Source organism: Flavobacterium circumlabens, assembly GCF_004345565.1.
Classification (GTDB): domain Bacteria; phylum Bacteroidota; class Bacteroidia; order Flavobacteriales; family Flavobacteriaceae; genus Flavobacterium; species Flavobacterium circumlabens.
In genome coordinates this window covers 499,590-614,932 of record NZ_SLWA01000001.1, presented here as the reverse complement: position 1 = coordinate 614,932, position 115,343 = coordinate 499,590, and the positions used below count along the sequence as shown (strand labels likewise).

The window sequence follows — 115,343 nt, the reverse complement described above, 5'->3', positions numbered from 1 at the left end:
CAAGAAGGCTTCTTTAAAGATGGTAAATTAGATGGAGTTTGGGTATCCTATGATGAAAAAGGAAATAAAGTTGCTGAGGGGGAATACACAAATGGATTGAAAACTGGAAAGTGGATTTTCTTTAATGAAAACAGCCTTTCTGAAGTTGCTTACGAAAACAGTAAAGTAAGTTCAGTTAAAAATTTACAAAAAAATGCTTTAGCAAATAGAAATTAAAATAATTTCAAATATAAAAAAGAACCGCTTTGATGAGCGGTTTTTTTTATGCCTTTTTTTTTCTGCAACAGACCTTGCTTTTCGGGTAATGTCTTTTATTTCGGGATGAAAAAAAATATACAGCCCGTAATGCTAACCATAAAAACAAATGGCCCGGATTATTTCAGGCCATGCTATAAAATTATTTTACTGCTGTGCTTTTGCTTTTTTTAATTTGAAAGAAACAAATAAGGTAATTGAAGCAAGTACCAACCAGAAGATATCGATAAAGAAAATTTGTGTGTGATCTGCTGCAAAAGTTTTCCAGAACCAATTCCCGGTACAAATACCATTGGCAATAGGAATTAAAAAGCCTAAAACACTTCCTGAAATCAGGCACCATTTATTGGTGAAGTTAATGTCTCTCTTTAACAGGAAGAATACAATTAATAACAGCCAGGTGATAAAATATACATTGTATATATTTGATTGGCTAAGCGGGTGAAAGACCTTATTTGCAATAAATGCTAATGCTGTAACCGGATACATGCTCAGGCAAACCGCCAGATAAATACGTACCACGGAATTATTAAAACGACGTTTTTTCTCCGGCATATTTTTCTTATCCCTCGCAACAAGCCAAATCATAACTCCGGATATAATTACATAGCAGGTAATAATACCAAGGACAAAACTGATTATCTTAAGGGCATATCCGCCATAATCGCCAAAGTGAATACGATATAAAACATTTTTTACCACATCCAGATATTTGTTGTCGGTTACGGGATCTTTTTTGGCTATGATTTTTCCGTCAGCGACTTTATAGATTATTTTACCGAATGCTGTAAATTTTTTGTCGTATGGCAGTTCTCCTTCAACGATAACGTGCATATTGGCATCCCCGTAATTCTGGATCTGGACACTGTAGATTTCAAAATCTTTCCAATTGCCTTTGGTTTTAGCTACGAGTTCATTTATACGAAAAGGATTGGCTAATTTTTTGTTTTCAAATTTAAATACAGGGTTATTGTATTCTAAATCATCATATAATTTGGTCTGATCTCCTTTATATAAAGCCATAACACTTGGTGCAACGATCAGAAGCTTGATCATAAAAAAGGCTCCGGTTACCGCATATACAAACTGGAAAGGCAAACCAATCATACCTAAAGCCGTATGCGAATCGGTCCATAAAGTTTTCAGCTTTTCTTTTGGTCTGAACGTATAAAAATTAGAAACAATTTTGTTCCAGTGCAGCAACACTCCGGTTACAATGGCAAATAAAAAAAATAAAGCCACAAAACCGGAAAGGTAATAGCCAACCGGATAAGGAACCTGTGCCAGAAAATGAAGTCTGTATAAGAATTCACCTAAGGAATACGATTCTTCGTAAGTTTGTGTTTTTAGATTTTTGGTATCTAAATAGAAGAACTGGCTTTCTTTTAGTTTGGCAGGAGCCAAAGTATCTTTGGTGCCTTCCATGTAAACATTTACACGCCTTTCGTTACTGGCTTTTGAAATCGAAATGGTTCTTCCGGCTAAATTGTATTTTTTATCTAAAGCAGTTAAGGTTGCGTCGTAGTTCAGCTCAATTTCTTTGGTCAGTGCAACAGACTCGCCGCGTTCCCAATTGATGATTTCATCCCTGAAAAAAGAAAAAGATCCGGCAAAGAAAATAATAAACAATACAACGCTTATTACGATTCCGCTTACGGTATGCGTATGAAAATAGATATTATAATTTCTGTTGTTCATGGATTATTTGGTAATAGGATTATAGGTTTGGCCGAGATAGATAATACCACAAAAAATCAGGGTAAGCAACAAATAGATTCCCCAGATTTTTAATCCGCTTTTTGCTAAAAAGGCTATGACCATTAAGGCAACCCAGAGAATAAATCCTGTAAAAGCCATTGTCATAATTATATTTACACGATTAAACCAGGAGGCCAGGGCCAGATGAAAACTCACAGAAACGAAATAGCCGCCCAGTATAGCAGCTGTTATTTTGGCAAAACGCTGTCCTTTTGATTGCGTCAGGTATTTAGGATTTGCAGGCATAATTAATAGTAATAAATTTCTATTAGACCGCTAAGGATAAAAAGTACAGCAACTGCTTTACTGTTGATGACTTTAAGCGGGGATAAGATAACAATTAAACTTCCAATTGTCATTAACTGAATGAAAAACAATAAAGTTCCCGTTCCCAGGGCTTTGGTAAAGAGTAATAATGAATACGCCAAAAGAAGTACGGCCAATCCTGAAATTTTGGTTGGTCCGGGGTTATTATTCATCCATTTTTCAAAACCATAATCATAAGAGAGTACGGCCTTTCTGGAAGTATAATACAACATATAAAAAGAGATAAAAACGAAAAGACTGGCTATTGTTATCATGATTTTATAAATTTATAAAACATCTTTCCGGTTGAAGGGAAAGATGTTTTTATGTTTATTTTGTTATTAGAATTTGTAAGTAAAGCTGGCAGCAATGCTTCTTGGATCTTTGGGATGAATAGTTGACCATCCATCATAGATTTCTTTATTTGCAATATTGTTAAGCTTTAATGTTACTCCAAATTTATCTGCACTGTAAAACAAAGAGGAGTTAAGAACGGTGTATTCAGGAATTGTAAAAGTTCCTGCTACATTTCTATTCATGATCATATTGTCACCCACATAATTTCCTCCAAAACCTACACCAAAACCTCTTAAGAAACCGTTTGTGATTTTGTAGCTGGCCCAAAGGTTTGCCAGGTTTCTAGGTCCTGCATTTTCAGATCTGCGGTTTACAAAATCCGCGTCTCCTTTTGTTAAAATGGCATCATTATAACTGTATCCAAAAACAATATTTAAACCGTTGATTGGGTTTGCAACAAATTCTGCTTCAAAACCTTTGTTCTTTTGAGCCCCATCCTGATATGTTGTCTGATTATTTGGTTGTTCCTTTGTTGGATCTGCGGGATCTACGTATGGTGTCTCTACTACATAAACCTGATCAATAACTTTAATGTCATAGTAGCTAAAAGTAGCGTAAAGTTTATCTTTAAAAAGATTCAATTTTGTTCCAAATTCAAACTGATCTGCATGTTCAGGATTAAACGTTAACGGTGTTACAATACTAGCCTGACGATTTTGACCCGGTGCAACATTAACAAATCCGTTCATGTAATTGGCGAAAACTGAAACTTTATCCAGAATTGGCTGGTACACTAATCCAAATTTTGGTGAAAAACCGGTTTGATTGTATCCGTCGTTTTTAGCATTCATAAAACGGTCAGCACGTAAACTTAACATAGCAGATAATGCCGGAGTAAAGTTGATTACATCAGAAACGTAAGCACTATACGTTTCCTGTTTCGTTTTATTATCGTTTCTAGGGCTGTTTCCAATAATTGCATCAGATCCGGCTTTTGTCAAATTTCCTGTATCACCATTACTTGGCCCGATACCCGGAATAGCATTGAAAGATGCTAGATCATCCCCGATATAAACATAACCATTTCCGAAATATCCTGTACTATGATCAGTCGCCGTTCTTTTAAAGTAATCAAAACCTACAACAATTCTATTTCTTATACTTCCAATTTTAAAATCACCGTTAAAATTTTGTTGAATATCAGTTGTTATATTTTGATTGTCCTGATCTGTAAAAAATCGGGCCAAAACAATTCCTTTCGTAATTGGGAAACTGCTTGTGCCTTCGTACAAATAAGTGTAGTTTCCTTTTGATCTTGCTGAACTGTTAGAAAATATAGTCTGTGAAGTCCATTGATCTGAAAGCTTATAATTCATCTGAGCCTGAATATTATAAGACGGTGTTTTCATCGTAAGCTCATTACTGGTGTACGAGCGTTTGTTGTCATATTTTAATTCATTAATATTATGAACTCTTAACGGAGCACCTCTGTCTAAAAACAACATTGTTGGGTTGGTAGATTCAGTACTCATAAACTCAGTATTAACCAGGAATGATAATCTGTCGTTTACTTCATAAGATAATGAAGGCGCTACAAAATAAGATTCTCTGAAACCAGCATCCTGAAAACTATTTTGTTTGTTGTAGGCTGAGTTTATTCTGAAATTTAAAGTTTTTTGCTCATTAAGAGGCGTATTCAAATCAGCAGTTACACGATTTAAACCATAGCTTCCTACCGTATAATTTACTTCTCCTCCAAAGGTTTTGTAAGGTCTTTTTGTAGTGGTATTGATTAAACCTCCGTAAGAGATTAAGCTGCTTCCGAACAAAGTTCCTGATGGGCCTCTGATAATTTCAATTCTGTCAATATTTGCAGGATCTAAACTTCCGTTTGTTAAACCTGGTAAACCATTTACCATTGTTGGCTGAACCGGGAAACCTCTTAAAGAATAATAGGCGGCTCCATCTCCGGCACGCCCTGTTGCGGCCCAAAGAGGTGTAATACCGGATGCATTTTTTAAAGCATCGTCAAAATTGGTAACGACCTGTTCTTTTAATAATTCTCCTGTAATCGTAGTGTATGATTGTGGATTTTCAAGATTTTTAAGCGGTAATCTTGATACTTGTGGATTTTCTTTACGGGCAAAATGATTTTTTTTACCGCCATTTACAACTACTTCTGTCAAGTCTTCTGAATTTGTAGAAATAGTAAAATTCTGAGTCAGGTTGTCTCCTTCATTAAGTACAATTGATTTTTCCTGTGTAATGTACCCAACTGAAGAAACTTTTAAAATATAAGTTCCGGGTCTGATGTTTTTTAAGGTGTAATTACCTTCCTCATCAGTAGTTGTTCCTGATTTTGTTCCTTTTAGAACAACAGAAATGTTTTCCGGTGACTCATTATTTTTTAAGGTAATCTGACCTTTTATAGTTGCTTTTTCCTGAGACCAGACTTTCGTGCCTGCTAACAAAATAAAACAGAAACTCAAAAGCAATATTGTAAATTTAGATTTCATTTTTATTTAGAATTGATTTTAATAGTGCAAATTTAGTTGTTGAATCCTAACCAAACAAGCTATTTTTATCTATTCTAAATAAAATATTTTTTAAAGGGTAAAATTTACGTTTGTTCAAAAAATTAACATCTTAAGCAAGATTTAAGCTAATATTAAGAAAAAAAAACCTGCTCAAATGATTGAACAGGTTTTGGTATGTTAAGAAAATTATTAAGAACTACAATTCTAAAGCACGTTTAGCATCACCATTCATTAATAATTCTAAAGGATTTTCTAACGCTTCTTTTACGGCAACTAAGAAACCAACAGACTCACGGCCATCGATAATTCTGTGGTCATAAGAAAGGGCAACGTACATCATTGGGTGAATTTCCACTTTACCATTTACAGCAATCGGACGCTCAATAATATTATGCATTCCTAAAATTCCTGATTGAGGAGGGTTGATAATTGGCGTACTTAACATACTTCCAAAAACACCGCCGTTTGTAATGGTAAAAGTTCCTCCGGTCATATCGTCAACAGTAATTTGACCGTCACGTGCTCTAAGCGCCAATCTTTTAATTTCAGCTTCAATTCCACGGAAAGTTAACAATTCAGCATTACGAACAACAGGAACCATTAATCCTTTTGGTCCGGAAACTGCGATCGAGATATCAGCAAAATCATATGCAATTTTATAATCACCATCCATCATTGAATTCACATCCGGATACAATTGTAATGCTCTTGTAACTGCTTTTGTAAAGAAAGACATAAAACCTAAACCAAGTCCGCCATGTTTTGCTTTGAATGCATCTTTGTACTCATTACGAATCTGGTTGATCGGCGTCATGTTAACTTCATTGAAAGTCGTTAACATGGCTGTTTCGTTTTTAGCGGCAACTAAACGCTCGGCTACCTTACGACGCAACATTGATAATTTTGTACGCTCACTTCCACGGCTTCCTCCGGTTGGAGTTCCCATAGAAGGTACTGCGTTTACAGCATCATCTTTTGTAATTCTTCCGTCTTTACCAGTTCCTGAAATTGTTGACGGCGCTATATTTTTTTCGTCTAATATTTTTCTTGCTGCCGGAGATGGAGTTCCCGAGGCATAACTTGTAGCTGCCGGAGCTTGAACCGGAGCTGGTTTTGGCGTCTCAGCTTTTACTTCTGCTTTAGGTGCTTCAGCTTTGGCTTCCGTTTTTGGAGCTTCTGCTGCCGGAGCATCACCTCCGGGTTTTACGCCATCAGTATCAATTAAACAAACTACAGCTCCTACAGCAACTGCATCACCTTCTTCTGCTTTAAGCGTAATAATTCCGCTCATTTCAGCCGGTAGTTCAAGAGTTGCTTTGTCTGAATCAACTTCGGCAATAGCCTGATCTTTTTCTACATAATCTCCGTCTTTTACTAACCAAGTTGCAATTTCAACTTCTTTTATTGATTCCCCTGGTGATGGGACTTTCATTTCTAAAATCATCTTTTGTAATTTTATATGTTAACTAATTGTTGTATGACATGTAAGGAAGCAATTTTAAAAACACTTCTCCTTTTGCTGTTAATTTGGTGTATTTTTCTATCGAGTTTTTAATGATGCTTTCGTATTCCTGGGCACCTTCTTTTAAATCGACATCTGTTGCAATATATTCTTTATTTTCTGAAATTGATTTTAAGATTGCAGCCTTCTTTTTTTCAAATTTCTTGGGTGTTTTGTAATTTCCCGGATTAGGATTAAAGGGCACTAATGCTACTGCTGCTTTTATAAACCCCATTTGACCTTCGGAATCAATTATATAAACTTTTCCGGGATCAAGTTCTGCATTAATAAAGTCTGTATTTTCCGAACGGGACCAAAAGACATGCTTGCCTGGTTCACATTCGTAAACCAAATATTTGCCGTAGTTGAATTTACCTAAATATTTTTCTCCATCGAAATATTTAAAATTTATTAAAGCTCCCGCTCCTGTAGATCTCACGAAGTAAACGATTGCTTTCCCTTCACTTGGTTTTTTTAATTCCTGTGAATAACCTGTAATCCATACTATTGCAAAAAACAGAATTAGTATTTTTTTCATAACCTATCTGAATAAATTTTTATCGAATACCATTCTGATCGCATCTGCATGACGACGTTTTGCTCTTGTATAACTTCCTGCTGCCGGGGCTGCGTAAGCTTTTAGTGAAGCTAATCTCCATTTTACAAGATCAAAGTTCATTAACATAAAGCTGTAGGCTCCCATGTTTTTAGGCTCTTCCTGTGCCCACACATAATCGTCGGCATTTGGATATTGTGCAATAATTTCTTTTAACTGTTCTGTTGGTAATGGGAACAATTGCTCAATACGAACAACCGCAACGTCATTTCTTCCGTTGTTTTCTCTTTCGGCAACAATGTCGTAGTAGAATTTACCGGTACAGAAAACTAATGTTTTTACCTCTTTCTTGTTTACTGTTGCATCGTCTATTGTTTCCTGGAAACTTCCATTTGCCAATTCTTCTACTGTAGAAACGCATCTTGGATCACGTAATAAACTTTTTGGAGAGAAAACTACCAAAGGTTTACGGAAATTCGTTTTCATTTGTCTTCTTAACAAGTGGAAAAAGTTGGCAGGCGTAGTACAATCTGCAACGTACATATTTTGTCTTGCACAAAGCTGTAAGTAACGCTCCATTCTGGCAGAAGAGTGTTCTGCTCCCTGACCTTCATAACCGTGAGGTAATAATAAAACAATACCGTTTTGATTGTTCCATTTATCTTCACCACAGGAAATGTACTGGTCAATCATAATTTGGGCTCCGTTAGAGAAATCTCCAAATTGTGCTTCCCAGATGGTCAGTGCTTTTGGATTAGTCAAGGCATATCCGTAATCAAAACCAAGAACTCCATATTCAGATAAAAGGGAATTGAATACTCCGAATTTTCCTTTTTTGTTTTCGATAGCGTCCAGTAAAATTACTTCTTCTTCAGAATCTTCTACTTTAACAACAGCATGACGGTGAGAGAAGGTACCGCGTTCTACGTCCTGACCAGAAATACGGATATCGAATCCTTCCGTCAAAAGAGAACCGTAGGCCAATGCTTCGGCAGTTCCCCAGTCAATAGTGTTATTATCGTATCCGGTTTTTCTATCCGTAACAATTTTAGTTATTTTGTTGATGAACTTCTTATCTGATGGCAGCGTTGAGATGGTGTTTATAATAGAATCCAGGCCATTTTTATCAAAAGTAGTGTCCACTTTCTGAAGCATTTGGGTATCAGTTACCTGAACAAATCCTTCCCATTCGTTTTTCATGAATGGTGTTATAATCGTCAAATCTTTTTTACGGGAAGCTTCTAAATTCTCCTCCATATTCGATTTGTATTCTTTTTCCAAGGCGTTTACATAAGTTGCATCAATCACACCATCAGACAATAATTTCTCTGCATAGATGTCTCTTGGATTCTTATGTTTTGCGATGATTTTATATAAAACCGGTTGTGTAAAACGAGGCTCATCACCTTCGTTGTGACCGTATTTTCTGTATCCTAATAAGTCAATAAATACATCACGGCCAAATTCCATTCTGTAATCTAATGCAAATGAAACTGCGTGAACAACGGCTTCAGCATCATCGGCATTTACGTGTAATACCGGTGAAAGTGTAACTTTGGCAACGTCTGTACAATAAGTAGAAGAACGTGCGTCTAAGTAATTGGTCGTAAATCCAACCTGATTGTTGATGACAATATGAATAGTTCCTCCGGTTTTGTATCCGTCAAGCTGTGCCATTTGAATAATTTCATACAAAATACCCTGACCTGCGATTGCAGCATCACCGTGAACGGCAATAGGTAATACTTTTGAGAAATCATCAGCGTAATATTTATCTTGTTTTGCGCGGGTAATACCTTCAATTACGGCTCCAACTGTTTCTAAGTGAGAGGGGTTTGGTGCTAAATTGATATTGATATTTTTTCCTGTTCTTGTTTTCTTGTCAGCAGTAAGTCCTAAGTGGTATTTTACGTCACCATCAAAGTATTCCTGATCGTAATCTTTACCGTCAAATTCACCAAAGATATCCTGAGTAGATTTACCAAAGATATTGGCTAAAACGTTCAGACGGCCCCGGTGTGCCATTCCCATTACAAATTGTTCAACCCCTTTTTCGGCAGCTTTTTCGATTAAAGCGTCAAGAGCCGGGATAATGGTTTCTCCACCTTCTAATGAAAATCTCTTCTGACCTACATATTTGGTATGTAAAAAGTTTTCGAAAGAAACGGCCTCGTTTAATTTTTCTAAGATGATTTTCTTTTCATCACCGGAAAAGTTAGGCTGGTTTACATTTACAGCTAATTTATCCTGAATCCATTTTACAACGCCTGGGTTTCGAATGTACATGTATTCAATACCAATATGCTGGCAGTAAATAGATTGCAGACGCGTTATAATGTCCTGTAAAGAACACGGTGCTACTCCGATCACTTTAGCAGCATCAAAAATAGTAGATAGATCAGCATTGGACAGACCAAAATTTTCAATATCCAGATTAGGAGATGAAATTCTACGATCACGAACCGGGTTTGTTTTGGTAAACAAATGTCCACGGGTACGGTATCCGTCAATTAACTTTAATACATTAAATTCTTTTTGTAACTTTTCAGAAACCTGACTGTAATCTGTGTTGTTCGAGGCAAATTCAACGATTTGTTGAACAGGATTTTCGTCATTATAAGTTGTCATTCCAAAGTCAAAACCCTGAAAAAAGCTTCTCCAGCTTGGCTCAACGCTATCCGGATTTACTAAATATTGATCGTATAATTGTGCGAAAAACTCTGTATGCGCTGCATTTAAAAATGAAAACCTATCCATAATATTAGTGAATATACTTTTTGTTAAATAGAATGGCAAAAGTACAACAATCGCATTTATTTAAATCCTTTTTTTACGTACTTTTACGTAAAAATTTGTTAAAACTAGAGATAACCATGAAGGAAAATCATTTTTCAATCGTTTTCAAATCATTTTTTGTGATTTTGATGTTCTTGTTTTCAAATCTGGCTGTTAGTCAGACACAACAAAACTATGTCATAGATAACAACCCTGATTTTTGGGACAGGGTTCAGTTTGGCGGTGGTCTTGGTTTAGGGATTGGTTCGGGTTATACAGATATTTCTGTCATGCCAAGCGCTATTTATAATATTAATGAAATCGTAGCCGTTGGTGTCGGTTTGCAATTTGGCTATTTATCTTCCAAAAACTACTATAGTTCTTTTGTTTACGGCGGAAGCATCGTTGGATTGGTGAATCCGATTCCGGAGATTCAGCTCTCTGCCGAATTAGAACAGGTGCGTGTAAACACAGATTATGAATCGAATAATTTCAGGCCTGCATTTTCTGATAATTACTGGAATACTGCCCTTTATTTGGGAGCAGGTTACCGAACCGGAAGTGTTACCGTTGGAGCGCGTTATGATGTTTTGTTTGATCCGGACAGAAGCCTTTACGGATCCGGGTTTATGCCTTTTGTGAGGGTTTATTTTTGATTTAGAGGTGCAGAGGTTCTGAGATGCAGAGGTTCTAAGGTTTTGAATTGTGAAAAATAGATTAAATGAATTATTATACTTATTGGTCTATTTCTGACTTGCCTACAAATTCTATAAAGTCGTTTGAGGTTTTTCTTTGGATTACCCTTTTATCTATTATTTTATGGGTTATTATCAAGCGATATAAAAAACAAAATGGAGATTATGAAAAATTAATATTATTGTGGACCACAGGAATAATTTTTCTATTCTCTTTTACTGTTTTTTCTTATTTGAAATTTTTCACAAAAGAGACTACGGAAGAAAGAATTCAAAATTATCTAAAATCATCCCATATTTTAACTGTTGAAGGCTTAATTTCAGATTTCGAAAGTATAAAACCAGCAAATAGAAGAGGAAGAGTTACAATTGAAAGTTTCGTTGTCGATTCTGTTGAATTTGAATACGATGACGCATTGCTTGGTCGTTTTAATCGTTTTAGTAAAACGAATAATCGTGTTTTTAAAAATGGTCTGTCGGTAAAAATTACTTATGGAAAAACAAAGCATGAAATTTTAAAAGTCGAAATTGCTAAATGACATTTCCGAAAAAAAACTTAGCACCTTAGAACCTCAGTAACTCAGAACCTTTCATCTACTCATACTGATAAATAGTTACATAAGCACCATCGTCAACTTTTATTAAATATCCGTCGACATCATAAAAATACTTATAGGATTGTGACATTGATAATGACCCGTTATCTATTATTTTTTGTTCAATAATATGTAAATAGGGATTTGGTACCGTTTGCCCCAGCAATGTAGAAAAAGTGGTTGCTATTTTGTAATAAGGTTCGTTGTTGTAAATGCCGGCTTTAGTCTTATCGTATTTTGTGATTACCACTCTGCCGTTCGGGATTTCTCCTGAGCCAGTAACTTCGTATCTGGTTTCTTTCACTTCATCATTTGTATATTCAAAAACAGAGGCATTCAATTGTCCTTGGCGATGTATAACGCGACCTTCGGTGTCGTAGGTGTATTTCGTTACATATCCATCTTTTGAAACTTGAGTTATTAATCCGTTTTCATAGGTATATGGAGTGTTGCTGTTTATAACGTTACCATCGCTATCGTATTCATAGGATGATTCAATTCCTGATTCTCCCATTGATCCGGGAGCTCTTACGACGCTTATTTGTGTCAGCTGGCCTGAGGCATTGTAGGAATAGGTTCTTATGTCACCTTTTGGTGTGTTTGTATTCAGGGCATCTTCTTCTGAAGAATATAAATTGTCAGTTGCTGAAAAATCAGAGGAAGGATCTGTTATGTATTTGCTTTTTTCATATTCAACCGACTTTATGACGCGTTTTACAACTTTGGTTTTTCCACTTACGGAAGCTTTGTTGATGTTTCTTATGGCAGCTTTAAGCAATGAAGATTGTGGCAATACAGGTTTGGCAGGCTGCGTAATCGTTGCATTTATAGTTGTCGTAAGGCCTTTGCTGTCTGTAATAGTAAAAGTGTAATTTTTCGCAGTCAGACCCGTTTGTGATGGAGTTATGGTGTAGGGAGGTGTGCCTCCGGTTGGTTTTATAGTAACAGATCCTGTGTTGCCATTATACACTGCTACGTTTACTTGTGTAAATGTTGCAGATAAAGGAATAATTTCAGCAGCTGGTGTTTCCGGAGATGTGTCTTGTGAACACGAAAATAGAACTGACAGAAATATAAAAAGTAATAGTTTTTTCATAAGTTTATAAATGTGTTACAAATATGGCTGATTTTTTTTAATCAATAGTTATTCCGAAACCAAACTTTCTGCCATTCTCTTTTTAAAATCAAAAAAGAAACCTGTTCGGCAAGAATCACCAAATCGGATCCGTCCAGTTTTTTTATTTCGCTTTCGGAGACGTCAATGATGTAAAGGAGATTCAGATATTCGGCAAATTTATACTGAATCATACGGTAGATTTTTTCGTGCAGCTGAATTTTTAGTTCTTCAGGAGAAATACTCAGGGGAAAATCTATTCCTTCATTGGCCAGATTAAAATCTTTGTTAATCTGCTCAATCAGTTTGAGATACAAAGCTTCGGACTGAGCTTCAACTAATAGCGAATCTGCGTTTTTTGGGGCTACAAACATTGATTTTTATTTTAGGTTGCTGATTTATGATTGTAGATTTCTATCTGAAAATTGCACGGAATATTAAACCGTTCTTCCCATCAGATTTTCTCCAAAGGTTTTCAGGATTTTCTTTTTTTCTTCAGAAATGGCCATTTTTTCCAGTGTTTCAAAAGCTTTCAGGGTATACATTTCTATCGCTTCCTGTGTTGCTTTTGAGGCTCCTGATTCGTTAAAAATAGCTTTTGCAGTTTCAATTTTAGCTGAATTGTCCTCCAGTTGTAAATGAAATAAATTTTCCAGTTGTAAGGCTTTGTCAGGATTAGAAAACTCTAATGATTTCAGATATAAATAAGTTTTTTTATTTTCTATAATATCACCGCCCACTTGTTTTCCAAAAGTTTCCGGATCCCCAAAGGCATCCAGGTAATCATCCTGAAGCTGAAAAGCTAGTCCCAGATTAAGTCCGAAATCATAAATTAAATCAGCTTCCTTTTCAGAAGTCTCCGCTACAATAGCGCCCATTTTCATGGCAGCAGCGACTAAAACGGCTGTTTTGTATTCGATCATTTTCAGGTATTCCGGAATGGTAACATTGGTTCTTTCTTCAAAATCAACATCCCATTGCTGGCCTTCGCAAACTTCCAGGGCCGTTTTGCTGAACAATTTTGCGAGGTCCCTGAAAACGGCAGGTTCGTATTGCTCAAAATATTGATACGCCAGGATTAGCATGGCGTCACCGGATAAAATTCCGGTATTGATGTTCCATTTTTCATGCACGGTTACTTTTCCTCTTCGCAAAGGGGCGTCGTCCATAATATCATCGTGAACTAAAGAAAAGTTATGAAAAACTTCTACTGCCATTGCCGCAGGAAGGGCTTTTTTATAATCGGTATTAAAAACTTCTGCCGACATTAATGTTAGTACCGGACGCATCCGTTTTCCGCCAAGACCTAAAATGTATTCCATAGGTTCATAAAGATTTTTTGGCTCTTTATTGATGCTCTGGCTTTTTAAATAACTAATAAAGAAATCCTGGTACTGACTAATATCGTGCATAAAGTGAAATTCTGATTTACGAAGCTCAAAGATACAATTCAATTATGAATATTGGTCGCTAAATTTTAAAAGGAATTGTGCGGTAAAAATTGATTTACGGACTGCTCATTTATAAGATGTTAAAAGTTTTTTTGAAAAAACTTGGAAACTTTCTTGGTGTTTAGAGTTTCCTGTTTATATTTGCATTTTTATTTGGAAACCCGCAACACTGAAAAAGTTTCCATGAAAAAGTTTGAGTGATTAATAAACTCAGTAAAATCAGATATTTATGAGAACAACATGGACCATTGATTCTAGCCAGTCAGATGTTTTAATTAAAATGAGACATTCGATAATTGCCTATTTAGGAGGAACTGAAAATAAATTTGACGGTTATGTGAATATTGAAGACAATGAAATTGAAGATGCTTCTGTTGAATTTTCTTTAGATATAAACAACAAATATGACAGCTTTCAGCAAATTGACACGCATTTGCAGCTGAATGACCTGTTTAATGTAAATGAGCATCCAATCATTAGTTTTAAATCAACTTCATTTCAGAAGGTCAATAACAACATCAATTTTTTTAAGGGAGACCTGACGATAAAAGATGTGACTAAGGTTGTAGAACTGGATGCTGAGTTTATTGGTATTAATTCTTATGATGGTAAAAAGAAGGTGGCTTTTGAAATCACCGGAAATATCAAAAGACAGGACTTTGGCTTAGATTATAATTCCTTTAACCATAATGGAGGTCTGGCATTAGGAAAAGATATGAAACTTATTGCGAATTTAGAATTCTGCATATAATTCTTACAATGACCAAATTAATATAAAATTATTACAAATATAATGGAAACTGTTTTTAGCCAATAAAGTTTCCGATTTATATTTGTAATGCAATTTGAAAATTAACATGAAAGAGAAAATTATATCAAAAGCAAGTGAATTATTTTTAAAGCTTGGTTTTAAGAGTGTTACAATGGATGATATCGCAGGAGAAATGTGTATTTCGAAAAAAACGATTTACAAGTACTTCTGTAATAAAGAAGTTTTGATTGAAGAAAGTACATCGGCAGTTCACAAGCAGGTACATGAAGTCATTGATTCTGTTGTAGCCAAAAATTACAATGCCATTCACGAGAATTTTGAAATTAGAGAAATGTTTCGCGATATGTTTAAAAATGCAACCGATACTTCGCCTCTTTATCAGTTAAAAAAACACTATCCTGACATTTATCAAAATATAATGACTCACGAAATAGACCAGTGCAATCATTATTTTACAGATAATATTTTAAAAGGTATTCGTGAGAATCTGTATAGACCGGAGCTGAATATAGACTTGTATGTGAAATTTTATTACACTTTAATTTTTCATATTAATGAAACTACGGTTTCGGAAAGAGAAGCACAAAAAATAGAATTAGAAGCACTCGAATACCATACAAGAGCTATGGCAACCGAAAAAGGAATACTGGAATTAGAAAAACAACTTAAAAAAATTACTATTTAATCATCAATCTATGAAAAGAATAATTCTTATATTTTTGTGTTCTATTGGCTTAAGTGTCAGTGCACAAGTTAAAACACTAACCTTAAAAGATGCTCTTACCTACGCGCTTCAGAACAAAGCCGATGCTAAGAAATCGAAATTAGAGGTTGAAAACAGCGAGTATAAAATTCAGGAAGTACGCTCAAGAGCATTACCTCAAATTTCTGCAAACGGAAACCTAACCTACAATCCGGTTATCCAGACAACAGTAATTGACGGAGCAGGTTTTGGTGCTCCGGGAACAACAATTCAGGCAGCATTTGGTCAAAAATGGACTTCAACTGCGGGTGTTTCTTTAACTCAGGCCATCTTTGATCAGTCTGTTTTTACAGGTTTAAAAGCAGCAAAATCAACACGTGAGTTTTATCAGATCAACAATCAATTAACAGAAGAACAGGTTATTGAAAGAGTGGCAAACAACTACTATTCTGTATTTGTACAAAAAGAAAGATTGACATTATTAGACAGCAATTACGTCAACACAACTAAAGTCCGTGATATCGTAAAAGGGCAGTTTGATAATGGTCTGGCTAAAAAAATTGACCTGGACCGTATTGTGGTTAAGATGTCAAATATTGACACGGAACGCCAGCAGATTAAAAACCAGATTACCTTACAGGAAAATGCGTTGAAGTTTTATATGGGTATGCCTATTGAAACTGAGATCGATATGCCAAAAGAAGAATTTGAAGTTATTCCAGCCGCTTTAACAGAACAGGCTAATGTGGAAAACAGAACAGAATACCTGCTTCTGAAAAAACAGGAAGAACTTTTAGTGTACAACAAGAAAGCCGTTGAAGCAGGATATTACCCTACACTTTCATTAACAGCAGGTTACAATTATATTGGTCAGGGACCTGAATTTCCCTGGTTTGCAAAACCAAAAGACGGGGTGTACTGGTCAGATTACTCTGCAATCGGATTAAACTTACATGTACCAATCTTCACAGGTTTCGGAACCCGTGCCAAAGTAAGACAGGCAGATGTTCAGATCAGATCACTTCAGGAAGATATGAAAGACACGAAACTTTCTCTTGATCTGGATTACAGAAATGCCATCGCTCAGATTGACGATAATCTTGTAACGATCGAGAATCAAAAAGAAAACATGCGACTGGCTAAAGAAATTTTAGACAATACCAAAAACAATTATCTTCAGGGATTAGCATCATTAACAGATTTATTAGATTCTGAAAATGCATCACTGGAAGCACAAAACAATTATACCAGAGCTGTCCTGAATTATAAAATCGCAGAGGTAGCATTAATCAAATCAAAAGGCGAACTAAAAACTCTTATTAAATAACTAGAAACAAAATGAAGAAAACTATTATAACTATCGTAATCATAATTGCAGCATTAGGTGTAATTGGATATGTCTTAAATAATAATAAGAAGGAAAATAAGGCGAAAACAGATATTGTTGCCGAGAAAAACGCAGCAGTCTCCGTAAAAGTAGCCGCCGTAAAAACAGAAGAAATTTCATTGAGTTTTGTGGCAAACGGAAACTTTGAACCGATTCAGGAATTAACTTTCTCTGCTGAAAAATCAGGAAAAGTAATCAGCGTTCTGGCCAAAGAAGGAGATTACGTAAGAGTAGGACAGACTTTATTGACCGTGAGAGGTGATGTAATTAATGTGAGCGCGCAACAGGCACAAGCCGTTTATCAAAATGCAAAAGCAGATTATGCACGATATGAAAATGCTTTCAAAACAGGCGGAGTTACAAAACAACAATTGGATCAGGCAAAATTAGCCTTAACAAATGCGCAGTCCAGCCTGACACAAGCCAATATTAATGTGGGTGATACTAAAGTAAAAGCACCAATAAACGGATTTATCAATAAAAAATATATTGAACCAGGATCTATTTTAGCAGGAATGCCGGCAACAGCATTGTTTGATATTGTAAATGTTTCTAAATTAAAATTGAAAGTTACCGTAAACGAAAGCCAGGTGGCCAGTTTAAAATTAGGAAACACCGTAAACATTACAGCAAGTGTATATCCTGATAAAACTTTTTCCGGAAAAATTACTTTTATTGCTGCAAAAGCAGACGAAAGCTTAAACTTTCCTGTTGAAATTGAAATCGCAAACAACTCAGATAATGATTTGAAAGCAGGTATGTACGGAACAGCAAACTTTGGCTCAAAACAACAAAAACAAAATCTGATGGTTGTACCGCGTAATGCTTTCGTAGGAAGTGTGAGCAGTAACGAAATCTTTGTAGTTGAAAAAGGGATCGCAAAATTAAGAAAAGTAACTGCCGGAAGAATTTTAGGAGATCAGGTAGAAATCATCAATGGATTATCTGATGGAGAAACTGTAATTGTTACAGGTCAGATTAACTTACAAGACGGTAATACAGTAGAAATTATTAAATAATTTAAAGCATTAAGCAATACGCCATAAGCATTAAGCTTATTGCCTAAAGCCTACAGCCTAAAGCAAAATATATGAAATTAGCCGAAATATCCATAAAACGTCCGTCGTTAGTAATCGTATTGTTTACGATTCTGATTCTTGGTGGATTGTTCAGTTACAGCCAGTTAGGTTATGAGCTGATCCCTAAATTTGAACAAAACGTTATTACAATTTCTACTGTTTATCCCGGAGCTTCTCCGAGTGAGGTAGAAAACACGGTAACCAAAAAAATTGAAGATGCGATTGCGTCCTTAGAGAACGTTAAAAAAATTGACTCGAAGTCGTACGAAAGTTTGTCTATTGTTTCGATTACACTGACCTCAAATGCGAAGGTCGATTTCTCCCTGAATGATGCACAGCGTAAAATAAATGCGATAATTTCCGATTTGCCTGATGATGTAAAAACGCCGGCGCTGACCAAATTCTCGCTGAGTGATTTACCAATTATGACGCTTGGTGCCAACGGAAAAATGGACGAAGCAGCTTTTTATGACTTAATTGACAAAAAAATTGCACCTATTTTATCCCGTGTGCAGGGTGTGGCTCAGGTAAATATTATTGGTGGATCGGAACGTGAAATTCAGGTGAATCTTGATGCTGTAAAAATGCAGGGTTACGGATTATCTGTTCCGCAGGTACAACAAACTATTCTGACTTCCAATCTGGATTTCCCAACCGGAAACATCCAGACCCGTGATCAGAAAATATTAATTCGTTTAGCGGGTAAATATAAAAATGTTACAGAATTAAGAAACTTAGTAGTTTCGTCTCAAAACGGAATTCAGGTTCGTTTAAGTGATATTGCAGATGTTCAGGACACTCAGAAAATTGCTGAGAAAATATCACGTGTAGATCAAAAAAGTGCTATCGTTTTACAAATTGTAAAACAATCTGATGCCAATGCGGTGGCCGTAAGTGAGCAGTTGCTGAAAACAATCGCAATTCTTGAAAAAGATTATGAAAAAAACCACTTAAAATTAGAAGTTGCAAAAGACAGTACCATCTTTACGCTTGAAGCGGCAGATTCTGTAGTTCACGATTTATTGATCGCGGTAGTGCTGGTGGCTCTTGTAATGTTGTTCTTCCTGCACAGTATTAGAAACTCTCTGATTGTAATGGTTTCTATTCCGGCATCCCTGATTGCTACTTTTATTGGTATTTATTTAATGGGGTATACCCTGAACTTAATGAGTTTATTGGGGTTATCTCTGGTCGTCGGTATTCTGGTCGATGATGCGATTGTGGTCCTCGAGAATATTTACCGACATATGGAGATGGGTAAAAGCAGGATTCGGGCATCCTATGACGGAACCGCTGAAATTGGAGGAACGGTAACTTCGATTACATTGGTAATTGTGGTAGTGTTCCTGCCTATTGCAATGAGTTCCGGTTTAGTTTCTAATATTATTACACAATTTTGTGTTACGGTAATTATTTCAACTTTATTATCACTTTTAGCTTCATTTACTATTATCCCATGGTTATCATCCCGTTATGGTAAACTGGAACACATTGAAGGAAAAAATTTATTCGGAAGAATTATTCTTGGTTTCGAAAGCTATCTAACACGTTTCACCAACTGGATTTCTGAATTGTTAACCTGGTGTCTGGACAATTATGGCAAAACAATTGTTTTGGTACTAATCTTGTTCTTTGGATCAATCTTCGGATTGGGAGGCTTTATTGGAGGAGAATTTTTCGCATCTTCTGATAGTGGTGAGTTCTTAGTTCAGATCGAAATGCCAAAAGATGCTTCGTTAGAACAAACCAACTTCATGACGCAAAAAGCCGAAGCCTATTTAAAATCTCAGGAATATGTGCACAGCCAGATTACAACGGTAGGACAAACCAGTGAAGGTTTTGGAGCATCGCAGGCTACAGCTTACAAAGCAGAGATTGACGTAAAAATGATTGAACAAAAAGATCGTACAGATGATGCCAATGTCTATGCTGCTAAAATAAAACGTAAGCTTGAAAAAGTATTGGTTGGAGCAAAAGTAAAAACAGTTCCCGTAGGTATCTTAGGTACTGCTGAAGATGCTACCTTAGGATTAATTGTAACAGGACCTTCTACAGAAAGTGCTATGGCATTTGCTAAATTAGCAGAAGCTGAACTGCGCACGATTCCCGGAACAACAGAGATTAAATTAACTGTTGAAGACGGAAATCCAGAGGTAAATGTTAAAGTAGACCGTGATAAAATGGCCGCTTTAGGATTAACACTTCAAACCGTTGGTTTAACCATGCAGACTGCATTTAGCGGAAATACAGATGGTAAATACAGAGCCGGAGAATACGAGTACGATATCAACATCCGATACAATGCCTTCGACAGAAAAAGTATTACGGATGTGAGTAGTTTGATTTTCATCAATGCTTCAGGACAACAAATTAAATTATCGCAGTTTGCTGATATTACAGAAGGTTCAGGACCTAGCCAGTTAGAGCGAAGAGATAAATCTGCTTCGGTAACGGTAAAAGGGCAAAATGTTGGGGTTCCATCCGGAACAATTGTAACACAATGGCAGGCAAAATTAGACAAACTGAAAAAACCGGCTGGTGTAAACTATATCTGGGGTGGTGACCAGGAGAACCAATCGGAAGGATTTGGTACTTTAGGAATTGCTTTATTAGCCGCTATTATTTTGGTATACCTGGTAATGGTGAGTTTGTATGACAGTTTCGTTCACCCGTTTGTGGTATTGTTTGCAATTCCATTATCGTTTATCGGTGCTTTATTAGCATTAGCCCTGACGAATAACTCCTTGAATATTTTTACCATTTTAGGGATCATCATGTTGATTGGTCTGGTGTGTAAGAATGCGATCATGCTTGTCGATTATACCAATCAGCGAAGAGCTGCCGGAGAATCAATCAGAACAGCGTTAATTCAGGCAAATCACGCTCGTTTGCGTCCGATTTTGATGACAACAATTGCGATGGTATTCGGTATGTTCCCAATTGCATTAGCATCCGGAGCCGGAGCGGAATGGAAAAATGGTTTGGCGTGGGTAATTATCGGAGGATTGATTTCTTCGTTATTCCTGACCCTGATTGTTGTTCCTGTAATCTACCAGATCATGGAAGGAATCATCCGCAGATTATCTAAAGGAGAAAAAATCGATTACGAAGCTGAAATGGTGGCTGATTATGAGCACAAAGAATTAAGCGAAGACGGTTTTAATCCGAAACATACACACTAAATAGTTTTAATTTTCAATATTGAAGTTCCAGATCCCAGGAGAGGAATTTCAAAAAATCCAAAATCCCAGATTCCTTAAATTGGAATTTGGGATTTTTTTTATTGTTAATTAAAAAAGATGTTTATTTGTATCACCTTATATTATAAAGTTTATGCTACAAAAAGATAAGTCTGCGGCGATTGGTTTTATTTTCATAACCATGTTAATTGATATTACCGGATGGGGGATTATTATACCCGTAATTCCAAAATTAATAGAAGAATTAATTCATGGCGATATCAGCGAAGCGGCAAAAATAGGTGGCTGGCTGACTTTTGCTTATGCCATAACCCAATTTGTGTTTGCACCTGTAATTGGTAACCTGAGTGATAAATACGGGAGAAGGCCCATTATCCTAATTTCACTTTTCGGATTTTCATTAGATTATCTTTTGCTGGCTTTTGCTCCTACAATCTTATGGTTGTTTATAGGAAGAATTATTGCAGGAGTAACCGGAGCGAGTATTACAACAGCATCGGCTTATATTGCTGATGTCAGCACACCCGAAAACAGGGCCAAAAACTTTGGTCTGATTGGGGCAGCTTTTGGATTAGGATTTATCATAGGGCCGGTTATTGGCGGTTTATTGGGACAATATGGCTCAAGAGTTCCTTTTTATGCAGCAGCAATTTTGTGCATGGTCAATTTTTTATATGGATTTTTCATTTTACCCGAATCCCTGAAAAAAGAAAACCGCAGGCCCTTTAATTGGAAAAGGGCAAATCCTGTTGGCGCTATTCTCGGACTGAAAAAGCACCCAACACTGATCGGATTAATTTCGGCGATATTCCTATTGTACGTTGGATCACATGCAGTTCAAAGCAATTGGAGCTTCTTTACCATTTATCAGTTTAACTGGGACGAACGAATGATCGGAATCTCCTTAGGAATAATTGGTTTATTGGTGGGAGTTGTACAGGGAGGTCTGGTTCGCTGGATCAATCCAAAATTAGGAAACGAAAAAAGTATTTATATCGGATTGGCCTTGTATACTATCGGAATGTTGCTGTTTGCCTTTGCAACAGAAAGCTGGATGATGTTTGTATTTTTAATTCCGTATTGTCTTGGCGGAATTGCCGGACCAGCATTACAATCTGTTGTAGCCAGTAAAGTATCGCCTAGCGAGCAGGGAGAAATTCAGGGAACCTTAACGAGTTTAATGAGTGCGTCTGCGATTATTGGGCCGCCAATGATGGCAAACACCTTTTACTTTTTTACCCATGATGATGCCCCTTTTAAATTTGCCGGATCACCTTTTATTTTAGGAGGTATTTTGATATTGCTGAGTACTGTAGTGGCTTATTTTTCATTAAAAAAACATGCAGTTTCCAATACAGAAAGTAAGGAATAAATTTTTTTATTGCAGATAGACATAATGATTGTAATAATCAATAATGGCTTTTCCTTCAAGCAAAACATCAGCACCGATAATACCGTGTACTGCTTTTGCCTTGTAGGACTTTAAAGCCTCATTGACATGGGAAAGATCAAAAATGACTAAATTGAAATCGGTATTTTTCCAGCTTCCGAGCTGTAAATGATTGTGCGAAGAAATCTGCGTTTCCATGCCCGTTGCGCCAGCACCGGAAGCTTTGGTTTTAGACTTTTTGGCGGATAATTCAAAATACCCAATACTTTCAAAACCAATACAGGTATTGGAAGCGCCGGTATCTAAAATGAAATTTCCTGAAACACCATTGATCTTTGCCTTAATTAATAAATGCTGGGTTTTGGTAATCTTAAATTTTACTTTTCGGTATTTTTCTTTTTTAAGGACTTTATGAAGATCTTCCATTTCTGATAAGGATTGAAAATCAAAAATAAACCAATTAGAGTCAAAATACTAATGATATATACGATATAATGAGAAGATTTTTCAGCCGGGGCAATACTCCCGTAATAGACAAAGGCACTCCAGTAATAAGGTGATTTCTTGGCATTGGGAATATTCGGGTCTTGTAGGAAATCACGTTTAGCCCTGGCATTTGCTTCAAAATAAGAGTGATCCTTTTTGAGGTTGGTATAAAAATCATCCATAAAAACAGAAGTCGTAAAATCGTTTACTTTCCATAATGAAAATAATAAATTTTGCGCGCCGGCAAACTGAAAACCTCTTGCAACACTCATGGCGCCCTCTGCTTTGTATAATTTTCCTATTCCGGTTTCACAAGCACTTAAAACCACCAAATCCGGATTGATATGAAGGTTGTACAATTCAGAGTACAGGATTTCCTGATCGTAGAATTTAATGCTTGCCGGAGTTTCCAAATCACCGGAAGAAGCGTGTGTACTCAGATGTAAAATCGAATAATGCAGTGCATTCTTTTTAAAATTAGAAAAAGTAGCCGCCTTGTTTTCGAAAAACTGACCGTCGAAATTCTTCTTTATAGACTGTAATTCATTCCTGGAAAAAGTCAGGGCAAAATCGGTATTTTCGAAAATAGGAAAAATTCCAAGAACCGTTTTTTTAGTTTTGGAAAATGGAACTGAATTCAAATAAAAAGAAACAGAATTGTTATACGCCACATTAAAATCATTTACCAGATAATGCATTTTAGCAAAATTAGTCGTAGTGGATTCTTTTGTGATTAAAGCTTCAAAAGGCAGAAAACTCAAAATGCCATCCGGAATAATGATGAGTTTTTTGTACTTTGCGGAGGAAGGAATTTTTAGGTTTTTATAAATGCGGCTCCCAAGACGATTGTAATTTTGTGGATTATCAGTAATCGCATTCGGATCATTAAAAAAACGGATAAATTCCATCAGGCTGGTAAAACCGGTGCCTTCAAGGGAAATATAATAAAGGTGAATTGTATTGTTTTCAACCGTAAAATTATAAATGCAATCCGAGCCCAGAAAATACTCTACTAGTACCGCATGATCCTGTTCTGATTTGTCATATAATTGCTGCAGATCAAAATCATGGACGGTTTCTTTGTTTTCACTCTTGCTTTTTTTAAGAAGCAGCATCAGCTCATTTTGTTTTTTTATGGCTTCATTGATTTTAGAAATATTGGCCCGTTCCAGCTTTTGCTGTTCTTTTATTATAACGGTATTCCAATTCTGAAGCTGTTGCAGCATAAGTTTTTCTTCTCTGGATCGATTGGCATTGTTATTTAAATGGCTTTTTAAAACCACCGATTTGGTTTGTTCCGAAAGCAGAAAGGCGCTTTCGATATAAGCTGTCTTTTTCTCTTTTTCATAAAGGGAATAATAAATCGAAAGACACTTTTCGGTTCGGTTTCGATTTCGGATTTGCGTCACGATTTTAGAATTTTCATACACCAGAAGCGACTGAAACAATTCTTCAATATGAAACGAAAGGGCAAAACTTTTCAACGCATTTTTGGGTTGGTTTTTCGTCAGGTATAACGCTGCCTGTAAATCTAAAGCGTCCAATAAAACCGTTTCCGCATAAAGTGAATTCTGATTGGGCAGTATACTTTTGGAATCCGTATAATCCGGAAGGAGTGTTTTAAAAACACTAATAATATTTTGGTTGGCCTCTTTTATGTTTGCCTGTCTGAAAGAAAGAAAAGCAGCTTCATAATACAATTGTGCTTTTTTGCGGGGTTCCTGAGCGGAAGTTTTACGGAACGCTGTTTTGGCTTTCTCAAAATAGTCCGAAGCGTTGGCCAGATCATTTTGTTCTATTTTTAGTTTGGCTAAATTTCGATACGAATTAGATAAAGTCTCTGCTTGCGAAGGATCCTTTTTTAATAGTAAAACGGCTTTGAGAAAAGCACTTTCGGCCTTCTCAAAAGCAGTTGTTTTCCCTAAAAAACTTTTGGTCGTCAGGAAATAATTAGCACCTAAATTGTTTAATAAAATACCTTTTTGAGTTGGAGTTAACTTTTCGGTTTGAATTGTATTTTCAAGTAAATCAATTGCTTTGTAAAGATTTCCCGTGTTTTGATACACATTCGATAAATTAAGAATTGCCGCTACTTTCTGAGGTTCATTTTTCTCCTGATCGGCAATGAAGTAATACTGTTTGATGGTATTTTCGGCATTGTCATAATCACCGAGAAGGGTATACAGATTGCCTAAAGGTTTCAGGCAGTATTCGATAATATCGTAGCCTTTAAAATGATGTTTTTGGTACAACAGCCAGGCTTTTTCGTAGCTTTTAATTGCTTTTTCCAACTGCCCAAATTGATTTTCATAATACGCTTTATTGCAATTTAAAACCACAATGGCCAGCAAGGCCTCTTTGGTTTTGGGCTTTGGGTTTTTCCAGAATTGTGTTTCTGTATTCGTTAAATTTTGCAGCGCTTTCGCCGAAGGGTTCGTAACAAAAACATCAATCGCGTGATATATTTGATCTTCCTGATGCTGTCCCAAAACATTAAGATTTACAAAAAGCAGGAGTAAACCATATAAGTGATGTAAGTTCATATAAAAGTTGCTTTGTTTGGCTCACCAAATAAACCATGAAAGTTAAATAACTTAAGATTATAATTCGTTTGAAATTTATAAAACGAAAAACTTAAATGTACTTACATAACTAGGGTGAAAAACATCAAAATTTCCAGATTCCGTAAAACTGAAAATAATTGAAATTCTGTTCGAAATTAATCACATATCGCGCCCCCAGACTCGGACCGATTCTCGCCGCACCAACCGTCAGATCGAATAACAATCCGGTTTTAAAATCTGCAAAGGAACTTTTGACCGCATTAGAAGCAGTTCTGGTGTTGATTATAAATTTTTCTGAATCACCTTCAAAAGATTCAATTTTTATAGTTTGATTTTGCTCTTGGGAAACATTGAAATTGGCCTGCAAACCGGCACCAACTCCGATGTAATTATTGATATTGTACCGAATCAGCACCGGTACCTCCCAATTCACACTTTTATTTTCCGTACTTGTAGTAGTACGTTGCCGTTGTTTTACGCCATTCGGATTTACAACCACTTCATCAATTACGTTAGTGGCACTATCGTATTTATTGACACTGTTCAGCCATTCCGCCTGCCAGTAAAAGCGATACGATTTAAATGGTGAAATCGTCGCGCCCACAAAATAACTGGTCGAATTTTCTAAATCCGGATATAAATTGTAACCTGCTTTTGCCCCGATGGAGATTCCCGGTAAAAATCGGGTAGTCGCATAATTGGTAATGATAGGTTCGTTTTTGTCGAAAATGATGGCAGTCCGGCTTCGGGTTTTTACTTTATGGAAATCCTCGGCAAACTTCATGGAATATTTTACGAACCCTTTTGTACTGTCTTTTTCGTGTACATTTTTTTGCTCGCTTCCCGGTAAATAGATATTTTTAAACGTAAAAAAGATCTGGTTCTTTTTAATGATCGTATCTAAACAACTTACGGTGGGTTCCTCGTCTTTCGGGCAAATCGGACATTTGGGATACATATCTTCGATCTGAAATGTTTTCTTGTCAAACATGTCCGGAACATCCGTTTCAAGTCGAATCATTCTTGCCGGTCCTTCACCATTGTTTTGGAAACGGGTTTTGAAATTTACCCTTTTAAAACGTACTAGCCTGTAATTCATAAAACTTCCGTTAGAACCCATTTTGTTGGGATCATGAGACGTTACAATTTCCATCTCGAGGTTTTTTATCTTATGGTTTTTATAACTTCGGCTGGGAACAAAAATTCCGCGCATGGTGACCGTTGCGCTGGTATCTTTGATCATTTCGGGCGTTGTTTTGAAAGTGTAAAAAAGGTTACGGGTTTCCCCGGGATTGGCATCATCAAATTCCAGGACAGAAACATTATGATAGGTTTTGTTGGCGTCTGCTAATGAAGCATCGAGATCTTCCTCGGTAGTGGTATTCCTGTATTTTTTGATTTTGAAAGTATTTTCGGCAGCAGCCAGGTATGATTTAGTATCGTCCAGATCGTCAACGGCAGCGACCGTATTTTCTTTTACTTCTCTTTCATTGGCATACGTCCTGAAATCAACTAATTCGAAATTATTGTTTTTGAATTGTTTCTCGTTATAGAACAAATACAGTTTACCGCTGGACACATAATTTTCCAGATTTTGGTAACTCACTACAACTACCATTTCCTGATCCGGAATGGGGTCGCAGTTTTTTAAGATCGCAAATCCGTTTTGGTCTGCTATCGATGCGATGTCTTTATAATTTGTATCGGTGATCTCATTTACAGCGACCTTTTTCGGCCGTGTAGCCGGAGGTTTTCCGTTGTCGTAATTGTTGGTTACGGCAAGTCGTGTGGTATAATTCCCTTTGGTTTTATAGACATGTTTCGGCTCCGCTTCTTTACTGTAATGGCCGTCTCCCAGTTCCCATAAATACGAATAACTTGGTTTTGGTGCCCCCGCAATCGGAATTAGTGGCGGCGTCTCGGGTTTATAGGTAACGGCATTTCCGTTTTGGATAAAAACAATATGGGCTCTTCGGGTTATGGTGTCTTTTACTTTGGTTTGCGAGAAAGAGATTATAGAAAATAGAAGAAAGAAAATAGATGATAGTGGTTTCATAACTAGATACTTTTTTAGCCCTGCTAATAGTGGAAATCCTTTTTTGCCGGCCCCTATAGCTATCGGGAGGCATAAAAGATTGTAACGGATAGCAGGATTAGCTTCTGAAAATCATCAGAATTATTTTGAAAACTGGATTAAATGTAAAAAAAAGTGATGAGCAAATCACCACTTTTTCTTAAAAAGTATTTTGTAAGTTACTGAATAGCATTAACTGCCGCTATCAGTTGAGCTTCTGTGCCGACTGTTGTTTCAGCAAGTGTGAAAGTATAAATGTCTCCGGCAGCCACTGTCACCCCTTTGATTGCGTAACGCCATTGACCATTATCTTCGGTTGCAAAAATCACGTGGCAAGCCAGTCCAATCGGGATTTGTCCGTAGTGTTCGCTAAATAATCCTGCTGCTGTATAAGTATCCAATTTAGCCAGTGCGTTTGTTCCTTCACCATCATAAGACAAATAAACCGCACTGTTGTTGTTGTCGAAACCTTCCGGAACGTCTACGAGAATAGTTGTTTTTGGTCTTGGATCGCTGTAAAAACGGTCCACGTTCGTCCATCCAAAATTTCCAAAAGTCACATAATAATTGTTTCCTTCCCCCTGTACACCGCCTTTTCCGTTACCGCCATCTGCACCGGCTTTCGCTTCTCTCCAGGCCAGTTCTCCGGCTTCATTGATAGCACCTGTCCATAAGGTCATCGCGTTGTCTACACCATCGGTTAAAGTTGCGGGAACTAACATATTCATATAACAGGAAGTTTGAAGTTCAACACCGCCCTGGGTAGCTTTGATGAAAAATTCACCACCGGAAATCAATAAGTTTTTCTTTCCGTCTGCAGTAATTCCCATGGTTGGTTTGTTGGTAATCAGCATATTTCCTTTGTCAAAAAGCTCGATATATTCGATATTTACGGCTCCGGTTACAGGAGTTCCGTTTTTGGTTAAACAGTCTCCGTTGATGTTTACTTTTACCCCTTTTGCAGAAGTGAAACTCACCACTCCGTTTCCTGCCGTTACAGTAAAGTTCTGCGTGTTTCTTTTAATTCCTTTTTCGGTGATTCCTTTGAAAGCTGCCGAAGTTGGAGGCAGGATTGAATCGTTGGTGTTGTCGCCATCGCTGTTGTCACAGCTTACCAATGTCGTTATAGCGAATAATAATAGTCCGATTGTTTTAAAATTTGTTTTCATGATATTCAGTTTTAATAGTTATTTAATAATATATGTCTACTGCGGGGAAATTGTTACCCCTGTTTTTTAATTTATTTCAGGTTTATAGAAGCAGATCAATTGCGGTGAAATTTTGTTACCCTTCTTTTTTATTTTTTTTTGCATTTTATTTCGAAAGGCACTTTTCTTCAAAAACATTTCCATCTTCATCCAATGCGACCAGGATTTCTTTCTTTCGTGAAAGTGATACGATCAAATAAATCCAGACGATCGACCAGAGACCCAATGTGATCACCGTAAGAAATAAATGAAAGGGATGATTGATTTCTTTTTTCTCTTTGGATAAAACCGCATAAGGCAATTTTTCATTATGTTCGATAATTACAAAACCGTTTCGTTTTTTTGCCAAAAGCATTTTGTGAAAACGATCCAGATTTTTTTCGTTTATAAGGGGATAACTTTCCATTTCTCTTAATTTTTTGAATTGTTTTAAAAGATTCCTGTTTCGTTATATCCATCTGATTTTAGAATTGTTACCCTTGTTTTTAAAATTATTTTCAGATTCTTTTTACATTAGCTTTTTAAAAAGCTGTTTTATGGCCAAAACTAAAATTCATTCCGACCAAAAATATATCGAAGGACTTGCTGCCAATAATTCGATTATAATTCAGGAGATTTATAAAAAGTTTGTTCCGAAAGTTGTTTACTATATCAGGAACAATTCCGGTAATCAGGATCAGGCGCAGGATGTTGTTCAGGAAGTAATGATACTGCTGTTCAATCAGGCCAAAGCCAATACGCTGGAACTGACCTGTCCGTTTGATGCTTATTTTTTCCTGTTGTGCAAAAGGAAGTGGCTGAATGAATTGAAAAAAACAGCCAATAAAGGGGTAACAATTAATGAAGATGCGGGATCTATAAGTGAATCTGCTCATGAATTGGTAGAGCAAACCGAAGAATTTAATGAAAAACAACAACTTTTTGATACCATGTTCCAGAAATTAGGAGACAAATGTCAGGAGTTATTAAAGCTGAGTTTTGAAATTAAATCGATGGAAGAAGTCGCTGAAAAGCTCAATGTAACCTATGGATATGTCCGTAAAAAGAAATCGTTATGCATTGGCCAGTTGACGCAGTGGATTCAGGAAACCAAAAACTTTAAATCTCTAAAAAATAATTAGTCATGAACGAAGAACGCTATATATTATTCGATCAATACCTGGAGGGCGAACTGACTATTGATGAAAAAGCGAATTTTGAAAAACAAATAGCCGATGATCCGCAATTTGCTGCGGAATTTGCCGCTTTCAGAACCGCACAACAGCAATTGGAAAATAAATTCGGAATAGCAGCAGAAAGAGAAGCGTTCAAAGAAAATCTGATGAAGATCTCGGACAAACATTTCCATAAAGACAAATCAAAAGTAATTGCCTTAAAACCGTGGAATTATGCGGTTGCAGCTTCTGTAGTGATTTTGATTGGATTGTTCTTTTTTAATTATAGCAAAAATCCGGTTTATGAAGATTTCAGTCAGCACGAACAGGCTTATTTTACCGAAAGAGGAAATGCAAACACCACTTTAAAACAGGCGGAAACTGCTTTTAACGCGCACAACTATAAAGCTGCAATTCCGCTTTTCGAGAAAATCCTTAAGGAATCAAAAACACCTGAAATTCAGCTTTTTTATGGCATTTCTTTACTGGAAGAAAACCAGTATACAAAAGCGAAAGCTGTTTTTGAAGCGCTAAGAGCAGGAACATCAGTATACAAAGATAAAGCCACCTGGAATCTTGCTTTATGCAAATTGAAACAAAAAGATTATGCCGGCTGCAAAAAAATCCTGCTTACCATTCCGCAGGATTATGAAGATAATGTAGAAGTACAGCTATTATTAAAAGATTTAGAATAAACGGGTCAATATATGGTTTTTCATTTCGAAAGCGAGGAATTTCTTTAAAGGGATTCCTCGCTTTTATTTTGAGATTTATTTGTCTTCCCCACGAGAAAAGGATCCACAAAAAACAAACCATCCATAAACCAGGAAAAATCCGTGCAAATCCGCGTTTTCACAAAGTGAATCCGTATCATCCGCGTACCATTTCCCGCCCTCACCATTCCAATTGGAAAGTTTTTAATATTGTCGTAATTTTGGCTTCTTAAAAATAAGTCCCATTGAGCGCAACAACCATTATTACCGATACACACACCCATTTATACTCAGAAGAATTTGATCAGGACCGCGATGAAATGATCCGTAGAGCCCTAAATGCAGGAGTAACCCGTTTTTTTATTCCCGCAATTGATGCTGCCGCAACGCAGTCTATGTATGATCTCGAAAAAAATTATCCTGAGAATGTATTTTTGATGATGGGTCTGCATCCCACTTACGTGAAAGAAAATTACCTGGACGAGTTGCAACATGTTGAAACCGAATTGGCCAAAAGGAAATTTTATGCCGTTGGTGAAATCGGAATTGATCTGTATTGGGACAAAACACATCTGGCAGAGCAGCAATTTGCTTTTAGGAAACAAATTCAGTTAGCGAAACAGTATAAACTGCCCATCGTAATCCATTGCCGTGAAGCTTTCAATGAGATTTTTGAAATTCTGGAAGAAGAAAAATCAGAAGACCTGTTTGGAATTTTCCATTGTTTTACCGGAACACACGAACAGGCTTTACAGGCCATATCCTATAATATGAAACTCGGAATCGGTGGTGTGGCGACTTTTAAAAACGGAAAAATAGATCAGTTCCTAAACCAGATCGATTTAAAACATATTGTTCTCGAAACCGATTCGCCCTATTTAGCTCCAATTCCGTATCGCGGAAAGCGAAATGAAAGCAGTTATATTGTAAATGTAGTAGCAAAACTAGCCGATATTTATGATGTTTCCGAAGAGGAAATAGCAGCGATTACCACCCAGAACTCACAAGACGTTTTTGGTATTTAACCCACAACTTACAATACTTTAATTTTTTTTTTGTTCTTTTGCCCCACTAAAATAGAAATGTAATGCAGAGATTTGATGCCATTCGACCGTTTTATGATTCAGAAATAAATGAAGCACTTCATGATGTTGTCAATCATCCGATGATGAAAGCCATGATGAATTTTACTTTTCCGGAATTAGAAGATGATGCTTGGAAAGATCAGCTTAAGAAAACACATTCGATTCGTGATTTTCAATGTAATTTTATTTATCATACCATTCAAAAAGTGCTGGAGAGAAGCTCTGAAGGACTTACCACTTCAGGTTTTGATAAACTGGAAAAAAATACTTCTTACTTATTTGTATCCAATCACCGTGATATTTTATTAGATACTACCCTGCTAAATGTTTGTTTATTCGAACATGGCCTGGTAATGACAGCATCTGCAATTGGAGATAATCTGGTTAAAAAAGCATTCTTAAGCACCTTAGCAAAACTGAATAGGAACTTTTTGGTTTTGAGAGGTTTAACACCAAGGGAAATGCTGCATAGTTCTAAATTATTAGCAGAATATATGGGGCAGCTATTGCTTCGTGAAAATCGTTCGGTTTGGATTGCCCAAAGAGAAGGCCGCACCAAAGACGGAAATGACGAAACAAATCCCGGCGTGCTGAAAATGATCGGAATGGGTTCTGATGAAGCCAATCTGATGGATTATTTCAGGAAAATAAAAATCGTTCCGGTTTCTATTTCATACGAGTACGACCCAACCGATGTGCTGAAAATGCCACAATTAATGGCAGAAGCAAACAACGAAGTTTATATCAAAGAAAAAAACGAAGATTTCATGACCATTTTAAGTGGTATTATGGGAACTAAAAAAAGAATACATATTTCTGTCGGTGATGTTCTAAACACGGAAATTGATCAGATTGTAGCAGAGAATGACAATGCCAACAAACAAATTCAGGCTTTGGCGCAGGTAATTGATGATTCTATTTTGAAAAATTACCAATTATGGCCGACTAATTTTATCGCCTACGATATCTTAAACGGAACCAATAAGTTTGCACATTTATACAAAGAAAATGAAAAGTCGCTTTTTGAGCGTCGTTTAGAAATGCGAATCGGAAGTGATAATCCCGTGACCAGACAAGGATTTTTATCCATGTATGCGAATCCGGTGGTCAATAAATTAAAATATCAGGATGTCATTTAAGGCTAAAATACTTTTAATTTATACCGGAGGAACTATCGGTATGAGCAAGGATTTTGAGACAGGAGCGCTCAAAGCCTTCAATTTTAGTAAATTATTGCAAAAAATTCCCGAGTTAAAACAACTGGATTGCGAAATCGAAACGGTTTCATTTGAAAACCCAATCGATTCTTCGAACATGAATCCGGAGATGTGGGCAAAAATGGCCACAATTATCGAGGAAAATTATATCGCTTTTGACGGTTTTGTAGTGTTGCACGGCTCAGATACCATGTCTTATTCTGCTTCAGCACTGAGCTTTATGCTCGAGAATTTAACTAAACCTGTAATCTTTACAGGATCGCAACTGCCAATAGGGGATTTGCGTACCGACGCTAAAGAAAACCTGATTACAGCCATTCAGATTGCTTCCTTGCAGGAGAATAATAAACCGGTAATCCATGAAGTTTGTTTGTATTTTGAATACAAATTATACCGCGGAAACCGCACTTCTAAGGTAAATGCAGAACATTTCAGGGCTTTTACGGCACCCAATTATCCTGAATTGGTAGAATCAGGCGTTCACCTTAAATTAAATTCCCATTTATTCCTTCCCGTAAAAACCGATGCGAAATTATTGGTGCACAAAAATCTGGACAATCATGTGGCCATTGTAAAAATGTTTCCGGGAATGAGCGAAATTGTTTTGGGATCGATCCTGTCAACACCCAACTTAAAAGGAATTGTTCTGGAAACCTACGGTTCCGGAAATGCCCCGACCGAAGAATGGTTTTTAAACCTGATTCAAAAAGCAATTCAATCCGGTCTGCACATCGTAAATGTGACGCAATGTTCCGGCGGAAGCGTCAATATGGGACAATACGAGACCAGTACAGCACTTAAAGAATTAGGGGTAATTTCAGGTAAAGACATCACAACCGAAGCGGCCATTACAAAACTGATGTATTTGTTAGGTCATCCAATAGAAGCGAAAAACTTCAAAACCGTTTTTGAAACTTCTTTACGCGGGGAGATTTCATTATAAAAAAACAATATTTTAAATTCCAAATTCCAAAACTGATCACTCAAAGTTTGTCATTTCGAGGAACGAGAAATCTTCGTTAGAATCGCTACACCGTTTTGCATCTTCGGAAATGGATATGGTTGCGGAGATTTACCTCATCTGTTTGTTATCAATCAGGTTTCAAAATGAAAGTTTGCGAATAATTGGAATTTGGAATTTATTTAGATAGCTAAAAGAATTGGAATTTATCAATCCTTATAAGGTACCGTACAAGTTTCTAAATCCTCTTCAACAGCCTTGTGATTTTTATAATACACATAAACAATCACCGAAAGAAGACAGATGATACCCTGAATTGCCACCGTAGTTCGTACACCAAGGGAGTGAGAAAGATACCCAATAATCAAGCTTCCCACAGGAATCATGCCCTGATACGCCATGAGGTAGTAACTAATACTTCTGGATCGCATATTGATAGCACTTTGCGTCTGAATATAAATATTGATCGATGAAGTTTGTCCCATCATTCCGAGACCGCTCAGCGTCATGCAAATAAGCGCAATGGTCAGACTGTTAGAAACCGCCAGTATAATAATGCTGAAGCCCAGCAATAAACTCGAAGCAATCATTATTTTATTCATGTTTTTGGATGATTTGAGGTTGGCAAGATAAATTGCGGAGAGCACAGAACCAATCCCTGCGGAACTTTCGAACCAGCTAAAAGTTTGGGCATTTCCACTAAAGATATCTTTGGCAAAAACAGGCATAAGCGTATTGAAAGAAATGACAAATAAACTACTGCACATTAACATCAGCAGCATTCGGGCCATTTCCGTTTCTTTTTTAACATAGTCAAGGCCTTCTATCAGATCGTCCAGCATTTTAAGCTTGTGCTCTGCCTTGATATGCGGTGTGATTTTCATCAATAGCAATGAAATCAGAACCGGAATATAACTAATGAAATTTCCAATAAAACAAATGTCTTCACCATACTGGTGCAGAATAATTCCGGCCAGGGCTGGACCGGCAATTCGGGCGAAGTTGTTCAGCGTTGAATTAAGAGCTACCGCATTGGGTAAATCCTCTTTGTTATTGACAATATCAATCATCATGGTTTGTCGGCAGGTCATGTCAAAAGCATTGATAATGCCCTGAATAAGGCTGAGCGCCAGTATAAAGTTGATGTTGTATATTTTCAGATAAATAAGCAAAGCCAGTGCACCCGCCTGAAGCATGGCCAGCGATTGTAAAATCATCATAGAGCGGTGTCTGTCGTAACGGCCAATAATACTTCCGGCCACAGGCGCTAAAAATAAGGAAGGAATCATACTCAGAAAAGTAGCCAGCCCCAGTAAGAAAACAGATCCGGTGATGCTGTAAACCATCCAGCTGACCGCAGTTTTCTGCATCCATGTACCAATAACCGAAACCGACTGACCGTAAAAGAATAATTTGAAGTTTTTTGATTTTAACGCCTTAAACATAATCCTTGCTATTTTTTTACAAAGTTCGGGATTATGATTTCATTAGAAAAATTAATAATTTTACTGATAATAAGTAGTAAAACTTATCGATATGGAAATCTATCAACTACAGTATTTTATTAAGACGGCTGAGGTACTTCATTTTACAAAAGCCGCCGAGCTGTGTTTTGTCACACAATCCGGATTATCGCAACAGATCAAAAAACTCGAAGAAGAACTCGGAATGCCTTTGTTTATCCGGATCGGGAAAAAAGTACAGCTTACCGAAGCCGGCTCCGTTTTTCTGATTCATGCCAAACAGGTCATCGAAAAGGTACAAAACGGAAAGCAGGCCATTGACGATTTAAACGAAATGATTGGCGGTGAACTTCGGGTAGGCGTAACCTATATTTTCGGACTTTTGATTTTGCCGGTGATCAATTCCTTTGCAAAAAGATATCAAAACCTCAAAATTGTAGTCGAGTATGGCACAACAGAAGCCCTGGAACAAAAATTAATGAACAACGAATTGGATTTGGTGCTTGTGATTTCGTCGCACGACATCGGGCTTCCGATCCAGAAAGTACCTTTGTTTACTTCGCATATGGTCATGGCGGTGTCAAAATCACATCCTTTGGCAGTTCTAGATAAAATTGCCTTTAAGAAAATAGAAGAAATTCAGCTTATTTTACCGGGAAAAGGCTCCAATTCCAGGGAATTTGTAGAAGGACTGTTTCTAAAACACAACATGAAACCCAAAATCGCCATAGAGTTAAATTCCATTCACGCTTTGCTGCAAATGGTAGAGAACAGTGACTGGGCGACGATAGTGGCAGAAAAAGCCTTAAAAGGCTGGGATAACCTCAAATCGATTCAGATTACGGGAGTTCCGACCAAAAGAGATTCGTTTATGCTGACGATTGGCGGTTACCAGAAAAAGGCCGTAAAACTGTTTATGGAAGAGTTTCGAAAAAGCATCTAAAGAATATTGGATTTTACTTTTGTAAGTCATTTTTTTTTGTGTTATTTGCAAACCGAAATAGAGAGGTGTCCGAGTGGTTGAAGGAGCTAGCCTGGAAAGCTAGTATATGGGTAACTGTATCGAGGGTTCGAATCCCTTCCTCTCTGCAAAATTAGAAACCCTTGTGAAGTTTAATTCACAAGGGTTTTTTTATGGAATGGGTTTTTTTATCTGGTTAATGCGTAAAATCAACATTTAGGTACATTTAACATTGCTATAAAGACAAAAGCCACTCCGATATGGAATGGCTTTTTATTTTGATTGCGTTCACGAGCGGGACGCTCGCCAGCTGGGGGAATTTTTAATTGCTCATCTGTTAAAGAATTTCCTAATTCTTTTGATCATATTGCAACTTATACCATATACCTGTCTCGAGATCTCTCCAACGAAATGAAGAATAAAATTCTAGTGCTTCAGATATTGGAACATTACCTACCAACGCCCATTTTTTCATTTTTAATCCGGATTCTATTAAGGTATAAAAACAAAAACTGTATCCGGAATCTACAATTTCATTCAAATTATGGGTTTCTTTATTTTGATTAAAAACCCAAATTAAATTGTCTCCTAAATAAAATGGATCAGTATAGAAATATTGAAAATATCTCACTTCTTTTTCATCTATAATTTTATAAATATTCCCTGATATCAATGCTTTTTTAATCATTTAAATCCTAATTTCTTACCATATTCGTCCCTTGTAAATAACCAAGGCTATTAAAAAAAAGACTTTAAAGAGTCTTTTTGTATCGTAATTCCAAAAGGATCATGAGTTATTTTAAAAATATTTTTATTTATATCTATTCCTAAAAAATCGCCATCTTCCAGATCTTTTAGGTGATAGTAAGTCTTCCCATCAAGCGGAACTTCATATATCTCTGAAACATTTAATAAATCTACCTCCTCTTGTGTAAACAGAGATTTAATTTTATCAAAATCTTTATTTTCGTAAAAAGATCTGTATGCCGAAGCAACATTGATTTTGTTTGGATCAGGATTAAAGTTGAGAATATCGTGAATTGAATATCCCAATATTAAATTAAAACCCAGATCAATGCTAAGACTTTTATATTGATTAGTTGTTTTGTCAAATACCTCAATTCCTTTGATGATTGATATTTGTTCGTTCTTCTTTTCAAATTTATTAAGTAATGCAATATTTAATTTGAAGCTTATATAATCCGGAATATTTTTATCAAATCTTACGGATTCAATTATCCCCTCTGCTATTTGTTTTTCAAAACTATAATATTCAGTACCAAGCAGCCTAAATATATTTTGAAATAACTCTTTTTCCCATCCCTTTAAATGGATTTTTTCTTTTCTTTTAAAAAAATTAAACATACTGCTGTTTTTATTTTAGCAAAAATTAGTAAGCTCTCTAAAAGTATTTACCTTAACTGAAAAAACATCCTCTCTTTTTGTGTGTACGCTCTCTGTCATATTATTAAGAAGTCAACAATTTTGGTTTTATAATTGTTTAAATATTTTGAGAATAGTAATCATATTTCTCAATCGTATCTTTCACTAAGGAATTGGCTTTCAATTTGGAGAAAAATTCTTCTTTGTTATAAATCTTTATCACCTTGTACGGATCATGTATTAAAAGATAGCAATTTCCCGCGATATCAACTGCAAGAACATCACCATTCTCAATATTATCGATATAGAAGAAAATACCATCCTGAAGCTTTATTGAATAAGTGTGATTGATCTTTTGCTCAAATTCTTCTTTCTCATTACTGTTAAAATTTGATTGTTTTAAAAAATCTTTTAACTCTTTATTTTCAAAGTGTTTTTCATTTATTTCTGAAATATCAAATTTAGTAAAATCAAAATCAGAGAATTCTATACTTTCAACATTAAATCCTCCCAAATAACCGGACAAAATATTTAAATTAATCGAAACGAAATCCTCTTATAGCTTGTTCCAAATTTTAATATTTTGCAAAATAAAAAAATGGGGTAATTTTTTGTTTATAAAAGTAGGTTCTAATTTTGCATTGAGCAAAAAAGTATAACTATCCTTAAATCCTAATACATTTTCTTTAAAAGCAATTAAAAAATCATCATTTATTTGGGGTAGCAAATAATGATACTTTCGAGGTAAGATCGTTATGAGACTTTTAAAAAAGTGTAATTCAATTTTTGTTACCGGATATTTTTTTTTCTTCTTTTTAAAAAAATTAAACATATTATTTTCAAGTTAAATTGCAGTATGGTTTACTCACTGAGTTTCTTACAATATTATTTCTGAACTTTTCAGCTTTGAAATTTTCTTGTCTTCTTTATTTATCTCGATACGCTTTAAAAGTTCTTCCCTGTTTGATATTGTTTTCTGTAATTCCTGAAGCCATTGATCTGCCTCTACACCAAATACTCTAAAGTGGTTTACGTCCCAAGCTCTTTTACTAATTTCTTCTAATATATTATGAGCTTCATTTACTCCAGTAATTAAAGCTATTTCGAATTTTATTTCCTGAAGTAAAGCCTGCAGGTAAGAGTTTGGGGCGGCACTCAATGGCGGTGTTTTAGCATATTCATCTAATACTGATAGTATTTCTTTTAAAGAAATATTTCTGTCGAAAAGCAATGGAGTTTGTTTCTTCACACTTTCTATCACGTCACTAAAAAAAACCTCGTGTCTTTCATAGGGTATATCAAATTCAAATCCTTTTTTGTTTTTGAAATTCTTTAAAATAATGGGATAATCAAGACATGCTTTTACATCCTTTTTCCAAAGTGGGTATATTACAAAATATGGGCTGTAATTGTCCTTAAATGGAGATTTTATCAATTCTATTCCTAAAATACAACAACCAACTATTTTATATAATTTATTTTGTGCAAATGCTGAAAGTTGAGGAAAAACAAGTAGCCATTCCTCAGTAATCTTCTTTTTTATTGTTTTGTCTATTGCCATTTTATAGTTGCATTATATAAAAATCCTTTTAATCGATCACAGAAGATTTTATTTTGAATATCTTAAATAGCATGATTTTATTGCTCAACGAATGCCATGCCATGGTAAACTTATTACTCGTACCAGATTACAATATTATTTCTGAACTTTTCAGCTTTGCAATTTTCTTATCCAACTTATTAGTTTCTATCTGCCTTAAAAATTCTTCCCGATGATTTACTTTTTCTTGTAAACTTTGAAACCACAAATCAAATTTTCCATACCAAATTTCAAACATCTGCATATTCCAACTCATACTTATCTGTTGAATCTGAGTTAAAATATTTTCAACTTGAGCTTGATTACCTGTGTACAAAGCTATATAAAATTTCAATTCAAATAATTTTGCTTGCTGCGCTGAATTTGTTTTTACTAACATGTCATTAAAGCGATTATCTACTAATTCAAACAATGATTTCAATGTAACATTTTCATTCAACGAGATGATTATTTGTTTTTTTAGACATTCAATTGCTTCGTTGAAATAAATACTGTGTCTTAAATAAGGTATATCTAATTGTAGCCCTTTATTATTTTCAATTGCAAAATAAATAGATGGGATATTTAAACATTCTTTCAAATTACTTTTCCATAATGGATATACAACAAAATGTGGTCTATATTCCTCAGAATGTGGAAGTTTTATTAATTCTATCCCTAAAACACAACAACCAACTATTTTATACAATTTGTTTTGTGCAAATGCTGAAAGTTGAGGAACAGCATTTAGCCATTCCTCAGTAATCTTCTTTTTTATTGTTTTCTCTATTGCCACAATTAGAATGATTTATTTAGAGAAATTAAAATAAGTTTTCACCTTTTAATTTGTCCCTAGTTTCTAAGACTTTTTGCCTTAGTTCATCAATACTTGAAAAAGCTTTAGAATCTAAAATATGATCTTCTTCATATTGAGAAAACCTACTTGTAACTTTACTTAGCTCTGAGAAAATATATTTTTCATTGTGTGTAAATGTACTATTGTCAATTTCTAAATCATACGAATAGTAATATTCATCACAAAAAGTTGACTCATTAATTTTTCCCAATATATATTCATCAATTAGCCAATACAATCTTCTTTTATCATTTTTTCTATACATATGATTATCCTTATTTTGTTTTAACATAATTACAAATGCCATATTGAATTTCTTGCTTTATCATAAAGAACGTCAAGGCTGTATACTTTGCCTTTTTTGAATATTTATCCACTTTTGTGCAAAACCTATTTTAGGACAAGATACTCTCAATTGTTTCATCAATCATCTCAATACTCGAAGGATTATGTATTATTTTGTAAATATTTTTTTTAAGGTCAATCCCAATAAAATTGCCGTCTTCCAGATCTTTAATATGAAAATACTCCCTGTTATTTATAAAAACAGAATAAACTTCTGAAGGGTTTAAAATCATTTTTTCTTTTTCACTAAGAAGATTTTCTATTTTTTGATAATCAACAATTCCAAAAAAAGTTTTCCTGAAACCTGTTACGTCAATTTTGTTAGTGTCAATGTCATATTTTTTATTTCCACCTAATGAGTAGCCATTGATTGTACCGCTTGACACATAAATTTCGTAAGGTAAATAACTTAATGTTTTTCTATCATAAACTTTTATGTTACAAAGTTTAAAATCCCTTTCATTTTCTCTATCGTATTTTTTCAAAACATTAGAATTAAAAGTAAATGCAACATATCCAGGGATATCACTAGCATCTATTAATACTCCTCTGAATAATCCATCATTTATTTGATTAATCAAATGTGAATATGGAAATGGAAGTTTCACTAGTACATTTTGAAGTAATTTAATTTCTTCATCCTTTATTTTTGTTCTTTTAAATATTCCAAACATAGTTAATTAATTAAAATTTAGTAAACCAATTATATTTTGCAAACCATCCAACTTCCGGTTTTATACCAGCACGCAAAAAGTTATAGCGATAAGAATCAATAAGTGAGTGTTGAATAGTATTAACTTTCCATACATTTATTCTATTATTGACCATCCACATTGGTATATCATATGCACGTTGAAACCTTTGGGTTAAAAACACATGATGAAACTCTGTACTTATTCTTTGTGTTCCCGTTGAAGTTGAAATTTTTGTTAGTGTTTCCGTACCACCTCTAGCAATTTTGTATTGTTCAAAAGTTTTACCTCCTGTTAAAATGCTTTTTACTGAAGTCTTAGCTTCTGTAAGCAGTGCTCTTTCCCCTACATTTACTAAAACACCACCGACTTTCGTCATAGGAATTGCAGTAACAATTTTCATATTGGCATCAAATCCTGATAACTCATTACCATATCGGTCCGTGCCATTGACATTTCCTTTTATTCCATCCCAGGCAAGCGCTATCGGATTAAATTGATCTACTTCGTAAACAAATCTACTAAAATAATCTAAAAGGCTGCCGCTGCCATCGCCACCATAATATTGTCCACTTCCGGTAGTTTTTACGTTTACGTATTTACTCACATTAGGCTGCGGTGCCGGATTAGGATTATCATTCCCTTTATTTCTCCCCAAAAACCTATCCCTGCTTCTGCGCCAGCTATTAAAATTTAAGTTTTTCCTTGCCCACTTTGTTATGCCCGTATCACGTCCAAATTCTCCTAAATCGGTACTGGTTGCTGAACCACCACTTCCAGTGTTTACTCCCGGTGATCCTGTACAAATATCACAGGAAGCATTACCACTAGGATCCGTATACAACAATGGGTTGTTTAACACATAACCATATTGGTTGTAATTTTGCGTATTGGTAGGATCCTGTATATAATTGTCTGCCTGTAAAAATCGGTGCAGCAGCGGGTCATATAACCTTGCATTCATGTTAATCAGCCCCACACTCTGCAAATGCTCATGACCCGTATACCCTCTGTCCAGAACGGTTAATCCGTTTAGCGTATTGCCGGCGCCATCCTGTACTTTTATAATTGTACCCCAGGCATCAAACAATCGTTTTTCGACTACGGTAGCATTGGCATCTGTTATGGCCATAATACTGCCCTGATAATCCCGGTGTAAATATAAATAATTTTGTGTTGTTCCGTCACTCTTCACTGCAATCGGTGCCGTGTAGCCATCCCCGCCAATGTAAGTAACAAATTCAGATGTTCCCGTTACTTTGTTTTCCTTGATTTCCATTGTTCCATCGGCAGAATAATGTTTGCGCAAAGGCCTAAGCAGTTTGTCGGCAAAGCCGCCGTAATACATGGTGCTTCTCTGGTTGTCATCGTTATAGGTAAAACTTATTTTATCGACATTGGTTTCTTCGATCTGTAAGGGGCTTTTAAAAGCATTGTAGGTAACATTTAAACTCCTTACAGTTGAAGCAGGATCACTCGTTTTACGTATTTCAACATCGTCGTACCAGATATTTCCTAATCCGTTGTTGTCTAAACGCAGGCGTAATTTTTTAACATTTGCCGGGACTAAAAAGGTACCCGTGATTTGTGTCCATGCGCCTTTGGTATTGTTTACCGTATTTACCTGCGTTACTGTATTTGCCCCATCTTTCATGTACAGGAATATTTCTGCCTGCGGATTGTCACTGTAAAACCAGGTCGAATAGGTATATTGAGTGGGCGCAGCATTGCTGATATCTATCCATTTATCCGAGAAAACGTATTGCTCTGTCGTCGTTGTATTGGCTAATTTTAAGGTGTTTTTTCCAACTGCATGCCCGGCTTTTGTACCATCATAACTGAAAAAGTTTGTATTAGGATACTTTTCAGTACCCCAACCTGTTTTGTTCTCCATGGCATCATTAAAAATACCTTCTCTGTTGGCATAATAGCCGGTGGCTTCCGGATTAAGCGTTATAGCCGTATTTTGGTATTTTTTAATCGGGTCATAAGAATAGGCGCCCAGATTGTTTCCGGTTATTTTCCCCGAAGCATCATAGGTCTGGGTTTCCTCCACCCCTTGTAGATTGGTAAACTTTTGCAGTCTGTTGATTGCATCATATTTAAAAGATTCTGTATAGTTGGCAAAAGAACTGTTAATTCTGCTGTCCAAATTATCCGTATTCTTATCAAATGCAGTCGTAAGGGTCAGAATATTAGCTGTCGGGGCTGTTGTTTTATCATGTTGTATTTTTGATAAATACCCATCATCATTATTATAGATATTGGTCATTTTTATACCATTACCGATCACATTTTCTACTATCTGCCCATTGGCATTAAGGGTATTGGTTTGCCAAAGCACTTTATTTAGTGCATCCTGGATTTGATATAAATCTCCATTTTTATATACATTTTTTGTGGTTACAGTACTTGATTTATTAGAACCTGCTACTAATGCTGTTTTAGTTTCGGTAGCCACCCTCCCTAAAGCATCATAGGTAAAAGATCTGGTAAATTTGGTCACATTTTCCTTATCCTCCACAATAGATTCTACTCTTTTAAAAGTGTCATACGTTATAGTAGTTGTAGTTTTATTGGTACCTGCAGGTTCATTATTATCAATGTAAACAATGGTCAGGGGCAATATACCACTATAGGTATAGTTGGTTTCACTATCTGTCCCGCCGCCTTTTATTGTTTTTTTAGTTGGTTTCCCATTAGTATCACGGGTTATGGTCGTTACTACATTGCCATTTTGTGAGGTTTCTTTGGTGAGCTCCCCATAGTCATTATATGCATAGGTAAACGTTCCGGCCGATGGGTCTTTTAGTTTTGTTTTTCGTCCCCAGCCATCTTGCTCTATATCTATACTTATATTATTGTAAGTGGTTTGCTTCAAATTTCCATTGGCGAAGTATTTATACGTAATATCACCTCCTAAAGTTTCATTAGTTGTGGTAATATTACCGGCTGCATCCGCTGTAAATTTCTTGATTTTTGAACCATCTGTTGTCGTAGTCGTAAGTCCTGAATAAGCTGTCGATACCGTTCTGTTATTAAACAGAATACTTTGTACGGGCTGGCTGTACATGTCAAATTTAGTTTCATTCCATTGCAATGGTGTAGTACCAAAGTACGGCTCACTTACCTTATAATTTCGGTCAAAAATATCGTATAAGTACGATACATAAGAAAACGTTCCGTTGATATCCTTACTTCCGGATCTTATCTTTCGTCCTAAATCGTCAAACATTTCTTCAGAAGCACTGCCGTCTAAAGCATCCGGTGTTGCGGTAACAATTGTTTTTTCAGCATTTTTTGTATAAGCAAATGAAGTCGTTTTGTTTAGCCAGTCATCTTTTGCCGTTAGTCTTTTAAACCACGAATCAATGGTATAAGAAGAAGAACCATACGGGTTAGTTTCTTTTTTTAATGCCCCATTTTCAAAGTAATAATCAAAGGTTGACACTAAATTATCATTATCGGTAATTTTTATGACATACCTTCCTGAAGGATCATATTCGTAAAAAGTAGACCTTGATTGTACCGGAACCTGAGACGTTATTGTTTTTTGGATAACGTTACCATTGAGATCGTAACGCGTACCCTCTGATACGGTAGAGGTACCTATGGCACTTCTGTCAACATTTGAAAGCAATTGACTCGTTGCATCATACGTGTAGCTCTCATTGCTGGTCATAGTATGCCCATCGGCCACTACGGTGCTGCTGCTGCTTGTAGGTCTTCCTACTATATAAGGAGCTGCAACTGTTTGATAAGCCGTAGTTGTAGTAACTGTTTTAGCAAGGGTGCCTCCCTCACTCACAGACGATTTAGAGGAAGTTATATTATTATAGGCGTCGTATTGTATATCAGTAGTCTCACTATTGGTATTGCTATTGTTTATAGTGCTAAACTGTTTTACATTTAAAGTTTTTAATTTGAAAACTTTATTTGGCTGTACCGGATTTACTGCTGTTTCATAGGTCGTTAACGATCTTGAAACAAAATCGGACGGAGTTGCACCACCATAAGGGTAATACATATAAGGCACTTTAAAACTTTCAGTATTAGCGCCTCTAAGCAGGTCAACATCACTACTAACAACATTAGAGAAAAGTGCTGTCGAATCATCGTGCCAGTCTGTTTGGTTTACAGATCGGAAACCCATAAATCCAAGACCATTTAAATTTGAAACAGCGCCATAATACGAAAACAATTTCTTTTTATAAACGTCTTTGCTTCTCATTTCAATTTTTGACACGACAAATAAATTAGGGTTAATTTTTATGTCTAAATTGGGATACGATGCTATATAGTTATTCGTAGGCGTATAAATTTTGTTGTAAAAAGCAAGTCCGGAATATTTTGAATCTAAAGGAATATAGGTTAGCATTTCCTGAACCCCATTTCCTGTTGTGATTTTTTTTAACAGGTTATTTTTTTTAACATTATAACTGTCAGAAGCAAAAAAGTGAATTTTATTTTGGTTGACAAATGCAATTTCTAAAGTGTTGTTTAATTGATTAACGCCGCTTTGCTGATTTTTTATAGTTTGTGGTAAATACAAAGGAAGTGCATAAATATTGATATCAGGCTGATATCCCGTATTTACAATTTTATAATCTGTAAAGTCACCTCTGTCATTTATAGCACAAAACAGCGAAATTGCTCCTGAAGTATCGGCCTGATCTCTTATACTTGTGATTCTAATAATGTCTGTCCTGTCATCATTATTAAAATCTGTAGTAATATAATTGTAGGTATTATAGGAATCATTGGCTACAAACAAAAAGGGTACATATTTTCCTCTTTTAAAAGTCCGGCTCCTGTTGAATTATAGCTATACCAATAATTTCCGTATTCCTTTGGGATCATAAAATCCGACTTTCCATCTCCGTTATAATCTCCTATTAAAATGGGTTTGGCAGTATCAATGCCAGTATCCGTAAACTGCGTAAGCAATTCAAATTGTTTACTATCATTTAAGGAATACACTTTGACTTTTCCTAAATCAAAAACATAGATGTCCGATTTTCCATCGCCGTTAAAATCAGCTACATAAGTTACGCTGTTTATTGAAACACCTAATCTTCCGGCCCTGGTGGTAAAGTTTGCAGCAAGACGCCTGTCCATATCTACAAAATACGTATAACCTAAATACGTAGAGGTTGAAGGCAGAGGTTCGCCATAGATATCGCAAGGTCCCAGATACGAATAGGTATAATTTAATTCAATGGCGGCGATATCAGTCAGTCCGTCACCGTTAAAATCACCACTGATGAAGCGTTTAGGAAGCGATACTGTTGTCGCTATACGGGGCGTATTCGCTTTAATACAGCTTAAAGGGCTCTCAGAGTAATAGGTAAACTGGGGAAACGTATAGGTTTTCTGATATTGAGCATATATTCCAGTGGCACTTTTGGCATAGGTAGTAAAAACATTTCCCTGCACCAGAGTCCATCCCTGTGGCATAACTTTACCACCGCTGCTTAAAAACGTACTGGATAAAATCTCATCAAAGGCTCCGCTATTATAGGGCGCCCCTATATTTACATCTCCTGATTCTATATTAATAAAGGGCCAGAATTTTTTCTTTGCATCAGGACCTGTAGTCGGATATAATAAAAAATCCATTTTTCCGTCCTCATCAAAATCTCCGGAGACCGTTGCAGCGTTGAGGCTGTTAATGTTTCCTACGCTTGTTGTGGTGCTGATGGGAATATAGGTAATCTCACCTGGTGCTTTTGCTTCATATTCGAAAACGGTAGGATTATAACTTTTGGTATTATCGCCGCTCTTTTCGACAATTTCCTTTATTCTACCAAATGATTGATATGTTAAAGCATAATTTCGATAGCCAACTCCATTTCCAATGACTTTAATGCCCGTTAAATTTTTATCCCTTTTTATATTTGTACCAGCGATATAGTAATTTTCAGGGATATACCTTGGTTCATAAGTAAATTGTATTTCGTTTATGGGAGTCGCAATTCCGCGTGTACCATATTTTACAGATTCTAAAATCAGTGAATTACTGGATATTGAATATTTATAGTTTATACGTACCCCCTGGGCATTTTCCCAATACGTAATCGCCCACTCTGCTACAGATCTGGAATCTGCAGAATTACCATATAATTCTTTACTGCCATCCGGATACTCAACAAGAAAATACTCTGGGCCATAATTAGCTCCGCTAGGATGTACACCATAAGAGGTTACTCTTACATTTGAATAATATTCTGTTTCGTAAACTGTCCCATTACCACCATAGGCAGCGGTGCTGTCTTTTCTTATAAGGCGTTGTCCATTTAAGGCAAAACGATCCAGGGCATCAAAGTCTACCCCGTCAATTGTACCATCGTGCAACTTTGTAGAAGGTATTCTGGTAATAGAAGAAACACCCGAAATATCCCATCCGCTGGCCGCTGTTCCTGTTAATCCTTTTTGACTGTTATAACTTAGACCTATTTCCGGCTCTACGCCATTTATACCCGGAGGAACGGCTATCGGTATAGTATAATTGGCATTACCGGTTAAAGAAACGGTTAATTGCCCTTCGGTTGTACCTACTTCTGTAGAAGTGGTCTGAGCTGAAATATAAAAGCTAAAACTTAAAAATAAAATGGAAAAGTAAAATTGTTTCATCTCTTATTGCTTAATGATTTTGATTGTTTTCTGATCTCCGTTGCTATAAAACAGGGAAACAATGTACACGCCCACAGAATAGTTCTGGAAAGGAATATTTTGCTCATTACTGCCCTTTTTGTTCTCGTAGGATTTTACTATCTGCCCGTTCATCCCGGAGACTTGTATGGATTGCACAAAATTTTCATTCGTCAGTTCCCATTTTAAATACAATTCTTCTTTAACGGGATTAGGGTAATACGAAATAACATCTTCGGATGAAAATTTAAGAAGATCCTCTTCTTTGATGGCTTCAATTTCCTTAACATTCTTTCCGGCTGGTGGCGGGCAGTTTAAACATAATTCGCGAACTGTTTGATTCCCAGTTACAGGATCATAGGAAAACTTAATTTTGTCTTGTGCTTGAGACACATAAAAAGTTCCAAACAATAAAAGGATCAGCATATTTTCCATAAAGAGGTTACCAGATTTAAATTATGATATGAAAGAAAAATGGCGCAAACATAATCTTTTTTTTTCTTACGATCCTTACGGAAAACCACATTTAGGCTATTATAATAACATAAAATAGATTATAGTAAAAAGTAGGAATTTTAGAAGGGCGGTATTTTGTTACTTGTCAGGAAAAATAAAGAAATAATCCAATTCAGTATATTGGGAAGGAGATCACACTAGCATAAAAGTAACGAAGAAACAATAATTTTAGTAGGTTATAAATCTTTAATTTTCCTGACAATATGACAAAAAAAGACCAAATCTACCCAAAATCTACAATAAAGTTCACGTATAGGAGTGACGGAGCGGTGACGGAGGAGTGACGGTAACGTGACGGAGAAATGACGTATGAAAAATACAATGTCAAACTGTCAGAATTAAGAAGGAAATCCATGTTTTTTAAACAAAAAAAGAGACCCGAATTAGGATCTCTATATAGCATTATTTATGTTTTGTAAAAGGTTTATTTTCTCCTTTAATAATTTCTCCAAATATTCATTTTTGTCTTTTTCAGCCTGTACCAAACGTTCGTAGAGTTCAACAACTTTGTCTAAAGGATTAAAATTGCAATGATTAGACTGTGGTGCTACAACACTACCATTAATTTCGTTGTCATAAAAATTATTAAAATAGTTAAAAACACCTTCTTCAGAAAAGTTTTTAATGGCTTCCACACTTACACCCAAAGCCTTTGCTACTTCAATTAACTTTTCTTCGTCAATCGTCGCACTGTTCTCGATAATCGAAACGGCCTGTTGGTTGGTACCTAAAGCTTGTGCCAGTGCCTCCTGCTTCATGTCTTTAAGTTCACGAATTCGGCTGATTTTTCGGCCTATGTGATTTGGTTTTGTTGCTGTGCTCATAATTCAAAGATATTAAAATTCTTTAAGATATAGATTTTAGTAAAAACAGGCTTATTTTGTAAGATATGCTTTTCAATTTTATACAAAAGTACTGTTTTTTACAGAAATACAGCGCCTCAGAAACATTAAAATTGTATTTGAAAACAGTATAGCGATGACGCTTTTTAAATCTTATTTTTATGTTAAAATTATTAAATAAATTATTCTATATTTGGATCCTTTTGTTACCTAAATAACTGTAATGGATTTACCTCCTTATTCGCCGGGATTGCATAAACTGGTTACTTTACATGTCGATAAACCTCAGAAACTAACCGATAGTCAGGGCTTTGTCGATGCTACCAATCTCATTTTAGAGCGCTATTTTCTGGAGAAAGTAGGTGTGGTGGTGCATAATTTTGAAAACAACAGTTTTACCATTTCATTCTGTTTAAAAGAATCCCATATCTGCATCCATACCTGGCCGGAATACAGCCAGCTGACGCTTGATGTTTATTTGTGCAATTACCTGCAGGACAATTCGCAAAAGGTAAAAGAGGTTATGGCCGATTATGTGGCTTATTTTGAGGGGACTATTATAAAAGATTTTGAAATTAATCGTTAAGCAGATATGAAAGTTCCTTGTTACGATTGTAATACTGTTACCGAATTAGAGGTTGGTTTTAAGGTAGTCAGCTTTGTCTGCCCGAAGTGTCATAGTTTGTATCTGACACACGAAGACGGTGAACTGAGACGAAGATCTAAGTTTAAATCTGATGTAGATAATTTTGCTTTTACTATTGGGAATAAAGGATTCCTGAAAGGAGAGGAATATACCGTTACGGGTATGATCGTCAAAAAAGTATATCCGGATTATTTCTGGAAAGAATATATTCTGGTCAATAAAAGGAATGAATTTGTGTACCTTTCTGAAGTCAACGGGCATTGGATTTTTCTGAAAGAAATAGAAGAGGAGTATGATGTAAGGGAACATCCTCAGGCATTAGATTATAACGAGCAGGAGTTTAAACTCTACGAATACAGTGATGTTGCAATCGAAACAGCAGCCGGTTTTTTCGATTTTGAAGTGCCCAATACGTGGATTCATATGGTGGAGTATATCCAGCCTCCGCTTATGATTTCTATTGAAAAGATGAATAAGGTGCAGACCACTTATCTGGGAGAATACATTAGTAAAGGAGAAATTAAAAAAGCGTTTCCGAATAGTATTTTAAGACTTAAGACGGGTGTAAGTGTGGTGCAGCCTTTTTATTTTGACGTTACGAATACGGCCATTGTTTTTTGTTTTTTCGCTTTGTTAATCATCTGTTCGAACTGGTATATTTATAAAGATCAGACCGAACAGAATGTATTTTATAAGGAGATAGCCTTTGACAGTAACAATACTAAAGAAATAATAAGCGCGCCCTTTGAGCTAAAAGGAGGCTCCGCACCCTTAAGCATATGGGTTTCGACAGAAGTCGATAATTCGTGGGCCAATGTTGATGTGGCTTTGGTGGATGAAAAAACGAGTGAAGAAATTCACGCCAACAAAGATATCGAGTATTATTCGGGCTATGAAGACGGAGAAAGCTGGACGGAGGGCGGCCAGACCCAGGAGTTTAATATCTGCGGTATAAAAGAAGGCAAATACCACCTTTTGATTACCTCACAAAAAGCACCGGAAGATACCCGTAATAACGTCATGAAAGTTAAAGTGGTCTGGAATCAGCCCTCGAGCCGAAATGTATGGCTGGTTATTATTTTTATGATCGTTATTCTTGTCGTTATCAGGTTTGCCAGATTAAGTTATGAGAAAAGAAGATGGGAAGACAGTCATTACTCTCCGTATAGCGAATAAACAGTATGAAAAATATAATCGATTTTATAAAAAATAATATAACAGCAGCCCTGATAGGACTGTTTTGCTTTGGGGTCTATTTGTATTTTGCCTATTCGGGAAACCGGATCTGCGATTGCGAATCGACAGAGAGCTATACTACAGCAGGAAACAGAAGTTCAATAAACCGTTTTTATCATAAATAAATCTTTAAACTATGGATTTAATACATTACCAACCCGTTGTCAATTCGATTCTTTTTTCATTTCTGGGAATCATTATTTTATTAGCCGCCTATTTTGTAATTGAGAAAATTACGCCGGAAAACACCTGGAAAGAAGTAGTAGAGAAAAACAATGTTGCCGTTGCCATTGTCCTCGCAGCTTTTATCATTGGAATCTCGATGATTATTAGTGCCGCAATTCATGGGTAAAAAGTTTATCAAGTTTGAATTTTTATTGCTTTTTGCCGTTTTTATAATTGCGACCTGCGGGCTTGTTTACGAGCTTGTTGCCGGAACGCTCGCCAGTTACTTATTAGGGGATTCTGTAAAACAATTTTCATTTATCATTGGTGTATACCTGTTTTCGATGGGTATAGGCTCTTTCTTTTCTAAGTTTTTCAATAAAAACCTGCTGAATACTTTCGTAGAAATCGAAATATTGGTTGGATTAATCGGAGGTTTAAGTTCCGTAATTTTATTTTTGTTGTTTGAGAGCGTAGGCTCGTTTCAGCTCATCTTGTACCTGCTTGTTTTTGTAACCGGTTTTTTGGTCGGATTAGAAATTCCGCTACTAATGAACATCCTGAAAGATAAAGTCGAGTTTAAGGATTTGGTTTCGAATGTTTTTACTTTCGATTATATTGGGGCTTTATTAGCGTCTATACTTTTTCCATTAATTCTGGTTCCGAAACTTGGAATCATGGGAACTTCATTGTTCTTCGGAATGATCAATATCAGCATTGCGATTGTATTGTGTTTTCTTTTGAAATCAGAATTAAAAAGAAGTTATTTTTTAAAAGTAAAAGCTATTTTTTCGTTCCTTTTATTATTGACGGTTTTTATATTTTCAGAAAATATTTTATCGTATTCAGAAGGGAAATTATACGGCGAAAATATTATTTATACCCACTCAACTCCTTATCAGAGAATCGTTTTAACACATAATAAGAGCGATTACAGGCTTTATCTCAACAACAACCTGCAGTTTAGTTCTGCAGACGAATACCGGTACCACGAAGCCCTCGTTCATCCTGTAATGTCAATTGCCAAAAACGTCAGCCATGTTTTGGTTTTGGGTGGCGGAGACGGTTTGGCAGTGCGTGAAATTTTAAAATATAAAAACGTAAAAACAGTTACCCTCGTCGATCTGGATCAGGGAATGACCAAATTGTTTGAGACGAATAAAGTACTGACAGACCTGAACGGGAATTCCCTAAACAATCCCAAAGTTACCGTAATCAATACTGACGCTTACATCTGGGCAAAAAGCTGCAAAGTAAAATTTGATGTGGCGATTATCGATTTTCCGGATCCATCTAATTATAGTTTGGGAAAATTATATTCCCTAAACTTTTACCAGACCGTTCAGCGCATTCTGCAGCCTGATGCGGCAGTGGTAATACAAACGACATCGCCTTATTTTGCACCAAAATCATTTTGGTGTATCAATAAAACCGTAATGGCCGTTTTTCCTCAGGTAGATGCTTATCATGCTTATGTTCCTTCTTTTGGGGAATGGGGATTTACAATTGCAATTAATGGTTTTAATACCACTTTTAACACCGTAAACAGACAGGCGTCAGGATTGAAATTTTACAATTATCAGTTTGACCGGTACAATTATTTTACGAAAGATATGATTTCAAATGAAATTGAAATCAATCGTTTAGATAACCAAATTTTAGTGCGCTATTTTGATGAAGAATGGTGAAAATTACAATAGTTCGAGACGAAGTTTTGTAAAAGGAATTGCGGCTTCGCTGCTTCTGGTTCCGTTTTTGCAGTTTTGTACCGATAAAATAGCGGTTTTAATGATTCGTTTATCCGGAACAAAGCATCTTTTGGGACATCGGTTATGGATTAAGGATTTTCCGGAAATAACTTCTCATATACAAACTTCTTATCTTATTGTCGGAGGCGGTATTTCGGGATTGAGTGCAGCACGTCAGCTTACGAAAAAAGGCATTTCTGATTTTATTCTGGTGGAACTGGAAGACCATCTTGGAGGAAATTCCTCCAACGGAGAAAACCAATATTCCAAATATCCGCTGGGTGCGCATTATCTGCCGTTGCCTAATTTTCAGGACAAAGAATTACTGCATTTTCTGGAAGAAGAAAAAATCATTCTGGGTTATGATACCAAAGGTCTTCCTGTTTTCGATGAACTCCAGCTTACTTTTGCCCCCGATGAACGTTTGTTTTACAAAAACAGCTGGCAGGAAGGTGTCGTTCCCAAAGAAGGAAATACCGCTGCCGAAGATGCAGAACTGAAAACCTTTTTCAAGCAAATGGATTTTTACAGGAGTGCAAAAGGAGAGGACGGGAAGTACTTATTTGATATTCCGCTTGCTCTTTCTTCTGCCGATGAAATAACCAGGGCTTTAGATCAAATAACAATGAAAGAATGGTTTGAAAGAAACAATTTCAAATCAGAACCTCTATTTAATTATATCGATTATTGCTGCAAGGATGATTTCGGATTGGGAATTGAATATGTTTCAGCCTGGGCGGGAATTCATTATTTCGCCGGAAGAAAACAGGATTCATCTTCAGATAAAAAAGACAGCGTATTAACCTGGCCCGAAGGAAATGCGAGACTGGCAACACACCTCAAGAAATACACGAAGGACAAAGTGTTAAAAAATCATTTGGTTTTTGATCTTAAAATCGAAAACAATAAAGTTATTGCCAAAACTTTCGATGATCATAAAAAAAGGACTGTAGCAATTATTGCCGATAAAGTAATCATGGCGACACCTCAATTTGTCAATCAATACATCATCAAAGACAGAAAAGAGTTTACGAAAGAGTTTCATTATACGCCGTGGCTTTTGGCAACGCTTGTAGTTTCTGATCTGGCAGATAATTTCAGTTTTCCACTATCCTGGGACAATATTATTTACGGATCAAAAGGATTAGGTTATGTATACGACCAGCATCAGTCTGTAAGTCAGTTACAGACCAAAAAAGTAATCACCTATTATTACAGTTTTTCTGGTCCGGATCTTAAAAAAACCAGAAAGGAAATTTATAAAAAGAAAACCGAATATTGGAAACAAATGGTTTTTGACGACCTGAAAATGGCGCATCCGGATATTGAAAGTGTTACCGAAGAAATGAATGTTTTTGTATTAGGACACGGAATGATTAGTCCGGTGCCGGGTTTTATCTTTGGCGAAGCAAAAAAACAGGCGTCCAAAAACATAGAGAAATTAATCTATTTTGCCCACACCGATCTGTCCGGTATTTCTATTTTTGAAGAAGCTTTCCATCACGGAATTAATATTGTAAATCAGATTTTAGATGACACAACCCTGGATTCATAAATCGAAAACCGATTTCCTTTTTATAATCGGACCTTCCTTTTTCGTGCTGGCCTTTATTTTTCTTTTTCAGGATTTTATTACCAGAATCGAGGAGCAGTATTCGTTTTACACCTGGCTTTTTTTAATCGTTTTTATAGATGTGGCACATGTTTATGCAACGCTGTTTAAAACTTATTTTGTAAGGAAAGAATTCGAAAAGAAGAAAAAACTGCTGACGATTTTACCCTTGATCTGTTTCTCTGTTGGTTTTGTTCTTTTTGCTTTTGGCAGTATGGTGTTCTGGTCCTTTCTGGCGTATGTGGCCGTTTATCATTTTATCAGACAGCAATATGGCTTTATGCGCCTGTATGCAAGACAAGAAAAGAAAACAAAAAGATCTGTTTTTATAGATAATCTTACCATTTATGCCGCAACCGGATACCCGATGTTATACTGGTTTTTATCCTCGCCAAGAAAGTTTAACTGGTTTGTAGAAAACGAATTTTTTCGTTTTCATAACGAAACGATTCTAACCATTTTACTCTGGATTTATATCGTAATTTTAAGCACGTATGCAATTTATACTTTGTATACGAGTATTAAAAACCACTTTTTTAATATTCCTAAAAACAGCATTATTTTAGGAACGGCATTGTCCTGGTATTTCGGCATTGTTTATTTTAATGACGATCTGATCTTTACATTGCTAAATGTAATCACGCACGGAATTCCCTATATGGCGCTGGTTTACTTTAAGGAAATCGATAGCAAAACCGATTCAGAATTGGGCGTTCTGCGTTATTTAAAAGAGTATAAAGGCATTTTTATTTATGCAGTGATCCTCTTAGTTATTGCTTCTACGGAAGAATTTCTTTGGGAAGTTTTGGTCTGGAATGAAAATATTTCTTTTGCAGCTATTAATTTTTCGGGTTGGGAATTTTTAGCGGTTCCCTTGCTGAGTGTTCCGCAATTTACACATTATCTGCTGGACGGATTTATATGGAAATCCGGAAAGCGTTAATCCTGAATTTTTTTTGCTATTCCCCTAATACCGGAATGTAAATATCAAATCTTGCGCCTTTATTGATCTCGCTTGTTGTGGTAATGATTCCATTATGGTTTTGGACAATTTTCTTTACAATGGCAAGACCAATCCCTGTTCCTTCATATTCCGAATTGGTATGCAGACATTGAAAAAGTTCAAAAATCCGGTCTTTAAATTGTGGGTCAAATCCAATGCCGTTATCGCTGATACTGATATGGGCATAATATCCACTTTTGGATTGATTTCTGTCTTTTAATTTTGGGAATTCGATATGGTTTTTAATAATGATATGAGGAGGAAAACCCGGTCTGGAAAATTTAAGGGAATTGCAAATAAGATTTTTTAAAAGCTCTTTAAACTGAAGCGGAATAACAGTAGCGTTACCCAGAACAGAAACTTCGACAATGGCTTTTTTTTCTGCAATATCATCTTTAAGATCCAGAAGTACTTTTTGTACGCTCGTATTTAGGTTGGTATCTACAAATTTTTTGTCGGTCGAATTGGTTTGGGAATACGTAAGCAGATCATTTAAAAGTGTCTGCAGGCGGGCAGCTGCAATTTCAGTACGTTTAAAATAATATTGTCCTTTTGTTGATAGATTCTGGTGTTCGTCAGTAAGAATACGATTGGAGAAAACCTGAATTTTTCGCAGAGGTTCTTGTAAATGATGGCTGGAAATGTACGTAAAAGAGTCGAGCTCCTTGTTCGCGATCAGTAATGCAGCAGCCTGTTTTTCCTTTTCTTCATTCTGAAAAGCCAGTTCCGTATTGGCAAGTATAAGTTCGGCAGCGCGCTGTTCTTTTTCTTTGTTTTGAAAAGTAAGTTCGATGTTAGCGATTAAAAGTTCGGTAGCACGTTTTTCTTTTTCCTTGTTCTGGAAAGCCAGTTCGCTATTGGCAATAACGAGTTCAGCAGCGCGTTTTTCTTTTTCTTTATTCTGGAAAGCCAGTTCGCTATTGGCAATAACGAGTTCAGCAGCACGTTTTTCTTTTTCTCTGTTTTGAAAAGCCAGTTCTTTATTGGCCACAATCAATTCGGCAGCACGTTTTTCCTTTTCTTCATTTTGATAGGTAAGTTCGATATTCGCAATCAGTAATTCGGCAGCACGTTTTTCTTTTTCTTTGTTTTGGAAAGCCAGTTCCCGGTTGGCGATAACCAGTTCAGCAGCGCGTTTTTCTTTTTCTTTATTCTGAAAAGCCAATTCGTTATTGGCAATAACGAGCTCTGCAGCACGTTTTTCTTTTTCTTTATTCTGAAAAGCCAGTTCCGTATTGGCAATAACCAATTCAGCGGCGCGTTTGCCACGATCTTCTATTTGCTGAGCGAGTTTTTTATTAGCCAGAATTAATTCTGCCGGATGGTTGGTCTTTTCTTCAGAGAGAAGTGCAAGATCTGTAAAAGTGGTATTGGGCTGTGTTGGGTTCATAGTTTATCCTGCAATTGCCAAAGGTAGTTTAACTAAATTTAATCTATTGATTTTTAGAATAATATAAATAATTGTTACAGTAGGAGATTCTAAAATGCCAGTTAAAAAATAAAGAGAACTTTTGGTACAGAATGTTAATACGGTGTGCTTTAAAAAAAAGAAAGGTAAAAATCTTTTATAAAAAGGTTCTAATTATAATTTAACTATCTAATATTGTACTTCAATTAAAATAAGAAAATATGTATCAATATTATTTTCGTCCGGGGTACCAATCAGAAGAACTTTTGATTGATATTTTTGATGGAGCTGAAAAGGAAACCTTTTTTCCGGATTTTATGACTGCAATCAAAGAAATAAAGCCAAAAATGATTGATATTCTGGATTTATGGATGAATGATGAGGTGCTGATGACCATAGATTCCGAAGCAGGAAAATTTACGGTTTCAAAAGATATTTGGGGCTTTGCTTTTATTATGACCGATCATAATCAGGAGGGATTATATCGGATCAATTCGATTTTAGAGCAGTCGGAACAGTTTGAAAAAATCGATGTTGATTTTGAAAATTATAAATAGCGTAAGATTTTTGAAACTTAAAAAGCAAAACCCTTATGGAAAATTCCGCAAGGGTTTTGCTTTTTTGAATGAAGCGGCTTTTTAAAGTTTAATTTCGAACAAGCTAAAAGAACCTTCTTTGTAATGTTCCGGTAATTCTGCCGTCCATTCGATAACGCTGATGCCTTTGTAGTCAAAACCGCAGCTGGTGTAATATTTGTTTATTCTCTCGTTGCCACTATGCGTGTCAAGTCGGATATACGTTTTTCCGTTTTCTTTGGCATATGTCTTAACCCATTCAATGATTTTCTTCACATAAGAACGTCCTCTGAATTTTGGATTCGTAGCAATACGATGAATATAGACGGCAGGGTCTGCAGCCGCTTCTTTCCAGATAATCAAATCGTTGAAGGTAAGCACAAAAGTACAGGCAATTTCGTCTTCTTCCCTGATTATAAAATGTCTATTCTCTTCAATCTCCTTTTCGATCAGTGATTTTTCAAAGCCTCTCCAGCTCTTTATGTTGACCGTTTTTTGGTAAGCGGTAGCCTCATTATAAATATCGAAAACGGCATCGATATCTTCCTTTGTAGTTTTAAGAAATTCCATTATTTGTATTTATGCTGTAGATGAATCTATACCAAAGATAGATTTTTAAGAGCCGAAAGACTTTAAGATTTTTGGTTTTAACTCTTTTTTTCTTCACTGCTGAGCCAAGCTACTTTTTGTTCTGATTCGTGATTTTGTCCAATAATATCCCGGTATAATGATGGTCTTCTTGCTTTTATATAACGGTTTCCTCCGGCCTGAATGCATTTTTCAGGAGTAATCGTCGCTGTGGCAAAAGAGTCGTCAAAAGAGCGGCATTCGGTAAGGATATCACCAAAAGGATCAATAATCATAGCGCATCCGTTTTTCAACTGGTCGTCATCCATGCCGATAGGGTTTGAAAAGACGGCATAAATAGCATTGTCATAAGCCCTTGCCGGTAACCATTTTATTAACCAGTCACGGCCTTTCATGCCGTCAAATTCCATTCGTAAAGAGGTCGGGTCGGTTTCCCGGTTTTTCCAAAGCTCGGGAGCAACAAAGCCGGCACCTGGACGGGTAGAAGGAGTGCACATGGTCACGTGTGGCATAAAAATAATCTGGGCTCCCAAAAGAGCTGTGGCACGTACATTTTCGATTATGTTATTGTCATAACAAATCAGGATTCCACATTTCCAACCGCCGATTTCAAAAATGCAATAACGATCTCCCGGAGTGAGATGCGGATTTATAAACGGATGAAGCTTTCGATATTTCGCAACTAAACCATTTTTGTCGATACAAACATAAGCCTTAAATAAAGTATCATTTTTATCTTTTTCAAAAAGTCCTGCCAATACAACAATGTTATTATTTTTGGCTATTTCAATAAGCTTTAAAATACTGTTCCCTTCCGGAATAATTTCTGCTACATCAAGCAGTTGTTCTTTAGATAAATGCCGGGCAAAAGTATATCCTGTTACAGAACATTCGTGAAACGCAATTACATCACAGCCTTCACTGGATGCTTTCTGCGAAAGTTTTTCGATTACGGACAAATTGTAGTTTTTGTCACCACTTCTGTTTTCAAACTGGGCAGTAGCTATTTTTAGATTTTTCATTTGGTGAATAATTAATGATAGATCAAAAATAGCAGTAGCGGCAATTTAGAAATTGTATAAAACCGACATTTACATGGTGTTTTTTGGAAAAGTTTCGATGAAATTGTTCGTTAGTTTTCCGGTATTGTGCAGATACTCCCGCGGTGTTATTCCCGTATGTTTTTTAAATTCCCGTATTAAATGTGACTGATCCGAAAAACCTGCGTCATACGAAATTGATGTGAGAGAGATGTTCCCGGTTTTGTTTTTAAGAAGACTTAAAAAATGTTGCAATTTTATAATGGTAGCAAATTTCTTTGGGTTTAATCCGATACCTTCCGTAAATTTTCTTTCGATATGTCTTTCCGTATAACCTGTGTAAGCGACTAATTGACTTAGAGAAAACTTACCCTTGTTTTTGAGGATAAAATCTAAGGAAGCATTTGTGATCAATTGGTTTGTTTGTGGTTTTTTTGCTTCAATCCTTCTGAAAAAATGATTTAACAGCTGTAATCGATTCTTAATTGTTACTTGTTCGGCTAATTTTTCCTCAAGTTCTAAACCTGCACTGCCAAATATACCATCAATAGTAATAATAGCATCCCGAAATTCACTGCCGGAAACTCCTAATAGCTGGTTTATGCCATTAGGTTGAAAAACGACAATAACAATCAGTATTTCGTTGTCTGAATAAATATTTTTAAAACCGTTTGGTTGTCCGTAAAAAAAAGAGCCAGGCAGGTAATTTCGTGTTTCAGAGTTATTTAATCCAGCTATAAGTTTGCTTTTTTGTGAAAATACAATTCCGGTATTGCCGTCAGAAAAAAAGCGGAGTTGCTGAGCCGTATTTCCTTTGTTTTCTAAAAAAAGATAATGCTTGATATAAGCTGATAATTCCTTCGGAGGTAAAACTTGCATAGTCTGTATGGTTGTTAACCTATGTATAGGTACAGTGAAGTAAAATTAAATATATTTTCCGGGAATTCTTTTTAATTTTTTAGACAATCTGATTTCTCAGGCCTGAACACCTTCAAAAAAACTGATATTTGTCTTAATCTGATAGAATTATGTCTTTTACGGACTATTTGCTTTTTTGCGGTGCTTTACTTTTGTGCTATAAAGCAACAATATGGAAGATCTGAATAAAATGGAAATTATTCGTGACAATCGGGTTTCAAGATTGTTATGGTTTGTTCTTGGAGCTATTTCCTCTTTTTTGATAAGTTTACTATTTTAAGTTTCTTATAAAAAATAACAGCAGAACAAAATATTAATTTTGAAGTGCTATTTTTACTTTAGGCAACATTCTTTCCGTGAATAACGTATAAGCACTTTCCGAGGGGTGCAGGCCGTCTCCGGCCACCAGACCTGGATTAAGGAGTCCCTGACGTGTAATGTCAGTTATCGAAACAAAAACAACATTGTTATTGCTGCAGTAGTTCTCCGCAAACATATTGTACTTGTTTATATCTGCACTTATTTTTTCACCCTGACCTTGCATCTGGATTTTGCCAAATGGGGTGTAGGCGTAATCCGGAATAGAAAGTACAATTACATTTTTTTTATCGCCTTTGGCTAAAGAAATAGCCTTGGTAACTAACTCAGGAAATTCTTTTTCATAGATCGAAAAATTTCTGCCCTGATATTGATTATTTACGCCTATTAGTAAAGTGACCAGATCATAATTAGATTTAGGGTTCTGTGCGTTTATTTCTGAAATTAAATTAGTAGTGGTCCACCCGGTTGCAGCAATTACATTTAGTGAAATGCTGTTTTGAGGATAAAGGGCTTTCAGGCTTGCTTTGAGTTGTTCGGGATACCTGCAGGTTTCACAGACACTTTGGCCTATTGTATAACTGTCTCCTAAAGCCAGATAATTAATTGAAGTTACTACAGTAGCAGGTGTTGTCGTTGTAGGTGGTACAACAGTAAAATTGTTTTGGGAAGGCATTTCATCAGAGCTGCAACTCATAAGAAAAATAGAAAATAAAACAATAACTATTTGTTTGAACTCTGTTGTCATAATTTGTTTAAATTAAGTTGGGCCATTCTAAACAAATAGTTACGTTAAATACGCAGTTTTGGTTTTACACCATTTCTGCTTTCATTACTATTTCTTCTTCGATGGCATTCCAAAGACCGATTCTTTTTTCTAATGCCAAAATTGAAATATCTTCAACATCTTTCCATTTTTGGGCATCTTCTTCGCAAAGATCAGTGATCATTTGCATGGCCATTGGTCCGTGCTCGTCTGCATCGAGTTCGATATGTCTTTCAAAATAATAAAGCAGTTTGCTTAAATCGGTTTCAGGCAGGTTTTTCTGGAAGTTTTTCAGGATTTCAGTAAACATACCCGGAATCAGATCTTCTCTTCCGAAAGTAAAGGCAGCAGCAATTTCGTGTGGTTTTCCTTGTTCGATAACTCTGAAGGTAAAATCTAAAAAGGATTTTACATCAGGGTGAAGTGCACTTTGTTTGATCGCAACAAAAATGTTATGAAGCGAATGTACTTCAGACAAAAAAGTATTGATTCCGGTGGTATCTGCTCCGCAATCTTCCATTGCTTCCAGATACATCTCGTAATGACTTTGTCTTCTTCCGTCTATCGTTAAATCAGTTTCTTCGGCTAGCACAATTTCATTGATTAAATATCTTGTTTCAGGATTTTTGGTCGCAAACCAAGGTGTTGTAGTACAGGTAAGTTTAGCTTGTAACGCCTTTAATAATGACATAAAATCCCAAACAGCAAAAACATGGTTTTCTAAAAAACTATGTAAATCATCTATACTTTGTATTTTATTATATAAAGAATGTTGTAAAAGCTGGTCTTTTTGAGGTTGGATGCTATTATTTATACTTTCAATATTCATTTTAATAAATTTTGAAGCAAAGATAAAAAGCTTCTCGGTAAGAAGAAGCTTTTTTATATTGATTTTGTATATATTTTAATAGACGGTTACGATTTAAATGCTGGAATTCCAGTTACATCCATTCCCGTAATTAATAAATGAATATCATGGGTTCCTTCATACGTAATGACACTTTCGAGATTCATCATGTGGCGCATAATAGAATATTCGCCTGTAATTCCCATTCCACCCAGCATTTGCCTGGCTTCACGTGCGATATGAATGGCCATATCTACATTATTTCTTTTGGCCATTGAAATCTGTGCCGTTGTTGCTTTTCCTTCATTTCTCAAAACGCCTAAACGCCAGGTTAACAATTGCGCTTTTGTGATTTCGGTAATCATTTCGGCTAATTTCTTTTGTTGTAATTGAGTTCCTGCAATTGGTTTTCCAAACTGAATTCGTTCTTTGGCATAGCGCAGCGCAGTATCGTAACAATCCATTGCTGCTCCGATTGCTCCCCATGCAATTCCGTATCTCGCTGAATCGAGACAGCCAAGTGGTGCGCCCAAACCGGATTTATTTGGCAAAAGGTTTTCCTTGGGAACTTTTACATTATCGAAAATTAATTCTCCTGTTGATGAAGCACGAAGTGACCATTTATTATGTGTTTCGGGAGTAGAAAAGCCTTCCATACCGCGTTCTACAATTAAGCCGTGAATTCTGCCCGTTTCATCTTTAGCCCAGACTACTGCAATATCAGCAAAAGGAGCATTCGAAATCCACATCTTGGCACCGTTTAAAAGATAATGATCCCCCATATCTTTAAAATTGGTGATCATACTTCCCGGATCAGAACCGTGATCAGGTTCTGTAAGGCCAAAACAACCCATAAATTCACCGGTTGCCAATTTCGGCAGGTATTTCATTCTTTGTTCTTCGTTTCCGTATTTCCAAATCGGGTACATTACCAAGGAAGATTGTACAGATGAAGTCGATCGTACACCGGAATCCCCGCGTTCAATCTCCTGCATGATTAAGCCATAAGAAATCTGGTCTAATCCTGCTCCGCCATATTCTTCAGGAATATAAGGTCCAAAACCACCAATTTCCCCAAGCCCTTTAATAATTTGTTTAGGAAATTCTGCTTTTTGCGCATATTCTTCTATAATAGGAGAAACTTCTCTTTTTACCCATGCACGTGCTGAGTCGCGAACCAATTTATGCTCGTCTGTCAATAAATCGTCAAGGTTATAATAATCTGGGGCTTGAAATAAGTCTGGTTTCATCTTTAGTTAGTTTTACAAAACAAATTTACGCAATAAAAATATAACAAAACAAAGGTAATTTGTTATATTTTAATAACATCTGATAAAAATAAATAAGAATAAGACGAAGTAATTTTAGTTTATTGGTTTTTTATAAACTATTTTTGAGTCCAAAAACAATATAAATGAGGCTGATCATCTCTTTTTTACTTTTTTTTGTCCTGAATAATTCTTTTGCACAACAAAAGAAAGAATTAACGGAACAAGAATATTTGCTCCTGCAGGATAAAATACGTTTAAATCTTAACGCAAATAGAGATAGTGCTGCAGTCTACGCTTATAAAATGGCAAAGTCTGACAATAATAAGCATATGGCTTTTGCAAATGTTGCATTGGCGTACTTATTTCAGTTAAAAGATCATACCGCAAAATCTAAAGAAAAATATAACCAGGCATTTCAATATTTAGATAAAATGCCGGAGTCCAGAGAAAAAATTCAGCTTAAATCTTATCTCTACAATTATGGCGGATTAATAGAGGCTGCAAAAGGTAATTATAGTGCTGCTCTTGAAAATTATCAGAAAGGAATGAAAATTTCTGTTCAGATAGAAGACATTATCCAGATTGTAAAATTCAAAAGTAATATTGCTTTTATTAATGATGCAATTGGCAATTATCAATTGGCTATCAAGAACTTAAAGCAAATCAATGATTTTATAGACAAAAATGAAAGTTTCTATACCAAAGAGCAATTTCATACCATAAAGAGTAATAATAATCTTACTCTGGCAGGTTCGTACGAAAGTTGGTACATGAAAAACCAGAATCAGACAACACTACTTGATTCGGCAGCTTATTTTTATAAAAAGACAGTTTCGTATTCTCAAAATTTACCAATGAACAATATCTCTGCTAAAATAAGCTTAGGGAATGTTTATTATATGAAAAATGATTTTAAGAATGCTGAAAAGACCTACTATAACATTATATTTTTTGCGCAGCAAAATAATTTTAACAGAGAGTATAAAATTGCCACTTATAATCTGGGTAATCTGTATTATGAAATAAAAAAGTATGACAGGGCACTGGTTTTTTTCAAAAAGGTAGATTCTGTTTCCATGGTAGATAATAGAAAAGATGAAAGCTTTTTAAAGTCAAATTACTATCAGGCAAAAATTTATAACATTAAGAAGGAACCTGAATTGGCTTTCAAGCATTCAAAAATCTATTTGGATAATTATGAGAAATCAGAGGCAAAATTAAACAATGAGGCTTTAGAGGTTAATTATAAATTGGGAACCGGTGATTTGAGTAATGAGATGGTTACTATTCAGAAAAAATATGAAAATGACGTTCTTTTGAATAAAGCGCTGAAGATTTTTTATGTTTTACTGGTGATAGGAATTGTCTTTTTGCTGATTAAAAACATCAGAGACAAAAATAAGGCGCATAAAAAAATGAATGCGTTGATTGAAGAATTTAAAGCGAATCTGGAGAAGAAAGAGAATCCTCAGCCCGAAATTGCTGTGATAGAGCAGGAAGAAGATGTATTGCTTAAGAAAGAAAATGCTAATTTGAGTATTGATGAAGCGAAAGAAAATAAAATCGTAGAAAAATTGCTGGCATTAGAAAATAAACTCGAATACTTAAATGCTGATTTTACGTTGTCTTATGTTGCTAAAAAAATAAAAACGAATACAACTTATTTATCCTATGTTGTAAATAAAAGATTTGGAAAATCTTTTGGCGAATATTCGAATGAGCTTAAAATTAATTATGTAATCAATGAGATGATTAGCAATCATATGTATCGCAAATACTCTACTCAGGCTATTGCAGAAAGTGTAGGGTTTAAAAATGCAGTGTCTTTTGCGAAATCATTTCGCAAAAGAACTGGAGTATCTCCAGCTCAGTTTGCGAATAATATTTAATTCGTTTTCAATAATTTTTTCAGGAGACCTTATCCGTTTCCATTTCCTCCGGTGCCGGTGCCTCCCCCGCCTCTGATAGGGTCTTTTCCATCTACGGGATCTTCTCCGCCTGTTGGATCACCACCCCAAACCATTTTTTGTTGTGTTTTATTTATTTTATCAGCTTTGAAATCTTCGAATTTTAGTTTTTTACTTTTCATAATAATTATTTATTAAAGTTATTCTTTTTTATCTGTTTAATTAAAATTTATCCATTTCCGTTAGTTGTCCCCGGACCGCGAACCGGATCTTTTTCTTCCTCAGGAATATTTCCTCCGAGTACAATTTTTTGCTGATTTTTAGATAATTTTTCTACTTCAAAATCTTCGAATTTTAATTTTTTTTTTGTCATGTTTTTGAGTGTTATGGTTTAACTTTTTCAAAACTAGACAAAAAGCAAAACCCTTAATCGAGAATTGGCTTTTTGGGATTTTATGAGCTGTAAAATAGATTTAATAAATTGAAAAACAGTGATTTATGTATTTTATTCAGGCTGGTATAATTTATAAATTGTATGTGCTATAATTAATAAAAAGTATATACAAAGGCATTTTTTTCAAATAAAAACCACAATATTTGCATCGTAGTTATGATTTAAACGCCACAAAAAGATGTTAAAACTGGTTCAGAAATTTCTTCTAATTAACAAGTACTCGGATATAAAAAATGAGTTCAAAGATTTGTTTCTTTCTCATCCAAATTATCCAAGTTTGTTTGCGATAACAGATTCATTGGATTTGTTGTCTGTGGAGAATGCAGCAGTGCGTGTTTCGAAAGAACAGATTGAAAATTTACCATCTAATTTTTTAGCATATTTTAAAGAAGAACTTACTTTAGTTGAAAGAGCAAATGATTATGTTCGCATCGAAACTATAAAAAAAGGAAGTGAAAAAATATCTTATGATAGTTTTCTCTTAGACTGGAATGGTGTAATTGTAGCAATTGAACCGAACAGTATAGTTGGAAGAGAAGGCTTCAAGGATCAATATAAAAATGTAAAATATTATGTTCCGTTATTTCTTTTAATTGGATTATCATTTTTTTACAATAGTTATAATTTTTTCAGTGCTGTATTTTTAATGACATCACTTTTAGGATTATTTGTTAGTATTTTAATTGTTCAGGAAAAATTAGGTTTAAAAAGTGCGATTATTTCAAAGATTTGTAATCTTACCCCTAATGCTTCTTGTAACTCCGTTCTTAATTTTGATGGATCCGGCAGAAAATGGGTTGGTTTTTCAGACTTGCCTTTGATTTTTTTTAGTTCAAGTTTTTTGGCAATCTTGCTTCAGCCATCAAATTCGTCAATTTTTATTGGTTTTTTGAGCTTATTGGCAATTCCGGTTGTTGTAACATCAATCTGGATACAAAAATTTGAAATTCAAAAATGGTGTGTAATGTGCCTGGCAGTTTCAGCTTTGATCTTGGTACAAAGTATAATTTGGTTTGCATCAGATTTTTTTACGCTGAGTTTTAGTTTTGGTAGTGTTTTCCCGTTCTTATTCTCACTGGTTTTTTTAGTAACATTCTGGATGGCTTTAAAACCTATTATTAAAAATATATTAAATGTAGATGGTGACTTAAAAGAGTTGAAAAAATTTAAAAGAAATTTTTCATTATTAAATTTTCTGTCGAAAAAGGTACCATATACATTAGGATTTGAGGATCTGAGAGGATTGAATTTTGGAAACAGAAATGCAGTAATAAAGTTGTCTGTAATAATAAGTCCAAGTTGTGGACATTGTCACAAGACATTTCAGGAAGCATTTGATCTGGTTTTAAGATTTCCCGATAAGATATTCCTAAATGTATTGTTTAATGTTAACCCTGAAAATATAGATAACCCTTATAAGATTGTTGTCGAAAGACTTTTAACCATAAACAGGGCTACTCCGGGGAAAACTGTAGAAGCAATCTCAGATTGGCACATTAAAAAAATTGGGCTTAAAAAATGGTTGAAAAAATGGCATACAGAACCTGTAAGCATGTTGATAAACCAGGAGATACAAAAACAATATGAATGGTGCTCTAAAAACAATTTTAACTATACACCTGTTAAGATTGTAAATGAGAAAATATTTCCTAACGAATATGAACTAAACGAATTGAAATATTTTTTAAATGATTTCGTAGAGGAGAAAGAAATTGAAGTTTTAGAAAAGACAGCATAAATAGAGAGTATAGACCTGAGCTTCAATGTCTTTAAATAGTTGGAGTATTAACTCACAAAACTTAAAGTTATGTTAAAGAAAATCCTAAACCTTGAAGGAGCTAAAGAGCTTACAAAAGAGGAAAAAAAAGTTATTAAAGGAGGTCTTGCATGTTACGAAGACGGAACATGTCCTAAAGGATCAATTTGTGAATATAATTCCTGGCGTTGTATACGCCCATAATTTGATTTTACAGTTTTAGTACGCAAAAAATAAAGCCTTATTTAAAATTTAGTCATGTTTTTTTTGAATTTGTAGGCGCCTGATCGTGGAACATCGGGCAAATATCCCCACATTGATGATTGGTGTTGGGATTCTCAGGATAATTGGTCACTTGGTTGGTTTTATTTGGTTAGGACTAACCAGTGTACCATCTCCTAGAGAAATTGGTAGTACTAAAATGTATTTAATATAAAAGAGAGTGTAAACTCTCTTTTTTTTTGCAGCAGAATAAAACCGTAGTAAAAATACTATAATTGAATTGTTTAAAAACTTCATAAAGCCTAAACGTTTTAAATTGAGAATATTAAAATGTCTAAGAGAACTTTTGAATTAGTAAGAAGTTCAGGAATGAAATATTCATTAATCGGGACTAATCAAAAAATAATCTTACTTAAATAAATATTTAACATCAGACAAAATTCAAATTATGAAAAAACTAAAAAACCTAAACGGAGTTGAAATTTTAACTGCAAATCAGCAAAAAGAAATTAAAGGAGGAATTGATCAATATCATTGTTATGCCCCTATTTCTAAAGATCAATGTACTGCAGTTGGTGGAAAATGGAATACGATCCAGAATATGTGTATTCTTGAGATAGGATCAGAACTATGCGGGTAGTTATTTATTAACTATAAAATAGTAAAAGCAGAGAGGAAATTGTTCCTGTCTGCTTTTTTTAGTTCATAATAATTATTTTTCTTTAAATAGCGCTGGTAATAGAAATAAAACTAGTGTAACAAATTGATATACAAAGGATTGATTTGTTTTTGCGAAATTGTTAAAAATAAATTGAATTAAATTTTAAATCTAACATATTATAGTGAGAACCTTCTTTTTTTAAGAATTTTTGTATAATATTGCTATTACATTAAATCAATTTAGAATTGAAAAAATTCACCAATTACAAACAAGCAGATTATAAAGATTGTGGCCCAACGTGTTTAAAGATCATTGCAAAACACTACGGCAAGACAATCCATATTCAGGAGTTGAGAGATCATAGTGAAACGACTCGTGAAGGAAGTAATTTGCTTTTTCTGAGCGATGCCGCTGAGAAAATTGGTTTCAGGACTTTAGGGGTTAAGTTAAGTCCGGAAAGGCTGGAGGAAGCTCCTTTGCCTTGTGTTTTGCATTGGAATCAGAATCATTATGTAGTACTTTACAAAATAAAAAAAGGTATTTATTATATCTCGGATCCGGCTTTTGGTTTAATTGAATATAATAAAGAAGATTTTATTAAATTTTGGATAGGAAACAATGCTGACGAATCTACTCAGGAAGGAATTGCATTGTTGATAGAAGCTACTCCAAAATTCTTTCAGACCGATTTTGACAGAGAAGATAATAATAGTTTTGGATTCGGATTGCTGTCACAATATGTATTGCGATACAAATCATTTTTAATTCAATTAAGTATCGGGTTACTGGCGAGTAGTTTGTTGCAATTGATTTTCCCTTTTTTAACCCAGAGTATTGTTGATATTGGAATACAAAACCAAAATATTCATTTTATTTATCTGATTCTTTTTGCGCAATTGTTTCTTTTTGCCGGAAGAACAGGTTTAGAGCTTATCCGAAGCTGGATATTACTTCATCTTTCTACGCGAATAAACATTTCGTTGATCTCAGACTTCTTTATTAAGCTAATGAACCTGCCGATCTCCTTCTTTGATGTCCGCATGACGGGAGATATAATGCAGCGTATCAATGATCACCGAAGAATAGAACGAATTTTGACTACGTCATCCTTAAATGTTTTATTCTCTGTAATCAATATGTTCGTTATGGGAGGTGTTTTAGCCTACTTTAATCTCAAGATATTTTTTGTGTTTTTTGCAGGAAGTGTTCTTTATTTCGTGTGGATCACCCTATTTCTGAAACGAAGAGAAATTCTCGATTACAAACGTTTTGCCGAAGTATCTCAGGAGCAAAGTAAAGTAATGGAGCTTATTAACGGAATGCAGGAAATAAAGCTTCATAATGCCGAAAAACAAAAGCGTTGGGGTTGGGAGTATGTACAGGCAAGATTATTCCGGGTTTCAATAAAAGGGCTGATTTTAGAGCAGACGCAAACTATTGGGTCTTCTGTAATAAATGAGCTTAAGAATATTTTTATCATATTCCTGTCTGCAAAATTGGTTATTGACGGTTCCATTACACTGGGTATGATGCTGGCGATAAGTTCAATTGTAGGGAGTTTAAATGGGCCGATTACACAACTTATTGAGTTTGTCCGGGAGCTTCAGGATGCTAAAATTTCATTGGCAAGATTGTCTGAAATTCATGATAAAGAAGATGAAACACAGCAGGAAGTGCATCAAACCAGTGATGTTCCTTTTGATGCGGATATAGAAATAAAAAATCTATCCTACCGTTATTTGGGATCCGATATTCCGGTATTAGATGATCTGAGTTTAATAATTCCGGCGAATAAGGTTACAGCTATTGTTGGCGTGAGTGGAAGCGGGAAAACAACTTTAATGAAATTACTCCTTAAGTTTTATGAACCGGAAAAAGGGGAGGTTAACATAGGCACTACACAATTGAAGAATATTTCTCAAAAAGCATGGAGAGGCAATATAGGGGCTGTCATGCAGGAGGGTTTTATTTTTAGCGATACGATTGCAAATAATATTGCTATTGGCGTTGATAAAGTAGATAAAGAACGATTGATTTATGCAGCCGACGTAGCGAATATAAAAGAGTATGTAAGTAGTTTGCCGCTAGGGTATAATACAAAAATAGGGGCTGAAGGTGTAGGGATGAGTACAGGCCAGAAACAACGATTGCTTATCGCGCGAGCAGTTTATAAAAACCCGGAAATCCTGTTTTTTGATGAAGCCACTTCTGCTTTAGATGCTAATAATGAGAAAGAAATTATGCGAAAACTGGATATTTTCTTCAAGGATAAAACGGTAGTTGTAATTGCACACCGGTTAAGTACGGTAATGAATGCGGATCAGATTGTAGTTTTAGATAAAGGAAAAATCATTGAAATTGGAAGTCATTCGGCTTTAGTAGAACAAAAAGGGAATTATTTTGAATTGGTTCGAAATCAATTGCAATTAGGAAATTAATCATGGCAGAAGATAATACTACATTCGAATTAAGAAGTGAAGAAGTTCAGGACATTCTCACCAAAGTACCACATTGGATGATACGCTGGGGGACGGTTTTGATATTTACCATACTTTTTATGCTGTTTTTTGTGTCCTGGTTTATTAAATATCCGGATGTTGTAAATACCGAAATTGTTATTACGACCAATATTCCACCGGAAAAAATAGTTTCTAAGACATCCGGACGTATAGAGGCAATATTGGTTAAAGATAAATCTGTAGTAAAAAAAAATATGATTTTGGCTATCATTGAAAATACGGCCAACTATAAAGATGTCTTTTTGCTAAAAAGTATTGTTGAAGGCTACAGTATCAATGATTCAAAAAAAGCTTTTCCATTTGCTTTACTGAAAAATGCGCAATTAGGAGAAATTGAAAGCGCTTATGCTGTTTTCCAAAAAGATTATCAGGCGCAGGAATTAAATAAAAATTTGCAGCCATTTGAAGTCGAGAACAGAGCGCAGAATTCAGAAAACATTCAAATTAAGGAGCGATTGGAGATTTTGCAGCAACAGAAAGTAATCAACGAAAGTGAATTACAGCTTCAGAAGAATGAGGTCGCCCGTTTTGAAACATTATTCAATAAAGGAATCGTTTCAACTCAGGAAATGGAAGCTAAAAAGCTAAATTATCTCCAGGCTCAGAAGAATTACAGAAGCCTGTTGTCGTCTATTTCCCAATTAAGATCATCATTGATTGATAATACCAAATCAAGTCAGAGCTCTCACATAAACAGTACTAAAGAAGAAGTTAATCTGGGAAGAAATATGGCGCAGTCCTTTTATCAGTTAAAAAAAGTGATAAAAGACTGGGAACTCAATTATGCTTTAAAATCATCGATTAGTGGTGTTATTACTTTTTTACAAGTATGGACAGAGAATCAAACCATCAATTCAGGAGATAATGTTTTTTCGATAATTCCGGATGCGAAAAATGGATTTGTAGGCAAGGTAAAAGCACCGGCTCTAAATTCAGGTAAAATAAAAGTAGGACAAAAAGTGAATATCAGACTGGCCAATTTTCCTGATCGTGAATTCGGCGTTTTATATGGTAAAATTCAGAATATTTCCCTGGTTCCGGATAAAGACGGTAACTTACTGTTAGACGTTGCCCTGCCAAACGGATTAGAGACTTCTTATAAAAAACAAATCATATTCCAGCAGGAAATGAAGGGAAGCGCTGAAATCGTAACCGAAGACTTGCGATTGCTCGAAAGGATTTTATATCAGTTTAAAAATATTTTTGAGCAGGTTTAGTAGTAACAGAGTACTTTTAATCTCACTTGTACTAATTCAGAACGTTTGATTCTTAGTTTTAATTTAACAAAATAACCCAAAAATGTTTTTAATAAATCTCTTATTTCCTTCCGTTTAAGAGATCAATATTTACCTTTATGAGATTAGTTTTACATAATCGCCTTAATGATTGTTTGGTTATGTACTCATTAATATTTTATGTCATTTAAATTTTTCAACTCCCCCGTTGAATGGCTCTTTTTTCTATAATTCTAAAATGAATTAAGATATTCTTGCGCAAGAGTAGACATAAGACTCAAGTGTCTTAAAATGATTGAGTTATTAACAAATCTATAAATTTTAAATTATGTTAAAAAAAGTTTTAAACTTACAAGGGGTTAAAAAGTTAACTGACAAAGAGCAAAAATCAATAAAAGGAGGAGATTGGAGTTATTCTGATAAAACTGGCTATTGTGTGAATCCAAGTCCGACATGTGGAGGAGTTTATCCGGTGCAATATCCTGGAAGCTGGTGTTGTCAAAGATAATTATATAATTAAGATAGAGAGGGAGCGAAGCTTTCTCTCTATATAAGAATTAAAATTTTAAATAAAAATCCTTAGTCAATTCAATATATTCAGGAGTGTAATTGTGTCTTTCGATTTCGATAACTAATTGATCGATTTCAATTTCTGCTTTTTCGTTTCTGCTAAAAGCCAATAAACTACGCTTGATACTTGAGGTTGGAGTTCCTTTTACACGTGTAATCTTTAGGGGGTACAATTCAGATTCTCTAGCCAGGGCGATAAAACTTTGTTCTTCTTTGTAAGGAAGAATTAAAGCAAAGATTCCATTTTCAGAAAGCAATAGATCCGCAGCTTCTACTAATTCTTCAAAAGGCATGGCGTCTTGAAAACGAGCCAGATCACGCTGTTCATTTTCTGTTTTATAATCTTCAGAATAAAAAGGAGGGTTCGAAACGATTAAATCGTATTCGTCTTCAGGTTCTTCAATAAATTCATCTAAGCCTGCATGATAGCAAAATAAGCGATCGCCCCAGGGAGAACTTTCGAAATTTTCAACAGCCTGTTCATAGGCGTCTTCGTCAATTTCCAAAGCATCGATTTGTTCGGCATGAGTTCGCTGAGCGAGCATTAAAGCAATAATCCCGGTTCCGGCACCAATGTCTAAAACGCTAAATGGATTATTTGCTATTGGAGCCCAGGCGCCTAATAAAACACCATCGGTTCCGACTTTCATAGCGGTTTTATCTTGTTGGATAGAGAATTGCTTGAATTTAAACATATAAAGATAGAAAATTCCAATTTTTAAAAATTCCAAATTCCAAGAGAAGACTATAAATTCCAAAATGAAATTCCAAATTCAAATTGGTAAAAGTAAATTCCTGATGATTTGTACTGCAAAAATAAGATTAAAATCCTAATTAATTATTTTGATGTTTTGGTGATTATTGCCGATAGAATTTTTCGTAATTCTTCTACTTCGAATAATAAAGAATCAGAAATTATTTTTTGATCAGGATTTAATTCATTTAATAAGCGTAGCCAAAATTTAGATTCCTTAGCTTCCTTTCGGGAAATTTTTAATCTAAATAATAAATCCTTATTTCCCAATTTTTCGTTAGCTTCAATATAATTAGCTCCTACCGAACCAGATGATCTTATTAATTGTTTACCATCTTCAATATTTGATATCGTTTTTGGTAGGGTTCGAATGTAAAGTCTACATTCCTTTGCAAACAGAAAAGTTCTTTCTTCTAAATCGTAAGGTTTGTTCATGAATTAAATTCCAAATTCCAACGTTGGAATGTAAAATTATAAAAAAAGCATCAATAAAAGAAAGTTTTTTCTTTCAAAAATAGATTTATTGCAAAATAAGAATCAACCTTTTAAGTTTGGAATTTGAAATATCATTCCAAGGCTTCGGGTTGTAATTTAACCTTTAGGTTGTAATTTGGAATTTAAAGAATTTGGAATTTAAAACTACAAGTACATCTCAACCAATCCTTCCGGAAGGTTCATGATCACTTTTTTATTCTCACGATCGATTTTCACTAAAAAATGATCAATCATCGGAATCAGCATTTCAACTTCACCGTTTAAAACTTCAAAAAGAGGCTGTGCAGTAGTATCGTTTACAGCAGCAATTTTTCCAAATACTCCTAAACGCTGGTCTTCGATTTCAAAACCGATTACCTCGTGAAAATAAAATTTGTTACCAGAAAGTTTAGGTAACATATTTAAAGGAAGATAAATAGCATTTCCCATAATGGCATCTGCATCTTCTTCGGTGTTCATATCTTCAAAACGAATTCTAAGAAAATCGTTTTTATGCAATGAACTTTTTTCAATAAAAAAAGGAACCAGATGTTTGTTGCATTCAACAAACACTGATTCCAGATTTTCGTATAACTCAGGTTCGTCCGTGTCTAAATAAGCCAGAACTTCTCCTTTGAAACTAAATTTTTTAGCGATTTTACCTAAATAAAAACAATCTTCTTTACGCATTATCGCTAACTAAAATTATGCTTCAGTTGTTTCGTTATTTTCTTCAGCAGCAGGAGCTTCAGTTTCTTCAGTTGATGCTTCAACTTCAGCAACTTCTTCTTCTTCAACTGCAGGATTTGCAGCAGCAATAGCATCAGCTTCAGCCTGAGCTGCAGCAGCTAAACGTTTAGCGTTAACTTCTTGTTCTGCTTTAAAAGCTTTAGCTCTGGCATCAGCTTGCGCTTTTGTTAAACCTTCTTTTTTAGCATCAACTTTTCCAGCTTTAGCATCTAACCAGGCAGATAATTTAGCATCAGCTTGCTCTTGAGTTAAAGCACCTTTACGAATACCTCCATCAAGGTGGTGTTTCAATAAAGCACCTTTGTAAGAAAGAATTGCTCTTGCAGTATCAGTAGGTTGTGCACCATTGTGCAACCATTTTACGGCACTATCAATGTTTAGTTCGATAGTTGCAGGGTTTGTGTTTGGATTGTAAGTACCGATTTTCTCTAAGTATTTACCATCTCTTTTTGAGCGTGCATCTGCAGCTACAACCCAGTAAAAAGGTTTTTGTTTTTTACCGTGTCTTTGTAATCTAATTTTTACTGACATAATCTTATGATTAAATTTTGAGGTACTCGACCTCTGTTAATTAAGGGCGCAAAGATATAATTTTTTTCTTAATTCTACGTTCGAAATTATATTAAATGTCCCAATGGTAAATTATTCCTAATTTTTATTGTTTTTTGGACTTGTTTTTTAATTATTTCTCTTAAATGAAATACTTTTGCGCTAAATTTATTTTACATGAAAAAATATTTCTGTTTTCTTTCATTAATTTTTTCGCTTTCCTCTTGTACAGAAGAGGTGAAATTCAATAATCCGGCGTTTCAAGGTTTAAAAGACAATGTTTTTTGGCTCGCTCAAATTTCTGAGGCTCAAATTGCCCTGGATGATAAAGTAACACTTAAAGGAACGATGGGCTCTGAACAGGTACTGCTTAATTTAGCATCTTCAGAGGAAAAGACCTATTTCCTTGGAGTTGATAATGTAACAAGGGCATCTTACTATTATGAGATTGGCTCAGATGTTTTTTTGTTTAGTACCGGACCAAATATTGGAGAAGGTCAAATAACAATTACAGAATATAATATTGAAAATAAAACCATTTCAGGAACATTTAAATTTAAGGCAGTAAATTCAAATGCAGCCGAAAATGAAAAAACGAATGTAAGTTTTACTGAAGGAGTTTTTTACAAGGTTCCGGTCACTCCCAGCAGCAGTTTCGAAAATTAATTAAATTTTAATTATTTAATTTTTCTAAAATAACGGTGTCAAAATCAAAATAAAAACATAAATAAACTAATATATAGTAGATTAGAGAAAAATAAGATTACATTTGCTACATTATTATAAATAAGTACATATGAACATTTTTGTTGGAAGTCTTCCATTCAGTATTGAGGAAGCAGATTTAAGAGAGTCTTTCGAGGCTTATGGAGCAGTAGATTCAGTTAAGATCATTACTGATAAATTTACAGGAAGAAGCAAAGGTTTTGGTTTTGTTGAGATGCCAAACGATGCTGAAGCTCAAAAAGCAATTGATGAATTGAACGGAGCTACTGTTCAAGGTCGTGCAATTGTGGTTAATAAATCTGAACCGAAACCAGAAGGCGAAAGAAGAAGCTTCAACAATAACAGTCGCGGTGGAGATTCACGCGGAGGTTATGGTGGAGGAAACAGCCGTGGTGGAAATGACCGTGGTGGTAACAGAGGAGGATATTAATATTTTTTTCTAAAATATATAAAAGGGATCAATGTAAATTGATCCCTTTTTTTATGTTTAATAGTTTTTGTTTCAGGTTTCAAGTTTCAGGTTTTCGACTTGAAACTTGAAACCTGAAACAAAAATTACCTATAAGTTCGCTACAAGCCAATCTCCAACTTCGCTGGTTTTGTATGTTTTTGCACCTTTAGCTGCTAAGTCTTCCGTAACAAAACCTTGTTCCAAAGATTTATTTACAACCGTTCTGATGGCTTCAGCTTCTTCTTTTAATCCAAAAGCATCTTCGAACATCATGGCTGCAGATAAAATAGTCGCCAACGGATTAGCAATATTTAATCCAGTTGCCTGTGGGTAAGATCCGTGGATAGGTTCATACAAAGAAGTATGTTCTCCAACAGAAGCAGAAGGCATTAATCCCATTGAGCCTGAAATTACCGAAGCTTCATCTGTTAATATATCTCCAAACAAGTTTTCTGTAATCAATACATCATATGAATTTGGCCATTGAACCAAACGCATTGCCACTGCATCTACAAATTCATAGGAAACCGTAACTTCCGGATACTCTTTTTCCATTGCCTGAACGGTTTCTCTCCATAAACGGGAAGTTTCCAAAACGTTTGCTTTGTCAACACAACATAATTTTTTGCTGCGTGTCATCGCCAATTCGAAACCTTTTTTAGCCAAACGCTGTACTTCGGCTCTGGTGTAAACGCAATTGTCGAAAGCAGTTTCTCCGCCGTCTCTTCTTCCTTTTTCTCCAAAGTAGATTCCGCCTGTTAATTCTCTTAAGAAAACCAAATCCGTTCCTTCGATTCTTTCTCTTTTTAAAGGAGAATTATCAATTAAAGAGGGAAAAGTAAAAGTTGGACGAACATTTGCGAACAAACCTAATTTTTTACGCATCAACAATAAACCTTGTTCCGGACGAACTGGTGCGCTTGGATCGTTATCATATTTGGGGTGACCGATTGCTCCAAACAAAACGGCATCGGCAGCCATACAAATTTCATGTGTTTCATCCGGGTAAGGAACCCCAACGGCATCAATAGCACAAGCTCCGGTAAGAGCTGGTGTCCAGGTTATTTCGTGATTGAATTTTTTCGCAATAGCATCAGATACTTTTACAGCTTCATTTATTACCTCAGGACCAATTCCGTCTCCTGCTAAAAGGGCTATGTTAAATTTCATTATTTTTAGTATTTATTGTTTTAAGGTTCAAAGTGGCAAAGGTTCAAAGGCTCAAAGTTTAAAAGCACTAAAGATTAAAAAACCTTTGTGCCTTTAATCGGTAATCACATTCAGCATTTTTTGGGTTGCAATAATGGCTGCAACCGTCTGGTCTGAGTCTAATCCTCTGGTTTTAAATTCTTTTCCGTTGTTTACCCAGGTAATGATCGTTTCGCATAGGGCGTCGGAACTGCTTCCGGGCGGAATTCGAACGGCGTAATCGATCAGTTTTGGTAATGTTAATTTCTTTTGTTTGTAGATTTTAGACAGCGCATTCATGAAAGCATCAAACTGACCGTCGCCCTGAGCATTTTCTTCGATAACTTCGTCATCAATTTTTAATAGCAAGGTGGTTGACGGGCGCATTCCTTTTGAGTGTACTAATATATAGGACTCAATCGTAATTTTATCCTGATAGGTATGACTGTCCAACACATCGGAAATGATATAGGGAAGATCTTCTTTGGTGACCGTTTCTTTTTTGTCGCCCAGTTCGATGATTCTTTGTGTTACTAATTTTAAGTCTTCCTGATTTAGTTTTAAGCCCAGCTCCTGAAGATTTTTCTCAATATTAGCTTTTCCTGATGTCTTTCCGAGCGCGTATTTTCTTTTTCTTCCAAAACGTTCCGGAAGTAAATCATTAAAATATAAGTTGTTTTTATTGTCGCCATCGGCATGAATTCCGGCAGTTTGTGTAAAAACATTATCGCCTACAATGGGTTTATTGGCAGGAATTCGGTACCCGGTAAAAGTCTCGACCAGTTTGCTCACTGAATACAAGGAGGTTTCTTTTATATTGATACTCACTTCTGGCATGTAATCGTTTATTACGGCCACGGTACTTTCCAGAGGAGCATTACCGGCGCGTTCTCCCATTCCGTTTACGGTCACGTGTAAACCGTTAATGCCGGCTTTTACAGCTTCCATAACATTAGCAACACTTAAATCGTAATCATTGTGGGCATGAAAATCAAAATGGATTTTTGGATATCTCGCTGTAATTTTGGAGATAAATTCAAAAGCCTGCGACGGAATCAATACGCCCAGCGTATCCGGAAGTAAAATTCTTTTTACGGGCTGCTGCGTTAAAAAATCTAAATATTGAAAAACATATTCAGGAGAATTACGCATTCCGTTGCTCCAGTCTTCGAGATACACATTGGTTTCTATATTGTTTTCTTTCGCTAAAGCGATCGCCTGTGCAATTTCGGAAAAATGCTGCTCCGGTATTTTTTTTAACTGATGGGTGAGGTGATTTAAAGAGCCTTTGGTTAATAAATTCTGAACTTTTGCACCTGATTTTTTCATCCATTCAATAGATAAACCCCCATCTACAAAGGTAAGCACTTCGATTCGGTTGGTGTATCCTTTCTCTTCAGCCCAGGTCATGATGCCTTTTACGCCCTGAAATTCACCTTCGCTCACACGTGCAGAAGCAATTTCGATTCTATCAATATTTAATTCTTCCAACAATAATTGTGCAATGGTCAGTTTTTCTGCAGCAGAAAAAGATACTCCGGAGGTTTGTTCACCATCACGAAGCGTTGTATCCATTATTTCAATTTTTCTTTTTTCCATATTGATATTCTATATTTCTAAAAATGAAATTATAGTAGTTTTGTGTTTTTCTCTTCTTTAATTTAGAAAGACCCGACAGGTTTTTGGAATCTGTCGGGTCTAAATAGAGTGAACAAGATTTTTTTAGTACGGAAGTTTATCGGCGAAAGCCACAATGTCTTCTTTAATATTTTGTAAATAATCAATGTCATCAAAGCCATTAACCATATTATTCTTTTTGTATCCGTTAATAGCAAAAGACTCTTGTTGACCTGTCGCTAATAAAGTAATGGTTTGATTGGGCAAGTTAATTTCTAATTGGGTATTAGGATCAGCTTCGATAGCTTTGAAAATGGTATCGGCAAATTCAGGGCTAACCTGAACCGGTAAAACGCCAATATTCAAACAGTTTCCTTTAAAGATATCTGCAAAGAAACTTGAAACAACAGCGCGAAATCCATAATCATAAACTGCCCAGGCAGCATGCTCTCTGGAAGACCCTGAGCCAAAGTTTTTTCCTCCAACAAGAATTTTTCCGCTATAAGTGGAGTCGTTCAAAACGAAATCAGCTTTTGGAGAGTCATCACCGTTATATCTCCAGTCCCTAAAAAGATTGTCTCCAAAACCTTCCCGTTTTGTAGCTTTCAGGAAACGAGCCGGAATAATTTGATCTGTATCTACGTTTTCAATTGGCAGCGGCACTGCACTGCTGGTAAGTATATTAAATTTATCGTATGCCATTTTTTTTTGCTTTAGGCTGTAGGCTGTAAGCTTTAGGCTTTTCTCTACAGCAATGTTTTTGTATTGATTTTTCAGCTTAAAGCCTAATGCTTAAAGCGTATAGCGAGAATTAAAATAAGTCTCTTGGGTCTGTAAGTTTACCTGTAACAGCGGCAGCGGCAGCCATAATTGGGCTTGCTAATAATGTTCTTGAGCCAGGACCCTGGCGACCTTCAAAGTTTCGGTTTGAAGTACTTACCGCATATTTTCCGGCAGGAACTTTATCATCGTTCATGGCTAAACATGCTGAGCACCCAGGCTGACGTAATACAAAACCGGCTTCAGTTAAAATATCCAATAAACCTTCTTCTTTAATCTGAGTTTCAACAACATGAGAACCGGGAACTAACCAGGCGGTAACATTATCTGCTTTTTTTCTTCCTTTAACAATTTCTGTAAAAGCTCTGAAATCTTCAATACGTCCGTTTGTACAGCTTCCTAAGAAAACATAATCAATTGGTTTTCCAATCATGACATCGTCTTCTTCGAAACCCATGTAGGCTAAAGATTTTTTATAGGTTTCCTCACCGCCTTCAACCTGATTGGCGTTCGGAATATGTTTAGAGATACCAATTCCCATTCCAGGGTTGGTACCATAAGTAATCATTGGTTCAATGTCTGAAGCTTTGATGTTTAGTTCGGCATCAAAAACAGCATCATCATCCGTTTTTAAAGTTTTCCAGTATTCAACTGCTTTGGTCCATGCTTCACCTTTTGGAGCGTATAATCTTCCTTCAAGGAAATCAAAAGTAGTCTGGTCCGGAGCGATCATTCCGCCGCGGGCACCCATTTCGATACTTAGGTTACAAACCGTCATACGGCCTTCCATAGTCATATTTTCAAAAACATCTCCGGCGTATTCAACAAAATATCCTGTACCTCCGGAAGTAGTCAATTGCGCAATAATATAAAGTGCGACGTCTTTTGGACCAACACCTTTGCTCAGTTCGCCATTTACGTTGATACGCATTTTCTTTGGTTTTGGCTGCATGATACACTGCGTAGAAAGTACCATCTCCACCTCAGAAGTTCCGATACCAAAAGCAATTGCTCCAAAGGCACCGTGAGTAGACGTGTGGGAATCCCCACAAACAATAGTGGCACCCGGCAAAGTAATTCCGTTTTCAGGACCCACTACGTGCACAATTCCATTTTTAATGTGACCTAATCCCCAGTGCGAAATTCCGTATTCGGCAGCATTATCTTCAAGGGCTTTAAGCTGATTGGCAGATAAAGCATCCTCCACTGGTAAATGTTGGTTTATGGTTGGTGTATTGTGATCGGCAGTTGCAAAAGTACGTTCCGGGTATAAAACCTTTACGTCTCTGGCTTTTAATCCTAAAAAAGCAACGGGACTTGTAACTTCATGAATGAAATGACGGTCAATAAAAAATACATCCGGTCCATCTTCAATTTTACGCACTACATGTGAATCCCATACTTTGTCAAATAATGTCTTACTCATTTTTTATTTTTTTTAATTGTAATTTCTAACCACAGCAATTTCCTGCTCATTATAATAGAAAAACAAAAGTAAAAAAAGATACAAGGGCGTCAATTTCAATATTTCATTATATACGATACCCAAACTGGAATACAAATTGTAATTGGCATTTATGCGCTTGGATTTTATCGAAAAAGGAATAGAAAATTGAATTTATTTTTCTTTTTCTGCTTAAAATATTTCTTGTTGTTTTTTGTTTTGATAGTTTGCAAAATTATCTTAAAATCACTACTAAACAGCATGTTTTGGTTGAAAAAATGCAACAAATTTGCCAAAAGTAGTAATGATTATCAGTTTTGATTTGTTTTTTGAATCTGTTGCCTGTAGGGTTTTGAAGGCTTAAAACAACAATCTTTAAAGATTTTTATTATTCTGAAATTTACCAAAATACTACGACATCCAAGAAGTATATTTTTATGAAAATTTATGATTTTTAAATGTGTTTTTAGAGTTGAATGAAGTTAATTTCAAAATTCTACTGACAGAATTTGAAATTTTTATCTTTTTAAAGAAAAATGACCTTTTTGAATTTGTCCGTCGCTAAATTTTATTTGAAACCAATAATCATCAGATAGTTGAGGAATACTGTTATACATCCCATCCCATGAAGGATGATTTTTAGTTAGTTCCTTTAAAAGTTTACCATATCTGTTAAAAATAAATATCGAATAGTCTTTCTCAGTTGAACCAAGTAATTGCCATGTATCATTATAACTATCTCCATTTGGAGTGAAAAATTTAGGATAATTGAGCAAGGATATTTTTTCTTCAAGAAATCCGCAGCCATTTAATTCTCTAACAAAAACAGTGTAATCTCCACCCGATAGATTGTTGAATATGTTTTCTTTTTGATATGAAGAACCGTCCAATGAGTATTCATATTGCAGGCCTGTATTTATTATAATTTCAAGACTACTGTTATCATTAAAATTATTTGTTTTAATCTGATAATTTGAAATATTAGAAACTGTTTTGATTGTAACTGTTATTTCAGCAGAATCTGTACCGCAATTTCCATTGTCTATTTTGTAGACATACGTTCCGGCTTTGTCCTGTAATGGATTAAATAATCCATCTACGCCTGATAAATTTGGAATCCAAAAACCACCGCGGTCCGGATTTCCTTTTAATTTGTCAAATAAATCTATAGAATTGCTGTTAATGCAAATAGAAACACTGCTGTTTTCGCCGGCATTTTGTATTTTAAAAATATTTACATTAACTTCAGCAATGCTGTTTTCGCATATTCCATTTGTTATTGTGTATTTGTAAATTCCCTCGGCATCTTTATTTGGGTCAAATATTCCATTTCCGCTTGATAAAGTCGGACTCCAGGTTCCGCTATTATTTGGAGAACCTTTTAAGCTATTAAATAAGTCTATTGGCTGACTATCTTTACAAATAGCTAAAGTTCCATTTTCTCCTGCGCTAAGATACGGAGTGATATTTATTTCTATTTCTGCACTAACATTGCTGCATTTCTCATTTGAAACCGTATAAACATATATTCCCGGTATATCTTTTTTAGGATCAAAAACACCTGTTCCACTAGATAAGACAGGATTCCATGTGCCTCCACTATCTGGTAAACCTTTTAAGATTGTAAATAAATCTATAGGGCTATTATTCACACAAACAGATAATTGATTGTTTTTACCTGCATTTGGTAATTTTTCAATATTCACTGTTATTTCGGAAGTGTCACTTGGGCAAGATTGATTAGTTAAAGTGTATTTGTAAACGCCGGCAGAATCTTTTTTAGGATCAAAAACACCAGTCCCGCTTGATAATGTAGGAGTCCATATTCCTCCGGCATCAGGTCTTCCTTTTAAAACAGTAAAGAGGTCTACAGCCCCGCTATTGATACAAATAGACAAATGGTTGTCTTCTCCGGTATTCGGTAACAATCCGGTAAAAACCTCTACTTGAGAGCTTTTAGTGCCGCATCTGCCATTAGTAACGATATAGGTATAAACTCCAGGCGCATCTGTTGCGGGATTAAAAATTCCGTTTCCCGTGGGTAAAACAGGATTCCATATTCCTCCTCTGTTTGGAGTTTCAGTTAAATAATTAAATAAATCTACAGGACTTTCACTAGTGCAAATATGTAAAAGCCCATTTTTACCGGCACTTAGTATATTAGTAATTTGAAAATCAAAAACACCATCGTTATTGTCGTCTAAAGGAGTAGTATAGCCGTTTACAACGGATGTAACAAGTCCGTTTGCATCAACGCTGTATGGTAAATTTCCTAAAAAACCATCTCCATCATTATCTTCAAAACCAGCTTCAATGACATCGAAACAGCCATCGTTATCGCTATCTAAATCTCGTAAGTCTGAAAATCCGTCTCCATCACTATCTCTGTTTTGGATTCCATTATTTTCTACGATATCCAGAATACCATCATTATCATCGTCAAGATCAACATCGTCAAGAATACCATCTCTGTCAAAATCTGGAATGCATTCTTGTTCTACTTCACTTTTATTGCTACATTTTGATGGATTTCCCATAATTTCTGTGAGGCCATTTTTGAGAGGTGAGGATAATAAATTACAAATAGCAGAACAATCGGTAAGGGATAGATTATAATTGATTTTGATTGATACATCATTTGATGAATAGTACTCTCCTACCCTTATTAAAGATTGAAGTCCTTCCAGTGTTTTTAAAGACGGATTGCCTCCAATAAGAAGAGCTCCAGATTCGGCTAAATTTTTTAATCCTTTAATGTTTTCTAGTTTTTCATTAATTCCAATATCTATAACTCCGGCTATTGATTTAAGATTATTCATGCCTTCAATTGACTCCAGACTGCTGTTATGTCTTATCATGAACCATCCGCCAATCGATTTTAATTTGTTAAAACCAGGTAGTTTAATTATTTCTGTTTCTGTAATTTCAAATCCTCCACCTATAATTTCTAAGTTCTCAAAGTCTGGAATTGTTTTTAATATTGGAGATCTAAAACCGGAAGGTGATATTTGAAAAAATCTGTTGATTTTCTTTAAATTTTTAAATCCATCAATAGAGACTAAGGAAGGAGAAGCAATTTTAAAATCGTTACCAATTGTTTCTAAAGTATTAAAGCTATTAATATTCTCCAAAACGGATGCGTAGGTATTTGTTATTGAAAGATCTCCACCGATTATTTTTAATGAATTAAAACTGGGAACCTGAGTTAAGCGTGAGTTATCGCTTAATATTAAGTTGCTGGTAATTTCAATTAGTTTATCAAAACCGGTAATCGTTTGTAAGCTCGGCTCGTAGATTTGAAAGTCTCCTTTGATAATTTCCAAATTTTCAAAAGCGTTAATTGTTTCTAATGGATTTCGGCTATTTTGATAAATATTCAAACTCCCGTTTATTGATTTTATTTTACTGAATCCAATTAAGTTTTTAATTAATGTGTTTGTAATTATTAAATTCCCACCAACAAATTCTAAATCTAAAAAATTAGAAACGTCAGTAATCTTATAAGAATTAACCATTAAATCACCTTCAATACTTTTAATTGAAGTGAGTTTTGAAATGTCGCTGACATCTCCGGAAATGTATAAATTTCCTGAGATAACTTCGCAATTGGGATATGAAGAAACAAAATTGTTAACATCTGACTGCTGAATGAACGCAATATTCCCTGATGGGCACTGAGAAAAAAGAAAGTGTGAAAAAAAGAAGGAGAATAAAAAAAGTAGTTTTTTTAACATGCAAAGTTTTCTTATAGTTGCCAAATATAATTTAATAATTTGAAGTTGTAATTTTTTATTGTACTAAGAGTTTTTTTTAATTAATCAATAAATTTCCGAAGCTACTTTTGTTAACAACTTTCGCCTCGTTATTTCTCCAAAAAAAGTGTAAATTTGAACTCCCTCCATTTTCTATAAGGCAATTTTTTATAATCCATATAATCAGATATTTATATGGGGAAGATTGGAATTTAATTTTTGCTATTTAAACTTATGTATTTAATATTCGATACCGAAACAACCGGATTACCAAAACGCTGGGATGCTCCCATAACCGATTCTGATAACTGGCCTCGCTGTATACAGATCGCATGGCAGCTGCATGACGAAATGGGGCAATTGATCGAACATCAGGATTATTTGGTAAAACCGGACGGATTCAACATTCCATATGATGCAGAACGTATTCACGGAATCTCGACTGAGCTTGCAGAAGCCGATGGAATTACGCTGGCCGAAGTTTTGGAGAAATTCAATATTGTTTTAGGCAAAACCAAATTTATTGTCGGACAGAATTTAGGTTTCGACGTTAACATTATGGGAGCCGAATTCCATAGATTGGGAGTTGATTCTCCAATGGCTTCAATGCCGGTTCTGGATACTTGTACAGAGGTTACTGCTTCTTTACTGCAGCTTCCCGGAGGTCGTGGAGGAAGGTTTAAGTTACCAACCCTGACAGAATTACATAGTTATCTTTTTAATAAACCGTTTGCAGAAGCACACAACGCAACTGCCGACGTTGAGGCAACTACGCGTTGTTTCCTGGAATTAATAAGAAGAGAGGTTTTTACCAAAGAAGAACTGGATGTTCCGAAGGATTATTTTAAGGAATTCCAAAATAGAAACCCACAAGAATTTCCGTTAATTGGTCTGAAACACATCAACTTAAAAGCAGCATCTGATAAAATCAGGGAGCAATTAAGAGCTTTAGAATCAGATGATAAACAAACGGTAGTTTCAGATTCTGACAGAGCAGATTTTAAAGCGGCAAAATATGCGCATTTACACAATCACACCCAGTTTTCGGTTTTACAATCTACTATAGGAATTGCCAATATTGTTTCGGCTACAGCCAAAAACGGAATGCCGGCCGTGGCAATGACCGATACAGGAAACATGATGGGGGCTTTTCACTTTGTGAGCGCTGTTATGAATCACAACAAAGCAGCTTCTGCGAAAAATAAAGCTTTGGCTGAAGCTGGAGAAGAGCCAACAGAAACGGAGATGAAACCAATCGTGGGTTGTGAATTTAATGTTTGCGACAACCATTTGGATAAAAGTAAAAAAGACAACGGTAATCAGGTTGTATTGCTTGCTAAAAACAAAAACGGTTATCATAATCTGGCCAAAATGTCGTCGATTGCGTTTACGGACGGATTTTATTATGTTCCGAGAATTGACCGCGCGATCGTAGAAAAATATAAAGAGGATATCATGGTTTTGTCCGGGAATTTATACGGAGAAATCCAGAGTAAAATCCTGAACGTCGGTGAAAATCAGGCCGAAGAAGCCTTAATTTGGTGGAAAGAGCAATTTGGCGATGACTTTTATCTTGAAGTCATGCGCCACAATCAGGAAGATGAGAATCGTGTCAATAAAACCCTGATTGAATTTTCTCAGAAGCACAATGTCAAGTTAATTGCCACAAACAATACCTATTATTTAAATAAAGAAGATGCCAATGCACACGACATTTTATTGTGTGTAAAAGACGGAGAAAAACAGGCGACACCAATTGGCCGTGGTCGTGGCTATCGTTACGGATTACCCAATCAGGAATATTATTTTAAGTCGCAGGAAGAGATGAAAAAGCTCTTTGCCGATTTGCCGGATGCGATTATCAATATTCAGGAAATTGTCGATAAGGTGGAGATTTACTCGCTTTATCGCGATGTATTGCTTCCGAAATTTGATATTCCGGAGGAATTTGTTGTTCCTGAAGATGAAGCGGATGGCGGTGTAAGAGGAGAGAATAAATACCTTCGACACCTTACTATGGTAGGTGCAAAAAAACGATATGGAGAAATTACGGAATCTATTCAGGAACGTTTGGATTTTGAGTTACTGACCATTTCGAATTCCGGATATCCGGGTTACTTTTTGATTGTACAGGATTTCATTGCCGAAGCCCGAAATATGGACGTTTCGGTAGGGCCGGGACGTGGATCTGCAGCGGGATCTGCCGTAGCCTATTGTTTAGGAATTACGAATATTGACCCGATTAAGTACGATTTGCTTTTTGAGCGTTTCCTGAATCCGGATCGTGTGTCCATGCCCGATATTGATATCGATTTTGATGATGAAGGCCGTGGACGCGTTATGGATTATGTAATCAATAAATACGGTAAAAATCAGGTGGCGCAAATTATTACCTATGGTAAAATGGCCACCAAGTCAGCGATTCGTGATACGGCTCGTGTACTGGATTTACCATTGTTTGAAGCCGATAGAATTGCAAAACTGATTCCGGCGATGATGCCTTCAAAATGGAATCTGGCACGTTTTATTTCTGAAAACGAAGATGAGGTTAAAAAAGCCCTTCGTTCGGATGAGTTTGATAATGTAAAAGAATTAATCGCCATTGCCAATGAAGATGATTTGGCAGGAGAAACCATTCAACAGGCAAAAATTCTGGAGGGATCGATGCGAAATACCGGAATTCACGCCTGTGGTGTAATTATTACGCCATCGGATATTACAAATTTCGTTCCCGTTACCACCGCAAAAGATTCTGATTTATATGTAACGCAGTTTGATAACTCGGTTGCAGAAAGTGCTGGATTACTAAAAATGGACTTCCTGGGTCTGAAGACCCTTACCTTAATAAAAGATACCGTTAAACTGGTAAAATATAGAAACGGAATTGATTTGGATCCGGATACATTTCCGATTGATGATGTTGAGACGTATGCGCTTTTCCAAAGAGGAGAAACAGTTGGAATCTTCCAGTACGAGTCGCCCGGAATGCAGAAATACATGAAGGACCTGAAGCCGACGGTTTTCGGAGATTTAATTGCCATGAACGCCTTGTATCGTCCGGGACCTTTAGAATATATTCCGTCTTTCGTAAGAAGAAAGAATGGGGAAGAAGAAATCAAATACGATTTAGATGCCTGTGAGGAATATCTGGGAGAAACCTACGGAATTACCGTTTACCAGGAGCAGGTAATGCTTTTGTCGCAATCGCTGGCTGACTTTACAAAAGGTGAAGCTGACGTTTTGCGTAAGGCGATGGGTAAGAAACAAAAAGACGTTCTGGATAAAATGAAACCTAAATTTGTGGAGCAGGCTGCAAAAAAAGGCCATGATGCAAAAATTCTGGAGAAAATCTGGAAAGACTGGGAAGCCTTTGCGAGTTACGCCTTTAACAAATCGCACTCGACTTGTTATGCCTGGATTGCGTATCAGACGGCTTATTTAAAAGCACATTATCCGGCAGAATATATGGCTGCGGTTCTTTCGAATAATATGAATGATATCAAACAAGTATCCTTTTTTATGGAAGAATGCAAACGAATGGGATTACAGGTTTTAGGGCCAGATGTAAACGAGTCGTTTTATAAATTCACCGTAAATGACGAATATGCGGTACGTTTTGGAATGGGTGCTATAAAAGGCGTCGGGTCCGGAGCTGTGGCAACAATTGTAGAGAATAGAAAAGAAGGGAAATATAAATCGATTTTTGATTTGGCGAAGCGTATCGATTTGCGTGCGGCCAATAAAAAAGCGATTGAAAATCTGGCTTTGGCCGGTGGTTTCGATTCGTTTGAAGGAACAACAAGAGCCCAATATTTTCATGATGATGGTGACGGAATTACCTTTTATGAAAAAGCAATTCGTTACGGATCTAAGTTTCAGGAAAATGAAAATTCATCGCAGGTAAGTTTGTTCGGGGAATCAAGTGAAGTTCAGATTGCCGAGCCTGTCGTTCCTCCATGTGAAGACTGGAGCACGATGGAAAAACTGGCCAAGGAAAAAGAAGTGGTTGGAATTTATATTTCCGGACATCCGCTGGACGATTTTAGATTTGAAATGAAATACTTCTGCAATGCCCGATTGGAAGCGCTAAAAAGTATGAATGAATATGTAGGTAAAAATCTAAATTTTGCCGGAATCATAAATAATGTGCAGCATCGTGTTGCTAAGAATGGAAAAGGCTGGGCTGTATTTAATTTAGAAGGATATGATGAAAGTTATGAGTTTAAGATTTTTGGCGAGGAATACTTAAAGTTTCGCCATTTCCTGATTCAGAATAATTTTGCTTTCCTTAAAATAGTAATAAAAGATGGCTGGGTAAATCATGATACCGGTAAAAAATCGGATCCGAGAATGCAGTTTGTTGAGATCAGGCAATTGCAGGATATTCTGGAAGCCTTTGCCAAAAAATTGGTTTTATTGCTGAACATTAAAGACCTGCAAACTGAATTTATTCATAAACTGAGCCATTTATTTAATGAGAATAAAGGAGATAATACTGTGACTTTTGAAATCATGGAATTAGAAAATATAAAACGTTTGGTTGCGGTTGAAACTCCAACTGATTTTGAAGGAACTGATGATGCTGTTTTTGAACAAGAAAACGATAGTGACGATACCCCGCTGGAAGAAACTAAAATTCAGGAAGTAAATGAAGTTGAAGAAATTAAGGTCGTGACCAAATTAACGATGCCAAGTCGCCGATTAAAGATTAAAATTTCGACAGAACTATTACAGGAATTAGAGAAAATGCAGGTAAATTTCAAGTTGAATTAAATTTTAACAGTTAAAATTTAAAAGGATGCGTTTTTTTTTAGTTAAAAATATGCATGCATAATACTTTTTTAGTAATATTGCTCCAAATTACAACGATTTCGCTACAAGTCTAACGAAGCAAACTGTAAGATTGTGTTAAAATAATCTAAGTTTGTATAAATTAATTAAATCAGAATTATGAAAAAGAACCTATTTTTATTAGGATTATTAGTTTGCTCTATGGCCACAATGGCGCAAACAGAAAAAGCAGACAAACCAGAAAGCTGGTATTTTAAATTGGGAGGGTCATATTTTAACCAAACGGCTTCAACTGAATTTCCAGTTGTTGGAGGTCAATTGCCAAACAGAGATGTTTATGCAGGTACTTTAGCAAATAATAAATTAGTATCCAGAGAAAGTGTTACCGGGTCTTTTGGACAAGGTTTCAGAAGTGGAATTACAGCAGGTTATAGATTTTCTGCACGTTTAGGGGTTGAGATGGCAGCAAACTATTATGTTAGTAATGAAAAGACTATGTCTCAAACAACAAATAGACTTATTTCATACAATCCAGCTAACAGTCCGGCAGCTACATACGTAAGTTTTACCGCAGAAGGAGAAATTAAAGCTTTTGATTTAGCTCCGGCAATTGTAATGTTTTTAGGTGAATCTCATGGATTTGAACCTTATACTAAAGTTGGAATTATTGTTCCGATTCATGGTACATTAGATATTAAAACAGATAGACAATACACTACGTTTGTAGGTGCTAATCAGGTTGCTTCAACAGATGCATATTCAAAAGATGTAGTTAAGCCAAATCCAACACTTGGATTTATGGCTTCGTTAGGGACTTCTTATAAGTTAGGAAAACATATTTCTGCTTTCGCAGAATTAGAATACCGTAACTTTACTGTACATGGGAAAACTAAAGAAACAGAAGTATATACTGAAAATGGTGTAGATAAATTAAATACTACAACAAACTTTAGAGTAGCTTCTTATTCTGCAACTCATACTAAATATGTTGATCATTTAGATGGAAGCTCTAATAATAAAGATTATAATCCAACAGGATATGATTCTACTAAACCAATGAACGAACTAAGTTCTTACGTTGGAATTTCAGGTTTAGGTTTGACTTTAGGTCTTAAATACAGCTTGTAATTTTATAAAGTTTATAGTTTTTAGCAAAAAGAGGATATTCATTTCGAATATCCTCTTTTTGCTTTTACTAATATTATTGAAATTTCAAATCTTTAAAATTCCAAATTCCAAGTTTTATTTCTTGTGATTTCTTTATTCTATTTCGAATTTCGAATTTCCTTCAGCACTTCATCAATAACCCAGGTTGTTCTTGCTGCTGAGGTTCCTTTTGAAGGAGAAACTCCTTCGTTACCTAAAAGTTCTGCAACAACCGTTTCGATAAAAGGCTGCTGAATGTGAAGTGGATTTTCGATCGTAATACTTTCTTGTTCACCATTTGTATATTGAATAAGTATTGGATCATTTCCGAAAGTTGAAAAAGAGATTTTTCCCTTATCACCTACGATGTCAGTATTGTCATAACGCTCAAAACTCGCAAAATTCCATAAACCGGTTCCGTGAATTCCGTTTTCGAATAAAAACGACATCGAAACCGAATCTTCTGCAGGATACGCTTGAAGCTGAGAACTTGCATGCCCGCGAACGGATTGAATTGGCCCCAATACAAAATCCAGAAAATCCAGAGTGTGGCACGCTAAATCGACAAATATTCCACCGCCTGAAATGTGTGGCAAAACGGTCCAGGGCAAATTGATTTCATCATCGTAACGTTCTTCAAAAGGATGATATAAAACGCAATTTACATGTCTTACAGCTCCTATTTTCCCTTGGTCGATTAACTCTTTTATTTTTAGGAATCGGGGTAAGCTTCTTCTGTAATAAGCGACAAATAAAGGGACATTGTGCTCTTTGCAAACGCTTATCATTTCGTTGCATTCTTCAAACGTGAGCGCCATCGGTTTTTCTACATAAACCGGTTTTCCGGCTTTGGCGCACAAAATTGTATATTCTTTATGAGAGGATGGAGGAGTAGCAATATAAACGGCATCGACTTCGGGATCGTTAATTAAATCTACGGCATTCGAATACCATCTTGCCACATTATGGCGTTTGGCGTAATCTTCGGCAAGGGCAGCGTCTCTGCGCATTACGGCTACTAAGGCTGAGTTTGGAGTTTTCTGGAAAGCAGGTCCGCTTTTTACTTCGGTTACATTACCACAGCCTATAATTCCCCATTTTACAATTTTCATTTTTCTGGTTTTTTAGTTATTTCAAATTTAAAAAAAGGTTTCCCACTAATGGCACGAATTTTCGCGAATTATTTATTTTGTAGCTGAGTAAAAAAATTCAGTTGCTCATGCATGAATTATTTTTTCTCGCAGATCTTGCAGATTTAGCAGATTCTGTTGGGAAAAAATCCGCTAAATCTGCAAGATCTGCGGGAGTAAATTATAATAAAAATTCAAAAAGAATAGCCACGATTTACACATTCCCATGGAATTTAAATTCGTGAAAATTGGTGTAATTCGTGGCTAAAAAAAACTAAGCTTTATTTACTTTTTGGGTAAAGCCGTAAATCCCATATTGTAAAGCGTGAATGCCTGAATGTCTACATTTTCCTGAATGGTGGCCGCAACAGATTTTCCTGCTCCATGACCTGCTTTTACATCAATACGGATTAAAACAGGATTGTCTCCGGTTTGTTTTTCCTGTAATTCGGCAGCAAATTTAAAACTGTGCGCAGGAACAACACGATCATCATGGTCTCCTGTAGTTACCATAGTTGCCGGATAATGAACTCCTTTTTTAACGTTTTGAACCGGTGAGTATCCTTTTAGGTATTCAAACATTTCTTTGCTGTCCTGAGCAGTTCCGTAGTCAAAAGCCCAACCCGCTCCGGCAGTAAAAGCGTTATAACGCAACATGTCCATAACCCCAACAGCCGGTAAAGCTACTTTCATCAAATCAGGACGCTGAGTCATAGTGGCGCCTACTAATAATCCTCCGTTTGAACCTCCGCGAATGGCTAAGAAATCGGATGAAGTATATTTTTGGGCAATCAGATATTCAGCAGCAGCAATGAAATCATCAAATACATTTTGCTTTTTCAGCTTCGTTCCTGCATCATGCCATTTTTTACCGTATTCGCCTCCGCCTCTTAAATTGGCAACAGCGTATACGCCTCCGTTTTCCATCCAGACTGCATTTGCAATGCTGAAACCTGGCGTCAGGCTAATATTAAATCCACCATAACCGTAAAGAATCGTTGGGTTTTTACCGTCTAATTTTAATCCCTTTTTATAGGTAATAATCATGGGTATTTTTGTGCCGTCTTTTGAAGTGTAGAAAACCTGTTTTGATTCGTAATCCTCGCTTTTAAAGTCTACTACCGGTTTTTGATAAATTTCTGATTTTCCGGATTTAGGATCAAAAGAAAAGATAGTTCCCGGAGTGGTATAATTGGTAAAGCTGTAGTAAAGAACCTTTTCTTCCTTTTTTCCTCCAAATCCTCCGGCAGTTCCAACAGCAGGAAGTTTGATTTCACGAACTAATTTTCCGTTATAATCATATTGTAATACTAATGAAACAGCATCTTTGGTATAATTCGCAAAGAAATATCCTGAACCGGTTGAGGGAGCTAAAACATTTTCAGTTTCTTTAATGAAATCTTTCCAGTTTTCCGGTTTCGGGTTACTGACATCTACGGTAACAATTCGTTTGTTAGGCGCGCCTAAATCAGTATCAATAAACAATTTACCGCCTTCATTTTCAATAATCTGATTGTCGCTGTTAAAGTTGTCAACAATAGTAACAATCGGACTGTCCGGTTTGGATAAATCTTTAATGTACAATTCGTTTCCGTAAGTAGAATTTGCTGCCGAGATAATCAGGTATCGATCATCTTCTGTAACAGAACCACCAACATATCTTCTTTTCTGCTCTGCTCCAAAAATTATTTTATCGTCTTTTTGTGAAGTTCCTAATTTGTGGAAATACAGCTTATGCTGATCTGTTTTGGCAGATAATTCGCTTCCTTTCGGTTTATCATAGCTGGAATAGTAAAAACCTTCATTTCCTAACCAGGAAACACCGCTAAATTTCACATCGACAATGGTGTCTTCTAAAACTTTTTTCGAAACAGCATCAACGATAATAACTTTTCTCCAGTCGCTTCCTCCTTCAGAAATGGAATACGCTGCTTTTGATCCGTCTTTAGAGAAATTTAAACCGCCAAGAGAAGTAGTTCCGTCTTTCGAAAAAGTATTGGGATCTAAAAAGATTTCATCTTTACCCTTTTCTCCTTTTCTATAAATCACAGATTGATTCTGAAGTCCGTTATTTTTAGAATAGGATGTGAATTTTCCTTCTGTAAACGGAGCGCCTATTTTCTCGAAATTCCAAAGTTTTTCCATTCGTTTTTTAAGCGCTTCGCGAAATGGAATTTTATCTAAATAACCGTAAGTCACTTCATTTTCAGCCTTTACCCAAGCTCCTGTTTCGATTGATTTATCATCTTCAAGCCAGCGATACGGATCATTTACTTTGGTCTCGAAGTACGTATCGATTGTTTCTCCTTTTTTGGTTTCGGGATATTTAATTTTATTTTGTCCGAATGAAATTCCTGCAGTAGTAATAGCCATTATAAGAATTGTTTTTTTCATCGTTAAGGTTTATGGTTGTAACAAAAATAGCACTTTTTGTGTGAGGATTAAAAAATTAACCGCAAAGAACGCCAACTAATATCGCAAGGTTCGCAAAGTTTTATTTTAAACTTTGCGAACCTTGCGAAAAATACTTGCGAACCTTGCGGTTAAGAAAAAATTACAAGTTGAAATTAACTCCCAGAACAATGTTTCTTCCAATATTGGGAACACCGTCTGTTTTTAATCTGGAGAGATGTGCAATGTATTTTTTATCGAATAAATTATTTCCATTCAGGTTGATGTCGAAAGCGGTTTTCCCTAGCTTAACCGTTCCTCCAAAACCTAAATTTACTAATGTATACCCTTTTGAAGCAGTCTCAAAACCACTCACATTATCCTGATCAAAAGTAGACGAAACGTTCAGGGATGCAAATCCTTCCTCCAGCCAATTTTTGATTTTGAACTCCGTTCTAAGCGTATTATTCCAGTTATTAGCCGGAATTAAAGGCAAATAATCCTTATTGTCTTTTTTACCGGTTACCGTTTCAAAACTGGTTTCAAAATGCAGCCAGTCCAGCGGGTGCGGGTGGAAGTGAAATCCAACTTCACCACCGTACAGTTTGGCATTGTCCTGAATATAGGCAAAAACATCATTGTCTTCTAAGGTTTGCCCTGTTGGAGAAGTGTAGATATAGTTGTTTATATGATTGTAAAATCCGTTGATGAAAAACTCAAAATGCGAATTTTTATATTCCAGATTCAAATCCGTCTGAACGTTTTGCTCGGTTTTTAAAGCCGCGTTTCCAATCTCTTATCTGTTGGTTCCTTCATGCACACCATTTGAAGTTAATTCAGCTAAGTTTGGTGCTCTGAATCCGGTGGCCACATTTAAGCGAAGCGTCAGGGGCTCAGCCAGTTTTGTTTTGTAGCCTAATGAAGCATTAAAACTGTCAAACGAGCGGTCTAAAGCCTGAAAATAACCTTCTTCGTCCACAATTCCGTGAGCCTCAGAGCTTACGTTTCGATTGTCAAAACGCAATCCGGCCTGGATAACACTATTGTTCCATTCGTAATTGGCAGTTCCAAAAACGCCAAAATCATTGGTAGTGGCATCCGGAATCAAATATTCTTCACCTGAATTGGTATTCGTCTGATGCATTCCCTGTACGCCAAGAATGGTTTCAATTTTACCAAATTTCGGGAAATGATATTTTACATTATAATTCAAAGTGTTCAGCTTCATGTGTAAAGACGCAACATTACTGTCTTCAAATTCACTTCGGTCATTGGAAATATAACCCAAATCAACATCTAATTTCGAATTTTCAAAAAAGATCACATTGTTTAAACTCAATAAGTGATTGAAAATTCCCTGTCTCGGAAATTGTGTGTCTTTACTTGAAGATTGTTCCGCGATTCCGTCTTCCGGAATACCAATATCCAATTTATTGTAATTGTATCGTAATACACTGGAGAAATTGGAGTTACTGTACCCGATTCCGGTTTTAAAATCAGTTTCGTTGTAACGTGAATTGGTCACGCGGTCTCCGTCGGCAATTTTATAATCGGAATGTGTGTTGAAACTTCCGCGGGCTAAAAATTTCCAGTTGTCTGTAGACGTTTTTAGTCCAATAGATGAATTACTTCCCTGTGTATTGGTAAAGTATTTTTGACTGAAATTGGCTTTAAACGTATTCGCATCAGCAAATTTTTCAGGATTAAAGTATAAAACCCCGCCCAAAGCATCCGATCCGTACAATAAAGAAGCTGGGCCTTTAATGACTTCAACGCTTTCGATTCCGGCATCATTTAAACCTAATCCATGTTCGTCTCCAAACTGTTGATTTTCGATACGAACACCCTGGGAATACACCAAAACACGATTACCGCTAAGACCTCTGATGACCGGTTTCCCGATAGAAGTTCCAGTTGAAATCTGAGAAACTCCGGGAATGGTTGCCAGACCTTCGATTAAAGTTGAGGTTCCTTTTTGCTGTAATGTTTTGATGCTTTCATGTTCCACTTTCATTACGTTTTGCGATTGCAGTTTATTGAAAGGCGTAGATACAATTACTTCATCCATCTCAAAGATAGACTCCGGTAATGTGACGTCCAGCGTATTCTCTTTTAGTAGTTTGGCAATCGTTTTGTTTTGCGTGGTGTAGCCGACAAAAGTAAAAGAAAGGCGTAAACTTCCGTTTGGAAGATTCGTAAATTCATATTTTCCGTTGACGTCAGTGGTGGTGCCTTTATGTAATTCCGGAGCATAAACAGAGACTCCCGGCATTGGCTGGTTTTGAAGATCGGATACGGTTCCGGACACGGAATTTTGAGCTGAAAGCAGCCCTGAAAACCCTAAAATAAGGGCTAATATCATTTTTTTCATTTGAAAATGATGCTATAGTTAAATGGATTTTTCTTTTAAAATAAACACCAAAATAATAGTAGAGTCTGCCGATCCTGATACTGTCAGGATGGGGAAACCCAATGCTTTTTTGAATGTAACTTAAAAGATTTTTGATTTTATTTCGATGTTTCGAAATTTAAGCAACTATAGCTTTTGGAGGACCGCGCAATAAATAAGCACTTTCTGAAAATGGAAATATTTTTTCTGAAAGAGCAAAGAAATAAGGTATTTCCTTGTTGGAAGCAGGAAACTGAAATGAAAATTCTTCCGGAACTAAGTAGCTTCCAAAAGAAAAATGGCACACATAACAAAGATCATAATTATGATGCTCATGGGTGATCTCGCCACTTGGGTCGCTATAATCGTGATGGCACTGTTTCTCTGAAAGTTGTTTTACAATATGCTCATAACTGTGTATCGACTGAAACAATATTGAGAACAATACTGTCAGGGCCAAAGAAACACTTAATATGAGCTGCTTTTTCTTCATTCTATGCAAAGGTATAAAAGAGCAGTCAAAAATGGAGCAATTTTTTTAAATTCTATTGTTGATTCATTAAAACAAGTGCAGGAAATCGTTTTATTTTTAAAGAAAAAGAGAATTATTGCTTTATAATCGGCTCTTGAGCCGGCATTATATTATATTTGTAAGTGAAATAAATCATCTTCAAAAAACGTTTACTTGAAAAACTCTTTAAAATCAAAATACGATATGAGATTACTTTTTAGCTGTTTATTTTTAGTGTCGTTTTTTAATGTTTTTTCTCAGGAAGAAACAAAACCTAAAATAGAGCCAATCGTTAAAATCGATTCGTTGTACCGTGAAGATCAGTTTTACTTTTCTGTTACCTACAATCTTTTTGCCAATATTCCTCCCGGCCTTAAACAGGATAAATTTTCAGTGGGACTTTCAGCGGGTTTTTTGCGGGATATGCCGATTAATAAAAAGAGAACCCTTGCGATTGCGACAGGACTTGGTTTAAGTTATCAGAATTTCTTTCAGAATTTTACTATTTCCAAAGATGGTCAGGGAGAATTAGTGTATAATGTAAATGATTATAATGAGATTGTTTCCAATCGATACAGGCAATATTTGATAGACCTTCCTATAGAATTCCGCTGGAGAAACTCAACGTATGAAAGTTATAAATTTTGGAGAGTTTACGGAGGAGTTAAAGTTAGTTATGCTTTTTCTACTAAATCTGCTGTAGATGATGGAGAGACGACTTACAAAATCAGCAATAATCCGGATATAAATAAACTGCAATACGGGACGTATCTTGCAGCAGGATACAATACCTGGAATGTTTATATTTATTACGGATTAAATCCATTGTTTAAATCCTCAGTTAAAACGATTTCCGGCCAGAATGTAAACATTCAGACCATCAATGCCGGTTTGATTTTCTATATTCTATAACCACAAATACAGGAATAAAATCTGGGGAAGGGTCCCGGCCAAAAGACCAATAAGTAATTCTTTATTGGTATGAGCTTCCATTTCCAGTCGTGATGATGCTACTGCTCCTGTTAAGAGTACTGCTAAAGCTGTCCAATACGGATTTTGCATTTGCAGATGAATGTTTAGCCCGATAATAAAAACAGTGAGTCCGCTAATCGCCAGCAGGTGGAGGCTTGCTTTTATTTTAAAAAGAGAAAGTACCAGTGCTAAAATAGTACTGAATAACGCTCCAAGAAAAAAGAAATGAAGTTCAGGATAACGGGTGATAATAATACTTCTTTTTACCAGTAAAATGTATAAAAAGCATTGTAAGATAAGCGGAATTCTGCGCTGGGAAGTTTCGGGAACCATGACCGATTTTATATGTCCGGTGGAGCGCAGTAACAGGAAAAACAATACCGGTACTAAAACCGTTATGATCAGAATTTGAAATAAAACATAATATTTTTCCCTGTTCGTAAAAATATCCTCTTTGCAGAACAGATAAAATAAAGTAGCATACACCGATATAAAAATCGGATGCAGGATGTAAGAAAACAGGGGCAGGATTTTTTTCAAAACAAGGTAATTTGAGGTGTTAAACAAATATAATAAAATAAAGTTTTTTGCTGCGAATTTCATAAGTTTTCACAGGTCAAATTATTTTAAGGACATTTTTTTTGCCGTAAGCAATCCTTATATTTTTAAGAGAATCACAACTCTTTTCTGTCTTTAATGTTTTAAATTTGACAAAAAGATTTTTAAATGAGCATAGACTTAAAAAACCTGATTCCTGTTCTTCAGGCTGAATGGATTGGTTTCAATACAGCTACTTTTGTAGATCATGTTTCGATCGACAGCCGTTCCTTACAAAACGGATCAAAAACTTTGTTTATTGCACTGTCGGGTGTAAATAATGATGCTCATTTGTATATTCCCGAACTTATCGAAAAAGGCGTTCAGAATTTTGTCGTGCAGTATATACCTGAAAATTCCAAGGGAAAAGCCAATTTCCTGGTGGTAAAAAATAGTCTGAATGCCCTACAGCAATTTGCGGCTTATTACAGGGATTTATTCCATTTTCCTATTATCGGATTAACCGGGAGCAACGGCAAAACGATCGTAAAAGAATGGCTTAATTTTTTATTGAGCCCCGATTACAATATTATCAGGAGTCCTAAAAGTTACAACTCGCAGGTTGGAGTTCCATTATCTGTAATTGCCATTAATGAAAAACATAATCTGGGAATTTTTGAAGCCGGGATTTCTATGGTTAATGAAATGACCCATCTGGAGCAAATCATCAAACCGAATATTGGCGTTTTAACCAATATTGGCTCAGCTCACGATGAAGGGTTTCAGAGTTTAGAACAAAAGATCAGCGAGAAACTCCAGCTTTTCAAAAGGGCAGCAGTAATTATCTATCAAAAAAGTGAACTTGTTGATGGATGTCTGGCTTCTTTTTTGAAAGAAAATCAATTACAGGACAGAGTACTTTTTTCATGGAGTTTCACCGATAAAACGGCAGATGTTTTTATTCTTAAAAAAGAGAGTAAAAACGATAAGACAATTATTCAGTATCAATATCAAAACGGGATTTTTGATTTAGAAATTCCTTTTCAGGATTCTGCTTCTATCGAAAATGGTATTTCCTGTTTGTTGGTTTTGCTGTATTTCAAATATGACGCTGCAACAATTCAAAATCGAATGCAGTTGTTATATCCGGTAGAAATGCGCCTTGAAGTAAAAAACGGAATTAATAATTGCAGTATTATTGATGATAGTTACAGTTCCGATTTTCAATCCCTCAAAATTGCTCTGGATTTTCTGGAAAGCCAGAATAAGAATGCTTCTAAAACGGTTATCTTATCCGATATTTTTCAAAGCGGATTTTCAAACGAAGAATTGTATTCGAAAGTAGCACAATTAATCACCGATAATAAAGTAAACCGTGTAATTGGAATTGGAAATACGATTTCATCCTTCTCAGATAAATTTTCAAATGCTGTAATGTTTCAGACCACAGCCGATTTTATAGCCAGTTTTGAAAGCCTGAATTTTGCCAATGAAACCATTCTGATAAAAGGAGCAAGATCCTTTCAGTTTGAAGAAATTGTGACCCTGCTGGAAGAGAAAACACATGAAACGATTCTTGAAATTAACCTCAATTCCATCAGTCATAACCTGAATTTCTTTAAAGCCAAATTAGCGTCTCAGGTAAAAATGATGGTGATGGTCAAGGCTTTTGGCTACGGGAACGGAGGTTTGGAAATTGCAAAATTATTAGAATATCATAAAGTAGATTATTTGGGTGTGGCTTTCGCCGATGAAGGAATCTCGCTTAGAAATGGCGGAATCCAATTACCGATTATGGTTTTGAATCCGGAATCGACAAGTTTTCCGTCAATTATTCAATACCAGTTGGAACCTGAAATTTACAGTGTAAAAGGATTGAATGCGTTTCTGAAGATTGCCCGCGAAAAAAATCTGAAAGATTATCCTATTCATATAAAACTTGATACAGGAATGCATCGTTTGGGTTTTGAAGAAAATACGATAGATGAATTAATTGCCACTTTAAAAGGAAATTCAACCGTTCGCATACAAAGTATCTTGTCGCATCTGGCAACCAGTGATGATATGAATCATTATGAATTTGTGCTTTCCCAAGTCCGGTTATTTGAAAGATTATCGTCTAAATTAATGTCGGAATTAGATATAAATCCGATCCGTCATATCCTCAATACCTCTGGAATCAGTAATTTTCCTGATGCCCAATATAATATGGTGCGTCTTGGAATTGGTTTGTACGGCGTTTCAAACGATCCTCTGGAACAGAAATACCTGGAAAATGTGGGGACTTTAAAATCGATTATCTCACAGGTCCGTACCATTCCGGCAGGAGACAGCGTTGGGTATGGCCGTCGTTTCATGGCACAGAAAGAAACTAAAATTGCAACCATCCCGATTGGTTATGCCGATGGAATTTCGAGGTTATGGGGAAATCAGGTCGGTTATGTAAATATTAAAAACCAAAAAGCACCCATTGTTGGCAGTATCTGTATGGACATGCTGATGGTGGATGTAAGTGAAATGGATTGCAAAGAAGGAGATTCAGTTGTTATTTTTGGAGAAAATCCAACCGTAACGGAGATTGCAGACGCTTTAAAAACAATACCATACGAAATTTTAACGAGTATTTCGCAACGGGTGAAGCGCGTTTTTTTCAGATAGATTTCAGCAACTTTAGAGAAAATTACGTATTTTCGGTATCAATTAATCATTAAATAAAGAGAGAATTATGGGAATGTTTTCAGAATTTAAGGAATTTGCAATGAAAGGCAACGTAGTCGATTTGGCTGTCGGGGTTATAATTGGAGCTGCTTTTGGAAAAATTGTAAGCTCATTAATTGAGAATGTTATTACACCATTTATATTGAAGCCTGCTTTAGATGCTGCGCATCTGTCTACCATAGAAGAACTGACAGCTTTTGGAGGAGTCAAGTACGGTTTGTTTCTTTCGGCAGTCATTAACTTTGTAATTGTTGCCTTTGTTTTATTCCTGATTATTAAAGGAATAAATAATATTAAAAAGAAAGATGTTCCGCCACCACCTCCGGCTGGTCCAACTCAGGAAGAGTTATTGATCCAGATTAGAGATCTTTTGAAAAATAAACAATAATATATATACCGCTACACTAAGTCTAACTTAACCGTTCCTTAATTGGGACGGTTTTTTTATTTTTGTTTGTTTTGTAACATTTTGTTATTTTTTGTGAATGACCTTGTTTTGATTTTTATTATGTATACTTTTGCATTGTAATTTAGATTAATTCATACTAAAAATATAAAAATGAGAATAGCGGTTGTAGGCGCCACTGGTATGGTTGGCGAAGTAATGCTGAAAGTTTTAGCGGAAAGAAATTTTCCTGTTACAGAATTGATTCCTGTTGCTTCTGAGAAATCAATTGGAAAAGAAATTGAATATAAAGGTCAAAAATATAAAGTTGTAGGATTGCAAACCGCTGTAGATATGAAAGCTGATATAGCAGTTTTTTCCGCAGGAGGAGATACTTCATTAGAATGGGCTCCAAAATTTGCAGCTGCCGGAACGACAGTAATCGACAATTCTTCTGCCTGGAGAATGGATCCGACCAAAAAATTGATTGTTCCGGAAATCAATGCCTCATCCTTAACAAAAGAAGATAAAATTATTGCGAATCCAAATTGCTCAACTATTCAGATGGTATTGGCATTGGCACCTTTGCATAAAAAATACAATATCAGAAGAATTATTGTTTCTACTTACCAATCCATCACCGGAACAGGTGTAAAAGCAGTAAGACAGTTAGAAAATGAATACGCGGGAATTCAGGGAGAAATGGCGTATAAATACCCAATTCACAGAAATGCGATTCCACATTGTGACAGTTTTGAAGACAACGGATACACGAAAGAAGAAATGAAATTAGTTCGTGAGACTCAAAAAATCCTTGGCGACAATACCATCAGAGTTACGGCTACTGCAGTACGTGTGCCAGTTGTTGGCGGTCACAGTGAGGCTGTAAACGTGGAGTTCACCAATGATTTTGATGTAAACGAAGTACGTGAAATTTTACACCATACCGATGGCGTAACGGTTCAGGATAATATAGACACCTTTACATACCCAATGCCTCTGTATGCAGAAGGAAAAAATGATGTTTTTGTTGGAAGAATCCGTCGTGACGAAAGCCAGGAAAACACCCTAAACATGTGGATTGTTGCTGATAACCTTAGAAAAGGTGCTGCAACAAACACCATTCAAATCGCTGAATATTTAATTCAGGCAGGTTTGGTATAAAACCGGAGATTAAAGAAAATTGTTATAAAGAGAAAGCCGTAATTGCAGTAATGTAATTGCGGTTTTTTTTGTTTTTATAAATGTCTTATTTTGTTAGTTTTATGTCTTTTACGAGGTGTTGAATTTATTATTTATAGTTAGTTTTGTGTTTTATAAACTAATAAAAGATGGCAAAGTACGATGATTCCTCCTGGCATTACGGAGGAGATTACCCAGATGATTTACCTCAAGAAAATGCTTCAACTCATATAGGCATGTTTTTAACCTGGTGTATAGATAATAATCTTTTGTCTGAGGAGCAATTGGAAGATTCAGAAGAGGATATTATTGCGGTAAAAAACAGAGAACTTACAGGAGCTGAATTTCTAATCAACAATTGCGACGAAAAATTTACCGATTACGATCTTAATGATTTAGGAAATGAATTTGCCAAAGCCTATTATGCCGAAGAAGAATCAAATTTTGCTAAAATTTATGGCAGTTATAGTGATGATTATGGAGATCATTTTGATCAGGAAGCAGAAAAGAAAGGTTTTGAATACGAATCTTTTTATCATGTAGAAAATACCTGGGAGAATTACAATTCATTGAAACCAGTAATAGAGAAACGTTGGCGGCAATATTCCAGAAAATAATAACTAAAAAGAAAAATATGGGTTCATTTTTTAATAAGAAAAACATCAAGACAGAAATTCCAAATTGGGCTTCATTTTTTGAAAACTCTGAATATTCTACATTCATATATGAAATTGAAAATTATTTTAGAAAACTAAATATTGTAATTGAAATTTTCGATGGAATTATACTTGTAACTGAAAATGATTTTGGATTTAGTAATTTAGGACTGAGCAATGTTGCGCAAAATTGTAAACAAGATAAACCAAAAAATTATAAGGATATAATTAAGAATCACTTCGATTCATTGATAGCAGCAAATAAATTTGAAATAGAATTTGAAAAAATTACAGATAACTTTGAGGAAGTTAAAAAGTATATTGGAATAAGATTATACAACGAAGAATACATTGATTATGTTGGAAAAGAGTTTGCAATTGGAAAAGAGTTTGAAGGAGATATTTATTCTATGCTTGTATTTGATTTTCCGCATAGCATTGTAAATATAAAACCTGAACAAATAAATAAATGGGGAAAATCTATAGATGAACTTTTTGAAATTGGACTGCAGAATATTAAAGACAAATATCCACTAACAATAACAAAAGAAAATTTTAATGTTTTTGACATTTGGTTTGCAAATTCTGAGCATTTTTTTACACCAAATATAGTCTTTGATTTAGAAAATCGAAAAGAACTAACAGGAAGTAAAGGTTTGTTAATTGGAATTCCGCACAGACATTCCGCAATAATTTATCCAATTGAGAATTTAGAAGTCATAAAAGCAATAAATGGAATTTTTCCTGCAATTTACAATATGAATGTAGAAGGTCCGGGTTCACTAAGTAATAAAGTTTTTTGGTATATTGACGGAACTTTCACTGAAATTCCATACAAAATGGAAGATGGGAAATTGCAATTATTTCCGCCAGATAATTTTCTGAAATTATTAAATGAACTAACTTGATAAATATAATTACTGCCACCAACAGCTACTACAACGGATTTGGGCAATTGGCTTTATGGAAAGTTGGTTTTGTATTTAGGATGATTTGGCAAATCTGAAGAATGGGTTTAATTTAGTCCCAAACCCGTTGTAGTACCAGAACGATATAAGCAATGGAAAAAATATAAAGATTGAAAATAAAATCTTTATTTATTAAAACCTGTTGGGTTTAAATGTATAAAAAAATCCAAATTCGAATAGTACACTCAGTACTATTGGAATTTGGATTTTTAAAATATTGGAATTTACTATTTAATATTCCGGTGCCAGTTCTAACTCCAGCCCTTCTAATTCTGTTGTAATTGGAATCTGACAGCCTAAGCGACTGTTAGATTTAACATAAAACGCTTCCGACAGCATGGCTTCTTCTTCATCTCCCATTTCCGGTAATGCAACATCATTCAGAACATAACACTGGCAGGAAGCACACATTGCCATTCCTCCGCAGGTTCCTTCAACAGGAAGTTCGTATGCTTTGCACAACTCCATTATATTCATTGCCATATCAGTTGGAGCCTGTAATTCGTGTATAACTCCTTCTCGATCTTTAATCTTTATTAATACATCCATTTTAATTGGTGGAATTTTTTTTAGGATTTGAAAACGTGAACAAATCCTTCATCTTTAAATTAACTGTTAGGTTTTAAACTAAAAGCATATTCTCTTCTGTCGTTCTCTTTTAAATGCATTTTTACGCCAAGCATGGTTCCTTCTTTTTCTAACAATGTAATTACAGCAATTACGGAGTAATAATCTTTGTCAGATTGAAAAATTAAAGTCCCTTCATAAGTTGAATTAACAACTCCTTGTTTATCTGTTGTTACAGAAAGTTTTCTTGGATGTGAAAATTCGGCTGCGCTGTAAGTTGCTTTATTCGCAAATTTAGCTTTTCCTTCACAGAAGTCGTATAAAAAATCGTAGTTACCAATTCTTAATGCTCCTTCTTCTGTACTGGAATTCGTCGAAAACACAATTTGTCCGGCATATGTAAAATCAGACCATTCTTCTGATTCATTTACCCAGGCTTTATCAACTATTAGGGTTTTAGGACTTTGCGCGTAGTTCGCGCAAACAAAGAATAATAATAAAATTAAAGTGTAATAATTTCTCATAGATTAAAGCTTAAGGGTTATGTCACAAATTTAAGTTAATTATGTAACAATAAAGCAATATAATCTCTTAAAACTTTATATTATTTTTTGTTAAAATCGCAAAAACAAGCATTTTTTTGAATGTTTTTTTAGATTTTACAATCAAAAACACCTTAAGGCCTATTATTCTTGTTAATTCAACTGTGTAGTAACGTGCAAAAAAATATTTTCGCGTTACATGATATTGACTACAGTTTCAATCTGTGGTGCATATTTTTTTATCGTCGTTTCAACGCCTGCTTTTAGAGTCATTTGGTTTACACTACAGCTAATGCATGCCCCTTCAAGACGAACTTTTACATGTTTGTCATCGTCAATAGAAATGAGTGTAATGTCTCCTCCATCAGAATTTAAAAAAGGTCTGATTTCGTCCAGAGCCAATAATACGTTGCTTGTTAATTCTTCTGTTGTCATAATTTAATGTGTCAATTAGAGAATGTGTCAATTAGAAAATTATCTAATTATCTCATTATCTCAATTATCTAATTTTTCTTTACTGCTGAACAACCTGCCATAGTTGTAATTTTAATGGCTTCCGTAACTGGTAAACTATCATTTCTGTTTACTACTTCCTGTACCACATTTCGGGTAATTTCTTCAAAAACAGTTTCAATTAGAGAAGCTGTCTGCAAAGCTGCCGGGCGGCCATAATCTCCCGCTTCACGAATAGACTGTACAATTGGTACTTCTCCAAGAAAAGGAACATCTAAATCTTCAGCCAGGTTTTTAGCCCCTTCTTGTCCAAAGATGTAATATTTATTATCAGGTAATTCTTCTGGTGTAAAGTACGCCATATTTTCTATAATCCCTAAAACCGGAACATTGATGTTATCCTGCATAAACATGGCCACACCTTTTTTAGCATCAGCGAGAGCAACAGCTTGTGGTGTACTTACGACTACAGCTCCTGTAATTGGTAACGATTGCATGATCGAAAGGTGAATATCTCCCGTTCCCGGAGGTAAATCGATTAACATAAAATCCAATTCTCCCCAGTCTGCATCAAAAATCATTTGGTTTAATGCTTTTGCAGCCATTGGGCCTCTCCAGATTACAGCCTGACTTGGAGCTGTAAAGAATCCGATAGAAAGTATTTTTATTTCATAGCTTTCAACCGGTTTCATTTTCGACTTTCCGTCAACGGTAATGGAAATTGGTTTTTCATTCTCAACATCAAACATAATTGGCATCGACGGGCCGTAAATATCAGCATCAAGAATACCAACTGCAAATCCCATTTTTGCGAGTGTTACAGCCAGATTTGCAGTAACTGTAGACTTTCCTACACCACCTTTACCGGAAGCAACGGCGATTATATTTTTAATTCCCGGAATTGCACGACCTTTAATTTCGTTTTTCTCAGGAGTTTCAACTTTAATATTTACTTTAATTTTTGCTTCAGGAGATACAAGTTCATGAATGGTTTTCCTGATATCGTCTTCTGCTCTTTTTTTAATGTGCATCGCAGGAGTATGAAGTACTAAATCTACCACAACTTCATCGCCAAAAGTAATTACATTGGCAACGGCGCCACTTTCAACCATATTTTTTCCTTCTCCCGCTATAGTAATTGTTTCTAGAGCTTTAAGAATTTCTTTTCTGTCTAATTTCATTTTTAACGTAGTATTTTTCTATTGAGTGAAATTAATTTAAAAACTGTTTTTATTTAAACTGATTTCAGACTGCAAAGATAACGGATTATGTTCGGATTTTACCCTTTTTGCATCGCATTTGTTGATATGGGGATTATTCAAAATTATACCGTTCAAATCTAGGTTTAGAAGTTTTTTATGGGAAATATTTTTTTGCTGCAATGTCTGCAAGGCATCTTGAAATAAAATAACATGAATTTTAATACAGTTTTGTCTTTTTGCTATTCTTCAAATTATTATCTTTGAATTGCCTCAATTTTTGATTTCCAATGTTTTAAAAACGATGTGAAAGTATATTGTGGTTCTCCTGTATTCTTTCGCTAATTTTTATATGATTTATTTATAACTTTTTAAATAATAAATTTATGCGAAATTTTATTTACTCTTCGTTAATTATTGCGGTTAGCTTTTTTGTTTTTTCTTTTAAGCCGCTGGAAACTAATGAAATTAAATCAAAAAGGACTTTTGAAAATTCAGTTATCATTAAAAATAAGGTCTCGCCTGTGACATTGGATAGTGTTGCTTTGAATCAGTTTTTTAAAAAATATTCCAAACTTAAAAAGTATAAAAATGATGTTTCGGATATTTATAAAAAGCGAGGGTTCAAATCCATTTGGTACGGTGAAAAAAACATCACAGAATTTGGTCATTTACTGTATCAAAAAGTAAATGTTTTAAAAGATCAGGGAATCGAAAAGGTGATGCCTTATAAAGACGATATAGATGCGATTTTTAACGAAAGTTCGACTGAAAAACCATCTCAAACCGAAACGGAGCTGCTGCTCACCAATATGTATGTTTTTTACGCCAGTAATGTTTATTCTGGCGTTGATCCGGCAACTTTAAAGAAAATCGGATGGTTTTGCCAACCAAGACCATTTCGTATGCCAGAATATTAGATTCGCTTATTGTAGATTCAAGTCGCTTAAATGAAGACGATAATCTATTATTCAGTCAGTATTATAAACTTCAGGCAGCCTTAAAAAAATACCGGAAAATAGAGACCGATCAGTTGTGGCAGCCCATTACGATTGATGCTGCGACGTACAAAGATTTAAAACCTTTTGATATATCCAATACGGTGAAGGACATAAGACAGCGTTTGTTTGTTGTGGGCGATCTGGCACAGGATTCTAAAAGTGATGTATACGACGAAGAACTTATGGCGGGCGTTTTAAATTATAAGAAAAGATATGGCCTGAAGCTGAACTACACCCTAACCAAAGAACATATTGATCAGATGAATGAGCCGATTTCCAAAAGAATAAAAACCATCATGCTCAACATGGAGCGCTGCAGATGGATACCGGCCAAACTGACAAAAGCAGAAGAATATATTATGGTTAATATTCCTTCGTTCAGGCTGATTTATTTCAAAGACGGAAAATATGATTTTACATCTGATATTTTTGTGGGTACCAGAATGACCGAAACAGTAATTTTTAGTGGAGATATGGATCGAATTGTCTTTAGTCCGTATTGGTATGTGCCGACCAGTATCATTCAAAATGAATTAAAACTTCAGATGGCCAGCGATAAAAATTACCTGGCAGAACACAATATGGAATGGAACGGGGGGCGTGTGCGACAAAAACCGGGTCCAAAAAATTCTCTCGGACTCGTTAAGTTTATGTTTCCGAACCCCAATGATATTTACCTTCATGATACACCCGCAAAAAGTTTGTTCGACTTCGAAAAACGTACTTTCAGTCATGGCTGTATCAACGTAAAAGAAGCAAAAGGACTGGCACTTGCGATTCTGAAAAATGATCCCGACTGGCCGGCAGATAAAATTGATACTGCTATGAGTGGCGAAAAAGAAACCACCTGCATGCTGAAAAAGAAAATCCCGATTTACATTGGTTATTTTACTTCATGGGTAAATGATGACGGCGAAATTAGCTTCTTTCCGGATGTTTACGAACGCGATGAAAGTCTGGATAAACTGCTGTATTCAGATTCAGTTAGTATGAAATAGTTTTCAGTCTCAGTTCTCAGTCACAGTTTTCAGGTAAAAACTGTAACTGAAAACTGAAAACTGCGACTGGATACCGCGACTGAAAACTCAAAACCAAACTATTCGTATTTTAAATATTTCAGGATGTCTATTTTAGTGACCTGATACGCTTTGGTTAAAACAATTAATAGCGTCAGGACCAATAAAGAGACTAAAGCAATACTAAACGGAACAAAAGAAATTCCGATTCTGAAAGCAAAATTTTCAAGCCATTTTTGCAGTAAGATGTAAGCCGGAACAATTCCGATCACAAATCCCATCAGGCAAAAAATAACGTATTGTCTCGATAATTCTTTCAATAAGATATCGGTTTCTGCGCCCAGTGTTTTTCTGATCGCAATTTCTTTTAATCTTCTTTCCATCGAAAAGGAGGCCAGAGCAAACAACCCGAAAATGGCAATTACAATAACCACAAGATTTAAAATAAAAAATAAGTTTTTTTGTTTCACTTGTTCCTCATAAGTTTTGGCAAAACCCTTATTTACAAATTCATAATCAAAAGGATAATCAGGATTTACGTTTTTATTCCAGTAGGCTTTTAAACTGGCTATTGTTTCTGTTAAATTAGTAGGGGAGACTTTTACGTAAACATTGTCAAAATTATTCCATTTTAAAGTTTTAATATTGATAAAAACCATAGGCGGCACTTTACTTTGAAATCCCGTAATGTGAAAATCCTTTACAATTCCCACAACTTTAAACTTTAAATTTTCTTTTTCATTTCCCCAGCCAGAACTTATTATAGTATTGATTGGGTTTTTTAACCCTAATTTTTTTGCCAGAGTTTCGTTAATCAGCCAGTTGTCAATAGTGTCTGAAGCGAATTTTGGCGACAAATTTCGACCTTCGACAATCTTAATTTTCATCATTTCCAAAAAGCCAAAATCCATTTCAACATTTCGGGGTTGTACAAATACACCGTTGTGTGTAAAGCCTGAACTTGAATTGGTACTGTTCCCAAAAGAACCTGCAAAAGTAGATACATCTTGAACCCCTGATAATTTAAGAAGTTCTTGTTTGGTTGTCAGGTATTTTTCTATTCTTTTGTTTCTGTCTGCCGATTTAAAGGGAATTCGAATGACCTGATCACCACTAAAACCGAGGTCTTTATTCATCATGTAGGAAACCTGTGAGTTGACAATTAGAGCACCGATGATAAAAAAAGCTGCAATACCAAATTGGAAAATCAACATAGAGTTTCGAATCCAAATGCCGCTTTTGCTTCTGGAAAAATTACCTTTTAAAACTTTCAAGGTTTCAAAATTGGATATATAAATGGCTGGGAATATACCCGAGAGAACGATTACTAATCCAAATATAAAAATAAGTTGCAGGTAAAATTCACCACCATTCATGGTCAACGACTTTTTGAGGAAGTTGTTGTAATAGGGTAAAGAAAGTTCGACTATCGCCAGTGCAAAAAGAATGGATAAGGTTACAATAATGGCTGTTTCAAATATAAATTGTGTAATAATTTGCGTTTTGCTTGCTCCTACGATTTTACGAACCCCCACTTCTTTGGCACGTTTAATTGCAGAGGCAGTGGCTAAATTGATATAGTTGACAAGTGATAAAATTAAAATCAAAATAGACAAACCAACCATGATATAAAGCAATTGCAGATTGCCTTTTCCTTCAGGGAAATTATGACTACTAGAAGTTTTTGTTCCATGTAAGCGTGCTTGATCCAGTTGATCCAAAATCACTGTGATCTCGCCATTTTCCTTTACGTATTGTTCAGGTGTTTGACCATTTGCTTTGGCATCTTTTAAAGTTCGATTGACATAGTTTACATTTTGCATCTTCTTTAAAACGGCCTCCATATTAGCTCCTTTTTTGGTTTTAATCATTAAAGTGTAATTGAAGTTTCCCCAGCTATTTAGATCACCCTCGCGCAATAGACCGCCAAAGACATAGTTGGGTTCAATAGAAGAAGGTCTGATGATTTTGTAAACTGATTTTATGACATAAGGTTTGTTGTCGTTGATTAGAATTTTGCCAATAGGATCTTCATTCTTGAAAATTAGTTTTGCTTCATCTTCCGAAATGGCGACACTATTCCTTTCTTTAAGTATATCTTTTTTGGCTCCCTTTACAATGGGAAATGGAAAGGTGCCAAAGAAATCGTAATCGGCGACGATTATTTTTTTACCCATCCATTTTTGATTTTGATACTTGATAATATCTTCATAATACCAACCATCATAAAAGCAAATGGATTCGATCTCAGGAATAGTGGCTTTACAGGTGAGGCCAAATGGAATTGAGCTTGATGCCCAAATATCGCCAGTTGCTCCAATTTTATTCAGGACCTGATAAGAGTTTTCCTTTTCGGGATTCCACTGATCGTAAGCATTTTCGTTATTCCAGTATAAAATAGCGAAAATAACGCCTGCAATACCGATACTTAACCCTAAGACATTTAAAAAGGAAAACAGTTTGTTTTGCTTTAAATGATAAACAAATATTTTAAACCAGTTGCGGATCATCTTTTTATTTCTTTAAAATTAGTTCGGTCAAAGTCGGAACAGCAACCTCATTTTTACTTTCGAAAGACATCATTTTGCAAACAAATCCCACCAGAATTAAGAGTGCAGTTACAATAAATTTGATCATTTTACTTGTTATTTAGCGTCCATAAAAACATCTACATTTCTCTGATTGAAGCGTTCAGAGAAGATCACCCCGTCTTTCATATGAATCGTTTTCTGCGAAAAGGAAGCATCGTAATCGGAGTGGGTAACCATCAGGATTGTTGCACCTTTAGCGTGCAAATCGGTTAAAAGTTCCATTACTTCATTACCGTTTTTACTGTCCAGGTTTCCGGTTGGCTCATCGGCAAGAATAATTTTGGGATCGTTTACCAAAGCCCTTGCCACCGCAACCCTTTGTTGCTGACCTCCAGAAAGTTGTTGCGGAAAGTGTTTCAGACGATGTGAGATATTTAATTTTTCGGCAATTTCTTCAATTTTTTGTTTTCTCTCCGATGCTTTGACATTGTTGTAAAGCAAAGGCAGTTCAATATTATCATAAACCGAAAGCTCATCGATAAGGTTGAAATTCTGAAAAATGAATCCGATATTTTCTTTACGCACACGTGACCTTCCTTTCTCTTTTAAGCCGATCATTTCCTGATCCAGTAATTTATAACTTCCGTCACTACCGCTGTCCAAAAGCCCTATTATATTGAGTAAAGTCGATTTCCCACAGCCCGAAGGCCCCATAATCGTTAAAAAATCACCTTTTTTAATTTCTAAGTTAATTCCGCTTAAGGCAGCTGTTTCTACTTCTTCGGTTCTGAAAACTTTGGTTAAATTTTGAATGGTTATCATATTTTTAAAGTATTAGGTGTTGTTGATTGTTTTTTTTGATTGATGATTGAAACTTTTATGAATTATAAATTATGAGTTGTAAATTGTGACTGCGACTTGTGACTGCAAACTATCACTCAGAACTAATAGAAAGCTCTTCAATATCCTTATAATCTGAATAGGAAGAAGTAATTACAGATTCGCCTTCTTTTAATCCTTCAAGAACTTCGTAGTACGAAGGATTCTCGCGGCCTAATTTTATAGTTCTTCTTTCAGCTTTATTTCCTTTTACTACAAAAATCCATTTCCCGGCGGTTTCCTGATTGAAACTTCCTTTCTGAACGACAAGAGTTTTGTTTTTCTCGGATAAAATCAGTTTCACGCCGAAGCTTAATCCGTCTTGTAAAACGATATTTTCTTTAGAAGTAAATGCCAGTTCAACCGTAAAATGACCGCTTTTTACTTCGGGAATTACTTTGGTTACCAGAACTTCAAGGTTTCTACCTTTAAATTCTACCTGACCTTTCAGGCCTTCCCTTAATTTCTCCAGATAAAATTCATCTACTTCTGCGATCAGTTTGTATCCTTTTTTAGAATCTATTTTTCCGATACTTTCCCCGGCCTGAAATGTTTTTCCCAATACCGGTTCAAAAGAAGTTAATCTTCCGGATTCGGGAGCCGTGATCAAAAAGTTATTTTTGTTGTTTCTCAGAATCTCCAGACTTTTTTCCATGGTTTGTATGGAGCGGTTAATTTGTGAAATCTGAACCTGATTGCTTTGTTTTTCTTTTTGAATACTTTGGTGAATGGTTCTTTTTCGTTCTTCCTGAAAACGAAGGCCTTCCTTAAAAGTATTCCAGTCATTTTTCGAAATCACATCTTTATCAAACAATTTCGAGTTCATGTCGTACAGTCTTTTGGCATCATTATAATCATGTTCGATCAAAACCAGATCTTTGTTGAGGTTCAGTTCCTGATTTCTAATGTTCAGTTTGCCTGAATTCAGATTGTTGATTTGCTCGATAATGGCCGTTTCCTGCGTCAGATAATTAAGTTCGGTGTTCGGATTGTACAAACGCGCCAAAGATTGTCCTTTGGTCACCATTGCCCCATTTTCTACAAAAATTTCTTTTACAGAACCGCCTTCAGTTACATTGACAAGCATCACGTTCAAAGGTTCTACTTTGGCCTGGAAAACAACAAAGTCTTCAAAAAAAGCTCTTTCGACTTTTTGAACGGTCAATTCATCAGCTTTTACATTCAGGCTTCTTTTAGTGCTGAACGAAAAAAAGACAACTGCTGCCAAAGCTAAAAAAACACCAATTAGTATTGTGAGGTTTCTAAATTTTCTATTTTTACGAGGAATTACCGTATCCATTTTTTAAATAATTTGCTGATAATCAATAGGTAAATATTGTGCCACAAAAAGTATTATTTGTAAAGCATTGATTTTAAAGAGACTTTAAATACCATCAAAAAAAGGAGTGTTCGATAATGAACAGTTGACCGTTCGGAACCGAACAAAAACAAATGACATGCGAAAGAAACTAGCTCAAATATTAGTCGTTGATGATCAGGAAGAAATTCTTTTTTCGGCAAAAATGATTCTGAAAAAACATTTTGAAACCATTTTTACGGCAAATAGCCCCAAAAAAATCATTTCAATTCTGAATGAAAATGAAATTAATGTGGTTTTATTAGACATGAATTACCGGATAGGTTTTGAGGACGGGCGCGAAGGAATTCACTGGCTGAAAGAAATCAAAACACTTTCGCCGCAAACCGTTGTGATTTTAATGACAGCTTTTGGAAAAATTGATACCGCTGTTGAAGGGATCAAAATAGGTGCTTTTGATTATGTCCTGAAACCCTGGCACAACGAAAAATTACTCGAAACCATTGATAAAGCAGTCTCTGAAAGTCGAAAAAACACCAAAAAGACAGCAGCTGAAAAAGAGGACAAAAAATATTTTGTGGGTACTTCGGCTAAAATAAAACAAGCCTATTCGATGGCTGAAAAAGTAGCCCGAACAGAGGCGAATGTTTTGATTTTGGGAGAAAACGGAACCGGAAAATATGTTTTTGCCGAGTTTATCCATTTAAATTCAGAACGAAAGAAACAGCCTTTTGTACATGTAGATTTAGGTTCACTAAGTGACAGTCTGTTCGAAAGTGAGCTTTTTGGCTACGCAAAAGGGGCTTTTACAGATGCCAAGACCGATACACCCGGAAGATTCGAAATGGCTGCTGAGGGAACCATTTTTCTGGATGAAATTGGAAATATACCGCTTCATCTTCAGGCAAAATTATTGCATGTTTTGCAGACCAGAACCGTAACACGTTTGGGAGAAAGCAAGCCAAGACCTTTAAACGTACGCATTATTG

General features: G+C 35.6%; 100 protein-coding genes, 1 tRNA gene and 1 pseudogene (2 of these 102 cut by a window edge). 44 read left to right on the top strand and 58 right to left on the bottom strand.

Annotated features, from left to right (window positions below; translation table 11 throughout):
* On the top strand, positions 1-216 hold the 3' portion of the coding sequence (locus EV142_RS02615; RefSeq protein WP_132032423.1) for a toxin-antitoxin system YwqK family antitoxin. Its footprint begins 132 nt before the window's first position; the window shows 216 of its 348 coding nt (coding positions 133-348); the start codon falls outside the window, past its left edge; the stop codon is at positions 214-216.
* A gap of 186 nt (positions 217-402) precedes the next feature.
* Here the strand turns inward: EV142_RS02615 and EV142_RS02610 are convergent, their stop codons facing one another.
* The 7 genes from EV142_RS02610 to EV142_RS02580 form a co-directional block, all read right to left on the bottom strand.
* A complete protein-coding gene (locus tag EV142_RS02610) occupies positions 403-1,953 on the bottom strand; it encodes a PepSY-associated TM helix domain-containing protein (RefSeq protein ID WP_132032421.1) in 1,551 nt (516 codons plus the stop codon).
* 3 nt (positions 1,954-1,956) lie between these two features.
* Positions 1,957-2,259, bottom strand: coding sequence for a hypothetical protein (locus tag EV142_RS02605; RefSeq protein ID WP_132032419.1), 303 nt, complete (start codon positions 2,257-2,259; stop codon positions 1,957-1,959).
* 2 nt (positions 2,260-2,261) lie between these two features.
* Complete coding sequence (locus EV142_RS02600) at positions 2,262-2,594, bottom strand: hypothetical protein (protein ID WP_132032417.1); 333 nt, start codon at positions 2,592-2,594, stop codon at positions 2,262-2,264.
* A 66-nt stretch (positions 2,595-2,660) separates the two neighbouring features.
* Positions 2,661-5,132 (bottom strand): TonB-dependent receptor, encoded by a 2,472-nt coding sequence (locus EV142_RS02595; protein ID WP_132032415.1) that lies wholly within the window; start codon positions 5,130-5,132, stop codon positions 2,661-2,663.
* Positions 5,133-5,349: 217 nt separating this feature from the next.
* The gene (odhB, locus tag EV142_RS02590; protein WP_132032413.1) at positions 5,350-6,597 is read right to left on the bottom strand and encodes a 2-oxoglutarate dehydrogenase complex dihydrolipoyllysine-residue succinyltransferase; all 1,248 of its coding nucleotides are present in this window, start codon (positions 6,595-6,597) and stop codon (positions 5,350-5,352) included.
* Positions 6,598-6,619: 22 nt separating this feature from the next.
* Positions 6,620-7,192: a hypothetical protein gene (locus EV142_RS02585; RefSeq protein WP_132032411.1), complete on the bottom strand. Its 573-nt coding sequence runs from the start codon at positions 7,190-7,192 to the stop codon at positions 6,620-6,622.
* A 3-nt stretch (positions 7,193-7,195) separates the two neighbouring features.
* Complete coding sequence (locus EV142_RS02580; RefSeq protein WP_132032409.1) at positions 7,196-9,967, bottom strand: 2-oxoglutarate dehydrogenase E1 component; 2,772 nt, start codon at positions 9,965-9,967, stop codon at positions 7,196-7,198.
* 116 nt (positions 9,968-10,083) lie between these two features.
* Between EV142_RS02580 and EV142_RS02575 the strand changes: the two genes are divergently transcribed.
* Positions 10,084-10,641, top strand: a complete 558-nt coding sequence (locus tag EV142_RS02575) for a hypothetical protein (protein WP_132032407.1) — start codon at positions 10,084-10,086, stop codon at positions 10,639-10,641.
* A 65-nt stretch (positions 10,642-10,706) separates the two neighbouring features.
* On the top strand, positions 10,707-11,219 hold the full coding sequence (locus EV142_RS02570; protein WP_132032405.1) for a hypothetical protein: 513 nt from the start codon (positions 10,707-10,709) through the stop codon (positions 11,217-11,219).
* Positions 11,220-11,274: 55 nt separating this feature from the next.
* Here the strand turns inward: EV142_RS02570 and EV142_RS02565 are convergent, their stop codons facing one another.
* The 3 genes from EV142_RS02565 to EV142_RS02555 form a co-directional block, all read right to left on the bottom strand.
* On the bottom strand, positions 11,275-12,372 hold the full coding sequence (locus tag EV142_RS02565) for a SprB repeat-containing protein (protein WP_132032404.1): 1,098 nt from the start codon (positions 12,370-12,372) through the stop codon (positions 11,275-11,277).
* 41 nt (positions 12,373-12,413) lie between these two features.
* Positions 12,414-12,764, bottom strand: coding sequence for a hypothetical protein (locus EV142_RS02560; RefSeq protein WP_132032402.1), 351 nt, complete (start codon positions 12,762-12,764; stop codon positions 12,414-12,416).
* A gap of 63 nt (positions 12,765-12,827) precedes the next feature.
* Positions 12,828-13,802, bottom strand: coding sequence for a polyprenyl synthetase family protein (locus tag EV142_RS02555; protein WP_132032400.1), 975 nt, complete (start codon positions 13,800-13,802; stop codon positions 12,828-12,830).
* 268 nt (positions 13,803-14,070) lie between these two features.
* Here EV142_RS02555 and EV142_RS02550 point away from each other — a divergent pair, with 268 nt between their 5' ends.
* From EV142_RS02550 to EV142_RS02525, 6 genes are all read left to right on the top strand, one after another.
* Positions 14,071-14,592, top strand: coding sequence for a YceI family protein (locus tag EV142_RS02550; RefSeq protein ID WP_132032398.1), 522 nt, complete (start codon positions 14,071-14,073; stop codon positions 14,590-14,592).
* Between the two features lie 106 nt (positions 14,593-14,698).
* Positions 14,699-15,298, top strand: a complete 600-nt coding sequence (locus tag EV142_RS02545; RefSeq protein WP_132032396.1) for a TetR/AcrR family transcriptional regulator — start codon at positions 14,699-14,701, stop codon at positions 15,296-15,298.
* Between the two features lie 10 nt (positions 15,299-15,308).
* Positions 15,309-16,643: a TolC family protein gene (locus EV142_RS02540; protein ID WP_132032394.1), complete on the top strand. Its 1,335-nt coding sequence runs from the start codon at positions 15,309-15,311 to the stop codon at positions 16,641-16,643.
* Positions 16,644-16,654: 11 nt separating this feature from the next.
* A complete protein-coding gene (locus tag EV142_RS02535) occupies positions 16,655-17,722 on the top strand; it encodes an efflux RND transporter periplasmic adaptor subunit (protein ID WP_132032392.1) in 1,068 nt (355 codons plus the stop codon).
* A gap of 71 nt (positions 17,723-17,793) precedes the next feature.
* Positions 17,794-20,964 (top strand): efflux RND transporter permease subunit, encoded by a 3,171-nt coding sequence (locus EV142_RS02530; protein ID WP_132032390.1) that lies wholly within the window; start codon positions 17,794-17,796, stop codon positions 20,962-20,964.
* Positions 20,965-21,115: 151 nt separating this feature from the next.
* Positions 21,116-22,354, top strand: coding sequence for a TCR/Tet family MFS transporter (locus tag EV142_RS02525; protein WP_132032388.1), 1,239 nt, complete (start codon positions 21,116-21,118; stop codon positions 22,352-22,354).
* A gap of 6 nt (positions 22,355-22,360) precedes the next feature.
* On the opposite strand, the gene EV142_RS02520 is transcribed toward EV142_RS02525, so the two are convergent.
* The 5 genes from EV142_RS02520 to EV142_RS02500 form a co-directional block, all read right to left on the bottom strand.
* A complete protein-coding gene (locus tag EV142_RS02520; protein WP_132032386.1) occupies positions 22,361-22,798 on the bottom strand; it encodes a retropepsin-like aspartic protease in 438 nt (145 codons plus the stop codon).
* Positions 22,750-25,401, bottom strand: coding sequence for a CHAT domain-containing protein (locus EV142_RS02515; protein WP_132032384.1), 2,652 nt, complete (start codon positions 25,399-25,401; stop codon positions 22,750-22,752). Before EV142_RS02515 ends, EV142_RS02520 begins: the two co-directional genes overlap by 49 nt.
* Before the next feature lie 124 nt (positions 25,402-25,525).
* Complete coding sequence (locus EV142_RS02510; protein WP_132032382.1) at positions 25,526-27,478, bottom strand: DUF7849 domain-containing protein; 1,953 nt, start codon at positions 27,476-27,478, stop codon at positions 25,526-25,528.
* A gap of 197 nt (positions 27,479-27,675) precedes the next feature.
* Entirely contained in the window at positions 27,676-28,665 is a 990-nt protein-coding gene (locus EV142_RS02505; RefSeq protein WP_132032380.1) for a hypothetical protein, read from the bottom strand.
* A gap of 145 nt (positions 28,666-28,810) precedes the next feature.
* Complete coding sequence (locus tag EV142_RS02500) at positions 28,811-29,110, bottom strand: DUF4234 domain-containing protein (protein ID WP_132032378.1); 300 nt, start codon at positions 29,108-29,110, stop codon at positions 28,811-28,813.
* A 130-nt stretch (positions 29,111-29,240) separates the two neighbouring features.
* Between EV142_RS02500 and EV142_RS02495 the strand changes: the two genes are divergently transcribed.
* The 5 genes from EV142_RS02495 to EV142_RS02475 all read left to right on the top strand — a co-directional run bounded on the left by EV142_RS02495 (position 29,241) and on the right by EV142_RS02475 (position 33,816).
* Entirely contained in the window at positions 29,241-29,825 is a 585-nt protein-coding gene (locus tag EV142_RS02495) for an RNA polymerase sigma factor (protein ID WP_132032376.1), read from the top strand.
* Between the two features lie 2 nt (positions 29,826-29,827).
* Entirely contained in the window at positions 29,828-30,553 is a 726-nt protein-coding gene (locus EV142_RS02490; RefSeq protein WP_132032374.1) for a tetratricopeptide repeat protein, read from the top strand.
* 263 nt (positions 30,554-30,816) lie between these two features.
* Positions 30,817-31,596 carry a TatD family hydrolase gene (locus EV142_RS02485; protein WP_132032372.1) on the top strand — a complete coding sequence of 260 codons (780 nt, stop codon included), beginning with the start codon at positions 30,817-30,819 and terminating at the stop codon, positions 31,594-31,596.
* 62 nt (positions 31,597-31,658) lie between these two features.
* Positions 31,659-32,795 carry a 1-acyl-sn-glycerol-3-phosphate acyltransferase gene (locus EV142_RS02480; RefSeq protein WP_132032370.1) on the top strand — a complete coding sequence of 379 codons (1,137 nt, stop codon included), beginning with the start codon at positions 31,659-31,661 and terminating at the stop codon, positions 32,793-32,795.
* Complete coding sequence (locus EV142_RS02475; protein ID WP_132032368.1) at positions 32,785-33,816, top strand: asparaginase; 1,032 nt, start codon at positions 32,785-32,787, stop codon at positions 33,814-33,816. Before EV142_RS02480 ends, EV142_RS02475 begins: the two co-directional genes overlap by 11 nt.
* A gap of 227 nt (positions 33,817-34,043) precedes the next feature.
* Here the strand turns inward: EV142_RS02475 and EV142_RS02470 are convergent, their stop codons facing one another.
* Complete coding sequence (locus EV142_RS02470; protein WP_132032366.1) at positions 34,044-35,279, bottom strand: MFS transporter; 1,236 nt, start codon at positions 35,277-35,279, stop codon at positions 34,044-34,046.
* 91 nt (positions 35,280-35,370) lie between these two features.
* Between EV142_RS02470 and EV142_RS02465 the strand changes: the two genes are divergently transcribed.
* Together EV142_RS02465 and EV142_RS02460 are read left to right on the top strand one after the other, a co-directional pair.
* Positions 35,371-36,240, top strand: coding sequence for a LysR substrate-binding domain-containing protein (locus EV142_RS02465; RefSeq protein WP_132032364.1), 870 nt, complete (start codon positions 35,371-35,373; stop codon positions 36,238-36,240).
* A gap of 59 nt (positions 36,241-36,299) precedes the next feature.
* A tRNA-Ser gene (locus tag EV142_RS02460) sits at positions 36,300-36,386 on the top strand.
* A gap of 221 nt (positions 36,387-36,607) precedes the next feature.
* On the opposite strand, the gene EV142_RS02455 is transcribed toward EV142_RS02460, so the two are convergent.
* From EV142_RS02455 to EV142_RS02405, 11 genes are all read right to left on the bottom strand, one after another.
* The gene (locus EV142_RS02455; protein WP_132032362.1) at positions 36,608-36,946 is read right to left on the bottom strand and encodes a hypothetical protein; all 339 of its coding nucleotides are present in this window, start codon (positions 36,944-36,946) and stop codon (positions 36,608-36,610) included.
* 50 nt (positions 36,947-36,996) lie between these two features.
* Positions 36,997-37,623: a hypothetical protein gene (locus EV142_RS02450; RefSeq protein WP_132032360.1), complete on the bottom strand. Its 627-nt coding sequence runs from the start codon at positions 37,621-37,623 to the stop codon at positions 36,997-36,999.
* A 136-nt stretch (positions 37,624-37,759) separates the two neighbouring features.
* On the bottom strand, positions 37,760-38,167 hold the full coding sequence (locus EV142_RS02445) for a hypothetical protein (protein ID WP_132032358.1): 408 nt from the start codon (positions 38,165-38,167) through the stop codon (positions 37,760-37,762).
* 351 nt (positions 38,168-38,518) lie between these two features.
* A complete protein-coding gene (locus EV142_RS02440; protein ID WP_132032356.1) occupies positions 38,519-39,202 on the bottom strand; it encodes a hypothetical protein in 684 nt (227 codons plus the stop codon).
* Between the two features lie 127 nt (positions 39,203-39,329).
* Positions 39,330-40,016 carry a hypothetical protein gene (locus tag EV142_RS02435; protein ID WP_132032354.1) on the bottom strand — a complete coding sequence of 229 codons (687 nt, stop codon included), beginning with the start codon at positions 40,014-40,016 and terminating at the stop codon, positions 39,330-39,332.
* Positions 40,017-40,041: 25 nt separating this feature from the next.
* Positions 40,042-40,383: a magnesium and cobalt transport protein CorA gene (locus EV142_RS02430; protein WP_132032352.1), complete on the bottom strand. Its 342-nt coding sequence runs from the start codon at positions 40,381-40,383 to the stop codon at positions 40,042-40,044.
* A gap of 88 nt (positions 40,384-40,471) precedes the next feature.
* Entirely contained in the window at positions 40,472-41,095 is a 624-nt protein-coding gene (locus EV142_RS02425) for a hypothetical protein (RefSeq protein ID WP_132032350.1), read from the bottom strand.
* Between the two features lie 10 nt (positions 41,096-41,105).
* Positions 41,106-45,887 carry an RHS repeat domain-containing protein gene (locus EV142_RS02420; RefSeq protein ID WP_132032348.1) on the bottom strand — a complete coding sequence of 1,594 codons (4,782 nt, stop codon included), beginning with the start codon at positions 45,885-45,887 and terminating at the stop codon, positions 41,106-41,108.
* Positions 45,878-47,746: an FG-GAP-like repeat-containing protein gene (locus EV142_RS02415; RefSeq protein WP_132032346.1), complete on the bottom strand. Its 1,869-nt coding sequence runs from the start codon at positions 47,744-47,746 to the stop codon at positions 45,878-45,880. Before EV142_RS02415 ends, EV142_RS02420 begins: the two co-directional genes overlap by 10 nt.
* Positions 47,747-47,749: 3 nt before the next feature.
* Positions 47,750-48,199 carry a T9SS type A sorting domain-containing protein gene (locus EV142_RS02410; protein ID WP_132032344.1) on the bottom strand — a complete coding sequence of 150 codons (450 nt, stop codon included), beginning with the start codon at positions 48,197-48,199 and terminating at the stop codon, positions 47,750-47,752.
* Between the two features lie 473 nt (positions 48,200-48,672).
* Entirely contained in the window at positions 48,673-49,104 is a 432-nt protein-coding gene (locus EV142_RS02405; RefSeq protein ID WP_132032343.1) for a helix-turn-helix domain-containing protein, read from the bottom strand.
* 241 nt (positions 49,105-49,345) lie between these two features.
* Here EV142_RS02405 and EV142_RS02400 point away from each other — a divergent pair, with 241 nt between their 5' ends.
* From EV142_RS02400 to EV142_RS02370, 7 genes are read left to right on the top strand one after another with little or no spacing between them, the layout of a single operon-like run.
* On the top strand, positions 49,346-49,708 hold the full coding sequence (locus EV142_RS02400) for an S-adenosylmethionine decarboxylase family protein (RefSeq protein ID WP_132032341.1): 363 nt from the start codon (positions 49,346-49,348) through the stop codon (positions 49,706-49,708).
* Positions 49,709-49,714: 6 nt separating this feature from the next.
* On the top strand, positions 49,715-50,944 hold the full coding sequence (locus EV142_RS02395; protein ID WP_132032339.1) for a DUF4178 domain-containing protein: 1,230 nt from the start codon (positions 49,715-49,717) through the stop codon (positions 50,942-50,944).
* Between the two features lie 5 nt (positions 50,945-50,949).
* Positions 50,950-51,129 (top strand): hypothetical protein, encoded by a 180-nt coding sequence (locus tag EV142_RS02390; RefSeq protein WP_238698643.1) that lies wholly within the window; start codon positions 50,950-50,952, stop codon positions 51,127-51,129.
* Between the two features lie 11 nt (positions 51,130-51,140).
* Positions 51,141-51,356, top strand: coding sequence for a DUF350 domain-containing protein (locus EV142_RS02385; RefSeq protein ID WP_132032335.1), 216 nt, complete (start codon positions 51,141-51,143; stop codon positions 51,354-51,356).
* Positions 51,349-52,857 (top strand): polyamine aminopropyltransferase, encoded by a 1,509-nt coding sequence (locus EV142_RS02380; RefSeq protein ID WP_132032333.1) that lies wholly within the window; start codon positions 51,349-51,351, stop codon positions 52,855-52,857. Before EV142_RS02385 ends, EV142_RS02380 begins: the two co-directional genes overlap by 8 nt.
* Positions 52,844-54,472, top strand: coding sequence for an NAD(P)-binding protein (locus EV142_RS02375; protein WP_132033182.1), 1,629 nt, complete (start codon positions 52,844-52,846; stop codon positions 54,470-54,472). Before EV142_RS02380 ends, EV142_RS02375 begins: the two co-directional genes overlap by 14 nt.
* Positions 54,450-55,472 (top strand): hypothetical protein, encoded by a 1,023-nt coding sequence (locus EV142_RS02370; protein WP_132032331.1) that lies wholly within the window; start codon positions 54,450-54,452, stop codon positions 55,470-55,472. The genes EV142_RS02375 and EV142_RS02370 overlap by 23 nt, the downstream gene beginning before the upstream one ends.
* A 16-nt stretch (positions 55,473-55,488) precedes the next feature.
* Here EV142_RS02370 and EV142_RS02365 read toward each other — a convergent pair whose 3' ends face one another.
* The gene (locus EV142_RS02365; protein ID WP_132032329.1) at positions 55,489-56,922 is read right to left on the bottom strand and encodes a sensor histidine kinase; all 1,434 of its coding nucleotides are present in this window, start codon (positions 56,920-56,922) and stop codon (positions 55,489-55,491) included.
* Between the two features lie 239 nt (positions 56,923-57,161).
* Here EV142_RS02365 and EV142_RS02360 point away from each other — a divergent pair, with 239 nt between their 5' ends.
* Complete coding sequence (locus EV142_RS02360; RefSeq protein WP_132032327.1) at positions 57,162-57,497, top strand: hypothetical protein; 336 nt, start codon at positions 57,162-57,164, stop codon at positions 57,495-57,497.
* Positions 57,498-57,578: 81 nt separating this feature from the next.
* On the opposite strand, the gene EV142_RS02355 is transcribed toward EV142_RS02360, so the two are convergent.
* The 6 genes from EV142_RS02355 to EV142_RS02330 form a co-directional block, all read right to left on the bottom strand.
* Positions 57,579-58,085, bottom strand: a complete 507-nt coding sequence (locus EV142_RS02355; protein ID WP_132032325.1) for a GNAT family N-acetyltransferase — start codon at positions 58,083-58,085, stop codon at positions 57,579-57,581.
* Between the two features lie 77 nt (positions 58,086-58,162).
* Entirely contained in the window at positions 58,163-59,125 is a 963-nt protein-coding gene (locus EV142_RS02350; RefSeq protein WP_132032323.1) for a nitrilase family protein, read from the bottom strand.
* 69 nt (positions 59,126-59,194) lie between these two features.
* A complete protein-coding gene (locus EV142_RS02345; RefSeq protein ID WP_132032321.1) occupies positions 59,195-60,022 on the bottom strand; it encodes a helix-turn-helix domain-containing protein in 828 nt (275 codons plus the stop codon).
* A 352-nt stretch (positions 60,023-60,374) separates the two neighbouring features.
* Entirely contained in the window at positions 60,375-61,127 is a 753-nt protein-coding gene (locus tag EV142_RS02340; protein ID WP_132032319.1) for an SGNH/GDSL hydrolase family protein, read from the bottom strand.
* Positions 61,128-61,191: 64 nt separating this feature from the next.
* Entirely contained in the window at positions 61,192-61,974 is a 783-nt protein-coding gene (locus tag EV142_RS02335; protein WP_132032317.1) for a DUF3050 domain-containing protein, read from the bottom strand.
* 86 nt (positions 61,975-62,060) lie between these two features.
* Positions 62,061-63,242 (bottom strand): acyl-CoA dehydrogenase family protein, encoded by a 1,182-nt coding sequence (locus tag EV142_RS02330; RefSeq protein ID WP_127340632.1) that lies wholly within the window; start codon positions 63,240-63,242, stop codon positions 62,061-62,063.
* Positions 63,243-63,406: 164 nt separating this feature from the next.
* Between EV142_RS02330 and EV142_RS02325 the strand changes: the two genes are divergently transcribed.
* Positions 63,407-65,152, top strand: coding sequence for a helix-turn-helix domain-containing protein (locus tag EV142_RS02325; protein WP_132032315.1), 1,746 nt, complete (start codon positions 63,407-63,409; stop codon positions 65,150-65,152).
* A 29-nt stretch (positions 65,153-65,181) separates the two neighbouring features.
* Here the strand turns inward: EV142_RS02325 and EV142_RS24135 are convergent, their stop codons facing one another.
* Together EV142_RS24135 and EV142_RS02315 are read right to left on the bottom strand one after the other, a co-directional pair.
* Positions 65,182-65,352, bottom strand: coding sequence for an rSAM-modified peptide (locus tag EV142_RS24135; RefSeq protein ID WP_164502514.1), 171 nt, complete (start codon positions 65,350-65,352; stop codon positions 65,182-65,184).
* Between the two features lie 47 nt (positions 65,353-65,399).
* The gene (locus EV142_RS02315) at positions 65,400-65,543 is read right to left on the bottom strand and encodes an rSAM-modified peptide (RefSeq protein ID WP_132032313.1); all 144 of its coding nucleotides are present in this window, start codon (positions 65,541-65,543) and stop codon (positions 65,400-65,402) included.
* A 358-nt stretch (positions 65,544-65,901) separates the two neighbouring features.
* Here EV142_RS02315 and EV142_RS02310 point away from each other — a divergent pair, with 358 nt between their 5' ends.
* The 6 genes from EV142_RS02310 (at position 65,902) to EV142_RS02290 (ending at position 72,525) form a co-directional block, all read left to right on the top strand.
* Positions 65,902-67,362 (top strand): vitamin K epoxide reductase family protein, encoded by a 1,461-nt coding sequence (locus EV142_RS02310; protein WP_238698642.1) that lies wholly within the window; start codon positions 65,902-65,904, stop codon positions 67,360-67,362.
* 69 nt (positions 67,363-67,431) lie between these two features.
* On the top strand, positions 67,432-67,584 hold the full coding sequence (locus EV142_RS23960) for a hypothetical protein (protein ID WP_158286284.1): 153 nt from the start codon (positions 67,432-67,434) through the stop codon (positions 67,582-67,584).
* Between the two features lie 466 nt (positions 67,585-68,050).
* Positions 68,051-68,242 carry a hypothetical protein gene (locus EV142_RS02305; protein ID WP_132032309.1) on the top strand — a complete coding sequence of 64 codons (192 nt, stop codon included), beginning with the start codon at positions 68,051-68,053 and terminating at the stop codon, positions 68,240-68,242.
* Positions 68,243-68,508: 266 nt separating this feature from the next.
* Positions 68,509-70,701 (top strand): peptidase domain-containing ABC transporter, encoded by a 2,193-nt coding sequence (locus tag EV142_RS02300; protein WP_132032307.1) that lies wholly within the window; start codon positions 68,509-68,511, stop codon positions 70,699-70,701.
* Between the two features lie 2 nt (positions 70,702-70,703).
* Entirely contained in the window at positions 70,704-71,999 is a 1,296-nt protein-coding gene (locus EV142_RS02295) for an HlyD family secretion protein (protein ID WP_132032305.1), read from the top strand.
* A gap of 346 nt (positions 72,000-72,345) precedes the next feature.
* Positions 72,346-72,525 carry a hypothetical protein gene (locus EV142_RS02290; RefSeq protein ID WP_132032303.1) on the top strand — a complete coding sequence of 60 codons (180 nt, stop codon included), beginning with the start codon at positions 72,346-72,348 and terminating at the stop codon, positions 72,523-72,525.
* A gap of 49 nt (positions 72,526-72,574) precedes the next feature.
* On the opposite strand, the gene EV142_RS02285 is transcribed toward EV142_RS02290, so the two are convergent.
* From EV142_RS02285 to EV142_RS02270, 4 genes are all read right to left on the bottom strand, one after another.
* Positions 72,575-73,282 (bottom strand): tRNA1(Val) (adenine(37)-N6)-methyltransferase, encoded by a 708-nt coding sequence (locus tag EV142_RS02285; RefSeq protein WP_132032301.1) that lies wholly within the window; start codon positions 73,280-73,282, stop codon positions 72,575-72,577.
* 143 nt (positions 73,283-73,425) lie between these two features.
* Positions 73,426-73,776 (bottom strand): four helix bundle protein, encoded by a 351-nt coding sequence (locus EV142_RS02280; protein ID WP_132032299.1) that lies wholly within the window; start codon positions 73,774-73,776, stop codon positions 73,426-73,428.
* 204 nt (positions 73,777-73,980) lie between these two features.
* Complete coding sequence (rimM, locus tag EV142_RS02275; protein WP_089477692.1) at positions 73,981-74,505, bottom strand: ribosome maturation factor RimM; 525 nt, start codon at positions 74,503-74,505, stop codon at positions 73,981-73,983.
* A 15-nt stretch (positions 74,506-74,520) separates the two neighbouring features.
* On the bottom strand, positions 74,521-75,096 hold the full coding sequence (locus EV142_RS02270) for a 30S ribosomal protein S16 (protein WP_132032297.1): 576 nt from the start codon (positions 75,094-75,096) through the stop codon (positions 74,521-74,523).
* A 195-nt stretch (positions 75,097-75,291) separates the two neighbouring features.
* Here EV142_RS02270 and EV142_RS02265 point away from each other — a divergent pair, with 195 nt between their 5' ends.
* Positions 75,292-75,780, top strand: coding sequence for a DUF6252 family protein (locus tag EV142_RS02265; protein WP_132032295.1), 489 nt, complete (start codon positions 75,292-75,294; stop codon positions 75,778-75,780).
* A 130-nt stretch (positions 75,781-75,910) separates the two neighbouring features.
* Entirely contained in the window at positions 75,911-76,270 is a 360-nt protein-coding gene (locus tag EV142_RS02260; RefSeq protein ID WP_026982652.1) for an RNA recognition motif domain-containing protein, read from the top strand.
* 129 nt (positions 76,271-76,399) lie between these two features.
* On the opposite strand, the gene leuB is transcribed toward EV142_RS02260, so the two are convergent.
* The 5 genes from leuB to EV142_RS02235 all read right to left on the bottom strand — a co-directional run bounded on the left by leuB (position 76,400) and on the right by EV142_RS02235 (position 85,054).
* A complete protein-coding gene (gene leuB / locus EV142_RS02255; RefSeq protein ID WP_132032293.1) occupies positions 76,400-77,461 on the bottom strand; it encodes a 3-isopropylmalate dehydrogenase in 1,062 nt (353 codons plus the stop codon).
* A 93-nt stretch (positions 77,462-77,554) separates the two neighbouring features.
* Complete coding sequence (locus EV142_RS02250) at positions 77,555-79,078, bottom strand: alpha-isopropylmalate synthase regulatory domain-containing protein (protein WP_132032291.1); 1,524 nt, start codon at positions 79,076-79,078, stop codon at positions 77,555-77,557.
* 123 nt (positions 79,079-79,201) lie between these two features.
* The gene (gene leuD, locus EV142_RS02245) at positions 79,202-79,798 is read right to left on the bottom strand and encodes a 3-isopropylmalate dehydratase small subunit (protein ID WP_132032289.1); all 597 of its coding nucleotides are present in this window, start codon (positions 79,796-79,798) and stop codon (positions 79,202-79,204) included.
* 109 nt (positions 79,799-79,907) lie between these two features.
* Complete coding sequence (gene leuC / locus EV142_RS02240) at positions 79,908-81,302, bottom strand: 3-isopropylmalate dehydratase large subunit (protein WP_132032287.1); 1,395 nt, start codon at positions 81,300-81,302, stop codon at positions 79,908-79,910.
* 536 nt (positions 81,303-81,838) lie between these two features.
* Positions 81,839-85,054 carry a T9SS type B sorting domain-containing protein gene (locus EV142_RS02235; protein ID WP_132032285.1) on the bottom strand — a complete coding sequence of 1,072 codons (3,216 nt, stop codon included), beginning with the start codon at positions 85,052-85,054 and terminating at the stop codon, positions 81,839-81,841.
* 252 nt (positions 85,055-85,306) lie between these two features.
* On the opposite strand from EV142_RS02235, the gene dnaE reads away from it, so the two are divergent.
* Together dnaE and EV142_RS02225 are read left to right on the top strand one after the other, a co-directional pair.
* The gene (gene dnaE / locus EV142_RS02230; RefSeq protein WP_132032283.1) at positions 85,307-89,845 is read left to right on the top strand and encodes a DNA polymerase III subunit alpha; all 4,539 of its coding nucleotides are present in this window, start codon (positions 85,307-85,309) and stop codon (positions 89,843-89,845) included.
* A gap of 177 nt (positions 89,846-90,022) precedes the next feature.
* Positions 90,023-90,991: an outer membrane beta-barrel protein gene (locus EV142_RS02225; protein WP_132032281.1), complete on the top strand. Its 969-nt coding sequence runs from the start codon at positions 90,023-90,025 to the stop codon at positions 90,989-90,991.
* A 137-nt stretch (positions 90,992-91,128) separates the two neighbouring features.
* On the opposite strand, the gene EV142_RS02220 is transcribed toward EV142_RS02225, so the two are convergent.
* The 4 genes and pseudogenes from EV142_RS02220 to EV142_RS02205 form a co-directional block, all read right to left on the bottom strand.
* A complete protein-coding gene (locus EV142_RS02220) occupies positions 91,129-92,121 on the bottom strand; it encodes a Gfo/Idh/MocA family protein (protein WP_132032279.1) in 993 nt (330 codons plus the stop codon).
* A 303-nt stretch (positions 92,122-92,424) separates the two neighbouring features.
* Positions 92,425-94,533 carry a prolyl oligopeptidase family serine peptidase gene (locus tag EV142_RS02215; RefSeq protein ID WP_132032277.1) on the bottom strand — a complete coding sequence of 703 codons (2,109 nt, stop codon included), beginning with the start codon at positions 94,531-94,533 and terminating at the stop codon, positions 92,425-92,427.
* A 160-nt stretch (positions 94,534-94,693) separates the two neighbouring features.
* Positions 94,694-96,901, bottom strand: a pseudogene (locus EV142_RS02210) (TonB-dependent receptor).
* Positions 96,902-97,058: 157 nt separating this feature from the next.
* Positions 97,059-97,412, bottom strand: a complete 354-nt coding sequence (locus tag EV142_RS02205) for a hypothetical protein (protein WP_132032275.1) — start codon at positions 97,410-97,412, stop codon at positions 97,059-97,061.
* 192 nt (positions 97,413-97,604) lie between these two features.
* Between EV142_RS02205 and EV142_RS02200 the strand changes: the two genes are divergently transcribed.
* The gene (locus EV142_RS02200) at positions 97,605-98,342 is read left to right on the top strand and encodes a porin family protein (RefSeq protein ID WP_306462525.1); all 738 of its coding nucleotides are present in this window, start codon (positions 97,605-97,607) and stop codon (positions 98,340-98,342) included.
* On the opposite strand, the gene EV142_RS02195 is transcribed toward EV142_RS02200, so the two are convergent.
* A complete protein-coding gene (locus EV142_RS02195; RefSeq protein ID WP_238698641.1) occupies positions 98,337-98,942 on the bottom strand; it encodes a hypothetical protein in 606 nt (201 codons plus the stop codon). The two genes, EV142_RS02200 and EV142_RS02195, sit on opposite strands and share 6 nt — an antisense overlap.
* 186 nt (positions 98,943-99,128) lie before the next feature.
* Between EV142_RS02195 and EV142_RS02190 the strand changes: the two genes are divergently transcribed.
* From EV142_RS02190 to EV142_RS02170, 5 genes are all read left to right on the top strand, one after another.
* The gene (locus EV142_RS02190; protein ID WP_132032273.1) at positions 99,129-101,597 is read left to right on the top strand and encodes a bifunctional UDP-N-acetylmuramoyl-tripeptide:D-alanyl-D-alanine ligase/alanine racemase; all 2,469 of its coding nucleotides are present in this window, start codon (positions 99,129-99,131) and stop codon (positions 101,595-101,597) included.
* 67 nt (positions 101,598-101,664) lie between these two features.
* Positions 101,665-102,045: a large conductance mechanosensitive channel protein MscL gene (gene mscL / locus EV142_RS02185; protein WP_132032271.1), complete on the top strand. Its 381-nt coding sequence runs from the start codon at positions 101,665-101,667 to the stop codon at positions 102,043-102,045.
* A gap of 171 nt (positions 102,046-102,216) precedes the next feature.
* On the top strand, positions 102,217-103,206 hold the full coding sequence (locus tag EV142_RS02180) for an aspartate-semialdehyde dehydrogenase (RefSeq protein WP_132032269.1): 990 nt from the start codon (positions 102,217-102,219) through the stop codon (positions 103,204-103,206).
* 167 nt (positions 103,207-103,373) lie between these two features.
* Positions 103,374-103,841, top strand: a complete 468-nt coding sequence (locus tag EV142_RS02175) for a DUF7832 domain-containing protein (protein WP_132032267.1) — start codon at positions 103,374-103,376, stop codon at positions 103,839-103,841.
* A 17-nt stretch (positions 103,842-103,858) separates the two neighbouring features.
* Positions 103,859-104,788 carry a hypothetical protein gene (locus tag EV142_RS02170; protein ID WP_132032265.1) on the top strand — a complete coding sequence of 310 codons (930 nt, stop codon included), beginning with the start codon at positions 103,859-103,861 and terminating at the stop codon, positions 104,786-104,788.
* Between the two features lie 291 nt (positions 104,789-105,079).
* Here EV142_RS02170 and EV142_RS02165 read toward each other — a convergent pair whose 3' ends face one another.
* The 4 genes from EV142_RS02165 to EV142_RS02150 form a co-directional block, all read right to left on the bottom strand.
* Complete coding sequence (locus tag EV142_RS02165; RefSeq protein WP_026982672.1) at positions 105,080-105,397, bottom strand: 2Fe-2S iron-sulfur cluster-binding family protein; 318 nt, start codon at positions 105,395-105,397, stop codon at positions 105,080-105,082.
* Between the two features lie 59 nt (positions 105,398-105,456).
* A complete protein-coding gene (locus EV142_RS02160) occupies positions 105,457-105,939 on the bottom strand; it encodes a hypothetical protein (protein WP_132032263.1) in 483 nt (160 codons plus the stop codon).
* A gap of 213 nt (positions 105,940-106,152) precedes the next feature.
* Positions 106,153-106,392, bottom strand: a complete 240-nt coding sequence (locus EV142_RS02155; protein ID WP_026982674.1) for a NifU family protein — start codon at positions 106,390-106,392, stop codon at positions 106,153-106,155.
* Between the two features lie 68 nt (positions 106,393-106,460).
* On the bottom strand, positions 106,461-107,591 hold the full coding sequence (locus EV142_RS02150) for an Mrp/NBP35 family ATP-binding protein (protein WP_132032261.1): 1,131 nt from the start codon (positions 107,589-107,591) through the stop codon (positions 106,461-106,463).
* A 404-nt stretch (positions 107,592-107,995) separates the two neighbouring features.
* Here EV142_RS02150 and EV142_RS24295 point away from each other — a divergent pair, with 404 nt between their 5' ends.
* Both EV142_RS24295 and EV142_RS02145 read left to right on the top strand, forming a co-directional pair.
* On the top strand, positions 107,996-108,529 hold the full coding sequence (locus EV142_RS24295) for a L,D-transpeptidase scaffold domain-containing protein (RefSeq protein ID WP_238698640.1): 534 nt from the start codon (positions 107,996-107,998) through the stop codon (positions 108,527-108,529).
* Positions 108,487-109,608: a L,D-transpeptidase family protein gene (locus tag EV142_RS02145; RefSeq protein WP_238698639.1), complete on the top strand. Its 1,122-nt coding sequence runs from the start codon at positions 108,487-108,489 to the stop codon at positions 109,606-109,608. Before EV142_RS24295 ends, EV142_RS02145 begins: the two co-directional genes overlap by 43 nt.
* Before the next feature lie 98 nt (positions 109,609-109,706).
* Here EV142_RS02145 and EV142_RS02140 read toward each other — a convergent pair whose 3' ends face one another.
* The 4 genes from EV142_RS02140 to EV142_RS02130 all read right to left on the bottom strand — a co-directional run bounded on the left by EV142_RS02140 (position 109,707) and on the right by EV142_RS02130 (position 114,336).
* On the bottom strand, positions 109,707-112,136 hold the full coding sequence (locus tag EV142_RS02140) for an ABC transporter permease (RefSeq protein WP_132032259.1): 2,430 nt from the start codon (positions 112,134-112,136) through the stop codon (positions 109,707-109,709).
* Positions 112,137-112,140: 4 nt separating this feature from the next.
* Positions 112,141-112,263: a hypothetical protein gene (locus EV142_RS24510; RefSeq protein ID WP_262710751.1), complete on the bottom strand. Its 123-nt coding sequence runs from the start codon at positions 112,261-112,263 to the stop codon at positions 112,141-112,143.
* An 8-nt stretch (positions 112,264-112,271) separates the two neighbouring features.
* Positions 112,272-112,979 (bottom strand): ABC transporter ATP-binding protein, encoded by a 708-nt coding sequence (locus EV142_RS02135; protein WP_132032257.1) that lies wholly within the window; start codon positions 112,977-112,979, stop codon positions 112,272-112,274.
* Positions 112,980-113,091: 112 nt separating this feature from the next.
* Positions 113,092-114,336, bottom strand: coding sequence for an efflux RND transporter periplasmic adaptor subunit (locus EV142_RS02130; RefSeq protein ID WP_132032255.1), 1,245 nt, complete (start codon positions 114,334-114,336; stop codon positions 113,092-113,094).
* A 157-nt stretch (positions 114,337-114,493) separates the two neighbouring features.
* Between EV142_RS02130 and EV142_RS02125 the strand changes: the two genes are divergently transcribed.
* Positions 114,494-115,343: the 5' portion of a sigma-54-dependent transcriptional regulator gene (locus EV142_RS02125; protein ID WP_132032253.1), read on the top strand. The gene runs 497 nt beyond the window's last position; the window shows 850 of its 1,347 coding nt (coding positions 1-850); the start codon lies at positions 114,494-114,496; its stop codon lies beyond the right edge, outside the window.

Coding starts and splice junctions, on each gene's coding strand:
- EV142_RS02610 (WP_132032421.1), bottom strand. CDS start 1,953: ATGAACAACAGAAATTATAATATCTATTTTCATACGCATACCGTAAGC.
- EV142_RS02605 (WP_132032419.1), bottom strand. CDS start 2,259: ATGCCTGCAAATCCTAAATACCTGACGCAATCAAAAGGACAGCGTTTT.
- EV142_RS02600 (WP_132032417.1), bottom strand. CDS start 2,594: ATGATAACAATAGCCAGTCTTTTCGTTTTTATCTCTTTTTATATGTTG.
- EV142_RS02595 (WP_132032415.1), bottom strand. CDS start 5,132: ATGAAATCTAAATTTACAATATTGCTTTTGAGTTTCTGTTTTATTTTG.
- odhB (WP_132032413.1), bottom strand. CDS start 6,597: ATGATTTTAGAAATGAAAGTCCCATCACCAGGGGAATCAATAAAAGAA.
- EV142_RS02585 (WP_132032411.1), bottom strand. CDS start 7,192: ATGAAAAAAATACTAATTCTGTTTTTTGCAATAGTATGGATTACAGGT.
- EV142_RS02580 (WP_132032409.1), bottom strand. CDS start 9,967: ATGGATAGGTTTTCATTTTTAAATGCAGCGCATACAGAGTTTTTCGCA.
- EV142_RS02575 (WP_132032407.1), top strand. CDS start 10,084: ATGAAGGAAAATCATTTTTCAATCGTTTTCAAATCATTTTTTGTGATT.
- EV142_RS02570 (WP_132032405.1), top strand. CDS start 10,707: ATGAATTATTATACTTATTGGTCTATTTCTGACTTGCCTACAAATTCT.
- EV142_RS02565 (WP_132032404.1), bottom strand. CDS start 12,372: ATGAAAAAACTATTACTTTTTATATTTCTGTCAGTTCTATTTTCGTGT.
- EV142_RS02560 (WP_132032402.1), bottom strand. CDS start 12,764: ATGTTTGTAGCCCCAAAAAACGCAGATTCGCTATTAGTTGAAGCTCAG.
- EV142_RS02555 (WP_132032400.1), bottom strand. CDS start 13,802: ATGCACGATATTAGTCAGTACCAGGATTTCTTTATTAGTTATTTAAAA.
- EV142_RS02550 (WP_132032398.1), top strand. CDS start 14,071: ATGAGAACAACATGGACCATTGATTCTAGCCAGTCAGATGTTTTAATT.
- EV142_RS02545 (WP_132032396.1), top strand. CDS start 14,699: ATGAAAGAGAAAATTATATCAAAAGCAAGTGAATTATTTTTAAAGCTT.
- EV142_RS02540 (WP_132032394.1), top strand. CDS start 15,309: ATGAAAAGAATAATTCTTATATTTTTGTGTTCTATTGGCTTAAGTGTC.
- EV142_RS02535 (WP_132032392.1), top strand. CDS start 16,655: ATGAAGAAAACTATTATAACTATCGTAATCATAATTGCAGCATTAGGT.
- EV142_RS02530 (WP_132032390.1), top strand. CDS start 17,794: ATGAAATTAGCCGAAATATCCATAAAACGTCCGTCGTTAGTAATCGTA.
- EV142_RS02525 (WP_132032388.1), top strand. CDS start 21,116: ATGCTACAAAAAGATAAGTCTGCGGCGATTGGTTTTATTTTCATAACC.
- EV142_RS02520 (WP_132032386.1), bottom strand. CDS start 22,798: ATGGAAGATCTTCATAAAGTCCTTAAAAAAGAAAAATACCGAAAAGTA.
- EV142_RS02515 (WP_132032384.1), bottom strand. CDS start 25,401: ATGAACTTACATCACTTATATGGTTTACTCCTGCTTTTTGTAAATCTT.
- EV142_RS02510 (WP_132032382.1), bottom strand. CDS start 27,478: ATGAAACCACTATCATCTATTTTCTTTCTTCTATTTTCTATAATCTCT.
- EV142_RS02505 (WP_132032380.1), bottom strand. CDS start 28,665: ATGAAAACAAATTTTAAAACAATCGGACTATTATTATTCGCTATAACG.
- EV142_RS02500 (WP_132032378.1), bottom strand. CDS start 29,110: ATGGAAAGTTATCCCCTTATAAACGAAAAAAATCTGGATCGTTTTCAC.
- EV142_RS02495 (WP_132032376.1), top strand. CDS start 29,241: ATGGCCAAAACTAAAATTCATTCCGACCAAAAATATATCGAAGGACTT.
- EV142_RS02490 (WP_132032374.1), top strand. CDS start 29,828: ATGAACGAAGAACGCTATATATTATTCGATCAATACCTGGAGGGCGAA.
- EV142_RS02480 (WP_132032370.1), top strand. CDS start 31,659: ATGCAGAGATTTGATGCCATTCGACCGTTTTATGATTCAGAAATAAAT.
- EV142_RS02475 (WP_132032368.1), top strand. CDS start 32,785: ATGTCATTTAAGGCTAAAATACTTTTAATTTATACCGGAGGAACTATC.
- EV142_RS02470 (WP_132032366.1), bottom strand. CDS start 35,279: ATGTTTAAGGCGTTAAAATCAAAAAACTTCAAATTATTCTTTTACGGT.
- EV142_RS02465 (WP_132032364.1), top strand. CDS start 35,371: ATGGAAATCTATCAACTACAGTATTTTATTAAGACGGCTGAGGTACTT.
- EV142_RS02455 (WP_132032362.1), bottom strand. CDS start 36,946: ATGATTAAAAAAGCATTGATATCAGGGAATATTTATAAAATTATAGAT.
- EV142_RS02450 (WP_132032360.1), bottom strand. CDS start 37,623: ATGTTTAATTTTTTTAAAAGAAAAGAAAAAATCCATTTAAAGGGATGG.
- EV142_RS02440 (WP_132032356.1), bottom strand. CDS start 39,202: ATGGCAATAGACAAAACAATAAAAAAGAAGATTACTGAGGAATGGCTA.
- EV142_RS02430 (WP_132032352.1), bottom strand. CDS start 40,383: ATGGCATTTGTAATTATGTTAAAACAAAATAAGGATAATCATATGTAT.
- EV142_RS02425 (WP_132032350.1), bottom strand. CDS start 41,095: ATGTTTGGAATATTTAAAAGAACAAAAATAAAGGATGAAGAAATTAAA.
- EV142_RS02415 (WP_132032346.1), bottom strand. CDS start 47,746: ATGAAACAATTTTACTTTTCCATTTTATTTTTAAGTTTTAGCTTTTAT.
- EV142_RS02410 (WP_132032344.1), bottom strand. CDS start 48,199: ATGGAAAATATGCTGATCCTTTTATTGTTTGGAACTTTTTATGTGTCT.
- EV142_RS02405 (WP_132032343.1), bottom strand. CDS start 49,104: ATGAGCACAGCAACAAAACCAAATCACATAGGCCGAAAAATCAGCCGA.
- EV142_RS02400 (WP_132032341.1), top strand. CDS start 49,346: ATGGATTTACCTCCTTATTCGCCGGGATTGCATAAACTGGTTACTTTA.
- EV142_RS02395 (WP_132032339.1), top strand. CDS start 49,715: ATGAAAGTTCCTTGTTACGATTGTAATACTGTTACCGAATTAGAGGTT.
- EV142_RS02390 (WP_238698643.1), top strand. CDS start 50,950: ATGAAAAATATAATCGATTTTATAAAAAATAATATAACAGCAGCCCTG.
- EV142_RS02385 (WP_132032335.1), top strand. CDS start 51,141: ATGGATTTAATACATTACCAACCCGTTGTCAATTCGATTCTTTTTTCA.
- EV142_RS02380 (WP_132032333.1), top strand. CDS start 51,349: ATGGGTAAAAAGTTTATCAAGTTTGAATTTTTATTGCTTTTTGCCGTT.
- EV142_RS02375 (WP_132033182.1), top strand. CDS start 52,844: ATGAAGAATGGTGAAAATTACAATAGTTCGAGACGAAGTTTTGTAAAA.
- EV142_RS02370 (WP_132032331.1), top strand. CDS start 54,450: ATGACACAACCCTGGATTCATAAATCGAAAACCGATTTCCTTTTTATA.
- EV142_RS02365 (WP_132032329.1), bottom strand. CDS start 56,922: ATGAACCCAACACAGCCCAATACCACTTTTACAGATCTTGCACTTCTC.
- EV142_RS02360 (WP_132032327.1), top strand. CDS start 57,162: ATGTATCAATATTATTTTCGTCCGGGGTACCAATCAGAAGAACTTTTG.
- EV142_RS02355 (WP_132032325.1), bottom strand. CDS start 58,085: ATGGAATTTCTTAAAACTACAAAGGAAGATATCGATGCCGTTTTCGAT.
- EV142_RS02350 (WP_132032323.1), bottom strand. CDS start 59,125: ATGAAAAATCTAAAAATAGCTACTGCCCAGTTTGAAAACAGAAGTGGT.
- EV142_RS02345 (WP_132032321.1), bottom strand. CDS start 60,022: ATGCAAGTTTTACCTCCGAAGGAATTATCAGCTTATATCAAGCATTAT.
- EV142_RS02340 (WP_132032319.1), bottom strand. CDS start 61,127: ATGACAACAGAGTTCAAACAAATAGTTATTGTTTTATTTTCTATTTTT.
- EV142_RS02335 (WP_132032317.1), bottom strand. CDS start 61,974: ATGAATATTGAAAGTATAAATAATAGCATCCAACCTCAAAAAGACCAG.
- EV142_RS02330 (WP_127340632.1), bottom strand. CDS start 63,242: ATGAAACCAGACTTATTTCAAGCCCCAGATTATTATAACCTTGACGAT.
- EV142_RS02325 (WP_132032315.1), top strand. CDS start 63,407: ATGAGGCTGATCATCTCTTTTTTACTTTTTTTTGTCCTGAATAATTCT.
- EV142_RS24135 (WP_164502514.1), bottom strand. CDS start 65,352: ATGAAAAGTAAAAAACTAAAATTCGAAGATTTCAAAGCTGATAAAATA.
- EV142_RS02315 (WP_132032313.1), bottom strand. CDS start 65,543: ATGACAAAAAAAAAATTAAAATTCGAAGATTTTGAAGTAGAAAAATTA.
- EV142_RS23960 (WP_158286284.1), top strand. CDS start 67,432: ATGTTAAAGAAAATCCTAAACCTTGAAGGAGCTAAAGAGCTTACAAAA.
- EV142_RS02305 (WP_132032309.1), top strand. CDS start 68,051: ATGAAAAAACTAAAAAACCTAAACGGAGTTGAAATTTTAACTGCAAAT.
- EV142_RS02295 (WP_132032305.1), top strand. CDS start 70,704: ATGGCAGAAGATAATACTACATTCGAATTAAGAAGTGAAGAAGTTCAG.
- EV142_RS02290 (WP_132032303.1), top strand. CDS start 72,346: ATGTTAAAAAAAGTTTTAAACTTACAAGGGGTTAAAAAGTTAACTGAC.
- EV142_RS02285 (WP_132032301.1), bottom strand. CDS start 73,282: ATGTTTAAATTCAAGCAATTCTCTATCCAACAAGATAAAACCGCTATG.
- EV142_RS02280 (WP_132032299.1), bottom strand. CDS start 73,776: ATGAACAAACCTTACGATTTAGAAGAAAGAACTTTTCTGTTTGCAAAG.
- rimM (WP_089477692.1), bottom strand. CDS start 74,505: ATGCGTAAAGAAGATTGTTTTTATTTAGGTAAAATCGCTAAAAAATTT.
- EV142_RS02270 (WP_132032297.1), bottom strand. CDS start 75,096: ATGTCAGTAAAAATTAGATTACAAAGACACGGTAAAAAACAAAAACCT.
- EV142_RS02265 (WP_132032295.1), top strand. CDS start 75,292: ATGAAAAAATATTTCTGTTTTCTTTCATTAATTTTTTCGCTTTCCTCT.
- EV142_RS02260 (WP_026982652.1), top strand. CDS start 75,911: ATGAACATTTTTGTTGGAAGTCTTCCATTCAGTATTGAGGAAGCAGAT.
- leuB (WP_132032293.1), bottom strand. CDS start 77,461: ATGAAATTTAACATAGCCCTTTTAGCAGGAGACGGAATTGGTCCTGAG.
- EV142_RS02250 (WP_132032291.1), bottom strand. CDS start 79,078: ATGGAAAAAAGAAAAATTGAAATAATGGATACAACGCTTCGTGATGGT.
- leuD (WP_132032289.1), bottom strand. CDS start 79,798: ATGGCATACGATAAATTTAATATACTTACCAGCAGTGCAGTGCCGCTG.
- leuC (WP_132032287.1), bottom strand. CDS start 81,302: ATGAGTAAGACATTATTTGACAAAGTATGGGATTCACATGTAGTGCGT.
- EV142_RS02235 (WP_132032285.1), bottom strand. CDS start 85,054: ATGTTAAAAAAACTACTTTTTTTATTCTCCTTCTTTTTTTCACACTTT.
- dnaE (WP_132032283.1), top strand. CDS start 85,307: ATGTATTTAATATTCGATACCGAAACAACCGGATTACCAAAACGCTGG.
- EV142_RS02225 (WP_132032281.1), top strand. CDS start 90,023: ATGAAAAAGAACCTATTTTTATTAGGATTATTAGTTTGCTCTATGGCC.
- EV142_RS02220 (WP_132032279.1), bottom strand. CDS start 92,121: ATGAAAATTGTAAAATGGGGAATTATAGGCTGTGGTAATGTAACCGAA.
- EV142_RS02215 (WP_132032277.1), bottom strand. CDS start 94,533: ATGAAAAAAACAATTCTTATAATGGCTATTACTACTGCAGGAATTTCA.
- EV142_RS02205 (WP_132032275.1), bottom strand. CDS start 97,412: ATGAAGAAAAAGCAGCTCATATTAAGTGTTTCTTTGGCCCTGACAGTA.
- EV142_RS02190 (WP_132032273.1), top strand. CDS start 99,129: ATGAGCATAGACTTAAAAAACCTGATTCCTGTTCTTCAGGCTGAATGG.
- mscL (WP_132032271.1), top strand. CDS start 101,665: ATGGGAATGTTTTCAGAATTTAAGGAATTTGCAATGAAAGGCAACGTA.
- EV142_RS02180 (WP_132032269.1), top strand. CDS start 102,217: ATGAGAATAGCGGTTGTAGGCGCCACTGGTATGGTTGGCGAAGTAATG.
- EV142_RS02175 (WP_132032267.1), top strand. CDS start 103,374: ATGGCAAAGTACGATGATTCCTCCTGGCATTACGGAGGAGATTACCCA.
- EV142_RS02170 (WP_132032265.1), top strand. CDS start 103,859: ATGGGTTCATTTTTTAATAAGAAAAACATCAAGACAGAAATTCCAAAT.
- EV142_RS02165 (WP_026982672.1), bottom strand. CDS start 105,397: ATGGATGTATTAATAAAGATTAAAGATCGAGAAGGAGTTATACACGAA.
- EV142_RS02160 (WP_132032263.1), bottom strand. CDS start 105,939: ATGAGAAATTATTACACTTTAATTTTATTATTATTCTTTGTTTGCGCG.
- EV142_RS02155 (WP_026982674.1), bottom strand. CDS start 106,392: ATGACAACAGAAGAATTAACAAGCAACGTATTATTGGCTCTGGACGAA.
- EV142_RS02150 (WP_132032261.1), bottom strand. CDS start 107,591: ATGAAATTAGACAGAAAAGAAATTCTTAAAGCTCTAGAAACAATTACT.
- EV142_RS24295 (WP_238698640.1), top strand. CDS start 107,996: ATGCGAAATTTTATTTACTCTTCGTTAATTATTGCGGTTAGCTTTTTT.
- EV142_RS02145 (WP_238698639.1), top strand. CDS start 108,487: ATGGTTTTGCCAACCAAGACCATTTCGTATGCCAGAATATTAGATTCG.
- EV142_RS02140 (WP_132032259.1), bottom strand. CDS start 112,136: ATGATCCGCAACTGGTTTAAAATATTTGTTTATCATTTAAAGCAAAAC.
- EV142_RS24510 (WP_262710751.1), bottom strand. CDS start 112,263: ATGATCAAATTTATTGTAACTGCACTCTTAATTCTGGTGGGATTTGTT.
- EV142_RS02135 (WP_132032257.1), bottom strand. CDS start 112,979: ATGATAACCATTCAAAATTTAACCAAAGTTTTCAGAACCGAAGAAGTA.
- EV142_RS02130 (WP_132032255.1), bottom strand. CDS start 114,336: ATGGATACGGTAATTCCTCGTAAAAATAGAAAATTTAGAAACCTCACA.